Raw genomic sequence first — 114845 nt, 5'->3', positions numbered from 1 at the left:
GTGTCTCCGTACCAAACGGGTTCGCCACCACCGCTGATGCTTTCGATCAGTTCCTGGACCAAAGCGGCGTTAACCAGCGCATTTATGCACTGCTGGATGAAACCGACATTGACGACGTTTCCGCATTAGCGAAAGCGGGCGCGCAGATCCGTCAATGGATCATCGACACCCCCTTCCAGAGCGAACTGGAAAACGCGATTCGCGAAGCTTATGACCTGCTGTCCGCCGATGACGCCGAGGCCTCGTTCGCCGTTCGCTCTTCGGCGACGGCGGAAGATATGCCGGATGCTTCCTTCGCCGGTCAGCAAGAGACATTCCTCAACGTGCAGGGCTTTGACGCCGTGCTCGTTGCCGTGAAGCACGTTTTTGCTTCACTGTTTAACGATCGCGCGATCTCCTATCGCGTGCATCAGGGTTACGATCACCGCGGCGTGGCGCTATCCGCCGGGGTGCAGAGGATGGTGCGCTCCGATCTGGCCTCCTCCGGCGTGATGTTCTCCATCGATACCGAGTCCGGTTTCGACCAGGTGGTGTTTATCACCTCGGCGTGGGGCCTCGGCGAGATGGTGGTGCAGGGCGCGGTGAACCCGGACGAATTTTACGTCCATAAACCGACCCTGGCGGCTAATCGCCCGGCTATCGTGCGCCGTACCATGGGGTCGAAAAAAATCCGCATGGTTTACGCGCCGACTCAGGAACACGGCAAGCAGGTGCGCATCGAAGATGTGCCGCAGGCGCAGCGCGATGTTTTCTCGTTAACCAACGAGGAAGTGGAAGAGCTGGCGAAGCAGGCGGTGCAGATCGAGAAGCACTATGGTCGCCCGATGGATATCGAGTGGGCTAAAGATGGCCACACCGGTAAGCTGTTTATCGTCCAGGCGCGTCCGGAAACGGTTCGTTCGCGCGGTCAGGTGATGGAGCGTTATACCCTGCATGCCCAGGGGCAGATCATCGCCGAAGGGCGAGCCATCGGCCACCGCATCGGCGCCGGCCCGGTTAAGGTTATTCACGATATCAGTGAGATGAACCGCATTGAGCCCGGCGACGTGCTGGTCACCGACATGACCGACCCGGATTGGGAACCGATCATGAAGAAAGCCTCGGCGATCGTCACCAACCGCGGCGGACGTACCTGCCACGCGGCGATTATCGCCCGCGAGCTGGGGATCCCGGCGGTGGTCGGCTGCGGTGATGCGACCGATCGAATCCAGGAAAACCAGAACGTCACCGTTTCCTGCGCCGAAGGGGACACCGGCTACGTCTACGCAGAGCTGCTGGACTTCAGCGTGAAGAGCTCCAGCGTCGGCGAGATGCCGAACCTGCCGCTGAAGGTTATGATGAACGTCGGCAACCCGGATCGCGCCTTTGACTTCGCCTGCCTGCCGAATGAAGGCGTGGGGCTGGCGCGGCTGGAATTTATCATTAACCGCATGATTGGTGTTCACCCGCGCGCGCTGCTGGAGTTTGACGACCAGGAGCCGGGCCTGCAGAACGAAATCCGCGAGCTGATGAAAGGCTACGATTCGCCGAGAGAGTTCTACGTTGGCCGCCTGACCGAAGGGATCGCTACCCTTGGCGCCGCCTTCTACCCGAAACGCGTCATCGTGCGTTTGTCCGACTTTAAATCTAACGAATACGCCAACCTGGTGGGCGGCGAGCGTTACGAGCCGGAAGAAGAGAACCCGATGCTCGGCTTCCGCGGCGCCGGACGCTACGTTTCAGAAAGCTTCCGCGATTGCTTCGCGCTGGAGTGTGAAGCGATGAAACGCGTGCGTAACGACATGGGCCTGACCAACGTGGAAGTGATGGTGCCGTTCGTACGTACCGTCGCGCAGGCGAAAGCGGTGGTTGAAGAGCTGGAACGTCAGGGGCTCAAGCGCGGCGAGAACGGGTTGAAGATCATCATGATGTGCGAAATCCCGTCGAACGCGCTGCTGGCGGAGCAGTTCCTCGAGTATTTCGATGGCTTCTCGATCGGTTCGAACGACATGACGCAGCTGGCGCTGGGTCTCGATCGCGACTCCGGCGTTGTGTCTGAGCTGTTTGATGAACGCAACGACGCGGTGAAAGCGCTGCTGTCGATGGCCATCCGCGCGGCGAAAAAACAGGGCAAATACGTGGGCATCTGCGGCCAGGGGCCGTCCGACCACGAAGACTTTGCCGCCTGGCTGATGGAAGAGGGGATCGATAGCCTGTCCCTGAACCCGGATACCGTGGTGCAAACCTGGTTAGGTCTGGCTGAACTGAATAAATAAGTTCAACGCGGATAGCCCAATCCCTGGCAGAAATGCCGGGGATTTTTTTTGCCTTCAGCAACGTTGCGTTTTTTGATTTTGACGTAAAAAAAAGCCCATCGTGGGAGATGGGCAAAGACTACACACAGCAATTCGTTGTTTCACTCAGGGGATTTCCATGCTTATAAATCAATATCTTGATCTATAACCGTGGGCTAATAGTAGGCATCAGGGCTGTTGACGTCGATCGGATTCTTCTCAATAGTTAAATCAGTGTGAAGAATATGAGAGGTAAATATCGAGCTGGAACATGAATATGCCGGAAGTGGCGGGGGATTGATAAATTTAGCTTAAGTTTAAGGCGGGTTTCCCCGCCTTTCTGTTACTTTTCGCTTTTGTTATGGCTGGCATTAAGTTCGGCGAGCTCCGCCAGAACCAGATCCGGGTCCAGCGGCGGCGCTGGAACTTCCTGCACCCAGGCGTCGTAAAGGCGCCAGGAGACGGCCAGCAGCACCGGACCGATAAACAGGCCAATCATGCCGAAGGCGATCAGGCCGCCGATAACGCCGGAGAGGATCAGAATCATCGGCAGGTCGGCGCCCATGCGAATCAGCACCGGGCGAATTACGTTATCCATCGTACCCACCACGCAGCTCCATACCAGCAGCACCGTGCCCCAGGTCGTATCGCCGGTCCAGTACAGCCAGATAATCGACGGCACCAGCACGATAAGCGGCCCCAGCTGTACCAGACAGGTGAAAATCATCACCACGGTCAACAGCGCGGCGTAAGGTACGCCGCTTATCGCCAGCCCGATACCGCCAAGAACCGCCTGCGCCAGCGCGGTGACAACCACGCCCAGCGCCACGGCGCGTACCGCCTGTCCGGCTAGGACCACCGCAGCATCGCCACGCTTTGAGGCCAGACGGGTCGCGAAGTAGCGGAAGCCATAGGCGACCCGCTCGCCGCGCCAGTAAAGCAGGGCGCTGAACAATAGCATCAGTCCGCAGTAAACCAGCAGTTTACCAATATGCGCAGCCTGGCCGACAAACCAGGTGGTGGTGGCGCCGATATAAGGGCGGACCTTGGCCATAATCGCCGCGCCGCCCATCTCCAGCAGGCTATGCCAGGCGGAATAGAGTTTATCGCCGATCAGCGGAATCGAGTTCAGCCAGGCGAAATCCGGCAGCGTTACCTGGCCGGTACTGACGATTTTAATCAGCGGGGCGCTATTATCGACCAGGCTATTCACCAGTAAGGCAATGGGAATGACGAATAGTAAAAACAGCAGTAGCGTCATCACCAGCACCGCCAGCGCGCGTTTGCCGAACAGCAATTTTTGCAAACGAAGCAGCACCGGCCAGGTGGCGATGACCACGGTACCGGCCCAGGCGAAGGAGAGAATAAATGGTTGCACAACCCACAGGCAGGAAATAATTATCAGGGACAAAAACAGCACCGACAGCAGAATTTGCGGTATGTCCCGGGGCTGATGTTGGTTAATCATAGAGAAAATTTACCTTTCCAATCGCGTCTCAATGCTGACGCAGCGTAATTCCATGTACAGATAATAATATCAATAATTTCGCGCGCCTGATTTTGCCCGTAAATCTCGTGGGCGGATATGAAAAAAATGTGATAAAAAGTTGAGTGCGCCACGCAAACGTTTAATTTGCGCATTATTACATCATCTAAACACAACATATTCAGGCAGGGTCAAGCGTCATGATCCCACAGATTTCTCAAGCGCCGGGCGTCGTTCAACTGGTGCTGAATTTTTTGCAGGTACTGGAGCAACAAGGTTTCACCGGCGATACCGCCACCAGCTATGCCGACCGGCTCACTATGGCGACCGATAACAGTGTCTATCAGCTGTTGCCGGACGCCATTCTGTTTCCCCGTTCCACCGCAGACGTCGCTTTACTGGCGCGACTGGCGGCGGAACCGCGCTTTAAATCGCTGATTTTTACCCCTCGCGGCGGTGGTACCGGCACCAATGGTCAAGCGCTGAATGCGGGGATCATCGTTGATATGTCGCGCTATATGAACCGTATTATCGAAATCAATCCTGAGGAGGGTTGGGTACGGGTCGAAGCCGGGGTAATCAAAGACCAGCTTAACCAGTTTCTTAAGCCCTACGGCTATTTCTTCGCCCCAGAGCTGTCGACCAGTAACCGCGCGACGCTCGGCGGAATGATCAATACCGATGCCTCCGGACAGGGGTCATTGGTTTACGGTAAAACCTCCGATCATGTGCTCGGGGTGCGATCGGTACTCATGGGCGGCGATATCCTTGATACTTTACCAATTCCCGCCGCGCTGGCGGAAACGCTGGGGCGCGAGCAGTCAGCGATTGGCCGCATCTACCGTACCGTCTATCAGCGCTGCAAAGCGCAGCGTCAGCTGATCCTCGATAAATTCCCGAAACTGAACCGCTTCCTGACCGGCTACGATTTGCGTCATGTGTTCAATGATGAGATGAGCGAGTTCGACCTGACGCGCATTCTGACCGGCTCCGAAGGCACGCTGGCATTTATCACCGAAGCGCGGCTCGATATTACGCGTCTGCCGAAGGTGCGCCGCTTGGTTAACGTCAAGTATGACTCCTTTGATTCGGCGCTACGTAACGCGCCTTTCATGGTTGAAGCAAAGGCGCTGTCGGTGGAGACCGTCGACTCGAAGGTGCTTAATCTGGCGCGAGAAGATATCGTCTGGCACTCGGTAAGCGAATTGATCGCCGATGTGCCGGATAAAGAGATGCTGGGACTCAATATCGTTGAGTTTGCCGGTGATGATGCTGAATTAATAGACGGTCAGGTTTCCACCCTGTGTCAGCGTCTTGATGAGCTCATGTCGCAGGGCGCCGCAGGAGTGATTGGCTGGCAGGTCTGTCATGAACTGGATGGCGTCGAGCGCATCTATGCCATGCGTAAAAAGGCGGTTGGTCTGCTGGGCAACGCCAAAGGCGCCGCTAAACCGATTCCTTTTGCTGAAGATACCTGCGTGCCGCCTGAGCATCTGGCGGATTACATCACCGAGTTTCGCGCTTTACTCGACGGACATGGCCTGAGCTACGGCATGTTTGGACACGTCGATGCCGGCGTGCTGCACGTTCGTCCGGCGTTGGACATGTGCGACCCGCAGCAGGAGGTGCTGATGAAGCAGATCTCCGATGAAGTGGTGGCGTTGACGGCCAAATATGGCGGCCTGCTGTGGGGCGAACACGGTAAAGGGTTCCGCGCCGAGTACAGTCCGGCCTTTTTTGGCGAGGAGTTATATAGCGAACTGCGTAAAGTGAAAGCGGCATTTGATCCGGATAACCGATTGAATACGGGGAAAATTTGCCCACCGGAAGGCGTCGATGCGCCGATGATGAAAGTCGATGCGGTGAAACGCGGCACCTATGATCGCCAAATTCCCATTGCCGTGCGTAGCGCCTGGCGTGGCGCGATGGAGTGTAATGGTAACGGTCTGTGCTTTAACTTCGATGTAAAAAGCCCGATGTGTCCATCAATGAAGGTCAGCAATCAGCGCATCCATTCGCCGAAAGGCCGCGCGACGCTGGTGCGTGAATGGTTACGCCTGCTGGCCGACCGTGGTATCGATCCGAACAAACTGGAGCAAGAGCTTCCGGAAAAAGGCGTGAGCCTGCGCGCCCTGATCGAGCGTACCCGCAACAGCTGGCATGCGCGTAAAGGCGAATATGATTTCTCGCATGAAGTGAAAGAGGCGATGTCCGGCTGCCTGGCCTGTAAGGCCTGTTCAACCCAGTGTCCGATTAAGATCGACGTGCCGGAATTCCGTTCTCGCTTCCTGCAGCTATATCACAGCCGCTACCTACGACCGGTACGTGATCATCTGGTGGCGACGGTCGAGTCCTACGCGCCGCTGATGGCCCAGGCGCCGAAAACATTCAACTTCTTTATCAATCAGCCGTGGATGCGCAAGCTGTCGGAAAAACATATCGGCATGGTCGATCTGCCGCTGCTCTCCGTACCGTCGCTCAAGCAGCAGCTGGCAGGCCACCGCTCCGCCAATACCACGCTTGAGGATCTGGAAGCGATGAGCGTCGACCAGCGTGCGAAGAGGGTGCTGGTGGTACAGGATCCGTTTACCAGCTACTACGAAGCGCAGGTGGTAGCTGACTTTGTCCGCCTGATTGAAAAAGTCGGCTATCAGCCGGTGCTGTTGCCGTTCTCACCGAACGGTAAAGCGCAGCATATCAAAGGGTTCCTGACGCGCTTTGCGCGTACCGCGCAGAAAACTGCTGATTTTCTCAACCGCGTAGCGCGGCTGGATATACCGATGGTTGGCGTCGACCCGGCGCTGGTGCTTTGCTATCGCGATGAATATAACCAGACGCTGGGCGAGAAACGCGGCGATTTTCGCGTGATGTTGGTGCATGAATGGCTGACCCAGGCGATAGCGCCATCGGCCGGCCAGGACAACAGCGGCGAACCCTGGTATCTGTTTGGCCACTGTACGGAAGTGACGGCGCTACCGGCCGCGCCTAAACAGTGGGCAGAGATCTTTGCCCGTTGCGGGGCGAAAATGGAGTACATCAGTACGGGTTGCTGCGGCATGGCGGGTACCTACGGGCACGAAGTGAAAAACCATGCCAACTCGCTGGCGATTTACGCGCTTTCCTGGCAGCAGGCGATGGCGCGTTTACCGCGTCATCGCTGTCTGGCCACCGGCTATTCCTGCCGAAGCCAGGTGAAGCGTATCGAAGGTAGCGGGGTTCGCCACCCGCTGCAGGCACTGCTGGAGATTGTGGGATGATTTGGAAACGTCAGGCTTCGCTACCGCAGCTTAACGCGATGGGCGAGGGGAACATGGTGGGTCTGCTGGATATTCAGTTTGTGGCCATCAACGATAACGCCATTGAAGCAACAATGCCGGTTGATCACCGTACGCATCAGCCATTTGGCCTGCTCCACGGCGGCGCATCGGTGGTTCTTGCGGAAACGCTGGGTTCGGTTGCGGGCTATTTGTGTACCGAAGGGGAACAGAAAGTGGTCGGCCTGGAAGTGAATGCCAACCATATTCGTTCAGTGCGCAGTGGGCGGGTGAGTGGGGTTTGTACCGCGCTGCATGTAGGGTCGCGCCATCAGGTGTGGCAAATTGATATCACCGATGAGCAGGGGCGCCTGTGCTGCTCATCACGACTGACCACCGCGGTGGTGTAACAGTAAGTATTTCAGGGGATGCATTAGCATCCCCTGATTGTTTATTGCGTGTCGTCCTTGATGACTTCGCTGGCGCCGTTTTTCTGCACCGAGGCGATACCCTTTTTCGCCGCATCTTTCGATGAGTACATCTCACTGGTGGCGATGGTCTCGTGGTTATCGGCCTTCAGCAGAAAATACCACGGCTGCGAGACGTTCTTATCAGACTTTTTCAGTACGTAATATCCCATTTCTCACTCCTTCGGCGTTGACGAGCACTGAATAATCTGTAGACCATGGCTAACGCTACGGCAAGCAATCATCCAATAAATATATATTTGTTAAATCATTCGTTGTAATTATGCTACTATTTTAATTACGAATTACATTCACGGTAACAAAGAGGACGGAGTTAACCATGGGTATCATTTCCTGGATCATTTTTGGTTTGATCGCTGGTATTTTGGCTAAGTGGATTATGCCGGGCAAAGACGGCGGTGGATTTATTGTCACCGTGATCCTCGGTATTATCGGTGCGGTAGTTGGTGGCTGGATCAGTACCTTATTCGGCTTTGGCAAAGTTGACGGTTTTAACTTCGGTAGCTTTGTCGTGGCGGTAATTGGCGCACTTGTTGTGCTGTTTATCTACCGTAAAGTGAGGAGTTAATACGCCACGCGTACATTGACTCTGAGAAAGTAAGCCGCCGTGAACCACGGCGGTTTTTTTATGCCTGCGACACAAAAAAAGCCCGCAGGACACCCGCGGGCGAACCCATTTTGGCAAATTTTTTCGGCTGCCTCCTGACAAAGGGCGTATACACCGTTTTGCCGGATGGTAAGGCGCAGCCTGACCGCTTCCCGGCTGGAGAAGCAGTGAGGTAATTTTATGTCCAATTCAGGGGGAAAATAAGCTGACAAAAACAGTAGGGGCCGCGCTTATTCCAGCAACACGCTCATCACCAATAGCACAACCATGCACATCGACATAATACTGATATCAATCATCCTGTACGACACTCGCTCCCAAAACAATAGCCCGGCCTTGCACCGGTAAGTATTCACAAAGGAGAGGGATTGTACATGAGTAAACGCTGTATTAACCAACCCTGCTTTTAAGAATTAACCGATCACATCACAAAACGTGAACGTTCTATTACTCGTCAGCAGCACCGATTGGCACTTTGGCGAAAACCTGTAGTCGGGCTTCGGATGCGTAAAATGGAATCAGCAGAAAAGCTAAACCTGCGCCACCGGTTGCATACTGCACTGCCAGGTCGGCGCTGTGGGTGATAAATATTTGATGTCCACCCCAGCTACAGCCTACGCTCATATCCGGCGTACAGTTTTTCCATTTACTCAGTAACTCGCCACTTTTCGTCAGGTATAAGTACTTCGTGTCCGAACCCGATGGCGGCGTCGCGGATTCGGCTAACAAGATGAACGTTTGAGTGCTTACTACTTTCCCTTGCCCGTCTAACGATGAGGCTTGTAGCGTTGCGGTGGGGTAATTGAAGCGTAATTCAATGCTTGCGGCATTTTTGTCACTGACGTAAAAAACCTGCGTTAAATTATCCGCCCCCCAATATTTTCCACCGCTGGATTGCAGCGGTTTTATCTTAAATCGGTATACGTTCCGCTTGCGTATATCCTGGTGCTGGGAGTATTCGGCATTGTATTGCGCGCTTTGCGGCGCGTTAACCGAGCAGCCGGTAAGTAACCCTATTAATAGTAATGCTGAAAATTTGCGCATTCTTTTCCCGTTCATCATTCATATACTGCTGACGGTCGATTATGCCCGTTATGACAAACGATAAAAAATACAGAACGCTACCAAACCCGGTAGGTCGTTGCATCTCGCACTATCTGACATATGCTTAAAATAAGCATGTGCCATGCTTGTTATCAGATGCTGGGATAGAGGGGAAGATATGACGATTACGCTGTGCAAAGCTTGTGGTACCTCCTATGAATTTAGCGGAGGCCCTGCGCAACATTGCCCGATATGTGAAGACGAGCGTCAATTTGTTCCTGTGGGCGGGCAGCAGTGGATTGCGTTAAATAAGCTCACCGCATCGCATAACAATAAATGGCAGCAGCATAACAGTGGGCTTTTTAGCATTCGCACCATCCCCAGTTTTGCCATTAATCAGCGCGCATTTCTGCTGCGTACGCCGCAGGGCAATATTCTGTGGGACTGTATCGCCAACCTCGATGAGGCGACCAAAACGCTGGTTTCCGCGCTAGGTGGGCTGAAGGCTATCGCCATCTCGCATCCGCATTATTACAGCTGTATGCAGGATTGGGCGGCGGAATTCAAGGCGCCAATCTATCTGCATGGGGATGACCGGCAGTGGATCATGCGTGATAGCCCGTGGATCAGCTTATGGGAGGGCGAAACTCTACAACTGACCGCTGGCGTCAGCTTGATTCGTCTGGGCGGGCACTTCGCCGGCGGCAGCGCGCTGCACTGGGCACAGGATGACGGTCTGTTATTATCCGGCGATATAGTCCAGGTGGCGCCCGGAGCTAACGCCGTTTCTTTCATGTGGAGTTACCCCAATATGCTGCCGCTGCCGGCTGCTACAGTGAGTGATATCATCCGACGTCTCGACGAGCTGAAGTTTAGCCAAATCTACGGCGCGTTTGAAGGACGGGAGATTCTGGTTAATGCACAAGAAATCGTACGTCAATCGGGGAGAAAGTATGTGGCATGTTTGGCCAGACATAGCGTCTAGTCATGCCGGGCTAAATACTGAATTGAAAGTATTCTTGAACCCGTAATATGCCAGGCGAAAGATTATGAAGAATTGGTCATGCATATTTCTGGTTTTGAGCGACACATATTATTTCGTGTCAATGTTACTGGTTTTTTACCACGAAAATGATAATGGATAGTCTGCTTTTGGCATTGCTTGTAGCGGTTTTTTACAATGGGGTTTATATCATTGTTTTCTTCGCCAGCGAGTCACTTACCGTGGTGCAATAAATAATCTATGGAAAGTCATTAAAGGTATGGCGAAGAGCGTCAGCGTGAGGGGAGGCTTCTTGTTGTGTCTGTATGCCCCTGTGATGGGGCATGATTGAAAATTATGATAGAAAGTCTTTTGATAGAAGTTGGTAATAATATTTTGGTTATTAATATTTCTTTTTGAATGTGTTTTTTTGTTTTTTTCGATCCTTGATATAGGAAATGAAAACAGCAATGGCAAGTAGCAAAAGAATTATCACAATAATAACGAAAAATAAATTTTCCATTTGAGATATCCTCAGGAATGAAGATCGGTAATTTTATTGTTATGAGGAAGAATCTACATCTACACCAGGAAAAATCCTAGTGAAAAACACACTTCAGATAACAAAAAGTATAACTGAATGATGGTTGTTAATTGAGGTGGCATATAATTCCGAAATCCAGCGGCAGAAACGCTATTTTCTATAGCTAATTACTATTATTTTTCACTTTGATGACATCCTGATGGCGCAAGCGATGCTAATCCTGGCGCTGGCAAGGAAGCTGCCTGTTGCTACCACATAGACGGGTCATTTGCCTATCTAATAAATAGGTATTTTCGATACATCTTTTTTCATTGCCGCTTTGCCTAAGTCTTTTCCCTGATAATTTATTATTTATCATTGAGTTAGATGAAGAAAATGCTGCCTGATAACCCCTCTGCCAGGGTCTATGCTTATAGAAAAGCCCAGGAATGGGCGAAATGGACGAATACCCCTGCTATGGCAGGGTTGAAGTGATAATCATTATCACTAACATGAGGGTATGGCCCGATAGCGGCAATCGATGAGGTAGAGCGATGGAACTACAAACAAACACCTTTAATCCCGACGATTTCAACTGGCAGGGGCTCACGATGACCCCCGCTGCGGCGGCCCATATCCGTGAACTGATGCATAAACAGCCGGATAAGCAGGGGCTGCGTCTGGGAATCAAAACCAGCGGTTGCGCCGGTTTTGGCTACGTGCTGGAAATGATTGCCGAACCGGCGGACGACGACCTGCTGTTTGAGCGCGACGGCGCGAAGCTGTTTGCGCCGCTGCAGGCGATGCCGTTCATTGACGGTACCGAACTGGATTATGTTCGCGAAGGTTTAAATGAAATATTCAAATTTCATAACCCGAAAGCGCAGCACGAATGCGGCTGCGGCGAAAGCTTCGGGGTGCAGGCGGAGTAACTATGTCTCGAAATACTGAAGCAACTGACGATGTCAAAAGCTGGACCGGCGGCCCGCTCAACTATAAAGAAGGCTTTTTTACCCAGCTACAAACCGATGAGCTGGCCAAAGGCATCAACGAAGAGGTGGTGCGCGCGATCTCCGCTCGTCGTAATGAACCGGAGTGGATGCTCGAATTTCGTCTCAACGCCTTTAGGGCGTGGCAGGAGATGGAAGAACCGCACTGGCTGAAAGCGCATTACGATAAGCTCAATTATCAGGATTATAGCTACTACTCGGCGCCATCCTGCGGCAACTGCGACGATACCTGTGCCTCCGAACCCGGCGCGGTGCAGCAAACCGGGGCGAACACTTTCCTGACAAATGAAGTCGAGGAAGCCTTTAACCTGCTCGGCGTACCGGTACGCGAAGGCAAAGAAGTCGCGGTGGACGCTATTTTCGACTCGGTATCGGTGGCGACCACCTATCGCGAGAAGCTGGCGGAGCAGGGGATCATCTTCTGCTCCTTTGGCGAAGCGATTCACGATCATCCGGAACTGGTGAAAAAGTACCTCGGCACCGTAGTGCCGGGCAACGACAACTTTTTCGCCGCGCTGAACGCCGCGGTCGCTTCCGATGGCACCTTTATCTACGTGCCGAAAGGCGTGCGTTGTCCGATGGAGCTGTCGACCTATTTCCGCATCAACGCCGAGAAGACCGGCCAGTTTGAACGTACGATTCTGGTCGCCGACGAGGGTAGCTACGTGAGCTATATCGAAGGCTGCTCGGCGCCGGTCCGCGACAGCTACCAGCTGCATGCGGCGGTGGTTGAAGTCATCATTCATAAAGATGCGGAAGTGAAGTACTCCACCGTGCAGAACTGGTTCCCCGGCGACAACAATACCGGCGGTATCCTTAATTTCGTCACCAAGCGCGCGCTGTGCGAAGGCGAAAACAGCAAGATGTCGTGGACCCAATCGGAAACCGGCTCAGCCATTACCTGGAAATACCCGAGCTGTATTCTGCGCGGCGATAACTCGATCGGCGAATTCTTCTCGGTGGCGCTGACAAGCGGCCATCAGCAGGCGGATACCGGGACCAAAATGATTCATATCGGCAAGAACACCCGTTCGACCATTATCTCGAAAGGGATCTCCGCCGGCCACAGCCAGAATAGCTATCGCGGGCTGGTCAAAATTATGCCGACCGCGACGAACGCCCGGAACTTCACCCAGTGCGATTCGATGCTGATCGGCCCGGACTGCGGGGCGCATACCTTCCCGTACGTCGAATGCCGCAATAACAGCGCCCAGCTGGAACACGAAGCCACCACCTCGCGGATTGGTGAAGACCAGCTGTTCTACTGCCTGCAGCGGGGTATTAGCGAAGATGACGCGATCTCGATGATCGTCAATGGATTCTGTAAGGACGTGTTCTCAGAATTGCCGCTGGAGTTCGCCGTCGAAGCGCAAAAATTGCTGGCTATTAGCCTTGAACATAGCGTCGGCTGATAATTAAGGAAAAAAGATGTTAAGTATTAAAGATTTGCAAGTCGCCGTTGAAGACAAAGAGATCCTGCGCGGGCTGAACCTTGAGGTACGCCCCGGTGAAGTCCACGCGATCATGGGCCCTAACGGCTCAGGGAAAAGTACGCTCTCGGCGACGCTCGCCGGACGGGAGGATTACGAAGTCACCGGCGGCAGCGTCGAGTTTAAGGGAAAAGACCTGCTCGAACTCGCCCCGGAGGATCGCGCCGGGGAGGGCATTTTTATGGCTTTCCAGTATCCGGTGGAAATCCCCGGCGTCAGTAATCAGTTTTTCCTGCAAACCGCGCTCAACGCCGTACGCGGCTATCGCGGCCTGGAGGCGCTGGATCGTTTCGATTTCCAGGATTTAATGGAAGAGAAGATCAAACTGCTGAAGATGCCGGAAGATCTGCTGACCCGTTCGGTGAACGTCGGTTTCTCTGGCGGCGAGAAAAAACGCAACGATATTCTGCAAATGGCGGTGCTTGAGCCTGAGCTGTGTATTCTGGATGAATCGGATTCCGGACTGGATATTGATGCCCTGAAGATTGTTTCGGAGGGGGTTAACTCGCTGCGTGACGGTAAACGAGCCTTTATTATCGTCACCCACTATCAGCGTATCCTTGATTACATCAAACCGGATTATGTCCACGTGCTGTATCAGGGGCGAATCGTCAAGTCGGGCGATTTCACTCTGGTTAAACAACTGGAGGAGCAGGGCTATGGCTGGCTTAGCGAACAGCAGTAACGCGCTGCAGCAGTGGCATCATCTGTTTGAAGCTCACGGCGAAGAACGCACGCCGCAGGCCAATCAGCATCTGCAACAGCTGTTGCGTCTGGGGTTGCCGACGCGCAAACATGAAAACTGGAAATACACCCCGCTGGAGACGCTGCTAAGCGGCACATTTGTTGCGAGTCCGGCGACGCTCAACGTGGCGCAGCGCGACGCGCTGGCGCTCAATCTCGATGCCTGGCGGATGGTGTTTATCGACGGCCGCTTCAGCCCGGCGCTCAGCGACGATCTCGCCGCTAGCGGTTTTGACGTTAGCGTTGATAACCAGCGCCAGCATTTGCCGGATGCGGTACAGCCGGAAGTGTTTCTTCATCTCACGGAAAGCCTGGCGCAGACGGTGACCCGCATCGGCGTAAAGCGCAATCAGCGTCCGGAGAAACCGCTGTTGCTGATGCATATTACCAGCGGACTGGCAGGCGACGAGCTTAATACCGCTCACTATCGCCATCATCTGGCGTTGGAGAGCGGGGCGCAGGCGACCATCATCGAACACTATATTAGCCTTGACGAGCAGCGGCATTTCACCGGCGGACGCCTGACGATGTCTGTCGCCGACAACGCCCATCTGCAGCATATTAAGCTGGCGTTTGAAAATGGGCAAAGCTACCACTTTGCCCATAACGATCTGCTGCTTGGCCGCGATGCGTCGGCCTTCAGCAGCAGCTTCCTGCTGGGCGGCGCGGTGTTACGACACCATACCAGCACCCGTCTGGCTGGTGAAAACAGCAATCTGCGCATTAACTCGCTGGCGATGCCGGTGAAAAATGAGGTCTGCGACAGCCGTACCTGGCTCGATCATCGCGTTGGCTACTGCAACAGCCGTCAACTCCACAAAACCATCGTCAGCGATAAGGGGCGGGCGGTGTTTAATGGCCTGATTAACGTCGCTAAACACGCGCTGAAAACCGATGGTCAGATGACCAATAACAATCTGTTGTTGGGAAGGCTGGCGGAAGTCGATACCAAACCGCAGCTGGAAATTTACGCCGACGACGTCAAATGCAGCCACGGCGCCACCGTCGGACGTATTGATGACGAACAGCTGTTCTATCTGCGCTCGCGTGGTATCGATCAACAGGCGGCGCAGCAGATGATCCTTTACGCCTTCGCCGCCGAGCTTACTGAAGCCATTAGCGATGATGCGCTGAAACAACAGGTGCTGGCGCGTATTGGCAAGCGCCTGCCGGGAGGAGATGCATGACATTTTCAGTGGAACGCCTGCGCGCCGATTTCCCGGTGCTGAGCCGTGAGGTTAATGGTCAGCCGCTGGTCTATCTCGATAGCGCCGCCAGCGCGCAGAAACCGGAAGCGGTGATTAACGCAGAAGCCGAGTTTTACCGCCACGGTTACGCTGCCGTCCATCGTGGTATCCACACGCTGAGCGCCGAAGCGACGGCGCGGATGGAGCAGGTACGCCAGCAGGCGGCCGTTTTTCTTAATGCCCGTTCGCCGGAAGAGCTGGTATTCGTACGGGGTACCACCGAAGGCATCAACCTGGTAGCCAATAGCTGGGGCGGGGCTAACGTCGGGGCCGGCGATAATATTATCGTCAGCGAGATGGAACACCACGCCAATATCGTGCCGTGGCAGATGCTCTGCGCCCGCGTCGGCGCCGAGCTACGAGTGATCCCGCTCAACCAGGACGGAACCCTACAGCTCGATGTTATCCCTGGCCTGTTTGACGACCGCACCCGGCTGCTGGCGATAACCCAGGTGTCGAACGTGCTGGGGACGGAAAACCCGCTATTGGCGCTGATCCCGCTGGCGCATCAGCATGGCGCGAAGGTGCTGGTGGATGGCGCGCAGGCGGTGATGCATCACCCGGTGGATGTGCAGGCGCTGGATTGTGATTTTTACGTCTTCTCGGCGCATAAGCTGTACGGGCCGACCGGTATTGGCGTGCTATATGCCAAAGAAGCGTTGCTGCAGGAGATGCCGCCGTGGGAAGGGGGCGGGTCGATGATTGCTACCGTCAGCCTGAAGGAGGGCACCACCTGGGCGAAGGCGCCGTGGCGCTTTGAAGCCGGTACGCCGAATACCGGGGGAATTATCGGCCTCGGCGCCGCGCTGGACTATGTTAGCCAGATTGGGCTTGAGCAGATTGGCGAATATGAGCAGACATTAATGCGTTATGCCCTGCAGGAGCTGAAAAAGGTGCCGGATTTGACGCTTTACGGCCCGCAACATCGGTTGGGCGTCATCGCTTTTAATCTCGGGAAACATCATGCCTACGATGTCGGCAGTTTTCTTGATAACTACGGTATAGCGGTGCGCACCGGTCACCACTGCGCGATGCCGCTGATGGCGTTCTATCAGGTGCCGGCGATGTGCCGGGCGTCGCTGGCGATGTACAATACGATGGAAGAGGTGGATCGGCTGGTGGCCGGGCTGCAGCGGATCCACAAATTACTGGGTTAAAGGACGCGAATATGGCGGCATTACCAGACAAAGACAAATTGCTGCGCAACTTTTCTCGCTGCGCTAACTGGGAAGAGAAGTATCTCTACATCATTGAACTCGGCCAGCGCCTGGCGCCGCTCAGCGCGGAAGAACACATCGTGCAGAACATTATTCAGGGCTGCCAAAGCCAGGTGTGGATTGTGATGGAGCAGGAGCCATCCGGCGTGATTACCCTACGCGGCGATAGCGATGCGGCGATCGTCAAAGGGCTGATTGCGGTGGTATTTATCCTTTACGACCGCATGACCGCGCAGGATATTAGCGAATTCGATGTGCGCCCGTGGTTTGAAAAAATGGCGTTGACCCAGCATCTTACCCCCTCCCGCTCGCAGGGCCTTGAAGCGATGATCCGCGCAATTCGCGCGAAAGCCGCAAATCTTAGCTAGAATAAATAGGTAGATTTCATTCTGTTACGTGCGACGAAGGCGAACGCTTTCGTCGCCGCGCAGATCCTGGCGTTTTATCAGCGAAAGAAGGAATCTCAGTATGAAACGCGCGTCTCTCATCACGATGACCCTTCTCGCAGCTCTGAGCGCGCAGCACGGCGCCTGGGCTGTCGATTATCCACTTCCCCCTGCCAACAGCCGTTTGATTGGCCAAAACCAATACTGGACGGTACAGGAAGGGGATCGCAACCTGCAGGCTATCGCCCGCCACTTCGACACGGCGGCGATGCTGATTCTTGAAGCCAACGATACGATTGCGCCGGTGCAGCCGAAGCCGGGCACACGGGTCTTAATCCCATCGCAGATGCTGCTGCCGGATGTCCCGCGTGAAGGCATTGTCGTCAACCTGGCCGAGCTCCGGCTGTACTATTTCCCGCCGGGGCAAAATCAGGTGCAGGTTTATCCGCTCGGCATTGGCCAGTTAGGGCTGGAAACGCCGGAGATGACCACCCGCGTCGGGCAGAAAATCCCTAACCCGACCTGGACGCCGACTGCCGGTATTCGCGCGCGCTCGCTGGAGAAGGGTATTAAGCTGCCGCCGGTGATCCCCGCCGGGCCCAATAACCCATTAGGCCGCTACGCGCTGCGACTGGCCTACGGTAACGGCGAGTATCTGATCCACGGTACCAACGCGCCTGATAGCGTCGGGCTACGGGTGAGTTCCGGCTGTATGCGAATGAACGCTGACGACATTAAGGCGCTGTTCAGCCAGGTCCGCGCGGGCACGCCGGTACGGATTATCAATCAGCCGGTGAAGTTTGCGGTAGAACCCGATGGTAAACGCTATGTAGAGGTCCACAGGCCGCTTTCGCAAACTGAAGGGGAAAATACCCGGACAATCTCTTACACGCTTCCTGCCGCGTTTCAGGCCTTTTCTGACGATAAAGCGGTGGATGACCTGCAGCTGAAAAAAGCGCTGTCGCGAAGAGCGGGATATCCGGTGGTGGTTTCTGAAGGGGCGGGCAGCGCGACGACCGAGCTGTCAGCGCAGAATAGCCAGCAGAATGACACTAAACTGACGCAGTAGGGTAAAACAACAGGCAAAAAAATGGCGCACAATGTGCGCCATTTTTATTACCAGAACTCTTACTTACGGTAAGAGTGAGCCTGGTTGTCCAGACGCTGGTTAGCGCGAGCTGCGTCGTCTTTAGCAGCCTGAACGTCAGAACGCATTGCGTTCACGTCGTTGCTCAGCTGGTCAACTTTAGCGTTCAGAGTCTGAACGTCAGAAGACAGCTGATCGATTTTAGCATTGCTGGAGCAACCAGCCAGCAGAGTAGAACCCAGGATTACCGCGCCCAGTACCAGTTTAGTACGATTCATTATTAATACCCTCTAGATTGAGTTAATCTCCATGTAGCGTTACAAGTATTACACAAACTTTTTTGGGATGAGAATATTTTTTTTATCCGAATGCACTTATTTTTGATCGTTCGCTCAAAGAAGCATCGAATTCGTCGATTTGGTTTAAAAAGCGCTGTGAAAACAGAAGGCTTCCATCGGATTCATCTTAGATAATCTCTTATTAAATAGTAAAATCCGATTTGCATTTTTATTAAGAACAGCTAGGGAATGAATAAAAAAAAGCGCCCCAGAGGAGCGCTTTAAAAAAAGATAAAATAACCTGTAAATTATTACAGCACGTGCACGGAGGCTGTGTTGGTGGTGCCGCTTGGAACCAGCGCGCCAGAAACCATCACAACCACGTCGCCTTTACGCGCCAGGCCGCTCTGCAGCGCCAGCTCTTTACCCAAGTGGTAGAAATCATCAGTAGAGGCGATCTCTTTCACCAGCTGCGGTACCACGCCTTTGCTCAGGACTAACTGACGAGCGGTGGTTTCGTTGGTGGTCAACGCAAGGATAGTGGCGTCCGGGAAGTATTTACGCACGGCGCGTGCGGATTTACCGCCCTGGGTGGCGACGACGATCAGCGGCGCTTCCAGTTTCTCAGCGGTTTCAACTGCGCCGCGGCAAACCGCTTCGGTGATGCGCAGTTTACGGTTGTCGTTGTTGTAATCCAGACGGCTGGTCATCACGCGGTCGGTACGCTCGCAGATGGTCGCCATAATGGTAACGGCTTCCAGCGGGTATTTACCTTTCGCGGATTCGCCGGACAGCATTACGGCGTCGGTGCCGTCGAGGATGGCGTTAGCGACGTCGCCTGCTTCAGCGCGGGTCGGACGCGGGTTTTTGATCATGGAATCCAGCATCTGGGTCGCGGTAATAACGACTTTGCGCGCGCGGATACATTTTTCGATGATCATCTTCTGCGCGAAGATAACTTCTTCTACCGGGATTTCAACGCCCATATCGCCACGAGCAACCATGATGCCGTCAGACGCTTCGAGGATTTCGTCGAAGTTGTTCAGGCCTTCCTGGTTTTCGATTTTGGAGATGATCTGGATGTTTTCGCCGCCGTGCGCCTTCAGGTGCTCGCGGATTTCAACCACGTCAGAACGTTTACGGATAAAGGAAGCGGCTACGAAATCAACGCCTTGCTCACAACCGAAGATCAGGTCCTGCTTGTCTTTTTCAGCCAGCGCCGGCAGAGCGATAGAAACGCCCGGCAGGTTAACGCCTTTGTTCTCACCGAGGTCGCCGTTGTTCAGCACTTTACAGATAACTTTGTTACCTTCGATCGCGGTCACTTCCATACCGATCAGACCATCGTCGACCAGCACGGTGTTGCCGACGCTCAGGTCGGTGGTGAAGCCTTCGTAGGTCACCGCAACGATTTCATTGTTGCCGATTACGGATTTATCAGTGGTGAAGGTAAAGGTCTGGCCCGCTTTCAGGGAGACGTCGTTGCCGCCTTCCAGCTTGATGGTGCGGATTTCCGGCCCTTTGGTGTCCAGCAGGATTGCGGCTTTCTTACCGGTTTTGTTCATCACATTGCGCAGGTTCTGGATGCGCTGACCGTGTTCCGCATAGTCGCCGTGAGAGAAGTTCAGACGCATGACGTTCATGCCCGCGTCCAGCATTTTGGTCAACATCTCTTCGGATTCGGTTTTCGGACCGATGGTGCAAACAATTTTGGTCTTTTTCATGACAGTCTTAGTCTTTAAGTTGTGAAGGATATGGAAATCTCGCTCCGAGGGCGCACTGCCGCGGAGTCAAACCTGTGTTACGAAAGTTGCAATGCCACGCTCTAAGGATAGGTGACAACAAAAGAGCGTGCAGAAGAATGTGTGCTGGCGGTTCAGCCCATGAAAAGTGGCAATGTTTTGTACGTTTTTTTGTGCAGTCCAATGCGCTGAAACCATTCAAGAAAGAATCGAGGCGCATTATACGCTGCCGAAACGAAAAAGGAAAATAAAAACGGCGTTTCATTTTTAGTGTGATTAATGTAACAAAATTCACACGATTCGCTCGCGAAGCTGCAACACACTTTTGCCGCAGCGGATCAGATTAAACGGTGTTTTATCATATTTACAAACCTATTAAAGGCAGTAAAACGCTTCATTGAGTGGAAAAAAATAGCGCAGTTTGCTTTATTATAAAATCGTATCAATAATGAATTGATTGATAATGATAATTTACGAGTCTTGATAATGGGAAATAAAGCGAAAGACGACGAGCTCTATCAGGAAATGTGCCGCGTAGTGGGTAAGGTGGTATTGGAAATGCGCGATCTTGGCCAACAGCCAAAACATATTGTTATCGCCGGTGTCGTACGCACCGCGCTGGCAAATAACAAAATTGAACGTTCAGCGCTGACCCGCGAGGCGATGGAAAGGGTGATTCACGCGTTATCGGGGCACTAAACGTCGCGCCCCAACATAAGCCGCGCTTAAGAGATTACGAACCTGATCACCGCTTTTACCGCGATTTCGCAGTGGTGCGAGACCATCTCTTCGTCGTCGATTTCTGGCAGTGGATCGTCGAGATACAGGCTGCTGAAAGTATAAAAATTCGATACCTGATAGAAGCTAAAACTACTGATCAGCCTATGCACGTCGCGCGCTTGCAGACCAGCCTGGAAAATCCCCTGTTGCTGGCCGCGTTGCAGAATATCTTCGATAATCGACAGCGCGGTACGGTTAAGCGGCTTCAGCTCTTCTGAACCTTTCAACCACTTGCCGCGCTGCATGTTTTCCATGCAGATAACCCGCATGTAGTCGGCGTGAGTGGCGTGATAGCGCACGCTCCATTTCACCAATTGCACCAGCGCCTCAACCGGCGGCAGGTGCTCCAACCCCAGCTGTTGCTCCGTTTCACGGATCCGTGCATAGACATGTTGCAGTACCGCCTGGTACAGCTGCTCTTTGCTCTTGAAGTAGTAGACCACCATGCGTTTGGTGGTTTGCGCCTCGATGGCGATCTGCTCCATACGCGCGCCGGGAAGGCCATATTCGGCAAACACGGTAATGGCGGCGGCGAAGATGCGCTCCTTCAGGGATTGTGCTTCATCATGAGCAATGAGGGACATAACGACTCCTTTTTCTGTGGAGACAAAAAATACACATATTGATCACAATTCAGCAACCAAATCTGGCGCCTGTGAACCAAATGATACATAGTCAGTGCTCATGTCGATTGATGACCCGAGGACTCTTATGTTGCGTTCCATCGCTACCGTTTCGATATCCGGTACTTTAACCGAAAAGCTGCATGCTATTGCCGCGGCCGGTTATCAGGGCGTTGAAATCTTTGAAAACGATCTGCTCTATTATACGGGCACGCCGCGCGATATTCGCAACCTTGCCGCTGAATTAGGGCTAAAAATCACGCTTTTTCAGCCCTTTCGCGATTTCGAGGGCGCCAGCCGCGCGCAGTTTGCCGCTAACCTGCAGCGGGCTAAGCGGAAATTCGCTCTGATGCATGAATTAGGCTGCAATACCATGCTGCTCTGTAGCAATGTCCAGCCGGACTGTTCCGGCGATATCGAACTACAGGTCGCCGACCTGCGCATGCTGGCCGATCTTGCCGAGCAGGAAGGGATCGTCATTGGCTACGAAGCGCTGGCGTGGGGAACCCACGTTAACCGCTGGCGTCAGGCATGGGAACGGGTGCAGCGGGTGAACAGCCCGGCGATGGGCATCGTCCTTGATAGCTTCCATATTCTGTCGCTCGGGGATGATCTACAAGGACTTGCCGAGGTGCCGGTTGAGAAAATCACCTTCCTGCAGCTGGCTGACGCGCCGTTGATGAAGATGGATGTTCTCGAATGGAGCCGTCATTTCCGCTGCTTCCCGGGCCAGGGGCAACTGCCGCTGGTGGATTTCGCCCGTGAACTGACCCGCTGCGGCTATCGCGGACCCTGGTCGCTGGAGATATTCAATGACGGCTTTCGCGCCTCACCCAACGGCGCCACGGCAAAAGATGGCTACCGGTCGTTGTTGTGGCTCGAGGAGCAGACCCATCGGCAGCTTGCCGATTGCGATGCGGCGTTATTTTCACCACCTGCGCTACCGCGCTATGACGGTCTGGAATTTATTGAGTTCGCCGCCAGTCCGGCGGAGTCTATCGCGCTTGGCCAGCGCCTGACGCAGTTGGGTTTTAAGCTCCAGGGCAAGCATCGGTCTAAGCAGGTTGCGCTCTGGCGCAATGGTGAGGCGCGGGTGATTGTTAACGCGCAGCCGCACAGCTGGGCCGACCATTTTCATCAGCGCCACGGCATCTCGTTGTGCGCAATGGCGCTGCGGGTGAGCCACAGCGCGCCGGTTGTGGAGCGCGCCCGCGCCTACGGTTATGCCACCTGGCAGGGGGATGCCGGGCCTAATGAGAGTTCGATCCCGGCGGTTTGCGCCCCGGATGGCAGCCTGATCTACCTGGTTGAAACCGGTGACGACATCTACGCCCGCGATTTTCATTTACAGGCAGCAGCGCCGCGCGACGATTACAGCGGTATTGACCATCTGGCGTTAGGCATGGAGGCCGACAGCCGCGACAACTGGATTATCTTTTTCCGTACGGTTTTCGGCTTCAGTCTCGAACATGAACAGACGCTGCCCGATCCATACGGCCTGGTACGCAGCCTGGCGGTTCATAGTCCGCAGGGCGATATCCGTCTGGCGCTGAATATTTCACAAAGTCGAGCCACGCAGATTGCGCGGTCGGTCGCCTGTTATCAGGGCGCCGGGCTACAGCACGCCGCTTTCGCCTGTCGCGATTTACCCGCAACGCTCGAAAGTCTGCCGCAGGCCGCGCTGAGCGCGCTGCCGATCCCGGCGAATTACTATGAGGATCTGCTGGCGCGCTTCGGGGGAGAGCCGCAGGTAGAGACGCTGCAACGCCTGCAAATCCTCTATGACCGTGACGCCCACGGCGGCGAATTCCTGCATCTCTATACCCGGCCATTCGCGGCGGGGCGCTTCTTCTTCGAATTAACCGAACGGCGCGACGGTTACGCCCAGTACGGCGCGGTGAATGCCGCTGTCCGCCTTTCGGCCATGCAGTACAGCTAAACGTAGCAAATGGTTCACAACACGACATCGCAAACACAATAACAACATTCATCTGTACTCAAGACAGGACACGACTATGAACTCTTATAGCCATAACCAGGCGACGGCGGCGGATACCGCGACCACCGTGCCTCGCTCCCGGCGGCGTATCGGGATCCTGGCGCTGCTGGCCGTCGGCACGATGATTAACTATCTCGACCGCACGGTGCTTGGCATCGCCGCGCCGAGACTGACCGCCGAGCTCGGCATTGATGCCGCCATTATGGGAATTGTTTTTTCGGCCTTTGCCTGGACCTACGCGCTGGCGCAAATTCCCGGCGGTATTTTCCTCGATCGTTTCGGCAATAAAGTGACCTATTTCCTCTCGCTGGCGCTGTGGTCGCTGTTCACCTTATTTCACGGTATGGCGATTGGCTTGAAAACGCTGTTGCTGTGTCGCTTCGGACTTGGCGTCAGTGAAGCGCCCTGTTTTCCGGTCAACAGCAGGGTAGTGAGTACCTGGTTTCCACAGCAGGAGCGCGCGAAGGCCACGGCGGTCTACACCGTCGGTGAATATCTCGGGCTGGCCTGTTTCTCGCCGCTGCTGTTCTGGATTATGGGCAGCTTCGGCTGGCGTGCGCTGTTTATCAGCGTCGGGGTTGTTGGCATCCTGTTCGCGCTGGTCTGGTGGCGTTGCTACCGCGAACCCCATCAGGACAGCCGCCTGAGCGACAGTGAACGCGAACATATTCTTCGCGGCGGCGGGCTGGCTAGCGCGCAGCGGCAAAAAATCGCTTTTAGCTGGCCGCTGGTGCGCCAACTGTTGGCAAAACGACAGGTGATTGGCGCCAGCGTGGGTCAATTCGCTGGTAATACCGTGCTGGTCTTCTTTCTGACCTGGTTTCCAACCTACCTGGCGACCGAGCGCCACATGGCATGGTTGAAAGTGGGCTTCTTCGCCATCCTGCCGTTCCTCGCCGCGGCGGGAGGCGTGCTGTTTGGCGGCTGGCTCTCCGACAAGCTATTGAAAGCCACCGGTTCGGCCAATCTGGCGCGTAAGTTGCCTATCGTCGTCGGGCTGATGATGGCCAGCAGCATTATTTCCGCCAACTGGCTGCCGAGCGACCTGGCGGTGATCCTGATGATGTCTTTTGCCTTTTTCGGTCAGGGTATGGTTGGCCTTGGCTGGACGCTAATCTCCGATATCGCGCCGCAGGGGATGGGCGGGATAACCGCCGGCATCTTTAATTTCTGCACCAATCTGGCGGGGATCCTCACGCCGCTGATTATCGGTTTTATCGTTGCCGCTTCCGGTAGTTTTTTCTACGCGCTGGTCTATATCGGCGGCGCGGCGCTGCTTGGCGTAGTGGCCTATCTGTTTATTCTTGGCGATGTCAAACGCATCGAACTTTCGCAGTAACAACAGGAGTAGGGCATGATCATTAGTGGTCATACGCGGCTGATAGCGCATCTTGGTTATCCGACCGCCAGTTTTAAAGCGCCGATGATTTATAACCCATGGCTGGCCCATTGCGAGGCAGACGTCAAAGTGGTGCCGATGGGGGTGAAGCCGGAGGATTACGCGGCGCTGGTGCCAGCGCTGTTTTCCATGACGAATATCGTCGGCGCGCTGGTCACCATGCCGCATAAAATGGCTACCTGCGGGCTGGTAGACCAGCTGAGCCCGACGGCGGCAATCGCTGGCGCCTGTAATGCCATCCGTCGCGAAGTCGATGGCAGCCTGCGCGGCGATATGTTCGATGGCGAAGGTTTTGTTCTGGGGATTAAGCGCAAGGGCTTTCAACCACAAGGGGCGAGAGCGCTGGTGATCGGCTGCGGCGGCGTCGGCTCGGCGATTGCCGCATCGCTGGCGGCCGCAGGGGTTAGTACCTTGACGCTGTTCGATACCTCTTTATCCGCCGCCGAGGCGCTGGCGCAGCGGCTGCATCAGCACTATCCACGTCTGGAGCTCGTCCTGATGCAGCGCGATCCCATCGCGCAGGATCTGGTGGTCAACGCTACGCCGCTGGGTATGAAAGCGGATGATCCGCTACCGCTGGACGTTTCGCGCCTGTCACCGCGCACCTGGGTTGGCGAGGTGGTGATGAGCGTTGAATACACTCCGCTACTGCGGGCGGCGCAGACGTTGGGATGCCCGATTCAGCGCGGTACCGATATGCTATTCGAGATGATCCCGGCCTATCTCGAGTTCTTCCAGCTCCCGGTGGCGACGCCGGAACAACTGCGCGAACGGGCCGAAATTCGCTACTGAATCAGCAAAAAAGGCGTTACCCTAGCGTTATGTTTTTGTCTTTATAGCGGTTCGTGTGATGACCCCTTCATTGACGCTGCTGGCGGCGGGGAGCCTGAAAAGCGCTTTCCTCCCGCTGCTGGCGCGATTTCAGCAGATTAGCGGCATTCCTGTCGAGGCGCAGTTCGGCCCGGCCGGTCTGCTGCGCGAACGCATTGAAGGCGGTGAACGCTGCTCGCTGTTCGCCAGTGCGAATACCGAACACCCTCAGGCGCTGCTGCAGGCCGGGCTTGCGAAAAATTGCTGTTCGTTTGCCGCCAACCGGCTGATGCTGACGGCGCGCCGCGCGCCTGACACCGATCGCGCTGACTGGCTGACGTTGCTTCGCGACGGGCGACTGCGGCTGGCGACCTCCACGCCGGGCTGCGATCCCTCCGGTGATTACACATGGCAGCTTTTCGCTCGCCTTGAGGCCAGCTTTCCGGGGCTCGGACGGGCGTTGATGGCCCGGGCGCAGCAGCTGGTCGGCGGCCGGGCGTCGCTGACTGTGCCGTCGGGCATTACCGCTGGGGCGTGGCTGATTGGCGAAGGCTTTGCCGATCTGTTTATCGGTTACGCCCACTATGCGGTTCAGATGACGGAGAGCGCACAGTTTCGCACGTTACTCATTCCCGAGCCGTGGAATATACGCTGCGAATATCAACTGGCGGAAATTGAGGAAAGCGCCGCCGCGCGGCAGCTACGGCGCTTTATCACCGCGGAAGAAGGGCAGAACTTTCTGCGCGCGGCAGGTTTTTTGGCCGTTAACGATGGATAGTAAACTGCGGCGCCAGTAACGGCACCGCGCTACCGGGATGATGGATTTTGTGGACCGGCAGGCCGTAGGCGCGGCGCAGGTTTGTCTCGCTGAGCACTGCGAATGACTCTCCCGCCAGCCATTCGCCGCCGGGCAACAGCAGCAGGGTATGGCTGGCGACCTGCAGGGCGTGAGTCGGATCATGGGTGGTGAACATCACCGTGCGTTTCTGCCGATGAGCAAGGTCGCTAATCAGCTGTAACACAATCTGTTGATTGGCCAGATCCAGCGCTGAGCAAGGTTCATCTAACAGGATGTTCTGGCTGGCGCTGACCAGCGCGCGGGCTATGAGCGCCAACTGCTGCTGACCGCCGGACAGGGCGCGAAAAAGCTGATTGGCCAGCGCGGCGATCCCCAACTGCGCCAGCGCCTGTTGAACCTCCCGTTCATCTTCCGGCCCCGGCTGCGCGAACAGATCGACGTGGCGGGCGCGCCCCATCAGCACCACATCGCGCACTTGCCAGCCAAACGCCGGACGAAACGACTGCGGCACGATGGCGACGCCGCCTTCCACGCTAAATTTCCCGCCGAGCGGCGGCAGAACGCCGGTCAGGGTATCCAGTAGCGTGCTTTTACCGCGACCGTTGGCGCCCAGAATTGCCCAGATTTGCCCGTGACGGCACTGCATTGATAGTGGGGCGAAGAGCGGCTGACGATGACCATAGCGCAGGGCGTCCAGTGATAAGGAAATGTTCATTGGGCCACTCCGCGGCGTTGAGACTGAATCAGTAAAAGGGTAAACAGCGGCGCGCCGAGCAGGGCGGTAATAATGCCAATTGGAATCTCCGCCTGGGTTAAGGTGCGCGCCAGGTCGTCCACCACCACCATAAACGCGCCGCCGAGCCAGAATGCCGTTGGCAGCAGGCGGCGGTGATCGGCGCCGACCAGCAGTCGCGCCAGATGCGGAATCACCAGCCCGACCCAGGCGATGCTGCCGCTGACCGCGACCTGGGCGGCGACCAGCACCGCGCAGCAAACCAACACTCCGCGGCGCAATGTGGTCACCGAAACGCCAAGACCGCGCGCATCTTTATCCTCCAGCGCCAGCAGGTTGATACGCCAGCGCAACTTTAGCAGGATAACGGCGGCGACGGCGACCGGCAGCGCCATGGACAGTACTTTATGCCAGTTAGCGGTGGCAAAGCTGCCGAGCAGCCAGAAAACGATATTCGGCAGGGTTTCTTCCGTATCGGCAAGGTACTGCATCAGGCTGACCAGCGCGGCAAAGAAACCGCTGAGGATAATGCCGGAAAGGATCAGCGCCAGCGTGTTTTCACGCCCTTGCAGCCTGGCAATCAGATAAACCAACATCAGCGCGGCGAGGCCGAAGAAGAAGGTGCAACCCATCATCGATATGATGTCAAAACCTAGCAGGATCGCCAGCGTGCCGCCGAAGGCGGAGCCGGAGGTCACACCGATGATATGCGGGTCGACCAGCGGGTTGTGGAATACGCCCTGTAAAGTCGCGCCGCATAGCCCCAGCGAGCCGCCGGCCAGCAGCGCCATCGCTACCCTGGGAAGTCTGACTGACCAGACTATCTGCCCGGCGATGCCGCTATCGGGCGCGCCATGCGTAAGCTCATGAAAGACCTCATTCAGGCTGAGGGGGTACTGCCCCAGGCATAGCGAAGCGATAGCGATAAATAACGTTGCCGCCGCCAGCCCGCCGTGCAGCAGGGCCCAGTGAAGGTTACTGCGCATTCGGCGTCCATTTCACGCGGTAGAAGCGTTGATAGTAATCCTGCGCTTTGGCATCGACATCGACGTTCCGGTAGCGGGAAGGATAGAGCTTTTTCGCCATCCACAGTTCGCCTATCGCCAATGCCTCTGGCATTGGATAGCCCCAGGCCTTGGCGTATTCCGGCATCAGCCATACGCGGTGGTTTTTCACCGCGTCTATCGTCTGCCATTGCGGGTCGTTTTCAATCTGTTTGACCACCTGCGGATAGCGGTCCTGGACGAAGATCACCTCAGGGTTCCACTGCAGAACCTGTTCCAGCGAGACCTGACGGGCACCCTTAACCGTCGCGGCCGCAACGTTCAGCGCCCCGGCATGCTTCATCATCAGACCGGTATATTTGCCGGAGCCGTAGGTGTTGAGATCCGGGTTGGCCATGTACACGCGCACCCGCTGATTCTCAGGGATACCGGCGACCGGGGCGTTAGCTTCTGCCCGCGCCGCGAAGGTGTAATCAATCAGCGCTTCGGCCTGGCTTTGGCGTTCGACGACTTCGCCAATCAGGCGGATCCCTTGTTTGAGCCCATTGTTATAGGCCTGCTCTTCATTGGCCATCGTCGGATTCATTTTGCTTTTCTCTCCCGCCGCGTCCTGGCGCAAAGAGATGGCGATAACCGGAATACCGGCATTTTGGATCTGCTGGATCATCGCCTGCGGCGCGTAATTAGCGACGAACACCACCTGCGGATGCAGCGCCAGCAGGCTTTCGATATTGACCTGCGTTAAATCACCCGGCGTTGGCAGATTTTCAATAGCGGGCATAAAGCGGACAAACTGCGGCCCGAGCTGTTTTTTCCAGCTGCTTAACACGCCAACGATATCGTCGCCGGCATTCAACTGGACCAGCAGATTAAGCGTCTGGTGCTGCAGGACGACCGCGCGGCTGATGTGATCCGGAAGCGTAACCTGGCGGCCCAGCTGGTCGGTCACGGTGCGGTCGGCAAAGGCCTGGCTGGTGAACAGGCTGGCGCTACACAGCGCCAGGCCTAAAAGTAAACGGTGTGGTGACATGGATTAACCCGGTTGGATAAGAATAATCGATATATACTAAATTATATAGCGATGCCAAAAACAAAGCATCAACATCTTGCGTAGCGAGCGGCCTTGGCCTACGGTAAATCCACCACCAATCCATTCATGCGACGTTATGTCTTATCCATCCCGCTTGTTAAGTGATATTCCCGGTATTCGTTACGCTTTTCTTGATGTGCACGAAACCGCCGCCTTTCCGTACAGCGAAATGGCCCCGGTTAAGCTGGTGCACGGCAATGTTGTTCATCATTATCAGGGGCCGCAGGCAGAGCGGCCGCATGCCGATGCTGTATTTACGGCGCTGCGTGAGCAAAAGGTCGGCGTCGTCACCGCCGACTGTTTACCGCTGTTAATGGCTTCGCGGGATGGGCGCTATGTTTGCAGCGTGCATGCCGGCTGGCGCGGAGCGGCGAGCGGCATTATTGAAAACAGCCTGGCGCTGTTTCACCAGCATCAGGTGGCGACAGAAGAGATTGTGGTGGTCTGCGGGCCGCATATTCACGCCTGCTGCTATGAGGTTTCGGCCGATTTTTATCAAACGCTGTTGACCATGCCGGCGGGCAAGCTGGCAAAACGGTACAGCGACGAGCTCTTTCATCAGCGCCTCGCCCCACCAGGAAACGGGCAAGCGCAGGCGACCGGTAGCGATAATCGGTGGTTCGATCTCCGCGCGCTGGCGCAACGGGTGCTGCAACAGGCCGGGGTGGCGGCGGAAAATACCGAATGGCTGGGAAGCTGTACCTACTGTACGCCGCAGGCGCTCGGCTCCTACCGTCGGCGTACCCATTTTCCGGCGGCCAAAACCTTCCAGTATTCATGGATTATGCGTGAATGAGATAAAATGATGTTTGCTGATGTGTAACATCGGCGCACGCTTGCTATCTCTACGGTCCTTCAAACAAGGAGGATCGTAAAATGAAAGCTAACTCAGTTGTACTGGCCCTGACGCCGCTGCTGGCCGCCAGCGCTTTTTCCGCCCATGCAGGACCGCAAGCCCAGGCGGTATGCGGCTACAGTCACACCCTTGGCGACGACGCGATTATGATGTTCGGCATGCCCAACCAGGCGATGTGGCATGATTTCTTCGGCAATAGCCACACCGACGCGGTCTCAACCTATCAAACCCTGCGCGCACAGCCGGAAACCACCTGTGATAACAAGGCCGACAGTTCTGCATACTGGGCGCCGTCAATGAAGTTGCCGGATGGACAAATTGTCACTCCGGCTTATCAGAAAACCTATTATCAGGCGACCAAAGTCGAACAGTATCCGCTGCATCCTTTCCCGTCGGGGTTAGAGCTGCTGGCTGGCGACCACCACGGCTCCGCGCCGAGCTCGCGGATAACCTTCCTATGCGCCAACGGTAAAGGCTATAGCAACAAAGCCGGTGAGGTTTGCGGCCTGCGTAAAGCGGGCGATGCCGTACAGTTTAATATCGGTATTCAGTTCCCCAACTGCTGGGATGGCGTCAACCTCAAACCGAGCCACGACCACAGCAACGCCGCCTATGATGTTAACGGCGCCTGCCCGGCCGACTATCCGGTAAAAATCCCGACGGTAAATATGAATATCGCCTACGTGCTGCCGCAGATTACGTCTCTGGACACGGCGAAAATTGAGCTGTCGATGGACCCGGTAATGAAGGGCGATAAACGTGAAGAGAAGTGGGGCAGCATCTATACCGCCCATGCGGATTTCATGAACGGCTGGACGGTAGAGGGCGCGCACTTCATGACCGAACACTGTATGAATGACGGTATGGATTGTGGGACTAACGTGCCTTATAGCTTCTCGCTGGCGGAAGAAAACGCGGTGGTCGAGAGCGCGCAGCCGAATGTTAACTTTGGGACGCCTGAAGCGCTGCAGATTTCCGATAACTGGAAGAACGGCGGCCGCACCCGCAACCCGGAAACCCTGACCCTGGTGAAGTTTAAAATCCCGGCGCTGCCGAAAGATCAGGATGCGTCGCTGTTTAAGTATCGTCTGCGTCTGTACGGCGGCAAGGTTGAAACCAACGGCGCGGATCAGATTTTCTTCTATCCGGCCAGCAATAGCTGGAGTGCGTCAAGCGTGACCTGGAAGCATCGCCCGACCTGCAGCTACAATTCAGATGCTCAACTGTATCTCAATTCATCTCGTGAGTATCGGATGGTGGATATCGATAAAGCGGTGCGTAAGGCGCTGGCGGAAGGGAAAACCGAAATCTCCTGGTACATCGGCGGCGACCGTCAGGGCAACCACTATCAGTTTGACGCCGCAGCGGCGCAGAAGCAGCCGATCCTGATGCTGGTTGGTTTTAAAACCACCCCGGAAATTTAATTCGCAATAAAGGTAAGCTATTCCCGGTGGCCGTGTCGCCACCGGTTTTTTGACTTACAACACCTTAAAGCCGTGGGTACCATCACGCGCTAACTGTTCCACCAGACCAAACTCCCAGTCGAGATAAGCCTGCATCGCCTCAGCGGAGTTATCGGTTCCTTCATAAGGCCGTCGATAGCGATCGCTGCGCGCTGTTGCCAGATGCGTCTCGCCCTGTTCCAGCGCCAGCCCGGCATCAATCCACGCCAGCGTCCCGCCGCTTAACAGTTGCACCGGCTTACCGGTCAATGCCGCGACTTCAGGCACGGCGTAGCGGGCCAGCAGGCTGCTGCCGCATGTGACAACGTAACGTTTCGCGGGAGGGATGAGCTCAAGCGCCTGACGTAGCTGTGAACGCACCAGCCACCAGGCACCGGGGATATGCCGTGCGACATAGTTCGCGCTGGTGGTGAAATCCAGTACCACGGTGCCGGGTTCGCGCAATTTTTCCGCTAACTGCGCTGGGGTTATCTCCTCAGCCTGCGGCGCCGGCGGTACGCTGACGGGCGGAACGCCGCGTTCGCTCAATTGCTCAACGCGGACATCGCGTAAAACCGCCACTTCCCAGCCCATCTGCGCCAGCCAGGACGCCGCGATCGGCGCGCGGATCTCATCATCGGCGACCAGCACAATCCGCGCTCCGCGTACGCTGGCGTAATGATCGGTTTCCTGCACCAGCTGGCCGCCAGGGGCATTCACGCTGTGCGGCAGATGGCCTGCGGCATACTCCTCGGGGCTGCGAACATCAAAGAGATAGGTGGTGCGGCTCGGCTGCTGTTGCCAGCGGGCTAAAGTCGGGGCATCAATGAAGGCCACGCCAGCGCGCTCGGCCAACTGCGTCACCGCAGCCACGCGCTGCGCTGAGGCGTGGAAATCGCCGTCGTAGCGCCGCTGTTGGCCGTGCTCGAGTTCCAGTCCGGCTAAGGTCCAGCCGATGGTACCGTTGCGCAGTGCGTATACCGGATTGGCTAAGCCGGCATTGCGTAGCGATTGGGTACCGACAATGCTGCGGGTACGGCCGGCGCAGTTAACGATCACTGTCGTTTGCGCCGACGGCAGCAGGCCTTCGATGCGTAACGCCAGCTCCCCGCCGGGCACGCTGATGCTGCCGGGAATATTCATCGTTTGATATTCATCGAAACGACGCGCGTCGACCACCACGACCGGCTGTGGCCCCTCGATCAGCGCCTTCACTTCCTCAGCGCTCAACGACGGCGTCTGGCGCTCGCTCTCTACCAGCTCGCCGAACGCTTTGCTCGGTGAGTTAACGTCCTGAAAGAGCTCGCCGCCGCTACGCTGCCAGCCCGTCAGTCCGCCTGCCAGTAGCGCGACATCCTGATAGCCCCAGCGTTGCAGCCGTTCAAGGGCCTGCTCCGCGAGACCTTCGCCGTTATCGTAGAGGGTAATCGGCGTCGTCAGGCGCGGCACGCGGCGAAAAATCTCCAGCTCCAGCTTGCTGAGCGGCAAATTAGCGGCAAACAGCGGATGGTTAGTGGCAAATGCGGCCTCTTCGCGAACATCGATGAGCGCCACTTCCGCGCCATCGATTAGCGCCTGGCGCACCTCGGCTGGCTGGCGGTAATTGTAGTCAGGCATATTCATTATCCTTTGAGAGATCCCAGATATTGGGCAAGTGGCGGTTGGAGTAACCGGAGACGAAAGGTTTGGCGATCCCATCCGCGGTATAAACAGCACGCCGGACGCCGCCGATGTTAGCGCCGTAGACGTGAATACTGATTGAGACGTGGTCCGCGAGCGCATTACTCACCCGATGAATATCGCCATCGCGGGAAGAGACTTTTTCCACCTTGCCGGGTGAAAGCCGTTCAGCAGGACCAGTGGCGATCGGTAAACCGCGTTCGTCGAGTCGGTAGCGCTGGTTCTCCTCCGCGCCGCGCAACATACCGATGGCTCCCCAGACCCGATGGTCGTGGATCGGCGTCGATTGCCCCGGCCCCCAGACGAAGCTGACAATCGAAAAACGTTGGCCGGAATCGGCATGCAGCAAATACTGCTGATAGTGGTGGGGATGCGGTAGGGTGTACTCTTCCGGTAACCAGTCATCTTTTTGCACAAGCGAAGCCAGGCGCACGGCGACGGCGTCGAGCAGGGGGGCCTCATCGGTAAACTGGCGATGCAGGGCATCAAGGTCTTGAATGAACTGGCGTAATTTTTCCACTCGCGGTGCGGTCATGGTGGTTTCCTGTTGTCGGGACTGGTCATTACGCTAGCAAAGGCGTTAATATAATTTAAATGCAATTTCCGCATATATTAATATGCAAAAATCACATTAAGGATTGTATGCGTATCGACGACATTGATGCTCTGCTGGCTACCGTGCAGTTTTCCTCCCTAAACCAGGCTGCGGAATATCTTGGCATTACCCAATCGGCCATTACCCGTCGGCTTCAGCGCCTTGAGCAAACCCTCAATGTGACGCTGCTGGAGCGCCAGACCAGGCCCCTGACGCTCACCGCCGCCGGGCACCGGGTGTATGAACAATGTCTGAGCATCAAGCGGGAAACTAAAAAGCTCTACGGTCTGCTTGACCCGGAGGCGGAGCCGCAGGGCGTTCTGCGTCTTGGCGTGCCGCAGAGCGTGGCGGAAATCGCCCTCCAGCCGGCGCTGAGCGCGCTACGCCAGCAGTTCCCGGCTTTGGAGCCGCAGGTGACCTGCGGCTGGAGCGGGCTGTTGCAAAAACGGCTGGAGAGCGTCGAACTGGATGGTGTTCTGGCGATGGGACCGCAACAGCAGCGCTTTGTTGATGGTTACAGCGGGAGGCTGCTGTGTCCGCTGGATATCGTGGTCATCGCGGCGAAAAGCTGGCGACTGCACGCCGGAGCGCTGCGCGACTGTGCGCAGCGAGGCTGGATACTGAATCCCGACGGCTGTGGTCTGCGGGCCGGGCTAATCCGAGAACTACAATCGCAGGGGCTGCGGCTTGCGCTGAACGTCGAGACCGCCGGCGCCCAGTTGCAAATCAGCCTGGTGGCGCAGGGGCTGGGGCTTGGCCTGGTGCCTCGCGCCGCGCTGGCGGCCAGCCCGTGGCGCGACGAAGTAGCCACGCTTACGCTCGCGGATTTTCAGCCGCAAGTGCATCTGTGGCTGGTACATGCGCTGAATCTGGCTAACCTCAGCCAGCCGCTGACTTTTTTCGCCGGAAAAGTGGTCCAGCAACTTAACGCATCTTTCTGATACGTATATGTTATTTTAAGAAATGCTTATCTTGCATATTAAGTTATGATAAAAATGCATTTTGTTCATTAAGTGCCTGTGTATAGGGTAATGAAAACGCGCCGCCGCCGCGGCCCATTCATTACCTTACTACCAGGAGTTCTGTATGAGCATTCAGTTTCTCGGCATGATCGGCCACCGCCTGTCGTCAGAAACCATCGCCCCGGTAGGGCCGATTTTTGACCGTGATTATATTGCGCGCTTCGCGCAAACACATGAAGCCGCGGGGTTTGACCGTCTGCTGGTGGGGCATTGGTCCGATCAACCCGATGGCTTTTTGGTGACCGCGCTGGCGGGGTTGTCGACACAAAAGATAGCTTTCCTGCTGGCGCACCGCCCCGGTTTTGTCTCGCCAACTCTCGCCGCGCGTAAATTCGCCACCCTCGAACATCTGCTCGGCGGCAGGCTGGCGGTACATATCATCAGCGGCGGCAATGATGCCGAGCAGCGCCGTGACGGCGATTATCTCGACCACGACCAGCGCTATGCGCGCACCGACGCCTTCCTCGATACCATCCGCAAAGTCTGGACCGCCGAACAGCCGGTGGACATCGACAATGATTTTTATCAGGCGCAACAGGCCTGGTCAGCTATTCGCCCGCTGCAGAAACCGCATATTCCCCTCTATTTCGGTGGCTCGTCGGAGGCGGCAATTACGGTTGCCGGTAAACACGCTAACGTCTTCGCACTATGGGGGGAGTCGCTGGCGCAGACTGCGGAAACTATCCAGCGGGTACGTGCCGAAGCGGCAAAACATCAGCGCGAGATCGATTTCAGCGTGTCGTTCCGGCCGATTATCGCCGATAGCGAAGCGGAAGCCTGGGAGAAGGCCGAGCATATTCTGCATGTCGCCACCGAGCGGGCGGCGCAGAACCAGGGGGGATTTAAAGCCAAGCCCGATAGCGTTGGCGCGCAGCGTCTGCGGGCTACGGCGGCGCAGGGTAAGGTGGTGGATAAACGCCTGTGGACCGGCATCGCGCAGCTGGTGGGCGGCGGCCACAACTCCACCGCGCTGGTCGGCACGCCGGAACAGGTTGCCGATGCGCTGCTCGACTACTACGACCTCGGCGTGCGTAACTTCCTGATCCGCGGCTTCGATCCGCTGAACGATGCACAGGAGTATGGCAAAGCGCTGCTGCCGATTACCCGCGAAAAAGCCGCGCTGCGCGCCGTGGCGGAGCGCGCATCGTGAGGCAACACCCTATTGCTGATTGGCCGCGGCAGCTTGCCGAGATCCGCCATCTGATGGCAGAAGAGGCGGCCAGCCTTGATGCCAGCGGCGATTTTCCCCGCCGCAATATTGACGTTCTGCGTCGGCGCGGATTTTTAAGCCTTGCCGTACCATCGCAGTATGGCGGTGCAGGCGTCAGTTTAGCCGAACTGCAACAGGCTATCGCCGCCATCGCCTGGGGCGAACCGGCGACCGCGCTGATTGTCTGCATGCAGTACCTGCATCATCTGCGGCTGGCGGAAAATGTCCATTGGGCTGAGCCGCTACGCCAGCGCGTGTTTGATGATGCGCTCACAAACGGCGGGTTGATGAATAGCCTGCGCGTCGAGCCGGATCTGGGCTCTCCGGCGCGCGGCGGCCTGCCGCAAACGATAGCCAGCCGTAACGGCCGGGGCTGGCTGATTAACGGTCACAAAATTTATACCACCGGTATCGAAGGGTTGAGCTGGCTGGCGCTGTGGGCGCGCAGCGACGACAACCCGCCGCTGGTCGGTAGCTGGCTGGTCCCTGCCGACAGCGAGGGCATCAGCGTAGTGAAAAGCTGGGATCACGTAGGCATGCGGGCCACCGGCAGTCACGAGGTGGTGCTGAAAAACGTGCAGGTATCCGCCGGGCACGCGGTAGACGTTTGGCCTGCCGACGAGCCGCCCGCGCCGGACGCCGAACAATTTCGTCTGTTTGCTAACCGTCATACGGCGTTGCTGGCGGCGATTTACGACAGTGTAGCCCGCGCGGCGCGCGACTGGCTTGTCGCGTGGCTTGGTGCGCGGGTTCCCGGCAATCTTGGACAACCGCTTTCCAGTCTGCCGCGGGTACAGGAAAAAGTGGGGCAGATAGAGGGGCTGCTGCTGGTTAACCGCGCTCTGCTGGAGAATGCCGCGAAGCTGGGCTTTTCCGCTATTGAGGCCAATCTGGCGAAAGTCACTATCACCGATAACGCCATTCTGGCGGTCAATCTGGCGCTTGAACTCACCGGCAATCATGGTTTAAGCCGGCAAAATCCTCTGGAACGCCACTATCGCAACGTCCTGTGCGGGCGGGTACATACGCCGCAGAACGACAGCGCGTGGCAGGCGGCGGGTAAACACGCTTTTCAACAACAAGGATAATTAAGATGCGCATACCTCATTTTACCCGCATAGCCGGGGCGCTAATGCTATTGACGCTGAGCGGCTATGTTGCGGCTCAGGAAAGAATCACGCTGCGAATTGCCGATCAAAAAGGCGGCATGCGGTCGCAACTGGAGGCTGCTAACGCCTTGCAAAACCTCGCTTACGATATTAAATGGGCGGAGTTTCCTGCCGCCGCGCCGCTGGCTGAAGCACTCAACGCCGGCGCGGTTGACGTGGGGATTATCGGCGATGCGCCGCTGCTGTTCGCGCTGGCGAACGGCGCGCCGGTAAAAGCTATTGCCGTCGATAAGAGCAACCCGGCGGGGACCGCCGTGCTGGTGCCGCCCGGCAGCGCGTTAAAAAGCGCGGCGGATCTGAAAGGTAAACGCATTGCCACCGGTAAAGGATCAATTGGCCATTTTGTGGCGCTGAAAGCGCTGGAGCAGGCGGGGGTCTCGCCGAAGGATGTCCAGTGGGTATTCCTTGGCCCGGTGGATGCGAAAGTCGCGCTGCTTAACGGTTCGGTAGATGCCTGGGCGACCTGGGAGCCCTATACCACGCAACTGGTGAAAACCGCCGAAGGGCAGATTCTGGTGAGCGGTAAAGGGCTGTTGCCGGGTAATACCTTCCTGGCCGCCACCGATAATGCGCTGAAGGATCCACAAAAGCGCGCGGCGCTTCAGGATTATCTCACCCGACTGGCCGGCGCCGAGCGTTGGGCATACGCCAATCTCGATAGCTATGGCAAAACGCTGGGGGAGATCATTCGCTTCCCGGCGGAGATCGCCCGCGCGCAGTTTGCCAACCGCCAGTCGCAGTGGCAGCGGCTGGACGCGCCGACGGTCGCCCAGCAGCAGTCGACGGCGGACTTTTATCTTGCCAACGGCCTCATTCGCGCAAAGCTCGATGTAACGCCGACATTTGATAACGGCTTTAACGTGCCGGTCGCGCCGGTTCATGCGGAGGCGGCGCCATGATGACCACACGTTTTACCCGTCGTCGTTTCTTACAATTTACCGGCGGTCTGGCGCTGGCCGGGGCGTCTGTGCCGCTATGGGCTCACGATATGGCGGAGATGGCGAGCGGCGATGAACATCCGGCGCTGCGTCTGGCGCAGCCTTACAAAATCAAGCTGGCGATCAACAAAAGCGCGGTGTGCCTGGCGCCGGTCGCCGTCGCGGAGCAACAGAAGATTTTTAGTAAATATAATCTCGACGTTGAGTTTGTTAACTTTGGTAACTCGACGGATGTCCTGCTGGAAGCGATTGCCACCGGCAAGGCCGACGCCGGGGTAGGCATGGCGTTACGCTGGCTGAAGGCGCTGGAGCAGGGGTTTGACGTCAAACTTACTGCCGGAACGCACGGCGGCTGCCTGAATTTGTTGACGGCCAAAAACTCGCCTTTTAGCGGTCTGGAGAGCCTGAAAGGGCAAACCATTGGCGTCACCGATATGGCCGGGCCGGATAAAAACTTCTTCGCCATCTTGCTGAAACGCCACGGTATCGACCCGATTAGCGATGTGCAGTGGAAAGTCTATCCGGCCGACCTGCTCAGCGTGGCGCTGGATAAACGCGAAATCGCCGCCATTAGCGGCAGCGAACCCTTTAGCTATCGCCTGCTGGAAACCGGCAAATATCAGCTAATCGCCAGCAATATGACCGGCGATTACGCCAATCTGAGCTGCTGCGTGCTGGGCGTCAGCGGTTCCCTTGCGCGCGCTCATAAACCGGCGGCGGCCGCGCTTACCCAGGCGATTCTGGAAGCGCACAGCTATGCCGCCGCGCACCCGGAAAGCGTGGCGCAATCTTTTCTCGCCCATGCGCTAAACACTAACGAAGCGGAGGTGAGCGGCATTCTTCACGGCCAGGGGCACGGCCATCATGCGGTGGGCGAGGCTTTTGTTAAAGAGCTGACGCAGTATGCCGTGGATCTGCAGCGGGTACAGGTCATCAAACCGGGAACCGATCCTCATCAGTTTGCGGAGAGTATTTATGTCAACGTTTTCGCCTGATCGCGCGCTCGCCCGACCGGGGCTCGGCGCTCTGCTCTGGACGGAGGGCGGGCTTGCCGCCGCGCTATGGCTACTGGGCGGCCTGTTCACACAGGCCTGGCCCGATGCCGGTCGGCGCTGGCCGTTTAGCGAGGAGTGGGCGCTGGCGCAGTTCACTCTCGGCGGCGGACTGCTGTTACTGACGCTGAGTTACCGTTACTGGCGCCAGCGGGGCGCGCGTTTGCAGCGTGCCGGAAAATGGCTGGCGCTGTTGCCGGTGCTCTTCGCGCTATGGGAAGGGCTGACGGCCAAGACGGCGTTTTTGCCGGTGCCGTTTTTCGCTCCGCCGCAGGCGCTGATTGAAGTCCTGCACGATGACTGGCCGCGGTTGCTTGATAGCCTGCTGCATTCGCTGGGGCTGCTCGGGCTCGGAGTACTGCTCGGCACCAGCTGTGGGTTTATTAGCGGGCTGGCGATTGGCTGGTCTCAGCGTATTGGCTATTGGGTGCATCCGGTATTACGCCTGCTGGGGCCGGTGCCTTCCACCGCGCTGCTGCCGCTATGCCTGTTTATCTTTCCTTCAAGCTTCGGCGCCAGCGTTTTTTTAATCGCGCTCAGCACCTGGTTCCCGGTCACGGTATTAACCTGGTCCGGGGTCATTGGTATCGATAAAGCGTGGTATGACGTGGCGCGAACGCTAGGAGCCAGCCAACGGTTCCTGATCCTGCGCGTGGCGATCCCCGCCGCGCTGCCGAACGTGTTTGTCGGCTTATTTATGGGGCTTGGCGCGTCGTTTTCAGTGCTGATTGTCGCCGAAATGGTCGGCGTCAAATCCGGGATCGGTTTTTATCTGCAGTGGGCGCAGGGCTGGGCGGCCTATCCGAATATGTACGCGGCGCTATTCGTGATGGCGTTGTTATGTTCCGGCCTGATTAGCGGGCTATTTATGATTCGCGATCGGCTGCTGAGCTGGCAGCGCGGAGGAATGCAATGGTAAGTGCCCAGACAGTTTCGACCGGTGCGGCGGTGGCGGTACGTCATCTTCATCATGCTTTTACATTGGGCAAACAGACGGTGCCGGTGCTGGAAAATATCAGCCTGCAACTGCGCCCAGGGGAGAGCGTTGCGCTGCTTGGCCCCTCAGGATGCGGTAAATCGACGCTGCTGCGTCTGCTGGCGGGGCTGGAGCCACAGCAAAGCGGGCATATTGAGATTGACGATGCGGCGATAGGCGGGCCGGGGCCGGAACGGATCCTGGTTTTCCAGGACCCAACGCTTTATCCGTGGCTGACGGTGCGGCAAAACGTGCTGCTGGGGCCGCAGGCGCAGGGGAAAAAGGGGCAGGAGCCGAAGGCCGACGCGCTGATTTCACGCATCGGGCTGCAGGCGTTTAGCGAGGCGTGGCCGCGGCAGCTTTCCGGCGGGATGGCGCAGCGTGCGGCGCTGGCGCGCGCGTTGCTCAATGAACCGCGTCTACTGCTGCTTGATGAGCCGCTGGGTAAGCTGGATTCGCTTACCCGTATCAGCATGCAGCGCGAACTGATTGCGCTGTGGCAGCGGCAGGGTTATACCAGCCTGCTGGTGACCCACGATATTGAAGAAGCGCTGCTGCTCTGCGAGCGGGTGCTGGTGATGTCGCCGCGGCCGGGGCGCATTATCGCTGAGTTTACGCTTCCGCTGGCGTTTCCCCGCCATCGCGACAATCCACTGCTATTGCAGCATCGGCAGGATATTTTGCGTATCCTCGGCCAGGAAGAGGATTGGTAAGCCAAATGCATCATCCGGTATTTCCCCGCAGCAGGGGCTGAGGGGAGGTAGCCCGGATAAGGCGCAGCGCGCCGCTATCCGGGGCAGGGTAAGGCTTAAAAATCCATTTTCACCGTAAACTGCACTTCACGCGGGTCGCCAATCTGGTTGCCGAGATTATTGGTGCCGATTGACGAGGTATAATAGGTCTTATCGAACAAGTTCTTCACATTCACCTGTAGCGTTACCGGATACTGCAGCTTCATTTTGTAGGCCGCGAAGACGTCGGCCACCGCATAGCCCTGCAGATAATAATCCGCGCCGTTGGTGCCGGACCGTTTGCTGACCGCGTGGCCGCCGCCGCCAACGGTCAGGGTGTTGCTGTTATAGACGTTATGAATGTCATAGGTCAGGAACAGCGAACCGGTATGTTTTGGCACGTTCGGTAGCGGTTTACCGGCATAATCAGGATCTTCCAGCACTTTGGCATCGGTATAGCCGTAGCTGGCGATGATGCTGAGGTTATCGGTGAGCGAGCCCGCCAGATCCACCTCCACGCCGCGCGAGCGAACCTTACCCGCGGTCTTCGCCACCGTCTCGTCGCCAATACTTTCGGTATACAGCACGTTACGTTTATGAATATCAAATAACGCGATATTGGCGGTAATACCCTCTAAAAGGTCGAATTTCGCGCCAACTTCGTAAGAGGTGGACTCTTCCGGCGGCAGTTCGCCGATATAGCTGGCAATCGACGACTGCGGCATAAACGACTGGGCGACGTTAGCAAACAGCGATACGTTTGGCGTTACCTTGTAAACCAGCCCAGCCTTCGGCGTCCATTTCTCATCGCGGCTATCGGTATTGACGTTAAACGGACGGCCTTTACCGGCGTACTGGGTGTAATACTGGTAGCGTACGCCGGCCACGGCAATCCAGTTGTCGGTCAGATACAGGGCGTCCTGCAGATAGGTCGCATAGCTCTCCTGCTTGATGCGCTGATCGCTATCGGCAGCGGAAACGGTATTACAGGTATCGAGAGTGCCGTAAACCGGATGATAAATATTAAAGCCTTTCACGTTCTTACAACGTAGCATATCGGTACGCAGCAGATCGTAATTCTCATAGGCGACGCCGGTCAGCAGTTCATTATAAAAGCCGCCGATCACCACGTTGCCTTGTAGATCGGCGCGGGTGGAATGCATCTTTTGCGTTGAGCCATGCGTGCCGTCGACCCGGCGGGTCAGGTTGCCGGTCGCAGAATCATAGGCCATTACCCTGGCCTGGTTATCGTTGTAGTGATCCTGGCTGTAGCTGTAATCAAAGCGCGCGGTCCAGGCGCTGTTAAGACGATACTCGGCGTTCAGTTGGGCAATATCGGAATAACCATCGGTGATATTAAAGGCTTCATCGAAACGGGTTTTACGGTCGACGTTGACCGCGTGGCCGGTATTGAGATCGAAAATGGTGCCGCGGTCAAAGGGGGCGCTGTAATCGCGATGTGAATACGAAGCGGTAATGGTTGCGCTATCGCCAAACCAGGTCAGGGAAGGGGCGATAAAGCTGCTTTTGTTCTTGCCGAAATTACGCCAGTAATCTTCATTTTGATATTCGCCGATCAGTCGATAGGCCAGATTTGTGCCTTCGATTGGCCCGGTCACGTCGAAGCTACCCGTGCCGCCGCCAAAACTGCTGGAGGTGGCGGAAACCGAACCAGAGAACTGGCGCTCGGGGCGTTTGGTAACAACGTTAATCAGCCCGCCGGGGTCGAGAATGCCGTACAGCGTCGAGGCCGGGCCCTTCAGAACTTCAACCCGCTCGGTAGCGGCGTTAAAGCTGCGCGGTAGAACGGTACGCAGGCCGTTGGTCATGATAGAACCGTCGCGATTGGCGCCGAAGCCGCGGCGGGTAAAGGCATCCTGGGTACCGCCGAGGGTATTGGTCTGCACTACGTTGGCGACGTTATACAATGCTTCATCCAGCGAGGTAGCGTGCTGATCTTCCAGCACCCGGTCGCTGACGGTATTCACCACCTGCGGAATATCCAGCAGCGGCATTGAAGTCAATGTCGCCGTGGACGAACTCAGGGGCTGATAGCCGCTGGTGGCGTTCTGCTGGCGGCCGTCAGCCACTACGGTAATGGTGTCCTCCGCGTCCTTGGTATTCTTTGCCGCGTTATTTTCTGCGGCTATTAATCCCGGTGAGGCTAAAAAAAGAAGCGAAAAAAGCGCGCGCCCTTGCAACGTCCTGCAGGCGACATGGGGTTGAGTCATTATCTGTTTCTCGTGAACGAATCTGCCTTTGCGGTCAGATAAAGCCAATTAAATCATTGCCCTGAAAATAAAACCTATCCGTTAAGCGTCTGAATGCGCCTTCAGATATGTAATTGAGAATCATTCAAACACGAAGAAATGTAGTAGTAAATGTTATGTAAGATAAAAAAGCTGCGCTGAAGAAAAGCGCGATTTAGCAGTCTGTACCAGGTGATGTGATGATCTTATTTTATTGATTATAAATAGTATTCATAAAATTCATTTTGTCTCCCCATGAGGTCCTGAACGTGAAGGAAGCAACATGCAGCACAGTATTGACTACTACATTCATCCCCTTCATGATCAAAAGAGAATGAGATTTATTTTGATTTGACTGCAGAACGTTGAAGGCGCACGCCGGAACGCTGCGGCGCAGGAGCGAGTTATGCCACAGCGGGTAAACCCTGCAGAAAAGGGGATCGTCCTGGAATCCCTGTCGGCCGGCTATGGCCAGACGCTTATCGTCGATGACATTAATCTGACGATCCCCAGCGGTAAAATGACGGTGCTTGCTGGGGCTAACGGGTCCGGCAAATCAACGCTGTTATCGACCATCGCCCGGATGCTAAAACCGCTTGGCGGCTGCGTCCGTCTGGATGGAAAGGCCATCCACGACATGCCGACCAAAACGGTTTCCCGCCAGTTGGGGATCCTGCCGCAATCGCCGCTGACGCCGGAAGGGCTCACGGTGTTCGAACTGGTATCGCGCGGGCGCTACCCGTGGCAGGGGCTGATGCGCCAGTGGTCTGAAGCCGATGAACAGGCGGTGGAAGAGGCGCTGCAATTAACCGGCACCGCCGAATTCGCCCATCTGCCGGTCGATAGCCTTTCCGGCGGTCAGCGTCAGCGCTGCTGGATAGCGATGGCGCTGGCGCAGCAGACGAAAACCATTTTACTGGATGAGCCCACCACCTGGCTCGACCTGCGCTATCAGGTCGATATTCTTGAACTTCTGCAGAGCCTGACCCGCCAGCATGGCCGCACGGTGGTAACGGTCCTTCACGACCTGAACTTTGCGGTAAACTACGCCGACCTGCTGGTATTTCTCAAAAAAGGGCGGATAGCCGGGACCATTTCAGAACACGAAATCTGCAGCCCTGAACTGATTAAAAACGTCTTTGATGTTGATGTGCAGATGTCAATCAATCCGCAAACCGGCAAACCTTTCTTTATGCCGTTTCGCGCAAGCCAGACCGTTGCCCTATGAGCGCCGCCGTGCTGTACGCCACACGGCGTCGTACTCGTCCGCGGCTGGCGATGCTGCTGTTAGCTCTGCTACTTATCATCGGTTCGCTGATTCATCTTGGCTTAGGCGCCCGCTGGATCGCGCCGCAGACGGTCCTGCAGGCGCTGCTCGAGTACGACCCGCGAAACTTCGATCACCGTATTATTGTTGATTTACGTCTGGTTCGGCTGGCAGCGGCGCTGTTGACCGGCGCGGCGCTTGGCGTTGCCGGGGTGCTGCTGCAGACGGTGATCCGCAACCCGCTTGGCGAGCCGCATATTCTTGGGCTCAACGCCGGCGCCTCGCTGGCGATGGTTGCGACCTCGGCGCTGGGCCTCTCTCTCGGCGATTTTCCAGCGGCACGCCCGCTAACCGCCGCCTGTGGCGCGGCGCTGCTGTTCGGCGGGGTAATGGCGCTGGCTTCTGCCGGGCGCGGCGGGGCGACGCCGCTGCGCATCACGCTATGCGGCGTGGCGATCTCGGCGTTTGCCTCGGCGGTGACGGCGGCGATTTTAATTCTTGATGAACAAACGCTGCTGGCGATGCGCACATGGCTTGCTGGCGATCTGGCCGGATTGAACTGGGCTACTCTACAGGCGGCGCTGGTGCCGGCGCTTTCTGGCATGGGACTGGCGCTGCTCCTCGCGCCACGTCTGAACGTGCTGGCGCTGGGCGATAAAGCGGCGCTGGGGCTGGGGGTGAATCTGGTGCAGACCCGGCTGCTGGGGCTGGCCGCTATTGCGCTGCTGTGCGGCGCGGCGGTGGCGGTGGCCGGGCCTGTTGGGTTTGTCGGGCTGGTGGTGCCGCATGTGGTGCGCCGTCTGATAACGCAAGATATTCGCCTGGCGTTACCGCTGGCGGCGCCGGTAGGGGCGCTGGTGCTGGTGCTGGCGGATATCGCCGCCCGTACCCTCGTCGCCCCGCAGGAACTGGCGACCGGCGCGATGACCGCGCTGGTGGGGGCGCCGCTATTTATTTTTATCGCCGCGAGGTTTTTTAAATGATACGCGCCGTTCATCGCGCTGGATTTCGGCCTCTGGGGTTCGCTTCAAGGCATCTGTTGCTGCGTCCGGCAGCATTGAAAATTGCCGCCTTCATGCTGCTCTTTTTGCTGGCGCTGGGGCTCTATAGCCTCAGCCGCGGCAGCTTTCCGCTGCCATCTTCGACATTGGCGCGTGCGCTGCTGGCGCCGGAGAAGCTTGGCGAGCAGCAACGTTTCATTCTGTTTGACATCCGCCTACCGCGAATTTTGATGGCGCTGCTCTGCGGCGCCATGCTTGGCCTGGCGGGAGCGGCAATGCAGAGCATTACCCGTAACGGCCTGGCGGACCCCGGCCTTATTGGCGTCAAAGAAGGGGCCAGCATTGTGGTGCTGGCGCTAATTCTGTTTTTTCCGGCCGTAGGGCTGGCGTGGCGGCCGCTGGCGGGAATGCTCGGCGGCGTGCTGGTGGCGCTGTTGGTGCTGGCGCTGGCGCGCGATTGTTCACGTCCGCGCTTTATTTTGATTGGCATCGGGGTGTCGTGGACGCTGGCGGCGGCGGTTGGCATTTTTATGACTACCGCCGACGTACGCGACGTACAGACGGCGATGATCTGGCTCTCCGGTAGCCTGCACGCGGCGACCTGGCCGCTGCTGGTGGTCGCGTTTTGCTGGGCGCTACCTGGCGCACTGATTCTGTTCTGCACCGCCCGCGCGGCGGATGCGGCGCTGCTGGGCGACCGTACCGCCATCGGTCTTGGCGTGCGTTTGCCGCAGCTCACGCTACTGCGTTTCTTCGCCCCCGTGCTGCTGACCTCTGCCAGCGTTTCCTGCGTTGGCAGTCTGGGTTTTGTCGGCCTGATGGCGCCGCATATGGCGCGTTTCGTCCTGCGCGGCGGCCAGGTGGCGCTGCTCTGCGGCAGCGCGCTGATTGGCGCGTTGCTGGTGCTGGCAACCGATACGCTGGGGCGGCTGGCGTTTGCGCCGCTGCAGATCCCGGCGGGGATTGTCATTGCGCTGGTAGGGTGCCCATTTTTTATTGCTCTGCTTTGGCGTCGCCGTGACGCCCTGTAAATCAAAAAGGATTGTTATGCGTTGGTTCGTTTCTCTGCTGGTGCTGTGCGCGGGCGCTGCCGCGGCTGCCGATTCGCAAACCTTCACCGACGATTTAGGTCGTACGGTGACCGTACCGCTGCATCCGCAGCGAATCGTTTCGATGCACGATCTCGATATCACCATCCCGCTAATTGAGCTCGGAGTGCCGCCGGTGGCCAGCCATGGCCGCACGCGCCCGGACGGCAGCCACTACCTGCGTTCCAGCGCCCAGTTGACCGGCGTCGATTTCGACAATAGCGAGATCCGCTTTATTGGCACCGCCGATATCGACCTTGAGGCCGTGGCTGCGGCGAAGCCGGATCTGATTATTACCGAGCCCAGCCGCCATGTCTCGGTGGAGCAACTGGCGAAAATCGCGCCGACGGTCAGTATCGATCACCTGCAGGGCAGCGCGCCGCGGATTTACCGCAAACTGGCGCAGCTCACCGGCAGCCAGGCGCGGCTCGCGGTGCTTGAACGTCGTTATCAGGAACAAATTAAACAGCTAAAGGCCACGGTCGACCCGCAGCAGTACCGCGTTTCGGTGATACAGGCGAATAACGGCAAGGTGACGGTGCACTACTCCTATCACGCGCTGGGGCGAGTTCTGCGTGACGCCGGGTTCCGCTTCCCGCCGTTGATCGACAAGATCCCCGATGGCCAGCGGATCGACGTCAGCGCCGAGCAGCTACCGGAGCTGGATGCCGATTTTGTCTTCGCGACCTGGCGTTCGGACACCGGCGGTAAGCCGCAGGATGAGCTAAAGGCCATGGAGGCGGTAATGCCCGGCTGGTGTGACTTTATGCGCGCCTGCCGCACCGGCCGCTATATTTTGTTGCCGCGCGAAGAGGTTATTTCTAATTCTTATGCCGCATTGACGCTGATGGTTGCTCAGGTGCAGTCGCACATCGCCGGGCGGCCGATTCCGGCGGGGGCGAAATGAAAGCGGGAGTGAAAAAAGAGAAGGGCAGAGTCGATCTGTTTGGCGAGCGTTTTCGCGCCCGCGCGCATCAACTTTCGCCCCGTTTACGCGAAGTGGCAAACTACATCAATGATAATCGCGAGGTGGTACTGGAACGCACGGCGATGGAGATCGCCACCGCTACTCACACCTCCGATGCCACCGTGGTGAGGGCAATTCAGGCATTGGGTTTTGCCGGGCTACGCGAGTTAAAAGAGACCATGGCGCGCTGGTTCGGGCCGTCAGCGACCTCGTCGGAAAAGATGCGCTCGACGGTGGGGGCACTCTCCTGTGATGTCAATTCCAGCATCGATTTTGTGCTCGATGGGCATCAGCGCGCCTGTGAGGTGCTATCGCGTGCGGATAATCGCGCGGCGGTAGCCCAGGCGGTGGCGCTGCTGGGCGATGCGCGTCAGGTGGCGATATTTGGCATCGGGGCGTCGGGGATCCTCGCCGAGTACACCGCGCGTCTGTTTAATCGTATTGGCTTACCTGCCTGTACCCTCAACCGTACCGGCTTCAGTCTTGCTGAGCAGTTGATTAGCCTGCAGCGCGGCGACGTGCTGATTATGATGGGGCAAAAATCACCGCACCGGGAGGGCATGACCACATTGCGTGAGGCGCAGCGGCTGGGGATCCCAACGATATTACTCACCCAGGCGCTGGATTCGCGCTTCAGTCAACTGGCACAGGTGGTGATTGATGTTCCGCGGGGTGGCGATAACGGGCGGGTGCCGCTGCATGGCACGGTGCTGATTTGCCTTGAGATGATCGTGCTGTCCGTCGCCTCGACCGCGCCGCAAAAGACGGTCAAATCAATGAAGCGAATCAATGAATTGCATCGAGCCATCGGCAAATCAGGTGGTCAACGCGGTTGAACAAAAGATAATTCACTCACCAGACGCTTTCCGGTTGCATGCTATGCTAAGTATGTGTATTTTTATGCAAAATAAATGCATAAAAAGGATGTCTCATGGTCAAGAATTTGCTCAAAGCGTGTTTCATGATGGCCGCGCTGGCGGCAGCCGGACAGGCGGCTGGGGAAACCTATACCGTCGGTTCCGGCGGCACCTACCGTCCCTTTGAATTCGAAAATAGCCAAAAGCAGCTGGAAGGCTTTGATATCGATATCATTAAAGCCATCGCCAGGGCCGAAGGTTTTGACGTGAAGCTGGTCAACACCCCTTGGGAGGGCATTTTCGCCACCCTGGGCACCGGCGATCGCGACATTATCATCTCGGGTATTACTATCACCGATAAACGCAAACAGATGGTGGATTTCTCCGCGCCGTACTTCCCGGCCGAACAGTCGATTGTGGTGCCGGAAGGTTCAAAAGTGAACTCGCTGGCGGCGTTAAAAAACGAAAAAGTCGGCGTGGTGAACTCCAGCACCGGCGATATTGTGGTTTCGCAGGAACTGGGTAAAAACAGTACCTCCATTAAGCGTTTTGACAATACGCCGCTGATGCTGCAGGAGCTGTTTGAGGACGGCGTCAGCGCCGCGGTAGGCGACGTCGGTGTGGTTAAATACTACATCAAGCAGCACCCGGAAAAGCAATTCAAGCTGGTGCCTGACGCCAAATTTGAGCGCCAGTATTTCGGCATCGCCGTCGCTAAAGGTAACAGTGAACTGCTGGGCAAAATCAACGCCGGTTTGCAGAAAATCGTTGCCGACGGCACCTACGCCAAAATCTATAAAACCTGGTTCGATGACAACGTGCCGACGCTGCCTGCGCAATAACACCAATTTTCAGTGACCGCGGCTGTCGCTCAGGCGATGGCCGTATTTTTTTAGGGAAGGACTATGACGGGATTCCGTTGGGAGATCATCGAGGAGTATGGCCCGCTGTTTATGGACGGCGCCTTGATGACGATTAAATGTACCATTATCTGCGTGATCCTCGGGACGTTGTGGGGGTTAACGCTTGGACTGGGGCGGATGGCGAAGGCCGAGCACGGGCCATGGAAATATATTCTGCGTTATCTGGTGCAGTTTCCGGTGCGCTTCTACGTCAGCGCCTTCCGCGGTACGCCGCTGTTTGTGCAGATCATGGTGGTCCACTTTGCGCTGGTGCCGCTGTTTATTAACTCGCGCGACGGCCTGCTGGTCACCAGCGGAATAATGAGCGCCGATTTCGCCCGCGAACTGCGTTCTAACTACGGCGCGTTCCTCTCCTGTATCGTGGCGATTACCCTTAACGCCGGCGCCTACGTGTCGGAGATCTTCCGCGCCGGGATCCAGTCTATCGACAAAGGGCAGATGGAAGCCTCGCGCGCGCTGGGTATGCCGTGGTGGAAAACCATGCGTAAAGTGATCCTGCCGCAGGCATTTCGCCGCATTCTGCCGCCGCTTGGCAACAACGCTATCGCTATTGTTAAAGACTCATCGCTGGCCTCGGCTATCGGGCTTGCCGATCTGGCCTACGCGGCGCGAACCGTCTCCGGCGCTTACGCCACCTACTGGGAACCCTACCTGACTATCTCGCTGGTCTATTGGGTGATTACCTTCCTGCTGGCGCAGCTGGTTAACCGTCTGGAAAAGAGGTTTGGCAAAAGTGATTCACATTAATAATCTACATAAGCGCTTTGGCGATAGCCACGTGCTGCGCGGCATCAGTTGCGATATTAAACCACAGGAAGTGGTGTGCATTATCGGGCCCTCCGGCTCCGGCAAAAGCACCTTTTTGCGCTGTATGAATGCGCTGGAAACCGTGAGCGAAGGCGAAGTGGTGGTCAACGGCTTTGCCGCCCATGACCGGACGACCGACCTCAACAAGATGCGTGAAAGTGTTGGCATGGTGTTCCAGCGCTTCAACCTGTTCCCGCATATGACAGTGCTGGAAAACCTGCTGATGGCGCCGATGAATCTGCGCAATATGCCGCGCCAGCAGGCGGTCGACCTGGCGGATGCCTTGCTGGCGAAAGTGGGCCTCAGCGATAAGCGCGATGCCTGGCCTTCCAGCCTCTCCGGCGGTCAGCAGCAGCGGGTAGCGATTGCCCGCGCGCTGGCAATGAAGCCGTCGATTATGCTCTTTGATGAGCCCACCTCCGCGCTGGATCCGGAACTGGTCGGGGATGTGCTGGAAGTGATGAAAAATCTCGCCAGCGAAGGGATGACAATGGTTATCGTGACCCACGAAATGGGCTTTGCCCGCGAAGTGGCCGACCGGGTGATTTTCATCGATCAGGGCGTGATTCAGGAAGAGGGTAAACCGGCGCAGATCTTTAGCGCGCCGACCAATCCGCGCACCGCCGCCTTCCTCAGTAAGGTGCTGTAGCCATCAGCAAAACGGGCAGGTGGAGTCCTGCCTGCCCGTTATCAACAACCTCCGCTATTGCGCGGTCTCGGTAGCCTCTTCCATGTCCTCTTCCTGCTCATTGGCGAGCAGCGTTTTTTCATTCTTGCTAAGACACTGGATCAGCAGGAATAGCACGCCGCTGGCGAACAGGGTGATTATCAAGCCGTCATAGCCGGAGACGCCAATCAGCATGCCGCTGACAATCGGCCCGGCCACGCTACCCGCTGACCAGAAAAAGCCAAATAGGGCGTTGATCATGATGAGCTTTTGCCCGCTAAAGGTTTTGCCTGCCCGCACCAGCGACAGGGTATAAAGCGCGCCCGCCGCGGCGCCGAGCAGCAGGCAGATAGCCATCAGCTGTACGCGCGAGGCGAGCATAAACGGCAGCGCCAGTAGCGACAGGCTAAAGACAACCGCGCAGATAAGATGCACGCGACGGATGCCGAAGCGGTCGGCAACCCAGCCCAGCGGCGCCTGGAACATAGCGTCGCCGGTGAGGACGACGGTGACCAGCAGTACCGCCATCGTTTCATTTAAACCTTTATCGATGCCGTACAGCGGCAGTAGCGCGAGAATACTGGCGTCGAAGAAGGCAAAGCAGAATACCCCAGAGGCCAGAACTGGCAAGAATGCCCCCAGGCTGCGCCAGCTGGCGCGCTCGGCAAGGCTTTCGCGACTGCCGCGCGGCAGATGACGCAGCATTAGCAGGCAAACGGCGGTAATGGCGACAATGGCCATCAGCGCCGCGTGTTGCCAGGCGGGGCCGACGGAGATAAGCAGCGGGCCGGCGAGCTGGCAGCCGGTAAAGGCCGAGGCATAGATGCCGGTGAGAGTGGCGCGATTACTGCCCGCCGCGCCGCCGGTTATCCAGCTTTCCCCCAATACGATAATGACGCCGGAGGCGAGTCCGGTCAGCAGGCGCGGCACCAGCAACAGCGTCATGTCGGTGGTCATGCAGGAGGCGATGGTCGCCAACGCCAGCAGGATCAGGCTAACGCTGAGCAACGCGCCCATTTCAAAACGACGGCACAGCGCGGGAGAAAGGAAAGAAGAGAGCATCATTCCAGCGGGCGGCAGCGCGGCCAGCAGGCCGACATAAAGCGGAGCAACTTGCTGCTGCGCCAGCTCAAGGCTGATTAATGGCACCGTATAGCCGGTGATAAATCCCACAAGTGAAGCGGCCATGATCATCGCCAGCGTGGGGGCCAGGCGATTCTGGTCTGGGTTAAACATTGTATTCCCGATAACGGAAGGTTGCAGGTGAATAATCCGGCAAGACGCCGACCAGTCTGCATGATAATTAATCAGCTGACGGAAGTCACCGCTGAAATAGCTACTATTTTTGATATCGATAAAACGATCCGCTGGTGAATAGACAAAAATCATCATCGCTGAAGTTGTCAGCCGCGGGGGCGAAAGGATATAACGAAGGGTGCCGCCTGGAAGCAGCAGGACGGGGACTACTCATTCAGTAATGAAAGGAACAGGACATGGCGGTATCGTCTTCACTGATTGCCGAAGCTATCGGCTGGCGTCGCGATTTTCATGCTCATCCGGAGCTCGGGTACCAGGAGCAGGAGACCTCGCGTCGGGTCGCAGGGCTACTGGCTTCGTTCGGCCTGCAGGTGCATGTCGGGCTGGCCGGTACCGGGGTGGTCGCGACGCTTGAGAACGGCCCGGGGCCGGTGATTGGCCTGCGCGCCGATATGGATGCGCTGCCGATCGCTGAACAGGGGGCGGTGGAATATCGTTCGCGTCATGCTGGCGTAATGCATGCCTGCGGCCATGACGGCCACACCGCCATGCTGTTGGCCGCCGCCGCGCACCTTGCGCAGACCCGCAACTTTGGCGGCACCGTGCATTTTGTCTTTCAACCCGCGGAGGAGAACCTCGGCGGCGCGCGCAAAATGGTGGAAGAGGGGTTGTTCGAGCGCTTCCCGATGGACGCCATTTACGCGTTGCACAACTGGCCAGGCTTGCCGCTGGGGCATGTGGCGGTGAATCCCGGGGCAATGATGGCCTCGCTTGACGCCTTTGAGATAACGCTCACCGGTAAAAGCTGCCATGCGGCGATGCCGGAGAGCGGCGCCGACCCTATCGTCGCCGCCGCACAGCTGATTATGGCGCTGCAGACGATTCCGTCGCGACGCCTGTCGCCTCAGGATTCCGCGGTGGTCAGCATTACCCAGATCAACGGCGGCGAGGCGATCAACGTGCTGCCGGACCGCGTGGTACTGCGCGGGACTTTTCGCTGCCTGAGCAATACGGTGCGCGAGCGGGTAAAAAACCTGATTGAGCAATACGTGCATACGCAGCCGCAGGTTTCCGACGTTGACGGTCAGATTACGTGGTATCCAGGCTATCCGGTGACCAAAAATGATGAACAAGAGGCGCTGAAGGTGCGAGAAGTGGCGCAGGCCGAGCTCGGCGAAGCCGCGGTGCGCTGGCAGATCAATCCTTCCATGGCGTCGGAGGATTTTGCCTGCATGCTGGAAGTGTGTCCCGGCGCCTATTTCTGGATAGGGACAGATGGCGAGACGCCCTCGAGGCCGCTGCATAATGCCAGCTACGATTTTAACGACGATCTGCTGGCGCCCGGCGTGGCGCTGTGGACGGCGCTGGTGGAAAAGCTGCTGCCTGCCGGGAAGGGCTAAGTTTTCGTGCGCCGCGGAAAGCGGGTCAAGGGTCTCCGGGCGCCAACATCTTGCAGTTAAAAAAGCCTCGATGGGAGTTCACTCAGCTAAATAACCCCCATCGATGGGATAAACGCCGCCGGTACAGAACGCCGCATTTTCTGACAGCAAAAACAGTATGAAGTCTGCTATTTCTTGCATTTTTGCCATCCTCTTCATTGGGTGGCTATTGGCGAAACTACGTACGATATTGTCAGGGAATTCACTCATTCGTGGCGTTTGGACGTAGCCCGGAGCGACGGCATTGATTCGAATACCTTGCGTTGCAAACTCTAATGCTGCGGTTTGGGTCAAACCGATGATACCGTGTTTAGCGACGGTGTAAGGCGCTAATCCTGGAATGCCAACCAGACCATTGACTGCAGATAAATTAACGATAGAACCGCCAGATTTTATCATCTCAGGTATTTCGTATTTTAGGCAGTAAAAAACGCCGCTCAATGAAGTGGCAATAACTTTTTCCCAGTTTTCAACCGTCTGCTCTGTTATATTTTTACCATGCTCACCTGTTATGCCCGCATTATTTACAGCATAATCAAGTCTGCCGAAATGTTTGATAACATCAGCAATCATTTTCTCTACTTGTTCAGGTTGCGACACATCGCATCCGATCCCCAGCGCCTGTTGCCCCTGTGAAGATAATTGTTTCGCTTTTTGGATGGCCTGCTCTGGCGAGCGGGAGACAATAACGACCTTAGCACCATGTTGGTGTAATTGCTCTGCGACTGCCTCACCTATCCCTGTAGTACTTCCTGTGATGACAGCAACTTTATTCTGGAAATTCATCATTCCCCCTATGACGTAGAATTGAGTCTTTCAGCTGGGGGAGTATACAAAATCGCTGTGACAGTTTTTGTCAGTACTCTTTCTCCTCGTCGATCCCTTCTTTTATTCTCCATTTTTTCAATAAAGCCATCCGGCTTTCCCTGTACATAGAGTCCAGTTGTGCCATCTCTGAAATTTTGTCAGTTCTAAAGTGACGAAAATCATTTCTCATTTCACACCATGCAACCAAAAGCCAACATGACTGCATATATGCCAATCCAATGGGCCATATCACGCGAGAAGAGTAAGCGCCTTTCTTGTCACAATATTTTATTTGGACCCTCCTTTGCTTTTTAATAGCATCGCGAATGTTTTTGAAAAATACCTCATTGCTCTCGGAAGGACCGATCACATAGGATTGGCTTTCAATAAGATTTTTTAATTCGTCAGGAATGACGGCGTGTATTTTGGCAAGCGCATTCCTTGCTACGTTTTTGAAATCATCATCCGTGCTATGAGATACCCAGTTTAGCCCAAGGGTAATGGCATTGATTTCTTCATGAGAAAGATTTAAGGGCGGCAAATGAAAATCGGACTTAACGATATAACCCATTCCGGCCCCACCTTCAATGCGAACCCCTTGATGCTGTAGCGTTTTTATATCTCTATAAAGCGAGCGCACGCTTATTCCTAATCTTTCTGAGAGCGTGGATGCCGTGATGGGATATCTTTGCGCCCTTAATATCTGTAGTAACTCGAGAAGCCTCTCTGTTCTGGTCATATTGATAAATCCATCCTGATACTGCGAAAAAATCTTAAACCTAAAGTTTCCCGTTCATGCGCAGCGCATCAACAACGAGTGAGAAGGCAGGGGAAGGCTGTTTGCGGCTGGGATAATAAAGATAGTAGCCCGGAAAAGGATGACACCAGGACTCAAGCACCCGCACGAGACGACCTTCTCTGATGTGTGAGCCGAACTCCTCTTCAGGTAAAAAGGCGATGCCTAACCCGGCCAGGGCGGCGTCGACAACATGATCCGACGTGTTAAACGTCAACTGTCCATTAACCCGGACCTTCAACTCTCCTCCCTCGCGATCGAATTCCCAGACATAAATCCCGCCGGAGCGGACCATGCGCATATTAATACACTGATGCTGCGTCAGATCATGAGGCGTTTTCGGCACCGGGTATCGTGCGAAATAATCTGGCGAGGCGGCTGCTGCCATGCGCAGTTTCGGGCCGATTGGCATCGCTATCATATCTTTATCAATCGTATCGCCAAGCCGCACGCCCGCATCAAACCGATCCGCCACGATATCCCGGAATCCGTGATTAGCATCGAACTCAATATGAATATCCGGATATTCGCGGAGCAGCGGCGCAAGCTTGGGCAGCAGGGTCGTTTTCAGCACGTTCGGCCCGCAGGTGATGCGGACGGTGCCTGCAGGTTTGTCCCGCAGTTCAGTCAGCAAGTCCAGCTCAGCCTCTATCTCGTCAATACGATGGCCCACCGATTGCAACAGCCGCTCGCCGGCGGCCGTCGGGGATACACTGCGGGTGGTCCGCGTCAGCAGGCGGATTTGCATCCGCTCTTCCAGCCCGGAAATCGCCTGGCTCAGCGCAGGCTGGGTCACGCCAAGCTGCGCGGCGGCACGCGTGAAGCTGCCTTCCCGCGCCACGGTGACGAAAGAGAGTAAATCGTTGAGGTTGCGTCTTGCCATGTTGGTTTCCAGGCTATTTATAAATTTTACTTATAAAGCTATTAAGCATTCATTAGCTAGTTTCACCGCTGCCTATTGGTAACAATAATGCGATGAAAAAGTCAACGCTAAACGAGATGGAAAATGCTCACCGTAAAACGACACGGCTGATGCTCCTCCTTGCCGGATTCAGGAGCGTGGATTGAGCCGTCGAGCCTTCCATATCCATCGTTCTCTTTAACACACGCGCTTATCCCCCACGTCGCCGTTTCAGGAGGGGGAGGGCATCGCATTATCAACAGAAAAGAAAGGCTAAATGCGTAATCAGAAAACTGAAACCAGAAATCAGAACGGAACCAGTGAAAAACAACAGGCTCACTGGGGCGGCGTGTTTGCTATGACGCTGTGCGTCTTCGCCCTGATCGCCTCCGAGTTTATGCCGGTCAGCCTCCTGACATCGATGGCGCAGTCCCTGAAAGTCACCGAAGGCATGGCCGGGCAAGGAATCGCCATTTCCGGCGCGTTTGCGGTGGTGACCAGCCTGTTTATTTCCCGACTGGCAGGCACGCTTAACCGGAAAAACCTGCTGCTTGGCCTGACGTGCATCATGGCGCTTTCCGGAGCCGTCATTGCGATGGCACCTAATTACCTGACCTATATGACCGGCCGGGCCCTGATTGGCATCGTAGTCGGCGGGTTCTGGTCGATGTCGGCGGCGACAGCGATGCGTCTGGTGCCGGTGCACCGTGTTCCACTGGCGCTGGCCATTTTTAACAGCGGCAACGCGCTGGCAACCGTTGTGGCCGCGCCTCTGGGCAGTTGGCTGGGTTCCGTCATCGGCTGGCGGGGAGCCTTCTTCTGCCTGTTACCCGTCGCCATCGTGGCGTTTATCTGGCAACTGCTCAGCCTGCCCTCGATGCCGGTTACCCGCCAGTCAGCGGGGGCAGGCAACGTCTTCATACTGTTTCGCCGCCGGGTGGTCACGCTGGGCATGCTGGGTGTGGGGATCTTCTTTATGGGACAGTTCACTCTTTTTACCTATATCCGACCTTTCCTTGAGACGGTCACGAAGGTGGACGCCTCAGCGGTGACCCTCATCCTGCTGGTCATCGGGATGGCGGGTTTCATCGGCACCACGCTGATTGGCCGGGTATTGAAGCGCGGATTCTACCCGACGCTAATGGCCATTCCCGTGCTGATGGCGACCGTCGCGCTGGCCCTGATCGCGTTTGGCAGCCAGGCGGCCATCGTGACGGCCTTGCTCGGGCTGTGGGGGTTTATTTCAACCGCTGCGCCCGTGGGATGGTGGGCATGGGTTCCACGCACGTTCCCGCAGAATGCCGAAGCGGGCGGCGGGCTGATGGTGGCGATGGTGCAGTTGTCCATTGCGCTGGGATCCACCGTGGGGGGCGTGCTGTTCGACCATCATGGCTACCAGAGCACCTTTCTGGCTAGCGCCGCGATGTTGATTATCGCAACCGTACTGATTTTCCTGACCTCACGTGCAGACGCGTCTGCCGAGGGTCTTTCATCACACTCGTCCTGACAAGGAAACTATCATGAATAAATTTGCGTTAGCCCTGGGAATGTTCATCAGCGCATTTGCCGCCTCCGCGGCGGATATGTCCAGAGGCGCTGATAACTTTTATAAAAGCGAAAAAGTGACGCAGCAGAAAGTCACTTTTAAAAATCAGTATCAAATGAACGTGGTCGGCAATCTGTTTATGCCGAAAACGATAAATCAGAACGCCAAAAACCCGGCGATCGTCGTTGGCCATCCAATGGGCGCGGTCAAGGAACAAAGCGCAAACCTGTATGCGCAGAAGCTGGCGGAGCAGGGGTTTGTTACGCTGGCGATCGATCTCTCGTTCTGGGGAGAAAGCGAAGGCAAGCCGGGGCACCTGATTTCACCGGAAATCTACGCGGATGATTTCAGCGCGGCGGTGGATTACCTCAGTACACAATCGTTTATTGATCCAGATAATATCGGAGTGCTGGGCATCTGCGGCAGCGGAAGTTTTGTCATCAGCGCCGCGAAAATTGACCCGCGTATGAAAGCTATCGCCACCGTCAGCATGTATGACATGGGCGCCGCGTTTCGTAACGGCCTTAACCACTCCCAGACGCTGGAACAGCGTAAGGCCTTTATCCAGTCGGCCATTGAGCAGCGGTTTGCCGAGTTCAAAGGAGGAGAGAAAGCATACATTCCGGGCACTGTGAATAAGCTGGACGCTTCCACGCCGGAAATTCAGCGCGAGTTCTTTGATTTCTATCGCACCGAACGCGGCGGTTATACCCCGCAGGGCGAGAAAGAGGAACTGACGACAAAACCGATGCTGAGCAGTATCGGTAAGTTTATGAACTTCTATCCGTTCAATGATATCGAAACCATTTCGCCGCGTCCGATGCTCTTTATTACCGGTGACCAGGCCCATTCAAAAGAGTTCAGCGAGGACGCTTTTAAGCGCGCCGGTCAACCTAAAGAGCTGTATGTCGTTCCGGGGGCTGGGCACGTCGATCTGTATGACCGCACGGACGTGATCCCCTTCGACAAGCTGATGGACTTTTTCCGCAACAACCTGAAGTAACGCGTTCAGTAAAGGAGTACGTGATGTGAACGACCAACATCTGAGCCGAACTTACGCGTGGTAATGCGTTGTATTAACAGCTACCGGCCTTCGGGTCGGTAGTGGGGCGTAATTTGATCAAAAGGGCAAAATGCTGCCGCATCACTGAGAGTTGAAATGTCTGTGTAGTGCCACAGGCGGAGGCTGCAATATATTCAGCTTTCGGCATGAATCGGACTGAGGTAACGTAGCGAAAATATTTTTCTGGACTCAATCACGATGCCTTCCATCGAAACGTTTATAACTTTCCTTCTCGCGCTGACGCTGCTGGAGATTTCTCCTGGGCCAGACATGATGCTGACTATCGCCAGAGGTGTCGGTCAGGGAAGACGTATTGCGCTGCTTACGGTCCTGGGCAATGTATTTGTAGCAGGTTTTGTGCAAGTTTCTTTTCTTGTCCTCGGGCTGGTAACCGTTGTTCATGCCTGGCCGGTTGCGCTGGATCTGTTACGGTGGGTCGGTGCGGCTTATCTGATGTGGCTGGGCATAAAAATGATTGCGACTTCAGGTACTGATACACGGCTGCGAAAAACGGCAAAAATTTCTGACTGGAATGCCGTTAAGGAAGGCGCTCTGAACAGCCTGACTAACCCAAAATCCCTGCTGTTCATGTTTGCTTTTCTTCCTCAATTTGTTGATCCCGCAGCGGGTCCAGTTTGGCTGCAATTGCTTGTCCTTGGCAGTATCCAAAAGCTGGCAGGAATCGTGTCTCTGGGGTCAGTCGCGATGGCATCAGGCACATTTGGTAACTGGCTAGGTAAACACCCAGGCGTTATCAAATGGCAGGAACGATTTACAGGTGTTGTCATGATTGGCCTGGGTATCCGCATGTTGTTTAGCGGGTCCGGCATAGTATCAAAATCTATCCGTTAGGTTATACAGAACCGGTAAATACTGTGTCCGCTTCTCGCTCAGACAGGATTTTAAATTCCGTTGGTTGGTTCGCTTTGTACCAGGAGCGGACAGTTTAGTTCTGGAGCATCATTTATATTGACCGATTGCCGTTAGTGATGCGTACAAATGATTTATTGTGGGAAGAAGACATTGTTGATTTTATGTTAATGCTATAGGCTGGCTGAAATTTATACTAATAAACCAGACTATGTAACCTGACTAATCAAGGGGATATAATGATTTTTCAGCAGGCACCTCAACTAGAGACTGAGCGCTTAATTCTAAAACATTTCACGTTAGAGGATTTTTCCGCTCTTCAGGCATGCTGGGCTGATCCAGAAATGGTTAAGATAAATGGCGGAGAAGTTCCAACGGCAGAAGCAGTATGGGCCCGATTGTTACGTTACATAGGTCACTGGCAAGTTTTAGGTTATGGATACTGGGCTGTTTTTGAAAAAGCAACACATCTTTATATTGGCGCGTTTGGGTTTCAGGATGCGCATCGCAATACTGAGCCAACATTAAAATATCCAGAAGCGGGATGGACAATCATCGCTGAAATGCGCGGAAAGGGTTACGCCAATGAAGCATTGGCAGCGATTTTAGGTTGGGCAGACCAGACATTTACCTCCCCGGTATGCTGTATTATTGCGGAAGAAAACCAACGTTCAAATTATTTAGCTGAGCGATTTGGTTTTCAATACCAGAGTCATGTTACATACCGTAATAAAAAGGTACGCCTGTTAATCCGTCCGAAATTCGCTATTCAGTCTTAATAAACATTTGCTCGTCAGCGCTATGCCAAAAGTGGAAATTGGCTGAGTAGAAAGCAGCCGTTATGTTTTCATTAACGCTGGTTACGTTAGAATAGCCTCGATAAAAACGAGAGAACTGGAGTAAAAATGTTTGCTGATTTTGGTATCGTGAATTTCTGGACGTATCTGCTTGGTGCGACACTGATAGTGCTTGCTCCTGGCCCTGAGACCATGTTCGTGATCAAAACAAGCATTACGAGCGGCGTCAAACGAGGCTTTGCTGCAATATTTTCCATTCTGATGAGTGACGTACTTCTGGTTCTGCTGGCATGGTGTGGGCTGGCTGCAGTCATAAGCTCAACTCCAGCCTTATTTAACGCCATCAAATACGCAGGTGCTGCCTATCTTTTCTATCTCGGTGTCCAGACGATACGCGCTATCTTTAAGCCCACTGTCGAAACGAATGAGGAAAAGAAATCTTCAGCTGATGCTAAGGGGATCATCGGGCGTGGAATGCTGGTTACGCTACTGAATCCAAAGACACTGCTGTTCTATATCTCTTTCTTCGCCCAGTTCATCAATGTTCAGGCTAAACATTCCTGGATGGCGTTTATCATTCTTGCTGCGGTGATGTTCGCGATTACTCTCGTCTATTTCGGTTTCCTTGTTTTCTGCGGCTCTTATCTGCTAAGCCGTTTGAAAGGCAACCGTAGATTATCAACCATTGGAAACGCGCTGGTGGGTATGTTCTTCATCGGATTTGCCGCACGACTCGCAAGCGCAACTTCCTAACTAGACAGCTAAACCGCCTCACCGCGGTTTTTTTACGTTCTTACGCCGGATGGGACGACCGCTGTTCGCTCACAGCAAACCTCGCAATGCTTCAGGCGGTCCGCTTAGTGCCAAAAGCGGAAGTAGCTAACTACATTTTTTTGGATCTACGGGGTGCAGTTCACAGAATTCCCCGACCGGCTTATCGCAACGATAGCTAGCCACGGTCGCCGCCACCAGGCAGAGCCTGGCGGCGCCTTCTGCAATAGCCGGAAACTTTTGACTACGCCTAAAAGCACAGATTGCAGTGCATGTTATACCCGCAACTACCTGTAGCTGGATTTTAAGTGCATTCGTAGCAGTTTTTCTTTGATTGCGGGGTCAGTGATAACCACGGCTGTAAACATATAATGATGATCGTCATCACTGCTTGTAAACGGAGGAAGGCAATTTTTTTGGAAACCACAAAAGGTGTCAGCATGGATATCTTTAACTTTTCCACCAACATCTCCGACAAAGAAATATCCGTCATGCTTGAATTTCCTGCCAGTGTAGGGATCTGTGATCATGTTGTTAGTCACATCATTAATATAAAGTACGTCTCCTGCCTTTAATTTTAAACCTGAATTATCATTAACCTTTACAGCCATAGTCCGGTACGGAACCAAAAAGTAATTGTTAATTCCTAAGCCAAACGGTGCGTTGGTTTTTACATGATAACTTAACCCATACGCAGACAGATCATGAGTATGGGTTTCATATTCCACATCACAGTCGATATAATAAGGAGGTTTTTTCTTAAATACTCCAGCATGCGTGAGCCTGATTTCCTCTCCATGAAATGTTGTTTTGACAGAACCTTCCTGAGCACCCAGGCACCAGCTACGCTTACTGACATTATCCGATATCGGGATACCATCTTTATCCCGGAATGGGACGCCGTTTTTATCCTCGACGGGTTGCGTGGTATAAAAGTTAGTCGACCATAGCTTTATTTTTCTCCCGGTCGAACTGTCGGGGGGAGGCGGGATATCAAAAGTGTCCTGAAAATCAGGTGTCAGTATGCGATATTCCTGATTGATAATTTGTGCAGGTTGCATACAGGAACTGACGAGCGCTCCCCCTCCCAGCGACAGAAATGTGCGCCAAGTAAGCCTTGCAATTTTAAAGTTCTGGATACTATTTATCATATTGATATTCCTCATTTTCCATCACCTTTACTTTGAGCACTATTTCCGCCTGCCGGTTTGGTTACCTGATATGCAACTACCGGCGCAGTGGCAGGCGTTGCTTTACACATTTTTATGTTGGTACGGATAAGCTCAGCGAGAGCTATTGCTGAATTTTTATCGGCGGCCGAAAAAGACATTAAGCTACTCTGCGCCGCCTTTTGCTGATTTAAGGTCTCAGCAATCTCTGTGACATCGGGTGCAACCAGACTGACGGCGGCCTGCTCCGACTGGAGTTCAAACTCCAGATCAGACATTACACTGTTTAAATATGGTTGTATCAGCCCACTTACTGAAGGATTGGGGTCGGTACTTATTGCAATATCCATTTGGTCGGATGTTATATCCATCATGGAGCGATATATACAGTTTAATTTTTTCCGGGTAGAGCGATAATTCAGAAGTTGAATATCATAATTATATCGCTGGCTTGCGGCACCACCTACCACAGAAGTTCCACCGGCATAAAGTGCCGTGGTCAGTGCTCCACTCGCAGCCGCAATCACTGATGTCACAGCACCAGCGGCACTGGTATCACTTAGAAGATATTTTTGCGTGGCTAGTTGCTGTTCTTTTTCTCGTAATTGCATTTCATATCTTTTAACTTCAGTAGCCATTTTTTCATAATCATTTTTAGCTGTGTTTATGCATTGAGAAGCCGTTTTTTTATTACTGCAATCTAATGAACTGACGTAATTCATCTCAGGAATAGCATTAGGGTAAGGCGAGGTGCAGGAAACAGATGTCAGGCATACAAAAGCAACGATTGTTCTCATCATTTATCCTCATACGGATAAAACACCACTGCTTGATTTAGAGTGATTTTAGTACAGATTTTACCCCCTATGTTCTATTAATCTGCTCCTCCGTGTTTCACATACGCTGTTAGCAATGTCTGCTCCTCCACTGTGAGTTCAACGGGTCGATGCAAAGGTCATTGATACTCGAATGAGACCCCAGTCATAGCTTTTAAGAACCGGCAAAGGTCATCACCAGCATCCTCAATCGTATGAAAACGAACAGAGTCTACACACCCGGATTTACTCTTATTAAGACAGGCAATGAATGGCGGTGTTGGGTCTTGTCCTGTAAGACTTCTAAATCGAGTAGCATCAACACGCCAGCGATACATTGCTCCATATCGTTGTACCCCCCTGATGCCTGTGCGGGTATTTTTCGTCGTTTTAATAGAAATTGGCATTCTGAGTTACCTTAGTTAAATGACCGTGAGATTGCATAGTCCTTATACAGCTGACCAGATCAGTTTATAGCAACCGGCTGAATGGCGAAAGGAATCCCCACTGCTTAACTAACCGTCATTTTTGGCTGCTGTGATTTATGGTCACTGTCAACGTCTGCTCCTCGCTCCCAGCGGACCTTCAGCTTCGTTAACACGTCCGCTTCGTGCCAGGAGCGGACGTTTATGAAAAGGGTGATAGATAAACATCAGCAATTTTCTCTCCGATTACAGCACCTCAACCACTTCGAATTCTTCTGCGATCAACTCCATATCCTCAGAAAAATGACCTTCACGGATGAAAAATCGCTGATGCTCTTTCTTCCAGTATTCAAGACTTAAATCGCCTTCACCCTCTTTGCGAGCGAACTCCTCATTAATATCGCAAAAACGCACCAATTGTAGCGAAACCAGCCGGATCACGCATACCGGGACATTCTGTCCATCAAGAATTATGTTATAGCTGCCAATCCTCGGAGCAGATTCTTCCTGTTGGTAAGAGGCAAAAGATCCACAAGAGGCCGTTTTGATTCCTTTTTTAATAAGGTTAGCAAGCTCGCTTGCCAGTTCTGGACTGTCTCCCATTTGCCAGGCCCCTGCGCCTGGATATTTCATTTCTATTTCCCTAAGCTTAACCATTAATGCATCTGCCTAACCGTTGATGAAAAAAGTAATAATAGTATTAGCGTTAATGGGGTCACCATTAACAGTAATACGTTACCTCAGATAGTGTGGTTTGCTCTTCGCTCAGACTGGAGCTTAAACTCAGTTGGTTCATCCGCGCAGTGCCAAAAACTGCCCCTGACTGCTTGTTAACCGCGCCTCCTATTGTATAGATATTTTCTGTACATCAAGATACATTGAGATAGCTATTTAATGGCTTAAACAGTAATAGACACTAAGTTCAGGAAGGAAAAGTGCTGATGCCAATACCTATACTCTATACAGAACGCTTACTGTTAAAACCATTATCCTCAGAAGATGCCTCACAAATTCAGATACTTTATCCTCGCTGGGAGATTGTTCGGTACATGGTCTCATCAGTACCGTGGCCCTATCCGGATAATGGCGCCGAGAATTATGTCAATAACGTTGCCTTGCCTGATATAGCAAATGGAATCGCTTGGATCTGGACTATTAGGCATCGTGAAACACCTGACAACATGGTAGGTTTAATCTGTCTTTATGATGTTGAGGATAACAACCGAGGATTTTGGTTAGCACCGGAGCATCAGGGCAAAGGTTTTATGCGTGAGGCCTGTAACGCAGCTACAGATTATTGGTTCAATTCCTTAAATAAGACTATATTGCGTGCGCCGAAAGCGGCTCTCAATAACCGCTCCAAACGTATCTCACAAAGCAGTGGCATGCGGCTCATTAGGACTGAAAAGAAAGCATATGTCAGCGGTCTGCTGGATTCCGAGCTATGGGAAATCACACGTGACGAATGGAATGCTCGTAAAGGTGGCTGATAAGCTGATGGCATGTCCGCTAAGCGCTCCCAGCGGACCTTCAGCTTCGTTAACACGTCCGCTCCGTGCCAAAAGCGGAAGTTAACTACGGATAAAATTCAGCGCCCCACACCCAGAGCCGCTGCATAACGGCAATAAGCCACACTTGTTCATTATTTCCAAAACAGGAAAGCCTTCCGCTGCTTCAACGGTGTGTGTTTGACATCGCGCAGTTGGGACATTTTGATCAACAACGAGCATGGCCCGCTAACGATGAAATTGATACTTGTTCGACACGCAGAAACAGAGTGGAATTTGGAAGGAATTATTCAGGGGCACAGCGATAGCTCCTTGACCTGTCGGGGCTTGCGTGAAACATCCGTCCTACTAGCAGCGTTTAGTGCAAGTGAGTATCAAATAGAGCGTGTTTACGCTTCTCCGCTTGGGCGTGCCTGGCAAATGGGGCAAAGCCTGGCTGAACACTTTCACTGTTCACTGACGGCTGAACCGGCCCTTAAAGAGCAGGCCTTTGGTCAGTTTGAAGGTATGCCGTTAGAACTACTCAGACAAAAACATCCAAACTATGCAAATGCGTTATTCAGGCTTGATGCAGAGTATTGTCCACCAGGGGGGGAGTCACTGGCGCATGCTTCTCAGCGAGTTATGCGTTTTTTACAAAACCTGGAAGATACCTCATCACATCAACAAACAATATGTATTGTGTCTCACGGGCATGTCAGTCAGGGCACTCTGGCAATTCTTAAAGAAGGGACTGTCAATAGTTTCCCTCGCTATGCTCATCCCAATGCAAGTTATTCTGTTATCGACCTGATTAATGGAAAATGTATTGGCCTAAAGTGGGGGATTGCTACACATTTACGTCACCTGAATTAGTGGCTACCTTCCAGACATTGAAAACCCATCCTGCCAGAGTCATCATTATTTAAGCACAATGTCCGCTCCTCGCTCATAGCGGACCTCCAGCTCATTAACTTACCCGCGTTGTGCCGGGAGTGCGCATCGCAAACTCATGCTCTTCTGATGACGTAGGTACTTAAAATGATTGTCCAGCTATTGAAACCTGACTTTTTCACACTGACACAATCAATGATTCCAGCCTAATTTAGCTAATGGCATAATCAGGCGGGCGAAAGTGAGGGTGAAATGGATAAAAAAGATAAAAATCAGATAGTAGATAGCGACATTGCACAGTTATTACTAAAGCACAGGAAAGCTCGTAACTGGACGGTAACGGAACTTGCTCAACGCTCAGGCGTGAGCCAGGCGATGATTAGTAAGATTGAACGAGGCGTCTCCAGTCCCAGCGCGACTATCCTTAGTCGTTTAGCGAACGCCATGAATATTACGCTATCAAAACTTTTCGCCGAGCTTGAGGAACATCAGACTTCGCTGGTTCGTTTCGCTCACCAGCAGCAGCATTGGACTGATGAACAATCAGGCATTATCCGTTGGACATTGTCCCCGGCGGGCGCCAGTCCGGAACTGATAAAAGTTGAAATCCCTGCAATGGGTCAACTGACGATCCCCGCCTCGGCTATTGAGCATCTTTGCGGGCAAACACTTTGGATGCTGAGCGGCAACCTTGATTTTAGGGTCAATCATCAGACTCATCATTTGCAAGCGGGTGACTGTCTTGCTCTTACCTTTGCAGGCGAGTGCCAAATGACTAACCCGGATAGCGAACAGAGCTGTACATACATCGTTGCGTTTAGCCAAAAAAACAGATGATATTTTCCCTGGCAAACGGTTAGACGCCATTCCTTTTACTAAGGTGCAGCAGGGGATAAGGTCTTCCCTGACTATCCTGCCCGGAGCGCCCTGAAACCTGAAAGCCCATATGTTGATAAAACCCGACGGCCTGTTGGTTTTGTTCATTGACGTCGACGCTTAAATCAGGATGAAGAGCAAGGGCATGGGATATCAACTGTTTTCCGACGCCAAGCCCGCGAGCAGAGGCATCTACGAACAGCGCCTCCAGATGGCCATCATGTAAAAACATAAATCCGAGCGGAAGGTCTTCATCATTTGTCGCTACCCATACAGGGGTTTCTGAAAAAAAGCCGACCACCTCTTTTTCGATCTCTTGCCGGTCATGGGCTGTCAGAAAATCGTGCGTAGCATCTACAGAACTTTTCCAAATTTGGATGATGTCTTCCGCTTCAGAAGGTCGTGACATTCTGATTTTTATCATCTTTTTTTCCTTAAAATGGACATGTTTTTGGGTAATAACCTACAAAATGAATCCACGTAATTTACTATGGTGTAATTAAATTCACAATAGTGATGATGTCGCTATGTCTATCATTGCTAGACTCACTTTCAGGTGCAGAATGCCACGACCGGCTCTGGCCTGATAGCGCTCGAACTGGCGTACAAGCCGTTCGAGCACCACGATTTATTGTGGAAAGCCGCGATGAGTTCCGATTTATTGTTGTGGAGCTCACCCTATGCATGTCCTCAAGGTCACATTCACTGCCCCGGCTATGAAGCAGACTCGCTACAACTTAGTCGAGTAAGGGGCAGTTAGATAAGGCCTTTCAGGCCGATGTGTTGTACTGACTCAGAAATCTTTTTTACGGAAGCTATCGCGGATGGCGTCCCCCATCAGACAGGTCAGGTTCATCCAGGTAGGCTCGACTGCGAAATTCGCCATGTTTCCAGCCATATTGTCGAACGCTCGCTTGTTGGTGTAGAGCATGTGCCCTGGTGACATAAACTTTGCCTCCATGATCGATTTCTCAACGTTCTCGTAATTGAGTAGGTTGCCAAAGTTGCCGCGACCAGAAACGAACGTCTTGCCTGCCTCATTTCCACCCCAGGTAAGATAGGGGTTGAGAAAAATGAAGGACGGCATGCTGTTGATGGCGACCGCACCATATTCCAGGTCAGACACCGCCTGCTCGAGTAATTTCTGATGGGCCTTTCTGGTGTCCTCATCGATAAGTATCGCGCTGGCGAGCGTGCCCAGGAGCTGGGTGTTGGCGAACTTGACGGCGCCGGGGAGAAAGTGCGCGGCATTGGCTGGCAGGTCAAGCGGCACCTCAGCGAGCACCAGGCTGAACGCTTCATGCGAAGTGGCGTAGCCACAGGGCTCAACGCCTGTTAGTAATATGACATCGGAATGCGGATACTTGCCGCCCTCGGGGCTCAGTACTTCCGCATCGGGATAGGCCTGGCGAAAACCATCCACGACCTTGTCGGCACCGGGGTAGTACATACCCATGGCCGGAGTAGTCTCCGAGATAGCGACCCGCAGCGCGTCGAGGAATTCCATGCGCTGCGGCCAGTGCTTGCTTGTAACCAGAGTCTGGGGACGACCGCAGTTCGCGCCACCATTGAACTTTGCCATGGTGGCTATCTGCACTGCCTGATGCTCAATTTCCTTCTTTGTCCATGGCCGGTCGCCCGGCACGATGATGCATGGGTTATTGCCGCCGCATTCGGAGATAAGCGGCGTCTCTGTGGCTGACATAATAGCCTCGGCCGTTGCGGTTCCACCTGTAAAGTAAATCCGGGAGAGGCGGGGGTCTACTGTCAGGTCTTGTCCCCGATCGGCATCGCAGAAGCTCAGAACGCGCCGATCAATCAGCGGCTGCATGATCTTCGCCCAAATCCTGTCGGTTTCTTCGTTCAGGTGATGCGGTTTGTGTACGACCGCACAGTTCTCGAAGAAGATCGCCTTCAACACCTCGAGCGCTGAGCTGTAGTTACCGGCACCCAGCACGGCAATAATACCCGCGGGCTTTTCCATCGGATTGATTTGTTTCGGTGCGCCTTTCACACGGATGCGACTCTTCTGATCCGCGTACATCAACTTGTCCTTCCGCTCCTGCGGAAAGACATAAATGTCGTAGAGATCCTCACTCACTTTTTCCACGCTCAGCGGCTGTGGCATCTTGCCGTCGAGAATGGATTCATAAAGGATGATGGCTGCCGAGACGGTACTCGCCATAGGAACGACGGTAGCAACCTTGGACATTGGGTATGAAAAAAGAGGCGCACCGAGGATGCCATTCTTCATCTTGCTGTCGGCGAAGGCGAGGTCATCACCGTACTTCTTCAGGTTTGCACGGACTTCCTCCAGCAGGCGCAAACGTTCTGCAGGAGATGTTGTGGTCCATTTTTGGGGATCCAGTTGGTCGATAGCTTCGGTAGCATTCATTGGAATTTCTCTATTGCTCAGATTGGACCGCCAGGACAGGTGGAACGTGTCCAGGCTGGTGCGATGTTTACATCTCACTATAGGAAGCAAGCCGCGACAACGCTCTGGCAATCCGCGCCAATTTTAATGCGAGAGATGCCAGCACAGGGAGTGAGTCGCGAATGTTACAGGTTGGCGCAACGTGCAGTCATTGTGGCGCGGTTTGAAGGGGGTTAAGCGCACGACTGCTCTATACTCTGAGCGTCGGTTGAATGAGCAATAGTGACGGAGTTCTGAAGGTGCAAAACAAAACTTTTCCCATGGATATTGGCTGGCTGGCAATACTGAAGGACTTAGGTGTTCAGCCTGGCCATGTATTGCGTCGGGCCGGCCTTCCAGACGATTTACTCTCCCGTACAAGACAGGGGCTTTCTGGCGAAGACTATTTTTGTTTCTGGCGCGCTTTAGAGGCTGAGGCAAGTGATGCCATGTTTCCCTTACGCATTGTCGAGACTCTCTCGGCTGATTCTTTCAACCCACCACTATTCGCTGCCCTGTGCAGCGCGAATCTGGTACAGGCTATGCAGCGCCTCGCCAAATACAAGCAACTTGTGGCGCCCATGAGCCTGGAAGTCAATACGGGTGACGCAGGCGAACTGGTCGTGACGCCTCGCTGGTTGTCGATACAAACCGAGGTACCTTACTCGCTGCAAGTGGCCGAGATTGCGTTTTTTGTGCGACTAGCCAGACTGGCTACCCGTGAGCACATTAAGGCGTATCGCGTTATCCTGCCGCGACTTCCATCCAGTCATTATCTCCGGCGTTACGAGAATTTCTTCGGCGTACCTGTGCAAAAAGGAGAGTATCCAGCAATCGCTTTCGCCGCTGTGGATGCTTTGCGTCCATTCCTGACGGTCAACGAAAGCATGTTTCACGCGTTCGAACCCGATCTTCGCCGTCGGCTCAGTGAACTCGATTCGACGGCGTCAACGGCGGAACGCGTGCGTGCTGTCTTACTGGAGCTGTTGCCTGGTAACGCGGCTACCATTGAGAAGGCCGCGGAGCGACTGGGCTTGAGCAAGCGTACGCTTCAACGTCGTCTCGAGGAAGAGGGGGAAAACTTTCGCGCCCTGGTCAATATGGTGCGGGAGAGCCTTGCCCGACACTACCTGGCAAATACCACGATGTCCGGCGCAGAGATCGCTTTCCTCCTGGGATTCGAAGATCCCAATTCCTTTTATCGAGCATTCCAGGGGTGGACTGGGAAAACACCTGACAGCGTGCGTCATGCCAAAGAAGGCCTATTTTGATGTCAATCCAGACAACGTCAGATTCCAGGGAGAAGCTAAGCTTCTCCCTGAATTTACCCTCAGGCGTTTGCCGCCGCCTTTAACCGCGCCTTCATCAGGCTATAGGTCGTCCAGGCGTACCGTTCCGCCCAGTCCTGGTCGGCAATAGCCTCTACCTTCACCGCGCAGTACTTGGTTTCCGGCGTTTTCGAGATAGGATCCAGATTATCCTGGGTAAGCTCATTACAGGCGCCGACCCACCACTGATAGGTCATGTACACCGCGCCGGGGTTGATCCGCTCGCTGAGATCGGCGCGAGTCATCACTTTGCCGCGCCGCGAACTCACCCATACCAGCTGACGATCGGCGATACCCGCCCGCTCGGCATCAGCAGGGTGCATTTGGATCCGGCCCGGTTCGTCCGCCAGCGACTGCAGCGCCGCGCAGTTGCCGGTCATTGAACGGCAGGAGTAATGGCCGACTTCGCGCACCGTGCAGAGCACCAGCGGGAAATCATCGTCCGGCGTTTCCGCCGGCGCGCGCCATGGCGCGGCGAACAGTTGCCCTTTGCCCGATGGGGTATCAAAGTGATTATCCTGATACAACCACGGCGTGCCGGGGTGATCGAGCGTCGGGCACGGCCACTGCACGTGGCCCATATCGCCCATTTTCTCCCAGGTTACGCCGTAGAACAGCGGGCAGAGTTCGCGCATTTCATCCCAGATTTGCTGGTTACTGGTGTAATGCATTGGATAGCCCATCTCGCTGGCCAGTAGGCTGATAATTTCCCAATCGCGTTTCACGTTACCTGTGGGCGGAATAGCCTGTTCAAAACGCTGGAAGCCGCGGTCGGCGCAGGTAAAGACGCCGCCGTGCTCGCCCCAGGATGTCGCCGGCAGCAGAACGTCAGCCACTTCCGCCGTTTTAGTCATAAAGATATCCTGCACCACCACGAAATCCAGCGCCTCCATCCCTTTGCGTACCAGACCCAGATCGGCCTCGGTTTGCAGCGGATCCTCGCCCATGATGTAGTAGGCTTTGATTTCTCCCGCCAGCGCTTTATGCGGGACTTCAGTGATACGGGTGCCGATTTGCGTATCCATCAGCGCCGGATCGATGCCCCAGGCATTGGCGAATTTGGCGCGCACCGCGGCGTCGGTGACGTCCTGATAGCCCGGGAACTGGTTGGGTAGCACCCCCATGTCGCAGGCGCCCTGGACGTTATTCTGTCCGCGCACCGGGCCGACGCCGACGTTGGCCCGTCCGAGGTTGCCGGTCAGCAGCGCGAGGCTGGCGAGACCGCGGACGACATCAACCGCCTGGCCGAACTGGGTCACGCCCATTCCCCACATAATGGTGGCGGAAGGGGCGGCGGCGAAGGTGCGCATCGCCCGGCGAATGGCCAGCGCCGGGACGCCGACCAGCGCTTCCACGGCTTCGGGAGAGTAGTCTTTCACCGCCTCACGATAGGCCTCCAGCCCTTCGGTATAACGCTCAACGTAATCGTGATTGTAGAGATCTTCTTCCAGCAGGACATAGGCGAAGGCGTTGACCAGCGCCATATTGCTGCCGTTGTTGAGCTGCAGATGCTGGTCGGCGATGCGGGCGGTTTCAATGCGCCGCGGATCGCAGACGATGATTTTCGCGCCGTTGTCGCGGGCTCTCAGTACCCGTCTCGCTACGATAGGGTGAGAATCGGCGCAGTTATAGCCAAAGACCAGCAGACATTTTGAGTTCTCAATATCGCTTATCGAGTTGCTCATCGCGCCATTGCCGAGCGAAGCCTGCAGCCCGGCGACCGACGGCCCGTGGCAAACGCGGGCGCAGCAGTCGACGTTATTGGTATTGAGTACCGCACGGGCGAATTTCTGCATCACGTAATTGGTTTCATTACCGGTGCCGCGGGACGATCCGGTGGTCATGATGGCGCGTGGGCCATATTTGGCCTTGATCTCGCGGAGCTTAGCGGCGGTGTAGCGAATCGCTTCTTCCCAACTGACCGGGGTGAACGGGCCGCCTTTCTGATAACGAATCATCGGCTGCTTGAGGCGAGGCGTGAGAAGCTGCGTGTCGTTGAGGAAATCCCAGCCGTAGTAGCCTTTCAGGCATAGCTGGTTTTGATTGGTGACACCGTCGGCGGCCTCGGCGCGAATGATTTTATCATTTTCGACAACCAATTTGAGTTTACAACCCGCCCCGCAATAGGGGCACACGCTGGTAATTTTATTCATCAGTAACAGACCTGTTAACAGTGAAGATAGGGCGATAGCGCGCCGGGCCCGGCAGGCTACCGTCAGCAAACGCGCGACGTTGAACGTCGTGCGATGCACTTCGATTGCATAATGCGTGCCAAAGTGAAGATAGCGCTGATGACGCGGGGTGAAGGTGATGAAGACGCGGGAAAATCACTGACGTCGTCACAAGTGACGATGACGCGGGACGCCGTGGCTGACGATCGCCCCGCGGGGGCTGAGGTTAAGCGTTGACTTCCATGTTCTGCTGCAATTGGTTCAACATCTCCTGCGACATCCCGGCCTGCCGCGCGGCGGCGCAGATCGCCTGCCAGCTACTGGCATCGAGCGGAATACCGTTTGCCAGCCGCTGCTGACGATTGGCCGCTTCCCACTCACCCGGCGCCAAAATAGGCGTATCGACATCGTGCGGCGACTGTTTACACCAGTCGATAAAGGCCTCGGTTTCGCGCTGCATCTGCGGCGCATCGAAAGCTTCCGGGCTGAGAATAATGGTAGTCATGCAGTTGAAGATAGCGTCGACGCAGCCCTGCAGGCTATCCTGATGGGTCGTTTGCCCGCCCGAGACCGCGCCGCCGAGCACCTCGCACAGCGTCGCCAGGGCATAACCTTTGTGTTGGGCAAAGGTGAGCAGGGCGCCAAGCGGCGAGGTCTGCATCACCGCCGGATCGGTGGTCGGTTCGCCGCGAGAATCAATCAATGAGCCGGCAGGCACCGCTTCGCCTTTATGCCATGCGACGCGGGTTTTGCCAAAAGCGATGGCGCTGGTGGCGTAATCGAGCAGCAGCGGCGGGTGGCCTTCACGCGGGAAGACCACGCAGAGCGGGTTAGTGCCGAAGCGGCTATCTTTGCCGCGAAATGGCGCCACCATCGGGTCGCCGACGACGCTGACGAAATGAATGGATATTAACCCCTGCGCGGCGCACTGTTCCGCCCAGTAACCGATGCGCCCGATATGGTGAGCATTGCGCAGCGCCACGGCGGCCAGGCCGTGCTGTTTGGCTTTTTCAATCCCCAACTGCATGGCTTCATGGGCAACGACCTGGCCGAAACCGGCGTTGCCGTCGAGGGTGACGACGGCGCCGGCGTCTTTCATCACGCTGGCGTGACGGTTAAGTTGCAGAAACCCTTCGCTATGGGATTTTACGTAACTCGGGATCATGCCGACGCCGTGGGAATCGTGTCCGGCAAGGTTGGCTGCGATCAGGTGGTCTGCGACCAGCGCGGCTTCGGTTGGCGTACTGCCCAGCTGCGTGAACAGGGTGGTGACGAAGTGGTGTAGCTCCGTGGGGCGAAATCGATGTCCTGTAGGCACGGATAGTCTCCTCGATGTATGTTGTTGTTTTGTTGCGTTTGCCGTTCCATGCTGCGCCGCAAGGCGCAGAAGATCAAGGCGATAAATATCTCTCACTGAATAGGGAGATTATTGGCATGGTTCATTTTGACGAAACCGCCCGGCAAAATGGTTTTGAATGTAATATTAGGTGAATATGTAAAAGGTACATTTATTACTCCATCCTCGTAATGACACTGCTCCTGTTTTTCTTTATTCGAATGGTCCTGAAGAAATGCAAATAAAGGCTTTGACCATAGCGCTAATCGCTCCATGACGCTGCAGCATTAATCTGTGACCTCGCTCGCTGTTTTCACTATTCGCTGAATAAACTCCATAAACACTACTTTTTAAACTACACCATTGTCACAAAAGCCATAAAAACCCCACCCGCAGCGTTGCAGAGGGTGTTGTAGCACTATATGTTAAATTTGTGTTTAATTATTGATGCTTAAGGGTTGATTTTATGTATAAGAAAATCGGTGGTTTAGTGGTTTCACTGACGACAGTCTTCTCGTACTCCGCGCTGGCGGAGGTGCCGCAGGGCTACCCGGCAGATTATCAAAAAGTCGTTGATGCCGGGGTGAAAGAGGGTAAAGTCGTGGTTTATTCCACAACGGACACCAAAGCGGCAGGGCCGTTAATTAAAGGCTTTGAAGCGCAATATCCTGGGATTAAAGTTGAATATAACGATATGAACAGCACCGAGCTGTACAACCGTTATATTAGTGAACAAGCCGCCGGCGGCGGGAGCGGCGACGTGGTGTGGAGCTCTTCCATGGACACGGCGCTGAAATTAGCCACCGATTATGCGCAAGAGTATGCCTCGCCGGAAGTTGGCAAGCTGCCGAAATGGGCGGTCTGGCAGCAAAAAGCCTACGGCACAACCTATGAGCCGGTGGTCTTTATCTATAACAAACGGCTGATCCCACAAAATGAAGTGCCGGATTCACATACCGCATTGGCCAAACTTATCGCCGGGCAGGCTGATAAATTTAAAGGCAAAGTCACCACCTACGATATCGAGAAATCGGGGCTTGGTTTTATGCTGGCGGTGCAGGATAGCAAAGCTGACGCCAACTACTTCGCCGACCTGGCGAATATCGCCAAAGGCGGCCTGACGGTGCAATCTTCTACCGGCACCATGATGGAGCGCGTCTCCTCCGGTGAAAACCTGATCGGCTATAACATTCTGGGATCCTATGCCGAAGCGCGCGCTAAAACCGACCCGTCATTAGGCATTGCCTATCCGAAAGACTACGTGCTGGTGCTGTCCCGCGTCTCATTTATTACTGCGGAAGCAGGACACCCAAATGCGGCGAAACTGTGGTTCGACTACGTACTGTCGGAAAAAGGGCAAACAATTCTTGCCTCTCAGGGCGATATCCCGTCAATTCGCAACGACATTGAAGGTAAAAATGATATCGACGGGATGACCAAATTACTGGGCAATGCGCTGAAGCCGATTCCGGTGGATGAAAGCCTGCTGCAATATCTGCAACCCAAACAGCGTCTGGAATTTATTAAGCAATGGCGTGCCGCTGCTGCGAAATAAAGTAATTACCTATGAAACTTCCCCTGGAACGTATCCGGGGGAATGATCGTATCAGTATTCAGTAAATAAGTACTCATTATCTCTTCTTGATAATTTATCTCTGCACTTTGCCAGGGGAATTAAAGATGAACATTTTACGCAGAAAGTGGCAAGGGCTACCGCGTGGCATAGTGGTATTGATAGCGGCACTGGTAATTTACGTTCCGCTATTATTTATTGTGGCGCAAAGTTTTCTTTCCGCACCATTTTTTGCCCGCTCTAAAGAGTGGAGCCTCGAAGCCTTCGGTTTTATTTTTACCGACCCGGATTTTTACCTGGCCTTACGCTCTGGATTTATCCTCGCTTTTGGTCTGGTCATTATCGCGATTCCGCTGGGCGGTATTCTGGCCTTTTTAATGGTTCGCACAGATTTACCCGGCAGGCGCTTTATTGAGCCGCTTATCCTGGTGCCGATTTTCGTCTCGCCGATGGTGTTGGGCTTTGGTTATGTGGTGGCCGCCGGGCCGGTCGGTTTCCTGTCGCAGTGGGCGCAGGCGTGGCTGGGTTTTGTGCCCTGGAATATCTACTCGATGTTCAGCATCGTGGTAATAGCCGGTTTAACGCACGTTCCGCACGCCTATCTTTATATCTCCTCGGCGCTACGTAGCGTTGGTTCGGATGTGGAAGAGGCGGCGCGTACCGTCGGCGCCACGCCGCTGCAGGTGATGACCTCGGTGAGCCTGCCGATGGTACGGCCATCCATTCTTTACGCCTGCGTGCTGCTGTTCTTCCTCGGCCTGGAGGTCTTCGGCCTGATGCTGGTGCTCGGCGATCCGGAAGGCAACATGGTGCTGGCGACCTATCTCTATAAGTTGACCAATAAACTGGGAACGCCCTCTTACCATCTGATGGCGGCGGTCGCGGTGGTGTTAATCTGCATTACCATTCCGCTGGTCATGTTGCAGCGCCGGTTGATGCGTACCGCCAATCGCTTCGTGACCATGAAAGGTAAAGCATCGCAGTCGCGCGCCTTGCCGCTGGGGAAATGGCGTTGGGTCGCGGGCGCGGTCGTGGTGGCGTGGCTGACGGTGACCATTGGCGTCCCGCTGCTGGGTGTGGCGCTACGGGCCTTTATTTCCAACTGGGGCGTTGGCGTTTCACTATGGGATGAGCTGTCGCTGGCGACTTTCCGCAACATCTGGCAGCAGCCGAATCTGCTGCGGGCGATCGTCAACTCGATGGCGATCGGGATTATCGGCGGCGCGCTGGCGGTGGTGTGCTATCTGTTTGTCGGTATCGCCATGCACCGTAAACCGGATAACGTCACGCGCTTTCTCGACTACAGCGTGCTGGTACCTCGTGCGGTGCCGGGCCTGTTGGCCGGTTTGGCGTTTCTGTGGGTGTTTCTGTTTGTGCCAATGTGGCTCGATCAGTCATTGAAAAATGGCTGGCTCTCGGCGCTGCCGGTCGCCGACTGGCTGCGCGAACATCTTATCGTGCAACTGCGCGCGCTGCGCAACACCATTTTCAGCGTCTGGTTGGCCTATACGGTGGTGTGGATGGCCTACGGCCTGCGCCTTATCTCATCAACGCTGCTGCAGGTGGCGCCGGAGCTGGAGGAGGCCGCGCGCAGTACCGGCGCTTCTCGCGGACAAATCACCCGCCACGTCACCATTCCTCTGGCGCGCTACGGGCTTATCGGTTCCTGGCTGCTGATGTTCCTGATCTTTGAACGCGAGTATTCAACCGGCGTGTATTTGTTGTCGCCAGGCACCGAAACGATCGGGTCGATGCTGGTCTCGTTGTGGGCGGCGGGCGCCATTGATATCGTCGCGGCGCTATCGTTTATCAATATTCTGCTGGTGGTAGTCGGTCTGGGTATCGCCCTGCGCTTTGGAGTGAAATTACATGATTGAGTTATCGGTAGACAATTTGCATCTGACCTATGGCGACAACCCGGTGCTGAAAGGGGTGTCGATGGAGCTCAAACGCGGGGAAGTGGTGTCGCTGCTTGGCCCTTCAGGTAGCGGGAAAACCACGCTGCTACGTGCGGTCGCCGGGCTGGAGAAATCGACCGCCGGGCGGATCACCATCGGCAATAACGTGGTTTATGACGGTAGTCCGCGTAGCGAAATCCCGGCGGAAGAGCGTAATCTCGGGCTGGTGTTCCAGTCCTACGCCTTGTGGCCGCATAAAACGGTATTCGACAACGTGGCCTATCCGCTGAAACTGCGTAAAGTGGCCAGCGGCGAGATTAAACAGCGGGTGCAGAGCGTACTCGATCAGTTAGGTCTGGGACATCTGGGCAACCGGCACCCGCATCAGCTTTCCGGCGGCCAGCAGCAGCGTGTGGCGATAGGACGGGCGCTGGTCTATAACCCGCCGGTTATTCTGCTGGATGAGCCGCTATCCAACCTCGACGCCAAGCTGCGTGAAGAGGCGCGGGTATTCCTGCGCGAGCTCATTATCAAGCTGGGCCTGTCGGCGCTGATGGTCACCCACGATCAGAATGAAGCGATGGCGATCTCCGATCGCATTTTGCTGCTTAACAACGGCGTGATTGAACAGCAGGGGACGCCGCAGGAGATGTACGGTAACCCAGCCACCCTGTTCGCCGCCGAGTTTATGGGCAGCAATAACCGCCTGCACGGTAAGGTGACGGCGCTGGAGAATGGGCGAGCGCGGGTTGAAGGCGCCAGTTGGGCGCTATGGGGGGGCGCGGGCGAGGGGGTCAGCGTCGGTCAGCCGGCGACGGCGGTGATCCGCGTCGAACGGCTGCGCCTTGACTGCTCGCCGCAGGACAACAGCCTGGAACTTCCGCTGCTGACCAGCATGTACCTCGGCGATCGGTGGGAATATCTGTTCCGTACCGAGGGCGATGACTTTGCTATCCGCGCCTACGGCACGGCCCTGCGTGACGCCGAACATTGTCACCTGACGCTGCCCGCGGATGATGTGTGGATTTTCCCGCAGCGATAAACTTTGCTTAGGGCGCCAGATGACACACCGCTTCGATATTGTGTCCATCTGGCGCAATGACAAAGGCGGCGTAGTAATTGGCGTGGTAATTAGGTCGTAATCCCGGCGCGCCGTTATCCTTGCCTCCGGCGGCCAGCGCCGCGTGCCAGAAGGCATCAACCTGCTCGCGGCTGTCGGCGCAAAAGGCGATATGCAGCGGCGCGGGTTTATCTTCGCTTTGATAGAGGCATAAAGAGGCGTCGTTCGCCCCAGCTAGCTCCGCGCCGTAAGCCGGCTCGCCTTCGCCCGCCAGCGTCACGCCGAGCGGCGCCAGCGCCTGTAAAAAGAATGCCTTGCTCGCGGCATAATCACTGACGCCAAATTTGACATGATCGAACATAAATTCTCCTTGTGGTTGGGAATATCTGTACGACATCACCGGGTCGTTAAATTGATAAGGGAACCAGTATCGATTTAATTAGCAACGGTGATTAACTAATTTAACAGCTCGAATTGTTTAATTATTCATTAAGCGAGTATTTACAGGTGCTTAATCTGCCATGTACCATAAACAAAAAATAACAAATGTGATACATATCACCCTTTATTGGCGCTTTGGTAAAACCAAAGGCGCGTAATTTCCGCATGACTTACCGCACTCAGGTTATTAAATGCCCGATCTTATCGTGACAACCCGGTGAATATTTGCGCCATTTTCCCGCGTTGCGTTGAGAATCGTCTAATATCCAAACGATAACCCTATAAATCTTATCGCTATTGGCGATTTATTGTACGTCTTATTGGCCAGAGCCAGAGGGTCTGTTGCGTCATCGCTGAATGGTATCGGTACCAGAGCGAGATTTGCTGGGCTTGTAAGCGTCAAAACAGTAATTTAATTGACAGGAATGTGATTATGTCGAGCGAGAAAACCAACAATTCGAGGCGTGATTTTTTAGTAAAATCAATGGCCTTGATTCCAACGGTCGTCATCGGCGGCGGTAGCGTGGGCGCCATTGGCGTGGCGACGAGCGCCACGGCGCAGGCGGCTTCCGCACCCTCTGCCGGTGGCAACGCCGCATCCAGCGACTGGAAGCCGCAATTCTTCAACGATCGTGAGTGGCTGTTTATCAACGCCGCCGTCGCTCGCTTAATCCCAGCCGATGAACTCGGTCCAGGCGCCAAAGAGGCCGGTGTGCCGGAGTTTATCGACCGCCAGCTCAACACCCCTTATGCCACCGGTTCCATCTGGTATATGCAGGGGCCATTTAACCCCGACGTGCCGAAAGAGATGGGCTACCAGCTGCCGCTGGTACCAAAGCAGATTTATAACCTCGGTATCGCCGATGCCGAAGAGTGGTGTCAAAACCAGTATCACAAGAGCTTTGCTGAACTGAGCGGCGAACAGCAGGATGAGGCGCTCGGTCTGTGGGAATCCGGCAAGGCGCAGTTCAAACAGCTGCCGGCCTCGCTGTTTTTCTCCTATCTGTTGCAAAACACCCGCGAAGGCTTCTTCAGCGACCCTATCCATGGCGGTAATAAAGGCATGGTCGGCTGGACGCTGATTAATTTTCCCGGCGCGCGCGCCGACTTTATGGACTGGGTTGAACGAGGCGAACGCTATCCCTTCCCGCCGGTATCAATTAATGGGGAGAGGGCGTAATCATGGCGACCGTATTGAAAAAAACCGATGTAGCGATCGTTGGCTTCGGCTGGGTTGGCGCGATTATGGCCAAAGAGCTGACGGAAGCGGGGCTCAACGTCGTCGCGCTGGAGCGCGGCCCGATGCGCGATACCTGGCCGGACGGCGCTTATCCGCAGGTTATCGATGAGCTGACCTATAACATCCGCCGCAAGCTGTTCCAGGATCTCTCTAAAAGCACGGTGACGATTCGTCACAACACCAGCCAGCAGGCGGTACCCTATCGCCAACTGGCCGCCTTCCTGCCGGGGACCGGCGTTGGCGGCGCGGGTTTGCACTGGTCCGGCGTGCATTTTCGCGTCGATCCGATCGAACTGCGTATGCGCAGCCACTATGAAGAGCGCTACGGCAAAAACTTCATTCCCCAGGATATGATCATCCAGGATTTCGGCGTCACCTACGACGAACTGGAACCGTTCTTCGATAAAGCGGAAAAAGTCTTTGGCACCTCCGGTACCGCCTGGTCGGTTAAAGGGAAGGTTGTCGGTAAAGGCCGCGGCGGTAACGCCTTCGCGCCGGATCGCTCGGACGATTTCCCGCTGCCGGCGCAGAAAAATACCTGGTCGGCGCAGCTGTTTGAAAAGGCGGCGCTGGAAGTGGGCTATCATCCGTATAACCTGCCTTCCGCAAACACCTCCGACTCCTATACCAACCCTTATGGCGCGCAGATGGGGCCGTGTAACTTCTGCGGTTTCTGCAGCGGCTACGCCTGCTACATGTATTCGAAAGCCTCGCCGAACGTGAACATTCTGCCGGCGCTGCGCCAGGAAAAACGCTTTGAACTGCGTACCAACGCCAACGTGCTGAAGGTCAATCTGACCGACGATAAATCCCGCGCCACCGGTGTGACCTATGTCGACGGTCAGGGCCGTGAAATGGAACAGCCGGCGGATCTGGTGATTATCGGCGCCTTCCAGTTCCATAACGTGCATCTGATGCTGCTTTCCGGGATTGGTAAACCGTACAATCCTGAGACGGGCGAAGGGGTCGTCGGGCGTAACTTCGCCTATCAGAACATGACCACTATCAAGGCCATTTTCGATAAAGATACTTTCACCAACCCGTTCATTGGCGCGGGCGGCAACGGCGTAGGCGTCGATGACTTCAACGCCGATAACTTCGATCACGGCGCGGCGGGCTTCGTCGGCGGTTCGCCATTCTGGGTCAACCAGGCGGGGACCAAGCCTATCTCCGGCGTGCCGGTGCCTCCGGGTACCCCGGCGTGGGGCAGTAAATGGAAATCGGCGGTGGCCGACACCTACACCCACCACCTGTCGATGGATGCCCACGGCGCGCATCAGTCCTATCGCCAGAACTATCTCGATCTCGATCCGAACTACAAAAACGTCTTTGGTCAGCCGCTGCTGCGCATGACCTTCGACTGGCAGGAAAACGACATCAAGATGGCGCAGTTTATGTTCGATAAGATGGCGCCGATCGCCAAAGCGATGAAGCCGAAATATATGCTCGGCAGCCCGAAAAACGCCAATAGCCACTTTGACACCACCAGCTACCAGACCACCCATATGAACGGCGGCGCGGTGATGGGCGAAGATCCGAAAACCAGCGCGGTGAACCGTTATCTGCAGAGCTGGGACGTGCATAACGTCTTCGTCATCGGCGCTTCCGCTTTCCCACAGGGGCTGGGCTACAACCCGACGGGGACCGTTGCCGCGCTGGCTTACTGGTCGGCGAAGGCTATCCGCGAACAGTACCTGAGAAATCCGGGTCCATTGGTGCAGGCATAAGGGAAAGCAAATCATGAAAATGCAATGGTTATCGGCACTGGTTCTCGGTGCGTTAAGCTGCGCGGCGTTCGCCGAAGAGGCGCCTGCGGACAGTAATCTGATTAAGCAGGGCGAATATCTGGCGCGCGCCGGCGACTGCGTGGCCTGCCACACCAACGGTAAAGAGGGCAAACCTTTTGCCGGCGGTCTGCCAATGGAAACACCGATCGGCACCATTTATTCCACCAACATCACGCCGGACAAAGCGCACGGTATTGGCGGTTATACCTTCGAAGAGTTTGACGACGCGGTGCGTAAAGGCGTGCGTAAAGACGGCTCAACGCTCTATCCGGCGATGCCGTATCCTTCCTTCGCCCGTATCAACGAAGCGGATATGCGCGCCATGTACGCTTACTTTATGCACGGCGTGGAGCCGGTTAACGTCGCCAACAAAGACACGGACATTCCGTGGCCGCTGTCGATGCGCTGGCCGCTGGCGTTCTGGCGCGGCATCTTCGCCCCGACGCCGAGCGACTTTGTCGCCAATCCGCAGGTGGACCCGGTACTGGAGCGCGGCCGTTACCTGGTGGAAGGCCTTGGCCACTGCGGCGCCTGCCACACCCCGCGTAGCCTGACGATGCAGGAAAAAGCGCTTAGCGAAAGCGAAGGTGATAACTACCTGGCGGGTAGCAATGCGCCGATTGACGGTTGGGTGGCATCCAGCCTGCGCGGTGAAAATCGCGACGGGCTGGGAAGCTGGAGCGAAGCTGAACTGGCCGAGTTCCTTAAAACCGGGCGCAATGATAAATCCGTGGTCTTCGGCGGCATGAGCGACGTGGTTGAGCACAGCCTGCAGTATCTCTCGAATGACGATATCACCGCTATTGCCCGCTATCTGAAGTCGTTACCGCCGCGCGGCGGTAAACAGACGCCAGCTCCGGTGGAAGATAGTGTGGCGAAAGATCTGTGGAAAGGCGATGACAGCAAAACCGGCGCGGCGCTGTACGTCGATAACTGCGCTGCCTGCCACCGTACCGACGGCGTCGGTTATAAACGCGCGTTCCCGTCGTTGAAAGGCAACCCGGTGGTACAGACCGAAGATGCGACCTCGCTGATTCACATCATTCTGACCGGCAACACCACGCCGGCGGTGAAGGATGCGGTCTCGAACCTGACTATGCCGTCATTCGGCTGGCGTCTTGACGATCAACAGGTTGCGGATGTGGTCAACTTCATCCGCACCAGTTGGGGCAACAACGCGCCGCCGGTGAGCGCCAGCGATGTGGCGAAAGTACGAAAAGATAAGTCGATGATTCGCGATGAGAAGGCGTTAGGTAATGCCGACGTCTCGAAACTGCCGGCTGCTGCAGAGTAACTGGGCCGGGGCGGGGCACTGGATTCGCCCCGCCTGAGGTAAAAAACGTGATGACACCTGAACAACAGGGGACACAGCCATGATGCCGGAACTAGGCAACTACCTGCTGTGTCTGGCGGCAGGGCTGGCGCTGCTGCTAAGTATCTTTCCGCTATGGGGCGCAGCGCGCCAGGAACGATGGCTGATGGCATTAGCCCGGCCGCTGGCCTGTGCGCTGTTTATCTGCATCATCGGCGCGTTTGCGCTGCTGGTGCATGCCTTTGTAATCAATGACTTCACCATCCGCTACGTGGCGGAAAACTCCAACAGCGCGCTGCCGGTGTGGTACCGGGTGGCGGCTACCTGGGGAGCGCACGAAGGCTCTTTGCTGCTGTGGGTGCTGCTGCTCAGCGTGTGGACGTTCGCCGTCGCGCTCTTCAGTCGTCAGATGCCGCCCGACGCGGTAGCGCGGGTGCTGGCGGTGATGGGGATGATCGCCTTCGGTTTCCTGCTATTTATCCTGTTCACCTCCAATCCGTTCAGCCGCAGCCTGCCGCTGTATCCCGTAGATGGCCGCGATCTCAATCCTATGCTGCAGGATATTGGGATGATTTTTCATCCACCGATCCTCTACATGGGCTACGTGGGCTTCTCGGTGGCCTTCGCCTTCGCGATTGCGTCACTGCTGGCGGGACGGCTGGATACCGCGTGGGCGCGGTGGTCGCGCCCGTGGACGCAGGCGGCGTGGATGTTCCTGACACTTGGGATCGTGCTGGGCTCGGCGTGGGCCTATTACGAACTGGGCTGGGGCGGCTGGTGGTTCTGGGACCCGGTGGAAAATGCCTCGTTTATGCCGTGGCTGGTTGGCACCGCGTTGCTGCATTCACTGGCGGTAACCGAAAAGCGCGGCAGCTTCCGCGCCTGGACCGTGCTGCTGGCGCTGGCTGCGTTTTCGCTATGCCTGTTGGGGACTTTCCTTGTGCGATCTGGCGTGCTGGTATCGGTGCACTCCTTTGCCTCCGATCCGGCGCGCGGGATGTTTATACTGGCTTTGTTGACCCTCGCGATTGGCGGCTCGCTGCTGCTGTATGCGGTGAAAGGCGGGCGAGTGCGGGCGCGAGTGGAACATACGCTCTGGTCGCGCGAGTCGTTCCTGCTTGGCAACAATATTCTGCTGATGGCTGCGATGCTGGTGGTGCTGTTAGGCACGCTGCTGCCGTTGGTGCATAAAGCGTTGGGGCTGGGGACGATATCGATCGGCGAACCGTTCTTCAATACCATGTTCACCGCGCTGATGGCGCCGTTTGCACTGCTGCTGGGGCTAGGGCCGCTGATTCGTTGGCGCCGCGATGAGCCACGTAAACAGCTTAAACGACTGGCGATATCGCTTCTTGTGACGTTGTCACTTTCTCTGGTCTTACCATGGCTTCTTCAGGACCGCATCACCGCGATGGCGGTTATCGGCCTGATGATGGCGCTGTGGGTGCTTATCTTCGCGCTGATTGAAGTCCATGAACGGGCCACGCATCGCCACGGCTTCTGGCGCGGCCTGCGTACCTTAACGCGTAGCCAGTGGGGCATGGCGCTCGGCCATGTCGGCGTGGCGGTAACCGTCATTGGCATCACCTTCAGCCAGAACTACAGCATTGAGCGCGATGTCCGCATGCGGGCTGGCGACAGCCTCGATATTCATCGTTATCACTTCGTCTTCAAGGGCGTGCGTAATATCGTCGGGCCGAACTGGAGCGGCGGCGAGGGGGTGATTGCCGTCAGCCGCAATGGTCGCCCGGAAGCCACGCTGTATGCCGAAAAACGCTTTTACACCGCCAGCCGGATGATGATGACCGAAGCGGCCATCAGCGGCGGGTTTACCCGCGATCTTTACGCCGCGCTGGGAGAAGAACTGGATGATGGCAGCTGGGCGGTGCGTCTGTACTACAAACCGTTCGTGCGCTGGATCTGGTACGGCGGCGTACTGATGGCGCTGGGTGGGCTGTGCTGTATGCTCGATCCGCGTTACCGCCGGTCGCGGCAACAGAAAACAGCAGCGGATCGCAATGACATAAACCGCTCGCTGTACCAGTCCCGACTGCGCGAACTTGAGCAGGAGCGTACTGACGGTAATGAGGAGATGATTGTCGAGCTGCAACGTACGTTGCTGGCGGATATCTCGCCGCAGGAACCAACGCGCGTTCGGCCGCTTAGCCGCTGGTTGCTGCTACCGGGGGCGCTATTGTTGGTCTTCGTCAGCGGCGGGCTCTATCTGAAAACCAGCGATGTGGGTCAGGTGCTGCTGTGGCGACAAAGCGAGCGTCATTATCCCGCGCTGCTGGCGCAGGCGAAGGATCCGACCGCTGCGCCGCTGCGGATGGATGAGTTGGCTCAACTGAGGCTTGGGCTGCGCAGCCATCTGCAGGATAGCCCTGACGATCTCGCCGGCTGGCAACTGCTTGGGCGGCTCGGCCTGCTGCTAAACGATGGCGAGACGGCGATCGGCGCTTTTGGACGGGCGTATAAGCTGGCCCCGGCTGACCCGGCGGCAGGCTTTGATTATGCCAGCGCGCTGGTGCGGGCGGGCGATAACGCGCAGATGCGAATGGGCGAGCTGTTGCTGCGCGAGCTGCATCAGCGGCAGCCGAAAAACCTGCCGGTGCTGGAGATGCTGGCGCTCAGCGCGGTCCGCAATGAAGACTATCCGCAGGCGGTAGCGGCGCTACAGCAGCTACTGATGTTGTTGCCGGAGGGCGATGCCCGCCGCGAGGCGATTGCCCGCCAGCTGGCGCAGGCGCAGCAGCAGGCGCGGTAAATATTTGCTTTTTCTGCACTGCTCCCCGGTCGCGCTGTCGCTTACCGGGGCTACAAATGGCAGTGACCGCGCGAACGGTAGGCCGGATAAGGCGCAGCCGCCATCCGGCAAAATAACGCCGTAACAGACGAAAAAAAGCCCCTGCGAACAGGCAGGGGCAAACCATGTCAGAGCTTATTTTTTATTAATTGAACACCATGCCGCCATCGATCAGCAGCGATTGACCGGTCATATAATCGGAATCCGGGCTGGCAAGGTAAGAGACGCAGGCGGCGACATCTTCTGGTTCCGACAGGCGGCCGAGGGTGATGCGTTTGGCGAATTCGGCGGTGCCATAGCCCAGAGGTTTACCGGCCGCTTCGGAGACCTGACGATCGATCTCGGCCCACATCGGCGTTTTCACAATCCCCGGGCAGTAGCCGTTGACGGTAATACCCAGCGGCGCCAGGTCGCGGGCGGCGGTTTGCGTTAAACCGCGTACGGCGAATTTGCTCGAGCTGTAGACCGCCAGTTCCGGGTTGCCGACGTGACCGGCCTGGGAACAGGCGTTGATGATTTTGCCGCCGTGACCCTCTTTTTTAAAGGCATCGACTGCCGCCTGAATCCCCCAGATCACCCCTTTAACGTTGATGTTGTAGACCTTGTCGACAATCTCCGGCGTAATGGATTCGATAGGCGTTGATGGCGCAACCCCGGCGTTGTTGACGATGACGTTGAATCCGCCCAGCGTTTTCCGCGCCTGTTCGACGGCGGCAAACACCTGCTCGCGGTCGGAAACATCGACTTTGACCGCGATTGCTCGCCCACCGTGCTGATTGATTTCATCCGCCACGGCTTTTGCCGTAACGTCATTGTAATCGGCGATCGCCACGGCAAAACCGTCCTTCACGAGGCGTAACGCGATAGCTTTACCAATGCCCTGACCGGCACCGGTGACAAGTGCGACTTTTTTCATTTCCATTTCCTTTTGTGATGACTTAAAGAATCTGACTCAGATGTAGCTGGCCCATCAGCAGCGGGTTATCGCGGTAATCTACGGGGATGGCGACCACCGCCGGGCCGTCGACATCCATCGCCGCGCGTAGCGTTGGCTCCAGCGCATCAGCGCTTTCCACCGCAAACCCTTTCGCGCCGAAGGATTCGGCATAGGCTTTAAAATCCATTGGTCCGAACTCGACGCCGGACAGGCGTTGATATTTTTTCTCTTCCTGGATAGCGACCATGTTGTAGCCGTTATCGACCCAGATAAGATGCAGGATGTTGGCTTTCAGGCGGACCGCCGTTTCCAGCTCCATACTGGATTGCAGAAAACCGCCATCGCCGGAGACCGAGACCACTTTGCGCTGCGGATTGACCAGCCAGGCCCCGATGGCCCACGGTAGGGCGACGCCCATGGTCTGCTGACCGTTGGAGATCATCACCTGACGGGCTCGGAAGCTGTAGAGATAGCGGGCGATCCAAATATGAAAGCTCCCCATATCGACCGTCAGCGTGACGTCGCTATTCACGATATCCTGCATGGCGCGGACGATGCGCAGCGGGTGCAGAGTAAACTGATTCAACTGCGCCCCGCGGCGATCGAGCAGTTCGCGCTGATGCTGGCGGTCGTGGAGGATTTCAGCGGCCTGCGGCGAGAGCACCAGCCGATGATCGATATTTTGCGCCAGCTTGTTCAGCGTGCCGGCGATATCGCCCACCAGCTCGACATCCGGCGTGTAGTTACGCTCTTCATAGGCGGGCAGCACGTCGATGTGTACCAGCGTCGCGTTGCCGCTGTTCCACATCGCCGGCTCGTATTCCACCGGGCTATAGCCGATGCAGATAACCAGGTCGGCCAGTTGCAATAAGCGGTCACCGGCCTGATTGTTAAACAGCCCGACGCGCCCGGCGAAGCGCGAGAAGTTATCCTGATTGACCGCTCCGGCGGCCTGATAGGTGCTGGTGACCGGAATATGGCTGGTTTCCAGCAAACGATGCAGCGCGGCGCTGTTTTCCGTCTGGCTGGCCATTAATCCAAGCAGGAACACCGGATTCTTCGCCTGGGTAATCAACTTCGCAACCTGATTGATTGCCTCGTCAGGCGCGACGCCCATCTGCGGCGCGCTGCTGGCGGGCAGCACTTTGCCGGTCGCCGGGCCATCGACCACATCCTGCGGCAGGCTGACGAAGGCGCTGCCCGGGCGACCCTGCTCGGCGGCGCGAAAGGCATTGGAAACCACCTCGGCCAGCGCATCCGGTGAGGTCACTTCTACGGCGTATTTGGTGACCGGGCTGAACATCGCCACCGTATCCATACTCTGGTGTACCTGTTTGGCTTTATCGGCGCGTTTGACCGCGCCGCCCAGCGCCACCACCGGATCGCCTTCACTGTTAGCGGTGGCCATCCCGGTTATCAAGTTGGAACAACCGGGTCCGGAGGTCACCAGCGCGACGCCCGCTTTGCCGGTAATGCGCCCGACCGCGGCGGCCATAAAGGCGGCGTTGGCCTCGTGGCGCACCGGAATAATGCGGATTGAGGAGTCCAGTAACGAGTCGAAAACCTTATCGATTTTAGCGCCGGGGATCCCGAAGACCTGGCGTACGCCTTGCGCTTCCAGTTGGCTGACGACCAGATCGGCGCCGTGCGCCCACTGGCGCTGCGGATACTGTTTGTCCATGTGAACCTCCTAACTTTCTACTGAACGGATGGCGGCATCGAGATTATCGGGATGCAGATTGGCCTGCAGGAACGCGCTGTCGGCGGGAAGGTCGATCATCAGCTTATGAATTTCGCCGAAGGTCAATACCCCATGGTCGAGCTGGTAGTCCAGCAGGTGGCCGCCGCCCTGGCGGTCATCGGTGATGAAGTGTTCGTGATAGCCGGCGACGTTTATGCCCTGCATATGCTGCGGGGTACGAAAACCGACCAGTACGCCGTCACGCTGGTTAAAGCGGAAAACCGGCTGATCGTCGAGCACGTCGGTCATCGCCCGGTAGGGCGGCGTCTGACGCGGCACGGTGCGGGTATGGGCGTGGCGGAAATGACCATCGATTCGCAGCGCGCAGAACAGATTGTCGGAAGGAATTTGCTGGTCAATAACCTCATGCAGCTGCTGGCGGCTGACCGGATGGTCAAAGGTTTTACGGTACTGCGGCTGGAACCAGGTCATCACCGCAAACGGCGTTTTCTGTTCCGGCCGCGCTTTACGCGCGCTGCCGTCGGCACGCAGTTGATACACCTGGCTGCTAAACGCGATCAGCTCGCCGTCGAGCTCATTAAAGGTGCCGAGGCCGAAATCGCCGTGCTTCAGCAGGTCCGCAATGGTGGTGGTACCTTCGTAGACGCCGCTGAGCAGGGCGCTCATCAGCGAAGTTTGATATAGCACGCTATCGGGATGCTGGGCGGAAAACGCGCGTAGCGTTTCACACAGACTCTCTTCGCAGGTGCAATCTGAAGCATGATTCATGAGCCACTTCCTCGTTCAACAAATATAAGAAAGATTAAATAAAGGTTGACCCGATTCAGCTCACAGTTCCAATATAGAAACCATGCTGGTTTGAGACGTTTTCGATATGGAACTTCGTTATCTACGCTATTTTGTCGCCGTCGCCCGGACGCGGCACTTCACCCGGGCAGCGAAAGAACTGGGTATCTCACAGCCACCGTTAAGTCAGCAAATTCAGAGGCTTGAGCGTGAGGTTGGTACTCCGCTGTTGCGTCGGCTAACCCGCGGGGTGGAGCTGACCGAAGCCGGGGAGTCCTTTTATGAGGATGCCTGCCAAATCCTCGCGCTGAGCGATGCGGCGCTGGAAAAGGCCAAGGGCATTGCTCGCGGAATGAACGGCAGCTTGTCATTAGGCATTACCAGTTCTGATGCTTTCCATCCGCAAATCTTCACCTTGCTGCACCGTTTTCAGCTCGATCACCCAGGCGTCGTCCTCCATCAACGGGAGGGCAACATGGCGAATTTGATGGCGGCGCTGAGCGAGGCGGAGATCGATATCGCCTTTGTCCGTTTGCCGTGTGAAAGCAGTAAGGCGTTTAACTTGCGTATCATTGATGAAGAGCCGATGGTCATTGCGCTCCCGCGCGATAATCCATTGTCAGCGGAACCGACGCTGGCGCTGGAACAGTTGCGGGACGTCGCGCCGATCCTCTTCCCGCGCGAAGTGGCGCCGGGCTTGTATGAGCTGGTGTTCAATAGCTGCCTGCGCGCCGGTATCGATATGAACCGCGCCAGGCAGTCGTCGCAGATTTCATCGTCGCTGAGTATGGTTAACGCCGGATTTGGTTTCGCGCTGGTGCCGCAGTCGATGACCTGCATCGCGCTGCCCAACGTCAGCTATCAATCGATACAGGGGACGCCGGTCAAGACCGATATTGCCATCGCCTGGCGTCGCTTCGAGCGCTCGCGTACGGTGAAGCGATTTTTAGAGATGTTCTAATTCCCGGGACGCATAGCGCGACCCAACGGAGATACGCTGATCTTTTCTCCGTTGGGTTACCCGTTACTGCGCCACCCAGCCGCCATCCATATTCCACGCCGCGCCGCGCACCTGCGCGGCGGCGTCGCTGCATAAAAATAGCGCCATTTCACCCAGTTGCTGAGGCGTCACGAATTCTCCGGAAGGTTGTTTTTCGGCAAGCAGCTGCGCTCTGGCCTGCTCCGGGTCGGCCCCCTCTGCGATACGTTTATCGATCTGCTGCTGAACCAGCGGCGTCAGCACCCAGCCGGGGCAAATCGCGTTGCAGGTTATACCGGTACGCGCGGTCTCCAACGCCAGCGTTTTGCTAAAGCCAATCACCCCATGCTTGGCGGCGACGTAGGCGGATTTCTCTTTCGAGGCGACTAACCCATGCACGGAGGCAATATTAATAATCCGCCCCCAGTTGCGCTCGCGCATGCCCGGCAGCGCCAGGCGGCTGGTGTGGAAGACGCTGGACAGATTTATCGCCAGAATATCGTTCCATTTTTCCACCGCGAACTGCTCCACCGGCGCCACATGCTGGATCCCGGCGTTATTAATCACAATATCGACGCCGCCAAATTCGCTTTCGGCATAGCGCATCATCGCTTCAATTTGCCCGACGTCGCGCAGGTCGGCATCGTGATAGCCGGGAATTTTACCCAGCGCGGCAACCTCGGCTCGCGCGCTCATGCTGTCGCCAAAACCATTCAACACCAGCTGCGCGCCGGCCTGCGCCAGCACTTTGGCAATGCCTAAACCAATACCGCTGGTGGAGCCGGTGACCAGCGCTGTTTTACCGTTCAAATTCATTTCGTTACTCCTTAAATCAGGCATCAGACAATGCCGGTTAAATAGAACACGGCAATGACAAACAGAACCGCGAGGCTTTTGATAAGCGTAATGGCGAAAATGCCGCCGTAAGCCTGGCGATGGCTTAAGCCGGTGATTGCCAGCAGCGTGATGACGGCGCCGTTATGCGGCAGGGTATCCATGCCGCCGCTGGCCATTGACGCGACGCGGTGCAGTACCTCAAGCGGGATATTGGCGGCGTGGGCGGCGGCCACGAAGGTATCGGACATTGCCGCCAGCGCGATGCTCATTCCGCCGGAGGCGGAGCCGGTGATCCCCGCCAGCACGGTCACGCTAATCGCCTCGTTTAACAGGGGATTGGGAATAGCGGTCAGGGCTTTCGACAACACCAGGAAACCCGGCAGGGCGGCAATCACCGCGCCGAAACCATATTCCGAGGCAGTATTCATCGCCGCGAGGATCGCGCCGCCGACCGCCGTACGGCTGCCTTCCGCCAGACGGCCGCGGATATTGCGAAATCCGAACAACAGCACCACGACGATGCCGGACAGCAGCGCGGCCTCGACGGCCCAGATAGCGGTGATTTTACCGACCTCGGTGACGATGGGCTTGGCAAGCCCAGGCAGAGTCAGTTCGTGGCTGGCGCCATACCACTGCGGGATCCAGCGGGTAAACAGTAGGTTCAGCACGCCGACCAGCAGCAGCGGGGCAATGGCGATCAGCGGATGCGGCAGATTGATGTTATCCGGCGTCTGCGGCTCGTTTTGCAGATCGGTACCGTAACCCTCGCCATTCGCGAGCGCTTTACGCCGCTGTCGCTCCAGCCACAGTAAACCGAAGGTGATGATAAACAGTGAACCTATCAACCCAAGCCAGGGGGCCGCCCAAGCGTTGGTGCCAAAAAAGCTGGTGGGGATAATGTTCTGGATCTGCGGGGTGCCCGGCAGGGCATCCATGGTGAATGAGAACGCGCCCAGCGCGACGGTTGCCGGGATCAGTCGCTTCGGGATACCGCTTTGGCGAAACAGTTCGGCGGCAAAGGGATAGACCGCAAAAGCCACCACGAACAGCGAAACGCCGCCGTAGGTCAGCAGGGCGCAGACCAGCACGATCACCGGGATCGCATGTCGACGCCCGAGAATTTGAATCGCGGCGGCGACGATGGAGCGCGAGAAGCCCGATAGTTCAATCAGCTTGCCAAAGACGGCGCCGAGCAGAAATACCGGAAAATAGAGCTTCACGAATCCGACCATTTTTTCCATAAACAGGCCGGTAAAGGTAGGTCCTACCGCGCTCGGGTCGGTGAGCAGAACCGCGCCAAGCGCGGCGATAGGGGCAAACAGGATAACGCTATATCCACGATACGCAGCCAGCATCAGTAATGCCAGCGCGGCCAGGGCGATCAACACACTCATTACGACTCCTCACTATCATTGTTATTGTCGGGGTACAAAACGAGAAGTTACGGTTTCAGGGCATAGCGCAGCTGATGTTCGCGGCGCGACTGTATTCGTTTCTGCCGGGTCTCATCCCAGCGATAAAAACCTTGCCCGCTGCGGGCGCCGATATCGCCTTGCGCGACTTTGTCGGCGACCAGCGACATCATGTCGCTGCCCGTGGCCAGTTCCGGCAGCAGGTGCTGGCAGATATCCTGAACCGTCGCCAGACCGGTCATATCCGCGGCTTCCAGCGGGCCGACCATCGCGTAACGGCGGCCGAGCGAGGCGCGCATCACTTTGTCGACCACTTCCGGCGAAGCGATGCCGCTCTTGACGATATGCAGCGCTTCGCGCAGCAGGGCGAACTGTAGTCGGTTGCCGACGAACCCCGGCGCGGCGCGGTTGAGTACCACCGCTTCCAGCGCGCAGGAGGATAAAAAGTCGCTGACCTGGTTGGCGAGATGAGCCACGGTAGCGCTACCCAGCACCACTTCCACCAGCGGGATAAAATGCGGCGGATGCCAGAAGTGGGCGATTAACAAGCGCTCCGGATGCCGCATACCCTGCGCCAGCCGATCCGGCGGTAGTCCGCTGGTGTTGCTGGCGATGATGGCTTCGTCGGCGATCAGCGTTTCCAGTTCGCGGTATAAGGCGTGCTTGAGCGCCAGACGTTCCGGAATCGCTTCGATCAGCAAGGTCGCGTCAGCAAGATCGCCTAATGCCGTGGTGCCGGAGAGGAGCGAGAGCACCGACGCACGCTGAGCGGCGTCAAACTGCCCGCACTCTTCGAGCTCGCGCAAAATGGCGGCGGCGACGCTCTCGATCTCGCTAATGCGCGCCGGGTCGGTGTCGTAGAGGCGTACGGCGTGGCCGTGGCGGGCAAAATGGCAGGCGATGCCGACGCCCATCAGGCCAGCGCCCAGTACCGCCAGTTGTGGTGTAAACATAGTGGCTCCTGTTAACGTTCTATGGTCATCGCGATACCCTGACCACCGCCGACGCAAAGCGTCGCCAGGCCTTTGCTGACATCGCGGCGCTGCATTTCGTGCAGCAGACTAACCAGAATGCGACATCCTGAGGCGCCAATCGGGTGGCCGAGCGCGATAGCGCCGCCGTTGACGTTGACCTTCTGGCTGTCCCACTCAAGCAATTTTCCAACCGCCAGCGCCTGTACGGCAAAGGCCTCGTTGGCTTCGATGAGATCCACCTCATCCAGCGACCAGCCGGCGCGCTGCAGCGCCTTCCGGCAAGCGCTTACCGGGCCGATACCCATCACGGACGGATCGACGCCGGCCACCGCAGAGCTGACAATCCGTGCCAGCACCGGCAACCCAAGCTGCCGCGCTTTATCGACGCTCATCAATACCACTGCCGCCGCGCCATCGTTGAGCGAAGAGGCATTGCCCGCGGTGACGCTGCCATCTTCCGTGCGGAAGGCCGGGCGTAACTGCGCGAGCTGTTGTTCGCTGGTTTCCGGGCGCGGCTGTTCGTCTGCGTCCACCATGCGCGGCGCTTTTTTACCCTGAGGGACGCTAAGCGGCACTATCTCAGCCTGAAAGCGCCCGGCGGCTATCGCGGCGGCGGCTTTGCGCTGCGAAAGGGCGGCGAAGGCATCCTGCTGGGGGCGGGAGATGTCAAAGGCGTCGGCGAGATTCTCGGCGGTGATGCCCATGTGATAGTCGTTAAACGCATCCCATAATCCGTCCTGAATCATACTGTCCTGCATACTGGCATGGCCGAAACGCAGGCCATCGCGCGCCCCCTGAACCAGATACGGAGCATTGCTCATGCTCTCCTGGCCGCCGGCGATCGCGATCTCCGCCTCGCCGCTGCGAATGGCTTGTACTGCCTGTTGCACGGCTTTCAGCCCGGAACCGCAAACCAGATTGATGGTAACGGCTGGAGTTTCAACCGGTAGCCCGGCGCGCAGCGCGGTTTGTCGCGCTGGATTCTGTCCGCAGCCGGCAGTTAATACCTGGCCAAAAATCAGTTCGTCAACGGCGCTGGCCGGTAGCTGTGTGCGTTCAAGCAAACCACGCACTACGGCGGCGCCAAGCTCGACGGCGGAAAGGGAAGATAAGGCGCCGCGAAAACTGCCGATTGGCGTACGTAGCGCACAGACGATAGCGACTTCTTTCATATTGTCTCCTTAGTTGAAGCGCATTTCGCGGACGTCATCGGCAATGACCAGCCGTCCAGCCGTTTTATGGGCAATTTCGTCAATGCTGACGCCGGGGGCGTATTCGCGCAGAACAAAGGCGCCGTCGCTAATTTCCAGCAGCGCGAGATCGGTCAGTACCCGGCGAATACAGCCCGCGCCGGTGAGCGGCAGGGTGCACTGCGCCAGCAGCTTGGATTCGCCGTTTTTCGAGGCGTGAGTCATCACCACGATGATGTTTTGCGCGCCCGCCACCAGATCCATGGCGCCGCCCATGCCTTTCACCATTTTTCCTGGGATCATCCACGAGGCGATATTACCCGCGACATCGACTTCAAAAGCGCCAAGGACCGTGAGATCGACGTGGCCGCCGCGGATCATGGCGAAGGACTGGGCTGAGTCAAAGATAGCCGCCCCGATTTGTGCGGTAACGGTCTGCTTACCGGCGTTAATCATGTCGGCATCAAGCGTTGACTCATCGGGAAATTCGCCCATCCCCAACAGGCCGTTTTCCGACTGCAGCATCACTTCAATACCGGCGGGAATATAGTTTGCGACCAGCGTGGGAATGCCGATACCGAGATTGACATAATCGCCGTCGCGCAGTTCCTGGGCGACGCGCATCGCCATTTGTTCGCGAGTTAACATGTTCAGTTCCCTCCGGCGCGCAGCGTGCGCTGTTCAATACGTTTTTCGAATTGCCCGACGATCAGCCGGTCGACATAAATACCGGGCGTGTGGATGGCGGAAGGGGGGAGTTCGCCCGGCGCGACGATTTCTTCGACTTCCACTACCGTGATGCGTCCGGCGGTGGCCATCAACGGGTTAAAATTTTGCGCGGTATGGCGGTAGACCACGTTGCCGTACCAGTCGGCTTTCCAGCCCTTCACAAGGGCGAAATCGCCGCGAATGGCTTCTTCGAGAATGTAATTTTTACCGTCGAACTGACGCACTTCTTTGCCTTCCGCCACCGGCGTGCCGTAACCGGTTGCGGTATAGAATCCGGGGATCCCGGCGCCGCCGGCGCGAATTTTCTCGGCAAGCGTCCCTTGCGGGGTCAGTTCCACCGCCAGCTCGCCGCTCAGTACCAGGTGTTCAAAGAGGGCGTTTTCTCCCACGTAGGAAGCCACGACTTTGCGTACCTGGCGAGTTTCCAGCAGCATGCCGAGACCAAAGCCATCAACGCCGCAGTTATTAGAAACTACCGTCAGGCCCTGTACCTGGCGGCGTTTGACCTCGGCGATTAAGTTTTCCGGGATGCCGCACAGGCCGAAGCCGCCGGCCAGTAACGTCATACCATCGGTTAATCCGTCCAACGCCGCTTCATAGCTGGCGACGCGCTTATCCAGTCCTGCCATCATTTTTCTCCTGCCTTGCGATGGCTCTATCATTAAGGGCGCGGACTGATTTGATAATTTTGAATTTGTGACTCACTCATTTGGTTTTTTTATTAATTTATCGTTAACTAAATTCTTTCAATTAGTTAACAGGCAGAAAAATGAGAATGAGTGTCAAACAGTTACGCGCGTTTCTAGCGGTAGCTCACACTCTTAATTTCGCCCACGCCAGCGAGCGCCTGAACCTGTCGCAGCCGGCGCTGAGTTTGACCATTAAGGGGCTGGAAGAGGCGCTTGGCGGAGCATTGCTGCAACGCAGCACCCGCAAAGTGACCTTAACCCAGGAGGGAGAGACCTTTTTGCCGATGGCCCGCCAGCTGCTGGCGGACTGGGATAATGCCGAAGAGGCGATGCGGCAAAGTTTCACCCTGCAACGGGGAAAGATCTCCGTTGCCGCCATGCCGTCGTTTGCCGCTAACGTGCTGCCGGAAGTGCTTAAAGCCTTTCGTGACCGCTATGCGGGAGTCAACGTCACGGTGCATGACGTGATTAATGAGCAGGTCATTGAGATGGTGCGCGAAGGCCGGGTGGAGATGGGGATCGCGTTTGAGCCATCGCCCGGCAACAATCTGTTGTTTACGCCGCTGGCGGTGGATCGCTTTGTGGCGATCGTGCCAAAAACGTCGCCTTTGGCGAGCAAAAAGCAGTTGAGTTGGCGTGAACTACTGACGCTGGATTTTATTACCCTGCAGCGGCCGTCGGCGGTGCGTTTGATGTTGGAAGAAGAACTGGCGCGTAGCGGCAGCCAGTTAGACGTGGCGCTGGAAAGTCATCAGTTGGTCACCGTCGGGCGGATGGTCGCCAGCGGTCTGGGCGGCAGCGCGGTGCCCGCGTTATGCCAGTCGCAGATGCAGTCGCTGGGAGCGGTTTGTCTACCATTAAGCGATCCGCCGATTGAAAAGTGTATTGGCGTTATTCACGCCGGACATATGCAGTTGTCGAAAGCGGCGCAGGCGCTGCTGGAAACGCTGAAGGGTTTTTTGCCCGCTTAGGTCGTTTACAGATAAAAAAACCGGCCTCTTTAGCCGGTTTAATCATCAGATTTTGCAGGCATCGCCGCAATCATCATCGGCAACAATCGCCTGTGCTTTTTTGTCCGCTTCATCCAGGCGTTCAGCGTTACGTTCTTCCGCTTCTTCCAGGCCGCTAAACACCAGGTTGTCGAGATCAATTTCCATGAGTTACCCACTTTGCTACTGTTTTGACTGTCGGCAGAGTATAGGTCAAAACGATGGAGGGTGGCACCCCACGGCCGAAGCTATCGCACAGAGCGTTAATCGTCAGCTTGTTTCAGATAGCGGAGCGGCGGAGCATGAGTTAATAACCGCTATTATTTATAGTTGACATTATTTGTTTATTATAATGAGAGCATAAAAGGATAATTTTCAGATTGTTTCTTAAATGAAATGACAACGAACCAGTAAATAACCATTGACCCGTTTCAGATATGGTAATATGGCCGCGATTATGGATGAGTCTATGGATCTTGATCAATGGTATCGATAACAGCATCTGCCATCAAAGAATGGCGGAGAAATAATAAAGTCATTTGTCACGTTAAACTTAAATATAAAAAGGTGTTGCGTAAATGCCGAGAAATACCTTTAACAGGAGGTAAGTACAAGGAATATCAACGGCTTTGCCAGACATTCAGCTGTGCAAAATTGACCAGTGCGACGCCTGGACTGGTACATTTTGAAGATAAGCCTTTCAAGGCTTATTTAAATAAGCGAATGTCGAAAAGAGCTAAACTGAATATTGCCCATGGCGCTTTGAATTTTATTGAAAAAAGCTTTCAGGCGGAAATATTACCGCAGTTGTATAATGTGTCAGCGTTCGGTTGTTCGATGATTGCCATCCCGCTGAAGAATGGAACCAGCCTGGAAGTGAAACTTCTGGCCTCGCCGTTCCAGGAAGAGGGGGAACTGATGCTGCAGATGTTCTTTGAAAATAAACGCGTGTATAGCGTCTGTTTTTCCTGTACGGATCAGGGCAGCGCGTGGATTGGCGGTATTCAGGGCGGTAAAGACATTAGCAACGACGAAGTGAAAGCGTTGACCAAAGAGCTCTATGGTACGCGGCCAAAAAACCTGATTATCACTTTGCTGTACGGGTTCTTGCGCCACTTTAATATCCGCGAGATCTACGCCATCGACAGCGACTACCATGTGAAGAGCGACAAGGTGAAAGCCAGTTACTCAGAGTTGTGGTTAGAAATCGGCGGCGAGAAGCAGCGGCGCGGTTGGTACAAATTACCTGCGCAAGAGATTAAAAAAAATCTTGAAGAGGTGAAAAGTAAACATCGCAGCCAGTTCATTAAACGTGAAAATTTAAAAGAGCAGGCGCAGTTGGAGCTGATCGCTGCATTACGGCAGATTAGCGTTGGTGAAAACACCACCCAACCATAATACTGGATTGCCGATTCGCCGGGGGCGGCGGGTCGGCAAGCCATGATTGATGCCAGCTCCTTCCTTGCGTCTGCGTCTAACACCGCTCTCCTTTACAACCTGCTCATCTATCAAATCCAGTTTATAAATTAAAAGATTTTAAACATTTTATGCGGTTAAATTTTACATAAAATTTACATGTCCATATACTTTCTTACGTTCTTCGCCCTGGTTTGGGGCGTCCAACCAACAGGTTAACTGCGCTGTACGGCATCGCTTATCGATCGGCGCTTTAAAATAAATGCTTTGGTTATATCGACATATGTCGAATGGGATGAAATATGGACGAACAAAAAGGTCATGGTCGAAGGATCTTCTTCACCATATACCGATTGCTTTTTGTGTTACTGAGTTTTGGCATTGGGATTTTCTTAACTATCTGGGGGGGCAAGCTGCTCTCGCTCGGCGGCAGCGCCTGGTATCTGTTAGCCGGTCTCGCTTATCTCATCATCGCCGTCGGTTACTTCACTCGTAGTCAATACGCGCTTCCTCTTGCTGTTCTTACCTTTCTGTTAACGCTGGCCTGGGCGCTGTATGAAGTGCAGCTCAGCTACTGGGGCTTGATCCCCCGTCTGGTGGTTCCTGCGCTCATGCTGATGTTGGCTCTGTGGCTGGCGGCGGCGATGCCGGTGGCTCGCGTGCGTCTGGCGAACTGGAGCGCCACGGTTATCTTTATTGCGCTGCTGGCGACGCTGGTTTCGGCATTCTACCCGCACGGCGGCATCCATAATGGCGTCGTGAAAGCGGCGAATGGCAACAGCGCGACGCAGGCGGCAAAAAGCGATAACTGGGAGTTCTTCGGCCGCGATGCCTCCGGCACCCGTTTTGCGCCATATACCGATATTACCCCGGAAAACGTACATAAGCTGAAAGTCGCCTGGACCTACCACACAGGCCGCCGCCTGACCGGCCCGGCCATCGGCGTTGACGAAAATACGCCGCTGCAAATTGGCGATACGCTGTATTCCTGTACGCCGCTCAACGTGGTGACCGCCATTGATGCCGATACCGGTAAGGCGCGCTGGCGCTTTGACTCGCACGCGCAGACGGCGGAACATGTGACCTGCCGCGGCGTGGGTTACTATGATGTGCAGAGCGACGATACGCTCAGCGCAGAAGAAAAAGCGAGCCCGGCGCTGCAACAGTGTCCGCAGCGGATCATGGTATCGACCGTGGATGCGCGCCTGCTGGCGCTGAATGCAAAAACCGGCGAACTGTGCGATGACTTCGGCGACCACGGCAGCGTGGATCTGAAGCAGGGCATGGGCGACACCGAAAACAGCAAACGCTACCATCCGACTTCAACGCCGGTGATCATGGGGCACATTGCGGTGCTGGGCGGCTGGGTACGCGATATCGTACACGGCGAGCCATCTGGGGTCGTACGCGCATTTGACGTACGCGATGGTAAAGTCGTCTGGGCCTGGGATGTCGGCAAGCCGGAGAATATCACCGACCCGGAAAAAGGCCGCGTTTATACCCTCGAAACGCCGAACGTATGGACCATTCCCGGCTTTGATAAAGAGCTGAATCTGGTTTATCTGCCGACCGGTAACGGGCCGCCGGACTACTGGGGCGGCGATCGGAATGAAGCGAAAGAGAAATATGGCTCCGCGGTGGTAGCGGTGGATGCCAGTACCGGTACAACAAAATGGGTCTTCCAGACCGTTCACCACGATATCTGGGATTATGACCTGCCATCGCAGCCGGTACTGTTCCACATGAAAAACGAGCAGGGCGAGGACGTCCCGGTTCTGATCCAGACCACCAAAACCGGACAGATATATGTGCTCGACCGCCGCACCGGCAAACCGGTGACCCGCGTCGAAGAGCTGCCGGTCGCTCATCAGGGGGCGGAGGGCGAACATCTGTCTGCCACCCAGCCGTTCTCCACCGGCATGCCGCAGTTAGGCGTCGAGCCGCTGAGCGAAAAATCAATGTGGGGCGTGACGCCGTTCGACCAACTGATGTGCCGTATCGATTTTAAAGAGTCGACCTACCTTGGCATGTATACGCCGCCGTCGGAGAAACCGTATATCGAGTGGCCAAGCCTGCTCGGCGGCATGAACTGGGGCGGCATCACCATCGATGAACGTACCGGTACGCTGTTCGTCAACGATATGCGTATGCCGTTGCGGATGTCGCTGGTGCGCAAGGAAGAGATGGCGAAATACAAAGTCTCCACCGACGAAGTCCCTGGCTTTATGGGCACCGTTCGCCCGCAAGTTGCCGGGCCTTACGGCGGCGTGCGTATCGACATCCTGCAGTCCGCGCTGGGCGTGCCCTGTAATACCCCGCCGTTTGGTACCATGAGCGCTATTGACCTGAATAGCCGTCAGCTCCTGTGGCAGGTGCCGATGGGCTCGGTGGAAGATACCGGTCCGCTGGGGATGAAAACCCATCTGCATATCCCGCTGGGAATGCCGACCCTGGGCGGCCCAACCTCTACCGCCTCTGGGCTGGTATTCTTCGCCGGTACCCAGGATAACTACCTGCGGGCGCTGGATTCCGCCAGCGGTAAAGAGCTGTGGCGCGCTCGCTTGCCGGTTGGCGCGGTAGCGGCGCCGTTGGTCTACAAATCGGCGAAAACCGGCAAAGAGTACGTGCTGATTTCCGCCGGCGGCGCCAGCCACTCACCGGACGTCGGTGACGATATCATCGCCTACGCGCTGGAGGAATAACCTCCCTACACGAAACAGGTCCCGGAAACGGGACCTGTTACTGGCTGACAGCCCGCGCGTTGCAGGGGTCAATCCTGGACTTTTACTATCTGAACATCGCTCTGCGCAATACGCTGCCCTGCGGCATTGACGTAGGCCAGAGACACCGGCGCACCGGTGGTTTTATCGACTAACTGGATATGCGGCGACGTATGCAGGAGTTGCTGATGTCCCCATTCCATCAGGGCAAAAAGGACCGGCGCCAGGCTGCGGCTCTTTTCGGTGAGCGTATATTCATAACGCTCGCGCGCACCTGCTTCGCGATAGGGGAGCTTGCGTAGTAGCCCCACATCAACCATCAATTTTAAACGCTGAGTTAACGTCTGTTTGCTCATTCCGGTATGAGCGCGAATCGTTTCGAAACGCGTCACGCCGTAAAACGCCTCTCTTAAAATCAATAAAATCCATTGATCGCCAACAATTTTAGCGCTCTCCGCCAGTCCGCAAAGTTCCGCAGGCAGATAGGGGGATGAATTATCTTTTGACATGATTTAGGTTATCTCCTAACCTGAGTTTGAAATATAGACTCAGTTAATCAGGAGAATACTGTGCCTTTTGTTAATGTGCAAACGATTAAAGGGATCATGACCGCTGAGCAGAAGAATGAACTACTGCGTCGCATGACTGACCTCATGGTGGAAATTGAAGGCCGGGGCGACCCGCAATTCCGCCAGTCCGTGTGGGTCCGCATTGATGAACACGAGCCGGAACAGTGGAGCCTCGGAGGAATACAGCCAACGTCAGAGATGATAGCGGCAAAATTTGCCGCTAAACGATGATTTTATTGCCGTTATTGTTATGCGATAACCACGCGTGATTCAGCCTCAATTTCATGACAGGCGACCTTGTGCCCCGGCGCGATTTCGCGAAGACGCGGCGGCTCGCGACGGCAACGGTCGTTTGCCAACGGGCAGCGAGACGAAAAACGGCAGCCTGCAGGCGGTCGGGAAGGGTCGGGAATTTCCCCCTGAACGACCGCCTGCGGTTCGCTTTCGGGATCGAGTGTGGGTACCGCGGCCAGCAGCGCCTGGGTATAGGGATGAAGAGGGCGGCTAAACAGCGCATCGCGGCTGGCGGTTTCCACCAGTTGACCGAGGTACATCACCGCCACGTCGTCGCACAAATGCTCTACAACTCCAAGGTCATGGGAGATGAATAGAAAGGTGACGCCACGCTCGTCGCGCAGGTCGGCAAACAGATTGATAATCTGCGCCTGAATCGACACATCGAGTGCGGAAATGGGTTCATCGGCGACGATAAAGTCCGGATTGAGGATAAGCGCGCGGGCGATGCCGATGCGCTGCCGCTGACCGCCGGAAAACTCATGCGGAAAACGGTGGTAATGCTGAGGCGCCAGCCCGCATATCTTCATCACCGCAATGACTTTCTCATAGAGTTCAGCGCGCGTGCATAGTTTATGCTGCAGCATCGCCTCGCCAATCGCCTCGCCGATGCGAATGCGTGGGTTCAGTGAACTATAGGGATCCTGAAACACCAGTTGAATTTTCGGTCGTAGGGCCTGCATTGCCGCCGCTGACAGTTCGGATAACTCCTGACCGCGGAATTTAATGCTGCCGGCGGTTTTGTCATACAGGCCAAGCAAGGTACGGCCAACGGTCGTTTTGCCGCTACCGGATTCTCCGACGAGACCGAAAATCGTTCCCGGACGAATATTAAAACTGACGTCATCAACCGCGCGCAGTTCACCTGTCTGTTGGCCGAACAGGCCGTCGCGCAGCGGGAAATACTTTTTCAAACCATTAACTTCAATGATATAGGGCTGATTCATGCCACCGACTCCGCGAATTCACTATAAAAACAGGCCGCCTGGTGAGAAGACCCCAAAAGAGGTGGTGTGTCCTGACGGCAGCGCGCGGTTGCCTGTTGGCAGCGGTCGGCAAACGCGCAGCCTGCAGGCAGTTGCGCGAGATCCGGCACCTGGCCGGGAATGGAGTACAGCCGCCGGCGCCGCGCGCCAGGCACCGGGCGAGAGGCGATAAGCCCGCGGGTATAGGGATGCTGGGGCTGGCGCAGTACCTCGGCGGTGGTTCCCTGTTCGACGATCCGCCCGGCATACATCACCACTACCCGTTCGGCCATCTGTGCGATCACTCCCAGATCGTGGGTGATCAGCAGCATCGCCATCTGGCTTTCGCGCGCGCGGTCGCGCAGCAGGCGCAGGATCTGCGCCTGTACGGTGACATCCAGCGCGGTCGTCGGTTCATCTGCTATTAATAATTGTGGCCCGCAGCTCAACGCCATGGCGATCATCACCCGTTGCAGCATACCGCCGGAAAGCTGGTGCGGATAGTTCGCCATCAGGCTTTCGCTGCGTGCCAGCCCCACCTCGTTTAACAGCCGTATTGCGTGCTGCCAGGCGGCTTTCGGCGAGTCGCCGCGGTGGCGGATGAGCGGCTCGCAGAGCTGTTCGCCTATGGTCAGTACCGGGTTGAGCGCCGACATCGGCTCCTGGAAGATCATCGCCAACTGGTTACCGCGCAGATCGGCCATTTGACGGGCTTTCAGCTTAAGCAGATCGCGTTCTTCGAAAAGGATCTCGCCGCCGTCAATACGCGCGGCATGGGGAGGCAGCAGGCCCATTAGCGACATCGCGGTCACGCTTTTGCCGCAGCCGGATTCACCGACGATACCTACCGTTTGCCCGGCCTGAATCGAGAAAGAGATCTCCTGTACCGCGCGTACCCGGCTACCTTCAGCAGCAAAAGAGACAGAAAGTTGCTTAAAAGAAATTAATGGTGCGCTCATTTCAGCCTCTGTTTCATTTTCGGGTCCATCGCGTCGCGCAGGCCGTCGCCCAGTACATTAATGGCAATCACGGTAATAAAGATGGCAATACCCGGAGGCATCCACAGCCACGGTCGCCGCTGAAAATCAATCAAGCTGTTAGCGGCATCCATCATATTGCCCCACGATGGCGTCGGCGGTACTACGCCGAGACCGAGATAGCTCAGCGCCGATTCGCTCAGAATGGCGTTAGCGACCGCCATTGTCGCCATTACCACCAGAATCGGGATGGTATTGGGCAGCAGGTGACCGAACAGCCGGCGACGCGCCGACAGTCCCAGTACCTGCGTCGCCAGCATAAAATCGCGTTCGCGTAGCGACAGGCACTGCCCGCGTACCAACCGCGCCAGCTTCGGCCACTCCAGCAGGCTGAGCATAATAACCACCATCCAGATGCGGGAATCCGGCGAAAAGTCGAGCTCGGAGAGCATCGCGCCTGCAACGATTAACAACGGCAGGCCGGGTATCGTCATCACCAGGTCGGCCAGACGCATAATCAGTTTATCGGTGACGCCGCCGACATAGCCCGATAGCGCTCCCAGTAGATAGCCAAGGGTAACCGACAGCAGCATAGTCAGCAGGCCGATTATCAGTGAAATGCGCCCGGCCAGCAGCAAACGTGTATAGATATCGCGGCCAAGAAAATCGGTACCCAACCAGTGTTCGGCGCCTGGCGGCTTGTTGATCATCAGCGCATCGGTGGCGTCATCTTTCCATGGCGACCATATCGGCCCGAGTACGCACCACAGGGCCATCACCACAAGCAGGATTAAACACAGCATCGCCATCCGGTTGCGGCGTAGCTGGCGCCAGGCCTGATACCATGGAGAGGGCGTTATTTGCGCAAGCGCGGGGATTGTCGCCTGGCGCAGGCGGCGACGGTGACCAAATAGGGAAGTTATCATCATTATCTCACTCGAATGCGCGGATCGGCCCACGCGTAGAGCACATCGGCCAGTAAATTACCGATGATCGTCAGTACCGCCAGAAATAGGGTAAACCCCATCAGTACCGGATAATCGCGGGCGGCCAGCGAATCGATATGAATGTGCCCGGCACCCGGCCAGTTAAATACTTTTTCGGTAATGATGGCGCCAGAGAACAATCCCGGCAGTTCGAAGCCAAGCAGGGTGATGACCGGCAGTAACGCATTGCGTAGCGCGTGTTTCATAATAACCGTGCGTTCTCGCAGCCCTTTAGCACGGGCGGTACGAATGAAATCCATCTTCACCACGTCAAGCATGCTGGCGCGAAAATAGCGCGTCAGGCTGCCGGCCTGCAGCATTACCAGCGCCAGTACCGGCAGTACCAGATGAGCGGCGACCTGCAGCACGTACTGCCAGCCGCTATCGTCGCTGCCGGTATTGGTCATCCCGCCTACCGGCAGCCAGTGCAGGTCGACGGCAAACCACTTAATCAGCAGCAGGCAGAGGAAAAAGGTGGGAAAGGACATGGCGGCAAACACCGCGATACTCACCAGATGATCGAACCATGAATTAGGTCTGAGCGCGGAGACCACGCCAACCGTCAGGCCGATACCCCAGTAGAAGACCAGCGCCACGCTTGCCAGCAGGAAGGAGTTCCAGATGTACTGGTTCAGTAACTGGCTGACCGGGATCTGGTATTGCAGCGAGAAGCCTAAATCCCCGCGCAGCAGTTGCCCCAGCCAGTGAAGGTAGCGGGTGAAAAGCGGTTGGTCGAGGCCGTATATCGCCTTCAGTTCGGCGGCGCGGGCGGCCGTCAGGGTGATGTTGCCATCGATAAAATCGCCGGGGGTTTTAGCAAAGAGCATAAAAATGATAAAGGAGGCCAGCAGCAGCATCGGCAGCGTTTGCAATATGCGCCTCAGGATGAAATTTTTCATAACATTCTCACATCAGCCGCCGGGTGGCCGGCGGCTGGGGGATTTACTTCACGATTTTCACGTCCGGCAAACTGCCGGTGAGGCCGTTATAGATATCCGGCTTAAAGCCGGTCACCCGGGCGCTGCTGGCGGAAAGAATTTCCCGGTATCCAAGCAGGATAACCGGCGGATCCTCGGCCAGCACCTGGTACAGCTGGTGATAGATTGGCTTGCGTTGTTCGACATCCAGCACCGCGTTGCCCGCATTGATAAGCTTATCGACTTCAGCATTGTGGTAGCCCGACTCTTTGGCTTCGCTGCTGTAGAAGTCCCACACGCCGTCATGTGGATCGTTGAGAGTGCTGGTGCTAAACGACGCCAGATCGTAATTACCCGCTTTGCGCTGCGCCATCAGCGCGTTGAAATCAACCACCTGCGGTTTCAGCAACACGCCGATCTGCCGCCAGTTCTCTTTGGCAATCGGGATCAGCGCATCGTTAATGACTTTTTTGCTCGCAAGCAAGGTCAATTCCAGCCGTTTTCCGTCTTTCACGCGGATGCCATCGGCGCCAGGCAGCCAGCCCGCTTCATCGAGCAGTTTTTTCGCCTGCGCCGGATCGTAATGGTAGGGGTTGACGCCTTGCGCGTTGAAGGCCCAGGAGATAGGCGCGATCGGTTCAATGGCTACCTTGCCGTACCCCTGATACACCACGTCGATTAACTTCTGCCGGTCAAGCCCGTAAATCAACGCCTGACGCACTTTTTTATCCTGTAGCGCCGGGCGATGGACGTTGAACTCCACCTGGCTGTAGTCGCTGGAACCGTAGAGGTTAATATTGGCAAAACCGAGCATCTTAAGCTGCTCAATATCATCCGGGCGCGAGGTGAAGGCGTCGTAGTCGGTTTCGCCGGTCTGGAATAACTGGAAATTGGTAGACGGATTGGTCACGCGATAGATAAAGCGCGGCGTGGGCGGCGTACCGCGGTAAAAATGCGTGTTGGCGTGGAAGCGAATCTCCTGACCGGGAATATATTTATCGTAGACATAAGGGCCGTTACCGAGCGGTTTTCCGTGCAGAGAACGCAGATAATCCAGATTTCCGCGTTGATACCCTTTACCGTACCAGGCTTTCGATAATACCGGACCGCCGATTTTCGCCAGCGTTGTCGCGCCCGGCTGGGTGGTAGTAACCTGCAGGGTCAGCGGATCGATAACTTTCAGGCCGCTCACGCTATCGGCTTTACCGGCTTTATATTCCGCGCCGCCGGCGATATTAGCCAGAGTAATATCGGTGTCGCCGTCATATTTCGGGTCGAGCAGAACGGTCAGCGTAAAGGCGACATCTTCCGCGGTGAGCGGCGATCCGTCGCTGAAGGTCAGGTTAGGGCGCAATTTGATGGTATAAACTTTGTTATCCGCGCTCACCGTCCAGCTCTCAGCTAGCCCCGGCACCAGCTTACCCTGACTGTCCCAGTCAATCAGGCGCGAGAAAATAACGTTGGTGACGTTCTCATCCCAGCCGTTGACGAAGAAGTAAGGGTTAAAGATCCCCTGCGGTTCGGAAATGCCGGCCACCACCGTGTCTTTACGCAGTTTGGCGCTGGCCGGGATCTGGCTGGCATCGGTTGCGGGAGTGATCCCTTCTTTGAGAATATCGTCGGCGTTGGCGACAGAAGAAAATGCCACCATGCTACCGAGTAGCGCCACTTTCAACGCCAGCGCGAAGCGCGTTTGTCTGGTTTTTAATCCTTGCCGTGATCTGGACAAAAGTGCTACCTCATCAAATGATTGCGTTGTTATTTACAATTCATGACGAAGATAAGAGGCGCGTTGAATACTGTCTAACAACGAAACGCTATGGTTTATAGCCATTTCGCATTAGCAAAAAACCGGCAATATAATGCCGGTTTTCGGGGAAGTCATAGTGGATTGTTCTTTATACCGCGGCAGCTACTCGCGGGCCTCAACCGGCAGCCACAGGGCCTGCGGGTTAGCGAAATAATATTCGACTTCGGCATAAAAACGGCTGGCGTGCAGGCCATCCACAAAAGCGTGATTAAATCGGCCGGCAACCGGAATGATGCCATTTTTCAGTTTTCCCCACGTCAGGGCGGGCACCGCCGCGCCAACGTAGTATTCCGCATGGGTCATGGCGCTAAAGTGCAGCCACGGTAGGCAACTGGCGCAAAAGAAATTTTCTTCTTCCACAATAAGCGGTGAGGGATTGGTGCTTCTTGCGGCCTCAATGCGCGGCGTCGCGGCGGCGCTAAACGCGGGGAAATTAGCGGCGTTATCGCACCATACCTGGCGAAAACCTTCGCTGGCGGTCATGATCGGCGTCATCACCGAGATGGCGTCATATTCGATGATATCGTCGTTGCGCAGGCGCTGTTTCAACTGCGGTACGGCGTTGGCCGCGCGCAACAGGCCGAATAATGCCAGTTGGAAGAAGGAGACGCCCCGGTCCTTCGCGCAGGTGTACAACTGTTGCGCTTCTACCGGTACGCACAGATTGAAGCTGGGATTGGCAAAGGTACGGTAGAACGTAAAATGATCCAGGCGAGGCCAGCTCGCTTTATCAATGACGCGATAATGTGCCACGGTCGACTCCTTCATGTGGATTTGCCTTACTATGCGACGATTTCCACCAGGTTTCCATCAGGGTCTTTAATAACCGCCTCATAATAGCCATCGCCGGTAGTGCGCGGGGCAGAGACTAAAATGCCCGCCATTTCAGCGCGTTTGGCTAACGCATTAACCTGATCGACGCCGCCGACGGCGATCGCCAGATGCGCCCACCCCGTATGGTTGTTATCGCGGGGCGAGTCCTGTAAGCCGGGTTTGCTCATTAACTCAATTGCCACGTCAGAGCCAATTTTTACAAAGTAGGATTCAAAACCAGGATTGGTTTTACTGCGGTACTTTTCGTTGATTTCGCCAGCAAAAAACTCCACCCAAAAGCGTGCTTGCTGCTCAAGATGACGGGTCCAGAGGGCGATATGGGCAACTTTCATGGTTTACCTCGTAAAGGGTCGGGTTGACAGCATGCGTATGAGTGAATGATTATGCTCTTTGCTGCTCGTTATGTTTATTTAAAGGAGTTATTGTGCTCGATTATGCTGCTTTCCCTCAGCAACGACAAGCGCTGATTTGTCAGATCCTGCAGGAGGACGGTAGGGTCGTCTGCGCCGATCTGGCCCAGCGCTTACAGGTCTCTGAACACACTATTCGCCGCGATCTTCATGAGTTGAGCAAAGAAGGATATTGTAAGAAAGTCTACGGCGGTGCGGTGATGACCCTGCCGGAATCCATGGAGTACAACGAACGTAAAGAGAAAAATAGGGCAACAAAGAGCAGGATCGCTCAGAAATGCGCACAGCTAGTGAAACCGGGCGGCTGTATTTTTATTGATACCGGCACCACCAATCTGGCAATGGCGGAAGCGCTACCGGGCGAACTGGCCTTAACCGTGGTTACCAATTCCCCGGAAATTGCGGCGGTTCTGCTTAAAAAACCGCTTTATGAGGTAGTGATGCTTGGCGGTCTGGTGCAACGCGCGGCTGGCGGTTGTGTCGGCGCATCGGCGGTGGCCCAGGTGCAGGAGATCCTCTTCGATCAGGGATTTATTGGCGGCTGCGCGATGGCTCCGGAGTCAGGTTTAACCGGCTTTGATCACGCCGATTGTGAATTTAAGAAAGCGGTTATCAAACAGTGCAGTGAAATTATCGTTGGCTTAACCTCAGATAAAATCCCCGCCGTCGCGCGTTTTCTGGTAGCTGAAAGCAGCGCCATTGACGTGCTGGTCGTGGAGGAAAACATCAGCCGTAAATACCGGGATGCTTTCCGTGAACACGAGATCCGTATCTATACCGTCTAGCACACGGGAAAATTATTAATTTGAGAAAACCGGGCTATCACTTTGATAAAAATGGCGGCGAAATGTTACTGACCTGCGAGCCGCGGCCTCAGCAGCGCTATTTTCTCCGTACTTTAGCCGCATTTTGCGCGGCGACTCACAAAAACGAAGCTCAAGCAGCACCTCATTGATTTCTGGCACAAATCTTGGATTTGTTATCGCTGATGTGGCTTTTCCCATGGGTTGTGGATAGCGCGACGTTTAGCGTACCCGGGATTGCCCGCAACGGATAATCATTGAGGGGACTGTTATGTGTGCTTCACCTTCAGCGCCGCTACGGCGCGTGGATGGACTGGCGAAAGTCAAAGGAACGGCCGTTTATGGCGACGATATTACCTTACCGGGCATGCTGTATGGCGTTTGCCGTTTTGCGGATATACCCGCCGGGAAAATTGAGGTGATAGATCTCAGCGAGGCGCTGAATGTTGCAGGCGTGGTAAAAATCGCCACCTGGCAGGATATTCCCGGTACGCCGGTCGTGGGGATTATCGTCAAAGATTATCTGCCCATCGTCAAAGACGAGGTGGTCTTCCACGGCGATGTCGTCGCCGTGGTGGCGGCAACCAGTTATGAAGCTGCCTGCGAAGCGGCGGATAAAATACATGTGCGCTACACGCCTTATGAGCCGCTAACGGATGTAGAAGCCGCTCTGGCGTCGGATGCCCGGCGAATTCACCCGGAACGCAGCGATAATATCGCCGCTCATCACCACACCGTTAAGGGCGACATCGCCAAAGGCTTCGCCGAAGCTAGCCACGTGATTGAATGTGAATATGAAGTGGGCTTCCAGGAACATGCCTACATCGAACCGGAAGTCGTACTGACCTGGCTTGATCCTACCGATGGCAGCCTGATTATCTCCGGCTCTATTCAGAACCCGCACCGCGTACGCAGCTTCGTGGCTAAGTTTATGGGCTGCCCGCAAAGCCAGATTAACGTCAAACGCGCGGTGATGGGCGGCTCGTTCGGCGGCAAAGATGACATCATCGATCATCTGGCCTGCCGTTCCGCATTGATGACGCGCCTGACCGGTCGCCCGGTGAAATTTGCCTACACTCGCGAGCAGTCCATTATCGAAAGCTGTAAGCGCCACCCTTATAAAATGAAGTATCGGGCCGGGGTGGACGACAACGGACGCATTCTGGCGATCAAAATCGATATTCTTGCCGACAGCGGCGGCTATGCGGCGTCCTCCCCGTTCGTTACCTGGCGCTCTTCGGTACAAGCTGCCGGGCCGTATAATATTGATAACGTCCATATTGACGTCAAAGCCGTCTATACCAACAACAGCTATACCTCTGCGATGCGTGGTTTTGGCTCACCACAGGTGGTTTACGCGAATGAATCCTTTATGGATGAAATTGCTGAAGCGCTCAATCTCTCGCCGGTGGCGGTGCGTGAAGTGAACGCGCTGCGTCAGGGCGATACCTCGGTCACCGGCCAGCGGTTTGATAAACACACCGTCTCGGCGATTGAAGTCCTGAGCAAGGCGGTGAATGCCTCGGAATTTGCGGCAAAACGCCAGCACTATCGTGAATTGAACCAACAAGGCGATGTTTATCGATATGGTATTGGCCTGGCGCTGAGCTACCGCGGTTGTTCCATCGGCGCGGAAGGGGTAGATACCTCGACGGCGCTCATTCAGGTGAATGAAGACGGTAGCGTCAATCTGGCGACATCGGTATCGGAAAACGGTCAGGGTCTGCAAACCGCGATGTCGCTAATCGCCGCGGAAGCCTTTGGCATTCCTCTATCGGAACTGCATTTTATGGAGCCGCCGACCTCGGTTATCGGCGACGGCGGATCGACGGCGGCCACCCGCGGAACGATGGTCGGCGGTGGGGCGATTCTTGACGCCGCCGACAAGATAAAGCGCCGTATTCTCAGCGTCGTCGGCGACAGCATCGGCACCCGCGAGTTGGAAGAAACCCTGTGGCAGGATGGCTTTATCATCAACGCCCAGGACAGTGAACGGCGTATTGACTTCAAAACCGCGGTCAATAGGACCAAATGGGCCAGCGTCAGCCTGACCGAGTACGGCTGGTTTGTGCCGCCGCCCATTCACTGGGATGAAGAAAAAGGCTGCGGCAGCCCGTACTTTACCTGGGTCTACGGCTGCCAGGTGGCGGAGGTACGGGTGAACACCAGCACTGGTAAAACCGATTTGCTGCACGTTACCGCCGCCCATGACGTGGGCCGGGTACTCAACCCGGTGGGTTTTGAAGGCCAGGTTTACGGTGGGGTGGCGCAGGGTTTCGGCTATGCGCTGCTGGAAGACTTCAACATTGAAAACGGCCAGGTCAAATCGGAAAACTTCGACAGCTACCTGCTGCCGACGATGAAAGACATTCCGCCGATGACGATTATCGGCGTAGAAAACCCGGATATCGCCGGGCCTCTGGGGGCGAAGGGGATTGGCGAGCCGGCCACTGAACTCGCGGCGGCGGCTATCAATAACGCGGTGAGTTTTGCCCTTGAGCAGCGGTTTAATAAATTACCGCTGACCCTCGAACAGGTGATCCTCGGCTACAACCTGAAGAAGCCGGTTCGCCAAAGCGAAATGATGCTGGAGGCGGAAAACAAGAAGCAGGTGCTGCGCCTCACTGATGTGAAAGTTACCCGGGCGAAAAGCCTGCAGGAGGCGTTAACCCTGCTGGCGCAAGAGGGCGTGACGGCTATCGCCGGCGGTACCGATGTGATTGTGCAGGGGCGTTTGCAAACCCGCGCGATGCGGTTGGTTGATATTTCCCGTCTGCCGGAGTTGACGCAGGTGAGCGAGGATCCGGTCAGCCATGAGGTCATCATTGGCGGAGCGATGACCTTTAACCGTATTACCGATCATCCGCTGCTGCGCGAACGTTACCCGCTGCTGGTGCAGGCCTGTCATACCGTCGGTTCGCACCAGATCCGCAACCGCGCCACCATCGGCGGCAATATCGTCAACGCCGCGCCCTGCGGCGATTCCATTCCACCTGCCATCCTCTATGACGCGCGCATCGAACTGCGCTCGTTAAATGGCGTACGTACCCTCGGTCTGGCCGAGTTCTTGCTGTCTGGCTACAAGACCCAGCGCCAGCCGGATGAGCTTTTGACCAAAGTGATACTGCCGCCACCGGCGCGTCCGCAGGCCAAAGGTTTCTATCACCAGTTAGGGCGGCGCAACGCGCTCAACATCACCCGTCAGAGCCTGAGCGCGCTGCTTGATTTTGCCGATGATGGCACGGTGAGCTACTGCCGTCTGGTGGATGGCGCGCTGTTCAGTAAACCGCAGAGGCTGCTGGATATTGAACGATGCCTGCTAGGGAAACCGTTAAATAGCGACACGATTAATAGCGCCTGCGAGATGCTGGACAAGCTTATCTATGCGGCCATTGGTAAGCGCTGGTCGGCGGCATATAAGCAGCCGGTATTCGTCAATATGTTCCGCGACATGATGGCCGAGGCGCAACGGGCCTCAGGGATTTAATGATTCAATCAGGGCGCCAGAGCGCCCTGTACAGGATAGAGCTATGAGCACAATTAAAGTGAAGGTAAATGGCAAGCTGGTGGAAGCAAAAGTAGAAGGCAATATGCGCTTATTGGATCTGGTGCGGGATACATTGCATCTTACCGCTACCAAAGAGGGATGTTCGATTGGCGAATGCGGCGCTTGCACGGTGCTGATGGACGGTAACGCCGTTTGTTCTTGCCTGGTACTGGCCGAACAGTGTGATGAAGCGGAGATCGAGACGCTCGAAGGGTTAAACGATAATCCGATTACGCAAAAATTACAGGATGCATTTATTGAGAAGGGCGGTGTGCAGTGCGGGTTCTGTACGCCAGGAGTATTGGTGAGCGCCACCGAATTATTAACCAAAGAGCCGCATCCGGACGAAGCGCAAATAAAGGATGTATTAGAAGGCAATATGTGCCGCTGTACCGGCTATCAGCCGATTATTGACTCCATTCAACACGCGATTAAATCGTGATCTTATACCGGGGTTACAGCGCTGTGTGACTTGGTCGCCGGCAAAGAGCAATGCGCCGCCTCGGGGAAAACCCCCGGTGGCGTTAGTGTACGACCGGGGCTACAGGGTGGTGCGATTTGGTAGCCCGGAGAAGGCGCAATGCGCCGCCTCCGGAAAATCCCCGGTGGCGCTAGCGCTTACCGGGCTACAGGATTGTGCGATTTGGTAGCCCGGAGAAGGCGCCATGCGCCGCCTCCGGGGAAAATCCCCGGAGGCGCTAGCGCTTACCGGGGCTACAAGGCTGTGCGATTGGGTAGCCCGGAGAAGGCGCCATGCGCCGCCTCCGGGAAAATCCCCGGTAGCGCTAGCGCTTACCGGGGCTACTCAATGGTACAAAGGCTCGAACCTTAACCCATCGCGCTTTCGCGCAGGCGGGCTTTCAGCTTGTTGTACTCGTCGATCACGTACTGCTCCGCCGCGCGCTGATCGGCAATCCGCTCAACGTTGACCGCGCAGTACTTGTACTCCGGCGTTTTGGTTATCGGGCTCAGGTTCTCCGACACCAGCTCGTTACAGGCGCCAATCCACCACTGGTAGGTCATGTACACCGCGCCTTTATTCGGCCGTTCGCTGACCTGCGCGCGGGTGATGATGCGGCCTTTACGCGAATTGACCCACACCAGCGCTTCATCTTCGATGCCCAACCGTTCGGCGTCGGCGGTGTTGATTTGCGCATAGCCTGGTTCATCGGCAAGCCTGCTTAAGGCCGCACAGTTACCGGTCATCGAACGGCAGGAGTAGTGACCGACTTCGCGCACCGTCGACAGCACCAGCGGATACTGTTCAGAAAGTTTATCTCCCGGCGCGACCCAGTCGCAGGTGAAAAACTGGGCTTTACCGCTCGGTGTAGAAAACCTCTCTTTAAACAGATACGACGTCCCCTGGTCGGCGTCGGACTCATCGCGGCATGGCCACATGACATAGCCAAGCTCGCCCATTTTTTCATAGGTAGCGCCGTAGAAGTCCGGGCACAGATGCCGCAACTCATCCCAGATCTCCTGGGTGTTGTTGTAGTGCATCGG

General features: G+C 55.8%; 102 protein-coding genes, 1 other RNA gene and 5 pseudogenes (1 of these 108 running past the window's edge). 61 read left to right on the top strand and 47 right to left on the bottom strand.

All coding sequences use genetic code 11. The features are described 5' to 3' along the window. Positions 1-2255: the 3' portion of a phosphoenolpyruvate synthase gene (ppsA, locus tag PGR79_RS18275; protein WP_015367026.1), read on the top strand. 124 nt of this gene lie to the left of the window's left edge; only the last 2255 of its 2379 coding nucleotides appear in the window; its start codon lies off the left edge, out of view; the stop codon is at positions 2253-2255. A gap of 83 nt (positions 2256-2338) precedes the next feature. Here ppsA and rprA read toward each other — a convergent pair. Both rprA and ydiK read right to left on the bottom strand, forming a co-directional pair. Beyond that, positions 2339-2446, bottom strand: an RNA gene (gene rprA / locus PGR79_RS18270) — antisense sRNA RprA. Between the two features lie 170 nt (positions 2447-2616). After that, a complete protein-coding gene (gene ydiK, locus PGR79_RS18265; RefSeq protein WP_113374151.1) occupies positions 2617-3741 on the bottom strand; it encodes an AI-2E family transporter YdiK in 1125 nt (374 codons plus the stop codon). Between the two features lie 218 nt (positions 3742-3959). On the opposite strand from ydiK, the gene ydiJ reads away from it, so the two are divergent. Together ydiJ and menI are read left to right on the top strand one after the other, a co-directional pair. Then, positions 3960-7016 (top strand): D-2-hydroxyglutarate dehydrogenase YdiJ, encoded by a 3057-nt coding sequence (gene ydiJ / locus PGR79_RS18260; RefSeq protein ID WP_430922237.1) that lies wholly within the window; start codon positions 3960-3962, stop codon positions 7014-7016. Next, positions 7013-7423, top strand: a complete 411-nt coding sequence (gene menI / locus PGR79_RS18255) for a 1,4-dihydroxy-2-naphthoyl-CoA hydrolase (RefSeq protein WP_113374149.1) — start codon at positions 7013-7015, stop codon at positions 7421-7423. Before ydiJ ends, menI begins: the two co-directional genes overlap by 4 nt. Positions 7424-7464: 41 nt before the next feature. Here the strand turns inward: menI and PGR79_RS18250 are convergent, their stop codons facing one another. Continuing rightward, the gene (locus PGR79_RS18250) at positions 7465-7653 is read right to left on the bottom strand and encodes a YegP family protein (RefSeq protein WP_113374148.1); all 189 of its coding nucleotides are present in this window, start codon (positions 7651-7653) and stop codon (positions 7465-7467) included. A 167-nt stretch (positions 7654-7820) separates the two neighbouring features. Here PGR79_RS18250 and PGR79_RS18245 point away from each other — a divergent pair, with 167 nt between their 5' ends. Beyond that, positions 7821-8069 carry a GlsB/YeaQ/YmgE family stress response membrane protein gene (locus tag PGR79_RS18245; protein WP_087857921.1) on the top strand — a complete coding sequence of 83 codons (249 nt, stop codon included), beginning with the start codon at positions 7821-7823 and terminating at the stop codon, positions 8067-8069. A 486-nt stretch (positions 8070-8555) separates the two neighbouring features. On the opposite strand, the gene PGR79_RS18240 is transcribed toward PGR79_RS18245, so the two are convergent. After that, positions 8556-9170, bottom strand: coding sequence for a hypothetical protein (locus PGR79_RS18240; RefSeq protein ID WP_430922235.1), 615 nt, complete (start codon positions 9168-9170; stop codon positions 8556-8558). A gap of 160 nt (positions 9171-9330) precedes the next feature. On the opposite strand from PGR79_RS18240, the gene PGR79_RS18235 reads away from it, so the two are divergent. Further along, a complete protein-coding gene (locus tag PGR79_RS18235) occupies positions 9331-10137 on the top strand; it encodes an MBL fold metallo-hydrolase (protein WP_113374146.1) in 807 nt (268 codons plus the stop codon). A 400-nt stretch (positions 10138-10537) separates the two neighbouring features. Here PGR79_RS18235 and PGR79_RS18230 read toward each other — a convergent pair whose 3' ends face one another. Beyond that, positions 10538-10657: a small membrane protein gene (locus tag PGR79_RS18230; RefSeq protein ID WP_141097063.1), complete on the bottom strand. Its 120-nt coding sequence runs from the start codon at positions 10655-10657 to the stop codon at positions 10538-10540. A gap of 554 nt (positions 10658-11211) precedes the next feature. Between PGR79_RS18230 and sufA the strand changes: the two genes are divergently transcribed. The 7 genes from sufA to ldtE all read left to right on the top strand — a co-directional run bounded on the left by sufA (position 11212) and on the right by ldtE (position 17820). Continuing rightward, complete coding sequence (gene sufA / locus PGR79_RS18225) at positions 11212-11589, top strand: Fe-S cluster assembly scaffold SufA (protein ID WP_063443660.1); 378 nt, start codon at positions 11212-11214, stop codon at positions 11587-11589. Between the two features lie 2 nt (positions 11590-11591). Continuing rightward, positions 11592-13079 carry a Fe-S cluster assembly protein SufB gene (sufB, locus tag PGR79_RS18220; protein WP_113374145.1) on the top strand — a complete coding sequence of 496 codons (1488 nt, stop codon included), beginning with the start codon at positions 11592-11594 and terminating at the stop codon, positions 13077-13079. A 16-nt stretch (positions 13080-13095) separates the two neighbouring features. Continuing rightward, positions 13096-13842, top strand: coding sequence for a Fe-S cluster assembly ATPase SufC (gene sufC, locus PGR79_RS18215; protein WP_047050190.1), 747 nt, complete (start codon positions 13096-13098; stop codon positions 13840-13842). Next, the gene (gene sufD / locus PGR79_RS18210; protein WP_113374144.1) at positions 13817-15088 is read left to right on the top strand and encodes a Fe-S cluster assembly protein SufD; all 1272 of its coding nucleotides are present in this window, start codon (positions 13817-13819) and stop codon (positions 15086-15088) included. Before sufC ends, sufD begins: the two co-directional genes overlap by 26 nt. Next, positions 15085-16305 (top strand): cysteine desulfurase SufS, encoded by a 1221-nt coding sequence (gene sufS / locus PGR79_RS18205; protein WP_348854577.1) that lies wholly within the window; start codon positions 15085-15087, stop codon positions 16303-16305. The genes sufD and sufS overlap by 4 nt, the downstream gene beginning before the upstream one ends. 11 nt (positions 16306-16316) lie before the next feature. Then, entirely contained in the window at positions 16317-16733 is a 417-nt protein-coding gene (sufE, locus tag PGR79_RS18200) for a cysteine desulfuration protein SufE (RefSeq protein WP_411325708.1), read from the top strand. A gap of 100 nt (positions 16734-16833) precedes the next feature. Next, positions 16834-17820, top strand: a complete 987-nt coding sequence (ldtE, locus tag PGR79_RS18195; protein ID WP_087857911.1) for a L,D-transpeptidase LdtE — start codon at positions 16834-16836, stop codon at positions 17818-17820. Between the two features lie 59 nt (positions 17821-17879). On the opposite strand, the gene PGR79_RS18190 is transcribed toward ldtE, so the two are convergent. From PGR79_RS18190 to PGR79_RS18180, 3 genes and pseudogenes are all read right to left on the bottom strand, one after another. Then, on the bottom strand, positions 17880-18116 hold the full coding sequence (locus tag PGR79_RS18190; RefSeq protein ID WP_002908860.1) for a major outer membrane lipoprotein: 237 nt from the start codon (positions 18114-18116) through the stop codon (positions 17880-17882). Positions 18117-18427: 311 nt separating this feature from the next. Continuing rightward, on the bottom strand, positions 18428-19840 hold the full coding sequence (gene pykF / locus PGR79_RS18185) for a pyruvate kinase PykF (protein WP_047056319.1): 1413 nt from the start codon (positions 19838-19840) through the stop codon (positions 18428-18430). A 7-nt stretch (positions 19841-19847) separates the two neighbouring features. Further along, positions 19848-19982 (bottom strand): annotated as a pseudogene (locus tag PGR79_RS18180) (hypothetical protein); the annotation flags it as partial. Between PGR79_RS18180 and PGR79_RS18175 the strand changes: the two are divergent. Both PGR79_RS18175 and fumD read left to right on the top strand, forming a co-directional pair. Further along, positions 19978-20109, top strand: coding sequence for a hypothetical protein (locus PGR79_RS18175; RefSeq protein WP_161799851.1), 132 nt, complete (start codon positions 19978-19980; stop codon positions 20107-20109). The pseudogene PGR79_RS18180 and the gene PGR79_RS18175 sit on opposite strands and share 5 nt — an antisense overlap. A gap of 235 nt (positions 20110-20344) precedes the next feature. Then, the gene (gene fumD, locus PGR79_RS18170) at positions 20345-20557 is read left to right on the top strand and encodes a fumarate hydratase FumD (RefSeq protein WP_087857910.1); all 213 of its coding nucleotides are present in this window, start codon (positions 20345-20347) and stop codon (positions 20555-20557) included. 26 nt (positions 20558-20583) lie between these two features. Here the strand turns inward: fumD and PGR79_RS18165 are convergent, their stop codons facing one another. Further along, positions 20584-21222 (bottom strand): TetR family transcriptional regulator, encoded by a 639-nt coding sequence (locus tag PGR79_RS18165; RefSeq protein WP_087857909.1) that lies wholly within the window; start codon positions 21220-21222, stop codon positions 20584-20586. A 127-nt stretch (positions 21223-21349) separates the two neighbouring features. On the opposite strand from PGR79_RS18165, the gene PGR79_RS18160 reads away from it, so the two are divergent. From PGR79_RS18160 to PGR79_RS18145, 4 genes are all read left to right on the top strand, one after another. Beyond that, complete coding sequence (locus tag PGR79_RS18160) at positions 21350-23200, top strand: bifunctional sugar phosphate isomerase/epimerase/4-hydroxyphenylpyruvate dioxygenase family protein (protein ID WP_430922231.1); 1851 nt, start codon at positions 21350-21352, stop codon at positions 23198-23200. Positions 23201-23276: 76 nt separating this feature from the next. After that, entirely contained in the window at positions 23277-24599 is a 1323-nt protein-coding gene (locus PGR79_RS18155) for an MFS transporter (RefSeq protein WP_430922229.1), read from the top strand. Positions 24600-24614: 15 nt separating this feature from the next. Then, complete coding sequence (locus PGR79_RS18150) at positions 24615-25451, top strand: shikimate dehydrogenase family protein (protein WP_430922227.1); 837 nt, start codon at positions 24615-24617, stop codon at positions 25449-25451. Positions 25452-25509: 58 nt separating this feature from the next. Then, positions 25510-26247 (top strand): substrate-binding domain-containing protein, encoded by a 738-nt coding sequence (locus PGR79_RS18145; protein ID WP_430922225.1) that lies wholly within the window; start codon positions 25510-25512, stop codon positions 26245-26247. On the opposite strand, the gene PGR79_RS18140 is transcribed toward PGR79_RS18145, so the two are convergent. From PGR79_RS18140 to PGR79_RS18130, 3 genes are read right to left on the bottom strand one after another with little or no spacing between them, the layout of a single operon-like run. Then, positions 26234-26983, bottom strand: coding sequence for an ABC transporter ATP-binding protein (locus PGR79_RS18140; RefSeq protein ID WP_316424591.1), 750 nt, complete (start codon positions 26981-26983; stop codon positions 26234-26236). The two genes, PGR79_RS18145 and PGR79_RS18140, sit on opposite strands and share 14 nt — an antisense overlap. Beyond that, positions 26980-27987 carry a FecCD family ABC transporter permease gene (locus tag PGR79_RS18135; protein WP_430922223.1) on the bottom strand — a complete coding sequence of 336 codons (1008 nt, stop codon included), beginning with the start codon at positions 27985-27987 and terminating at the stop codon, positions 26980-26982. Before PGR79_RS18135 ends, PGR79_RS18140 begins: the two co-directional genes overlap by 4 nt. Further along, a complete protein-coding gene (locus PGR79_RS18130) occupies positions 27977-29035 on the bottom strand; it encodes an ABC transporter substrate-binding protein (protein WP_430922221.1) in 1059 nt (352 codons plus the stop codon). The genes PGR79_RS18135 and PGR79_RS18130 overlap by 11 nt, the downstream gene beginning before the upstream one ends. 136 nt (positions 29036-29171) lie before the next feature. Between PGR79_RS18130 and PGR79_RS18125 the strand changes: the two genes are divergently transcribed. Together PGR79_RS18125 and PGR79_RS18120 are read left to right on the top strand one after the other, a co-directional pair. Continuing rightward, complete coding sequence (locus tag PGR79_RS18125; protein ID WP_430922219.1) at positions 29172-29891, top strand: polyphenol oxidase family protein; 720 nt, start codon at positions 29172-29174, stop codon at positions 29889-29891. A gap of 80 nt (positions 29892-29971) precedes the next feature. Beyond that, positions 29972-31375, top strand: a complete 1404-nt coding sequence (locus PGR79_RS18120) for a DUF7594 domain-containing protein (protein ID WP_430922217.1) — start codon at positions 29972-29974, stop codon at positions 31373-31375. 54 nt (positions 31376-31429) lie between these two features. Here PGR79_RS18120 and PGR79_RS18115 read toward each other — a convergent pair whose 3' ends face one another. Both PGR79_RS18115 and PGR79_RS18110 read right to left on the bottom strand, forming a co-directional pair. Further along, the gene (locus PGR79_RS18115; RefSeq protein ID WP_430922215.1) at positions 31430-33010 is read right to left on the bottom strand and encodes a rhodanese homology domain-containing protein; all 1581 of its coding nucleotides are present in this window, start codon (positions 33008-33010) and stop codon (positions 31430-31432) included. Beyond that, positions 33003-33608, bottom strand: a complete 606-nt coding sequence (locus PGR79_RS18110; protein ID WP_113374131.1) for a cysteine dioxygenase — start codon at positions 33606-33608, stop codon at positions 33003-33005. The genes PGR79_RS18115 and PGR79_RS18110 overlap by 8 nt, the downstream gene beginning before the upstream one ends. A 107-nt stretch (positions 33609-33715) precedes the next feature. Between PGR79_RS18110 and PGR79_RS18105 the strand changes: the two genes are divergently transcribed. The 7 genes and pseudogenes from PGR79_RS18105 to PGR79_RS18075 all read left to right on the top strand — a co-directional run bounded on the left by PGR79_RS18105 (position 33716) and on the right by PGR79_RS18075 (position 40748). After that, entirely contained in the window at positions 33716-34609 is an 894-nt protein-coding gene (locus PGR79_RS18105; protein WP_113374130.1) for a LysR family transcriptional regulator, read from the top strand. Positions 34610-34754: 145 nt separating this feature from the next. After that, positions 34755-35859 (top strand): annotated as a pseudogene (locus PGR79_RS18100) (LLM class flavin-dependent oxidoreductase). 34 nt (positions 35860-35893) lie between these two features. Next, a complete protein-coding gene (locus tag PGR79_RS18095; RefSeq protein ID WP_430922288.1) occupies positions 35894-36988 on the top strand; it encodes an acyl-CoA dehydrogenase family protein in 1095 nt (364 codons plus the stop codon). Positions 36989-36993: 5 nt separating this feature from the next. Beyond that, a complete protein-coding gene (locus PGR79_RS18090; RefSeq protein WP_213316767.1) occupies positions 36994-37968 on the top strand; it encodes an ABC transporter substrate-binding protein in 975 nt (324 codons plus the stop codon). Further along, positions 37965-39002 carry an ABC transporter substrate-binding protein gene (locus tag PGR79_RS18085; RefSeq protein WP_430915246.1) on the top strand — a complete coding sequence of 346 codons (1038 nt, stop codon included), beginning with the start codon at positions 37965-37967 and terminating at the stop codon, positions 39000-39002. The genes PGR79_RS18090 and PGR79_RS18085 overlap by 4 nt, the downstream gene beginning before the upstream one ends. Next, positions 38983-39978 carry an ABC transporter permease gene (locus PGR79_RS18080; RefSeq protein WP_087857892.1) on the top strand — a complete coding sequence of 332 codons (996 nt, stop codon included), beginning with the start codon at positions 38983-38985 and terminating at the stop codon, positions 39976-39978. Before PGR79_RS18085 ends, PGR79_RS18080 begins: the two co-directional genes overlap by 20 nt. Then, the gene (locus tag PGR79_RS18075) at positions 39972-40748 is read left to right on the top strand and encodes an ABC transporter ATP-binding protein (RefSeq protein ID WP_213793746.1); all 777 of its coding nucleotides are present in this window, start codon (positions 39972-39974) and stop codon (positions 40746-40748) included. The genes PGR79_RS18080 and PGR79_RS18075 overlap by 7 nt, the downstream gene beginning before the upstream one ends. Before the next feature lie 95 nt (positions 40749-40843). Here PGR79_RS18075 and PGR79_RS18070 read toward each other — a convergent pair whose 3' ends face one another. Continuing rightward, positions 40844-42916 (bottom strand): TonB-dependent siderophore receptor, encoded by a 2073-nt coding sequence (locus PGR79_RS18070; RefSeq protein ID WP_113374294.1) that lies wholly within the window; start codon positions 42914-42916, stop codon positions 40844-40846. Between the two features lie 505 nt (positions 42917-43421). Here PGR79_RS18070 and PGR79_RS18065 point away from each other — a divergent pair. The 8 genes and pseudogenes from PGR79_RS18065 (at position 43422) to PGR79_RS18030 (ending at position 50574) form a co-directional block, all read left to right on the top strand. Beyond that, positions 43422-44243 (top strand): ABC transporter ATP-binding protein, encoded by an 822-nt coding sequence (locus tag PGR79_RS18065; RefSeq protein ID WP_113374125.1) that lies wholly within the window; start codon positions 43422-43424, stop codon positions 44241-44243. Then, positions 44240-45265, top strand: a complete 1026-nt coding sequence (locus PGR79_RS18060) for a FecCD family ABC transporter permease (RefSeq protein WP_113374124.1) — start codon at positions 44240-44242, stop codon at positions 45263-45265. The genes PGR79_RS18065 and PGR79_RS18060 overlap by 4 nt, the downstream gene beginning before the upstream one ends. Beyond that, the gene (locus PGR79_RS18055) at positions 45262-46314 is read left to right on the top strand and encodes a FecCD family ABC transporter permease (protein WP_411325696.1); all 1053 of its coding nucleotides are present in this window, start codon (positions 45262-45264) and stop codon (positions 46312-46314) included. Before PGR79_RS18060 ends, PGR79_RS18055 begins: the two co-directional genes overlap by 4 nt. An 11-nt stretch (positions 46315-46325) precedes the next feature. Further along, a pseudogene (locus PGR79_RS18050) lies at positions 46326-47278 on the top strand (iron-siderophore ABC transporter substrate-binding protein). Further along, a pseudogene (locus tag PGR79_RS18045) lies at positions 47223-48174 on the top strand (MurR/RpiR family transcriptional regulator). The pseudogenes PGR79_RS18050 and PGR79_RS18045 overlap by 56 nt, the downstream one beginning before the upstream one ends. Before the next feature lie 95 nt (positions 48175-48269). Next, on the top strand, positions 48270-49037 hold the full coding sequence (locus PGR79_RS18040; RefSeq protein ID WP_430922212.1) for a basic amino acid ABC transporter substrate-binding protein: 768 nt from the start codon (positions 48270-48272) through the stop codon (positions 49035-49037). A gap of 63 nt (positions 49038-49100) precedes the next feature. Next, positions 49101-49865, top strand: a complete 765-nt coding sequence (locus tag PGR79_RS18035; RefSeq protein ID WP_430922210.1) for an amino acid ABC transporter permease — start codon at positions 49101-49103, stop codon at positions 49863-49865. Beyond that, the gene (locus tag PGR79_RS18030; RefSeq protein ID WP_032715551.1) at positions 49852-50574 is read left to right on the top strand and encodes an amino acid ABC transporter ATP-binding protein; all 723 of its coding nucleotides are present in this window, start codon (positions 49852-49854) and stop codon (positions 50572-50574) included. The genes PGR79_RS18035 and PGR79_RS18030 overlap by 14 nt, the downstream gene beginning before the upstream one ends. Before the next feature lie 54 nt (positions 50575-50628). On the opposite strand, the gene PGR79_RS18025 is transcribed toward PGR79_RS18030, so the two are convergent. After that, positions 50629-51828: an MFS transporter gene (locus PGR79_RS18025; RefSeq protein WP_026612337.1), complete on the bottom strand. Its 1200-nt coding sequence runs from the start codon at positions 51826-51828 to the stop codon at positions 50629-50631. A 257-nt stretch (positions 51829-52085) separates the two neighbouring features. On the opposite strand from PGR79_RS18025, the gene PGR79_RS18020 reads away from it, so the two are divergent. Beyond that, on the top strand, positions 52086-53249 hold the full coding sequence (locus tag PGR79_RS18020; protein ID WP_087857886.1) for a M20 aminoacylase family protein: 1164 nt from the start codon (positions 52086-52088) through the stop codon (positions 53247-53249). Positions 53250-53327: 78 nt separating this feature from the next. Here PGR79_RS18020 and PGR79_RS18015 read toward each other — a convergent pair whose 3' ends face one another. From PGR79_RS18015 to PGR79_RS18005, 3 genes are all read right to left on the bottom strand, one after another. After that, the gene (locus tag PGR79_RS18015; protein ID WP_271031859.1) at positions 53328-54074 is read right to left on the bottom strand and encodes an SDR family NAD(P)-dependent oxidoreductase; all 747 of its coding nucleotides are present in this window, start codon (positions 54072-54074) and stop codon (positions 53328-53330) included. Between the two features lie 70 nt (positions 54075-54144). Next, the gene (locus PGR79_RS18010) at positions 54145-54834 is read right to left on the bottom strand and encodes a helix-turn-helix transcriptional regulator (protein ID WP_113374119.1); all 690 of its coding nucleotides are present in this window, start codon (positions 54832-54834) and stop codon (positions 54145-54147) included. A 40-nt stretch (positions 54835-54874) separates the two neighbouring features. Then, positions 54875-55774: a LysR family transcriptional regulator gene (locus tag PGR79_RS18005; protein WP_271031858.1), complete on the bottom strand. Its 900-nt coding sequence runs from the start codon at positions 55772-55774 to the stop codon at positions 54875-54877. Positions 55775-56069: 295 nt separating this feature from the next. Here PGR79_RS18005 and PGR79_RS18000 point away from each other — a divergent pair, with 295 nt between their 5' ends. The 5 genes from PGR79_RS18000 to leuE all read left to right on the top strand — a co-directional run bounded on the left by PGR79_RS18000 (position 56070) and on the right by leuE (position 60821). Continuing rightward, positions 56070-57299 carry an MFS transporter gene (locus PGR79_RS18000; RefSeq protein WP_430922207.1) on the top strand — a complete coding sequence of 410 codons (1230 nt, stop codon included), beginning with the start codon at positions 56070-56072 and terminating at the stop codon, positions 57297-57299. A 13-nt stretch (positions 57300-57312) separates the two neighbouring features. Then, the gene (locus PGR79_RS17995) at positions 57313-58341 is read left to right on the top strand and encodes an alpha/beta hydrolase (RefSeq protein ID WP_113374117.1); all 1029 of its coding nucleotides are present in this window, start codon (positions 57313-57315) and stop codon (positions 58339-58341) included. Positions 58342-58599: 258 nt separating this feature from the next. Beyond that, entirely contained in the window at positions 58600-59253 is a 654-nt protein-coding gene (locus PGR79_RS17990) for a LysE family translocator (RefSeq protein WP_015366973.1), read from the top strand. A gap of 257 nt (positions 59254-59510) precedes the next feature. Beyond that, positions 59511-60050, top strand: a complete 540-nt coding sequence (locus PGR79_RS17985; protein ID WP_113374116.1) for a GNAT family N-acetyltransferase — start codon at positions 59511-59513, stop codon at positions 60048-60050. Positions 60051-60176: 126 nt separating this feature from the next. Then, the gene (leuE, locus tag PGR79_RS17980; RefSeq protein ID WP_113374115.1) at positions 60177-60821 is read left to right on the top strand and encodes a leucine efflux protein LeuE; all 645 of its coding nucleotides are present in this window, start codon (positions 60177-60179) and stop codon (positions 60819-60821) included. Positions 60822-61126: 305 nt separating this feature from the next. Here leuE and PGR79_RS17975 read toward each other — a convergent pair whose 3' ends face one another. From PGR79_RS17975 to PGR79_RS17965, 3 genes are all read right to left on the bottom strand, one after another. Further along, a complete protein-coding gene (locus PGR79_RS17975; protein ID WP_130945907.1) occupies positions 61127-61990 on the bottom strand; it encodes a hypothetical protein in 864 nt (287 codons plus the stop codon). Positions 61991-62001: 11 nt separating this feature from the next. Next, positions 62002-62805: a hypothetical protein gene (locus PGR79_RS17970; RefSeq protein ID WP_162750195.1), complete on the bottom strand. Its 804-nt coding sequence runs from the start codon at positions 62803-62805 to the stop codon at positions 62002-62004. A gap of 689 nt (positions 62806-63494) precedes the next feature. Then, the gene (locus tag PGR79_RS17965) at positions 63495-63851 is read right to left on the bottom strand and encodes an ASCH domain-containing protein (RefSeq protein ID WP_161798772.1); all 357 of its coding nucleotides are present in this window, start codon (positions 63849-63851) and stop codon (positions 63495-63497) included. Positions 63852-64189: 338 nt separating this feature from the next. Here PGR79_RS17965 and PGR79_RS17960 point away from each other — a divergent pair, with 338 nt between their 5' ends. The 3 genes from PGR79_RS17960 to PGR79_RS17950 all read left to right on the top strand — a co-directional run bounded on the left by PGR79_RS17960 (position 64190) and on the right by PGR79_RS17950 (position 66466). After that, a complete protein-coding gene (locus PGR79_RS17960; protein ID WP_015705173.1) occupies positions 64190-64738 on the top strand; it encodes a GNAT family N-acetyltransferase in 549 nt (182 codons plus the stop codon). 252 nt (positions 64739-64990) lie between these two features. After that, positions 64991-65611 carry a histidine phosphatase family protein gene (locus PGR79_RS17955; RefSeq protein ID WP_071830716.1) on the top strand — a complete coding sequence of 207 codons (621 nt, stop codon included), beginning with the start codon at positions 64991-64993 and terminating at the stop codon, positions 65609-65611. 270 nt (positions 65612-65881) lie between these two features. Then, positions 65882-66466, top strand: coding sequence for a helix-turn-helix domain-containing protein (locus PGR79_RS17950; RefSeq protein WP_430922202.1), 585 nt, complete (start codon positions 65882-65884; stop codon positions 66464-66466). A 19-nt stretch (positions 66467-66485) separates the two neighbouring features. On the opposite strand, the gene PGR79_RS17945 is transcribed toward PGR79_RS17950, so the two are convergent. Together PGR79_RS17945 and PGR79_RS17940 are read right to left on the bottom strand one after the other, a co-directional pair. Further along, a complete protein-coding gene (locus PGR79_RS17945; protein ID WP_430915238.1) occupies positions 66486-66929 on the bottom strand; it encodes an acetyltransferase in 444 nt (147 codons plus the stop codon). Between the two features lie 369 nt (positions 66930-67298). Beyond that, on the bottom strand, positions 67299-68900 hold the full coding sequence (locus PGR79_RS17940; protein ID WP_430922200.1) for an aldehyde dehydrogenase family protein: 1602 nt from the start codon (positions 68898-68900) through the stop codon (positions 67299-67301). Positions 68901-69178: 278 nt separating this feature from the next. Here PGR79_RS17940 and PGR79_RS17935 point away from each other — a divergent pair, with 278 nt between their 5' ends. Continuing rightward, positions 69179-70189 (top strand): AraC family transcriptional regulator ligand-binding domain-containing protein, encoded by a 1011-nt coding sequence (locus PGR79_RS17935; RefSeq protein ID WP_430922198.1) that lies wholly within the window; start codon positions 69179-69181, stop codon positions 70187-70189. Positions 70190-70248: 59 nt separating this feature from the next. On the opposite strand, the gene fdhF is transcribed toward PGR79_RS17935, so the two are convergent. Both fdhF and PGR79_RS17925 read right to left on the bottom strand, forming a co-directional pair. Next, positions 70249-72399: a formate dehydrogenase subunit alpha gene (fdhF, locus tag PGR79_RS17930; RefSeq protein ID WP_113375016.1), complete on the bottom strand. Its 2151-nt coding sequence runs from the start codon at positions 72397-72399 to the stop codon at positions 70249-70251. A 244-nt stretch (positions 72400-72643) separates the two neighbouring features. After that, the gene (locus PGR79_RS17925) at positions 72644-73735 is read right to left on the bottom strand and encodes a malate/lactate/ureidoglycolate dehydrogenase (RefSeq protein WP_430922196.1); all 1092 of its coding nucleotides are present in this window, start codon (positions 73733-73735) and stop codon (positions 72644-72646) included. Between the two features lie 484 nt (positions 73736-74219). On the opposite strand from PGR79_RS17925, the gene PGR79_RS17920 reads away from it, so the two are divergent. The 3 genes from PGR79_RS17920 to PGR79_RS17910 all read left to right on the top strand — a co-directional run bounded on the left by PGR79_RS17920 (position 74220) and on the right by PGR79_RS17910 (position 78266). Then, positions 74220-75308: an ABC transporter substrate-binding protein gene (locus PGR79_RS17920; protein ID WP_047066592.1), complete on the top strand. Its 1089-nt coding sequence runs from the start codon at positions 74220-74222 to the stop codon at positions 75306-75308. Between the two features lie 125 nt (positions 75309-75433). Continuing rightward, on the top strand, positions 75434-77203 hold the full coding sequence (locus tag PGR79_RS17915) for an ABC transporter permease (protein WP_087857872.1): 1770 nt from the start codon (positions 75434-75436) through the stop codon (positions 77201-77203). Continuing rightward, on the top strand, positions 77196-78266 hold the full coding sequence (locus PGR79_RS17910; protein ID WP_430922194.1) for an ABC transporter ATP-binding protein: 1071 nt from the start codon (positions 77196-77198) through the stop codon (positions 78264-78266). The genes PGR79_RS17915 and PGR79_RS17910 overlap by 8 nt, the downstream gene beginning before the upstream one ends. 7 nt (positions 78267-78273) lie before the next feature. Here PGR79_RS17910 and PGR79_RS17905 read toward each other — a convergent pair whose 3' ends face one another. Next, positions 78274-78645, bottom strand: coding sequence for a VOC family protein (locus tag PGR79_RS17905; RefSeq protein WP_020079032.1), 372 nt, complete (start codon positions 78643-78645; stop codon positions 78274-78276). Positions 78646-79155: 510 nt separating this feature from the next. Here PGR79_RS17905 and PGR79_RS17900 point away from each other — a divergent pair. The 5 genes and pseudogenes from PGR79_RS17900 to PGR79_RS17880 all read left to right on the top strand — a co-directional run bounded on the left by PGR79_RS17900 (position 79156) and on the right by PGR79_RS17880 (position 85831). After that, positions 79156-79905: a gluconate 2-dehydrogenase subunit 3 family protein gene (locus PGR79_RS17900; protein ID WP_183269031.1), complete on the top strand. Its 750-nt coding sequence runs from the start codon at positions 79156-79158 to the stop codon at positions 79903-79905. Between the two features lie 2 nt (positions 79906-79907). Next, the gene (locus tag PGR79_RS17895; RefSeq protein WP_015366945.1) at positions 79908-81692 is read left to right on the top strand and encodes a GMC family oxidoreductase; all 1785 of its coding nucleotides are present in this window, start codon (positions 79908-79910) and stop codon (positions 81690-81692) included. Positions 81693-81702: 10 nt separating this feature from the next. Then, entirely contained in the window at positions 81703-83046 is a 1344-nt protein-coding gene (locus tag PGR79_RS17890) for a c-type cytochrome (RefSeq protein ID WP_161801909.1), read from the top strand. A 79-nt stretch (positions 83047-83125) separates the two neighbouring features. After that, positions 83126-85285, top strand: a pseudogene (ccmI, locus tag PGR79_RS17885) (c-type cytochrome biogenesis protein CcmI); the annotation flags it as partial. An 18-nt stretch (positions 85286-85303) separates the two neighbouring features. Next, positions 85304-85831 (top strand): tetratricopeptide repeat protein, encoded by a 528-nt coding sequence (locus tag PGR79_RS17880; RefSeq protein ID WP_430922286.1) that lies wholly within the window; start codon positions 85304-85306, stop codon positions 85829-85831. 184 nt (positions 85832-86015) lie between these two features. Here PGR79_RS17880 and PGR79_RS17875 read toward each other — a convergent pair whose 3' ends face one another. The 3 genes from PGR79_RS17875 to budA are packed head-to-tail and all read right to left on the bottom strand — an operon-like array spanning position 86016 to position 89277. Continuing rightward, positions 86016-86786, bottom strand: a complete 771-nt coding sequence (locus PGR79_RS17875) for a (S)-acetoin forming diacetyl reductase (RefSeq protein WP_087857867.1) — start codon at positions 86784-86786, stop codon at positions 86016-86018. A gap of 22 nt (positions 86787-86808) precedes the next feature. Then, complete coding sequence (gene alsS / locus PGR79_RS17870) at positions 86809-88488, bottom strand: acetolactate synthase AlsS (protein WP_430922192.1); 1680 nt, start codon at positions 88486-88488, stop codon at positions 86809-86811. A 9-nt stretch (positions 88489-88497) separates the two neighbouring features. After that, on the bottom strand, positions 88498-89277 hold the full coding sequence (budA, locus tag PGR79_RS17865; RefSeq protein WP_015705188.1) for an acetolactate decarboxylase: 780 nt from the start codon (positions 89275-89277) through the stop codon (positions 88498-88500). Between the two features lie 106 nt (positions 89278-89383). Between budA and PGR79_RS17860 the strand changes: the two genes are divergently transcribed. Beyond that, positions 89384-90256 carry a LysR family transcriptional regulator gene (locus tag PGR79_RS17860; protein WP_048228686.1) on the top strand — a complete coding sequence of 291 codons (873 nt, stop codon included), beginning with the start codon at positions 89384-89386 and terminating at the stop codon, positions 90254-90256. Positions 90257-90319: 63 nt separating this feature from the next. On the opposite strand, the gene PGR79_RS17855 is transcribed toward PGR79_RS17860, so the two are convergent. The 6 genes from PGR79_RS17855 to PGR79_RS17830 are packed head-to-tail and all read right to left on the bottom strand — an operon-like array spanning position 90320 to position 96045. Beyond that, complete coding sequence (locus tag PGR79_RS17855; protein ID WP_430922190.1) at positions 90320-91090, bottom strand: 3-hydroxybutyrate dehydrogenase; 771 nt, start codon at positions 91088-91090, stop codon at positions 90320-90322. Positions 91091-91113: 23 nt separating this feature from the next. Further along, on the bottom strand, positions 91114-92505 hold the full coding sequence (locus PGR79_RS17850) for a GntP family permease (protein ID WP_045397687.1): 1392 nt from the start codon (positions 92503-92505) through the stop codon (positions 91114-91116). Between the two features lie 47 nt (positions 92506-92552). After that, on the bottom strand, positions 92553-93476 hold the full coding sequence (locus tag PGR79_RS17845; RefSeq protein WP_430922188.1) for a 3-hydroxyacyl-CoA dehydrogenase family protein: 924 nt from the start codon (positions 93474-93476) through the stop codon (positions 92553-92555). A gap of 11 nt (positions 93477-93487) precedes the next feature. Further along, complete coding sequence (locus PGR79_RS17840) at positions 93488-94669, bottom strand: acetyl-CoA C-acetyltransferase (protein WP_113375024.1); 1182 nt, start codon at positions 94667-94669, stop codon at positions 93488-93490. A gap of 9 nt (positions 94670-94678) precedes the next feature. Then, positions 94679-95335 (bottom strand): CoA transferase subunit B, encoded by a 657-nt coding sequence (locus PGR79_RS17835; RefSeq protein WP_087857861.1) that lies wholly within the window; start codon positions 95333-95335, stop codon positions 94679-94681. Positions 95336-95337: 2 nt separating this feature from the next. Then, positions 95338-96045 (bottom strand): CoA transferase subunit A, encoded by a 708-nt coding sequence (locus PGR79_RS17830; RefSeq protein ID WP_087857860.1) that lies wholly within the window; start codon positions 96043-96045, stop codon positions 95338-95340. Between the two features lie 140 nt (positions 96046-96185). Between PGR79_RS17830 and PGR79_RS17825 the strand changes: the two genes are divergently transcribed. Next, positions 96186-97076 (top strand): LysR family transcriptional regulator, encoded by an 891-nt coding sequence (locus PGR79_RS17825; protein WP_020079025.1) that lies wholly within the window; start codon positions 96186-96188, stop codon positions 97074-97076. A gap of 45 nt (positions 97077-97121) precedes the next feature. Here the strand turns inward: PGR79_RS17825 and PGR79_RS17820 are convergent, their stop codons facing one another. Next, entirely contained in the window at positions 97122-97262 is a 141-nt protein-coding gene (locus PGR79_RS17820; RefSeq protein WP_015705194.1) for a hypothetical protein, read from the bottom strand. A 315-nt stretch (positions 97263-97577) separates the two neighbouring features. Here PGR79_RS17820 and PGR79_RS17815 point away from each other — a divergent pair, with 315 nt between their 5' ends. Together PGR79_RS17815 and PGR79_RS17810 are read left to right on the top strand one after the other, a co-directional pair. Continuing rightward, on the top strand, positions 97578-98492 hold the full coding sequence (locus tag PGR79_RS17815; protein ID WP_113375025.1) for a DUF535 family protein: 915 nt from the start codon (positions 97578-97580) through the stop codon (positions 98490-98492). A gap of 320 nt (positions 98493-98812) precedes the next feature. Then, complete coding sequence (locus PGR79_RS17810; protein WP_430922185.1) at positions 98813-101212, top strand: membrane-bound PQQ-dependent dehydrogenase, glucose/quinate/shikimate family; 2400 nt, start codon at positions 98813-98815, stop codon at positions 101210-101212. Positions 101213-101280: 68 nt separating this feature from the next. Here PGR79_RS17810 and PGR79_RS17805 read toward each other — a convergent pair whose 3' ends face one another. Next, positions 101281-101739, bottom strand: coding sequence for a winged helix-turn-helix transcriptional regulator (locus tag PGR79_RS17805; protein ID WP_087857856.1), 459 nt, complete (start codon positions 101737-101739; stop codon positions 101281-101283). A gap of 60 nt (positions 101740-101799) precedes the next feature. Here PGR79_RS17805 and PGR79_RS17800 point away from each other — a divergent pair, with 60 nt between their 5' ends. After that, a complete protein-coding gene (locus tag PGR79_RS17800; RefSeq protein ID WP_213793714.1) occupies positions 101800-102030 on the top strand; it encodes a tautomerase family protein in 231 nt (76 codons plus the stop codon). Positions 102031-102047: 17 nt separating this feature from the next. Here the strand turns inward: PGR79_RS17800 and PGR79_RS17795 are convergent, their stop codons facing one another. The 7 genes from PGR79_RS17795 to PGR79_RS17765 form a co-directional block, all read right to left on the bottom strand. Continuing rightward, positions 102048-103040, bottom strand: coding sequence for an ABC transporter ATP-binding protein (locus PGR79_RS17795; protein ID WP_430922183.1), 993 nt, complete (start codon positions 103038-103040; stop codon positions 102048-102050). After that, a complete protein-coding gene (locus PGR79_RS17790; RefSeq protein ID WP_430922181.1) occupies positions 103037-104017 on the bottom strand; it encodes an ABC transporter ATP-binding protein in 981 nt (326 codons plus the stop codon). The genes PGR79_RS17795 and PGR79_RS17790 overlap by 4 nt, the downstream gene beginning before the upstream one ends. Continuing rightward, positions 104014-104961 (bottom strand): oligopeptide ABC transporter permease, encoded by a 948-nt coding sequence (gene opp4C / locus PGR79_RS17785; RefSeq protein ID WP_430922179.1) that lies wholly within the window; start codon positions 104959-104961, stop codon positions 104014-104016. The genes PGR79_RS17790 and opp4C overlap by 4 nt, the downstream gene beginning before the upstream one ends. A gap of 2 nt (positions 104962-104963) precedes the next feature. Beyond that, a complete protein-coding gene (locus PGR79_RS17780; protein ID WP_049035081.1) occupies positions 104964-105920 on the bottom strand; it encodes an ABC transporter permease in 957 nt (318 codons plus the stop codon). A gap of 43 nt (positions 105921-105963) precedes the next feature. Continuing rightward, the gene (locus PGR79_RS17775) at positions 105964-107667 is read right to left on the bottom strand and encodes an ABC transporter substrate-binding protein (RefSeq protein ID WP_430922177.1); all 1704 of its coding nucleotides are present in this window, start codon (positions 107665-107667) and stop codon (positions 105964-105966) included. A 183-nt stretch (positions 107668-107850) separates the two neighbouring features. Next, positions 107851-108501 carry a CatA-like O-acetyltransferase, family 1 gene (locus PGR79_RS17770; RefSeq protein WP_430915227.1) on the bottom strand — a complete coding sequence of 217 codons (651 nt, stop codon included), beginning with the start codon at positions 108499-108501 and terminating at the stop codon, positions 107851-107853. A 29-nt stretch (positions 108502-108530) separates the two neighbouring features. Beyond that, a complete protein-coding gene (locus tag PGR79_RS17765; protein WP_113375034.1) occupies positions 108531-108914 on the bottom strand; it encodes a VOC family protein in 384 nt (127 codons plus the stop codon). A 92-nt stretch (positions 108915-109006) separates the two neighbouring features. Here PGR79_RS17765 and PGR79_RS17760 point away from each other — a divergent pair, with 92 nt between their 5' ends. The 3 genes from PGR79_RS17760 (at position 109007) to PGR79_RS17750 (ending at position 113784) form a co-directional block, all read left to right on the top strand. Further along, positions 109007-109777 carry a DeoR/GlpR family DNA-binding transcription regulator gene (locus PGR79_RS17760; RefSeq protein ID WP_430922175.1) on the top strand — a complete coding sequence of 257 codons (771 nt, stop codon included), beginning with the start codon at positions 109007-109009 and terminating at the stop codon, positions 109775-109777. A 289-nt stretch (positions 109778-110066) separates the two neighbouring features. Beyond that, the gene (locus PGR79_RS17755) at positions 110067-113282 is read left to right on the top strand and encodes a molybdopterin cofactor-binding domain-containing protein (RefSeq protein WP_430922173.1); all 3216 of its coding nucleotides are present in this window, start codon (positions 110067-110069) and stop codon (positions 113280-113282) included. Between the two features lie 43 nt (positions 113283-113325). Further along, on the top strand, positions 113326-113784 hold the full coding sequence (locus tag PGR79_RS17750) for a (2Fe-2S)-binding protein (RefSeq protein WP_015366918.1): 459 nt from the start codon (positions 113326-113328) through the stop codon (positions 113782-113784). 99 nt (positions 113785-113883) lie between these two features. On the opposite strand, the gene PGR79_RS17745 is transcribed toward PGR79_RS17750, so the two are convergent. Next, entirely contained in the window at positions 113884-114009 is a 126-nt protein-coding gene (locus PGR79_RS17745; protein ID WP_430922170.1) for a hypothetical protein, read from the bottom strand. 161 nt (positions 114010-114170) lie between these two features. Then, positions 114171-114845: molybdopterin oxidoreductase family protein (locus tag PGR79_RS17740; RefSeq protein WP_430922168.1), on the bottom strand; the 675-nt coding region annotated here is incomplete at its 5' end.

Origin of the sequence: Klebsiella sp. 141161 (genome assembly GCF_050600815.1) — a bacterium.
In the GTDB taxonomy this organism is placed as follows: domain Bacteria; phylum Pseudomonadota; class Gammaproteobacteria; order Enterobacterales; family Enterobacteriaceae; genus Klebsiella; species Klebsiella aerogenes.
The sequence above is the reverse complement of the archived record's forward strand: the minus strand, read 5'-3'. Positions and strand labels throughout refer to the sequence as shown.

Bases quoted from the DNA above. Each gene is read 5' to 3' on its own strand.
- ydiK (WP_113374151.1), bottom strand. From the start codon at position 3,741: ATGATTAACCAACATCAGCCCCGGGACATACCGCAAATTCTGCTGTCG.
- ydiJ (WP_430922237.1), top strand. From the start codon at position 3,960: ATGATCCCACAGATTTCTCAAGCGCCGGGCGTCGTTCAACTGGTGCTG.
- menI (WP_113374149.1), top strand. From the start codon at position 7,013: ATGATTTGGAAACGTCAGGCTTCGCTACCGCAGCTTAACGCGATGGGC.
- PGR79_RS18250 (WP_113374148.1), bottom strand. From the start codon at position 7,653: ATGGGATATTACGTACTGAAAAAGTCTGATAAGAACGTCTCGCAGCCG.
- PGR79_RS18245 (WP_087857921.1), top strand. From the start codon at position 7,821: ATGGGTATCATTTCCTGGATCATTTTTGGTTTGATCGCTGGTATTTTG.
- PGR79_RS18240 (WP_430922235.1), bottom strand. From the start codon at position 9,170: ATGATGAACGGGAAAAGAATGCGCAAATTTTCAGCATTACTATTAATA.
- PGR79_RS18235 (WP_113374146.1), top strand. From the start codon at position 9,331: ATGACGATTACGCTGTGCAAAGCTTGTGGTACCTCCTATGAATTTAGC.
- PGR79_RS18230 (WP_141097063.1), bottom strand. From the start codon at position 10,657: ATGGAAAATTTATTTTTCGTTATTATTGTGATAATTCTTTTGCTACTT.
- sufA (WP_063443660.1), top strand. From the start codon at position 11,212: ATGGAACTACAAACAAACACCTTTAATCCCGACGATTTCAACTGGCAG.
- sufB (WP_113374145.1), top strand. From the start codon at position 11,592: ATGTCTCGAAATACTGAAGCAACTGACGATGTCAAAAGCTGGACCGGC.
- sufC (WP_047050190.1), top strand. From the start codon at position 13,096: ATGTTAAGTATTAAAGATTTGCAAGTCGCCGTTGAAGACAAAGAGATC.
- sufD (WP_113374144.1), top strand. From the start codon at position 13,817: ATGGCTGGCTTAGCGAACAGCAGTAACGCGCTGCAGCAGTGGCATCAT.
- sufS (WP_348854577.1), top strand. From the start codon at position 15,085: ATGACATTTTCAGTGGAACGCCTGCGCGCCGATTTCCCGGTGCTGAGC.
- sufE (WP_411325708.1), top strand. From the start codon at position 16,317: ATGGCGGCATTACCAGACAAAGACAAATTGCTGCGCAACTTTTCTCGC.
- ldtE (WP_087857911.1), top strand. From the start codon at position 16,834: ATGAAACGCGCGTCTCTCATCACGATGACCCTTCTCGCAGCTCTGAGC.
- PGR79_RS18190 (WP_002908860.1), bottom strand. From the start codon at position 18,116: ATGAATCGTACTAAACTGGTACTGGGCGCGGTAATCCTGGGTTCTACT.
- pykF (WP_047056319.1), bottom strand. From the start codon at position 19,840: ATGAAAAAGACCAAAATTGTTTGCACCATCGGTCCGAAAACCGAATCC.
- PGR79_RS18175 (WP_161799851.1), top strand. From the start codon at position 19,978: ATGTGTGCTGGCGGTTCAGCCCATGAAAAGTGGCAATGTTTTGTACGT.
- fumD (WP_087857910.1), top strand. From the start codon at position 20,345: ATGGGAAATAAAGCGAAAGACGACGAGCTCTATCAGGAAATGTGCCGC.
- PGR79_RS18165 (WP_087857909.1), bottom strand. From the start codon at position 21,222: ATGTCCCTCATTGCTCATGATGAAGCACAATCCCTGAAGGAGCGCATC.
- PGR79_RS18160 (WP_430922231.1), top strand. From the start codon at position 21,350: ATGTTGCGTTCCATCGCTACCGTTTCGATATCCGGTACTTTAACCGAA.
- PGR79_RS18155 (WP_430922229.1), top strand. From the start codon at position 23,277: ATGAACTCTTATAGCCATAACCAGGCGACGGCGGCGGATACCGCGACC.
- PGR79_RS18150 (WP_430922227.1), top strand. From the start codon at position 24,615: ATGATCATTAGTGGTCATACGCGGCTGATAGCGCATCTTGGTTATCCG.
- PGR79_RS18145 (WP_430922225.1), top strand. From the start codon at position 25,510: ATGACCCCTTCATTGACGCTGCTGGCGGCGGGGAGCCTGAAAAGCGCT.
- PGR79_RS18140 (WP_316424591.1), bottom strand. From the start codon at position 26,983: ATGAACATTTCCTTATCACTGGACGCCCTGCGCTATGGTCATCGTCAG.
- PGR79_RS18135 (WP_430922223.1), bottom strand. From the start codon at position 27,987: ATGCGCAGTAACCTTCACTGGGCCCTGCTGCACGGCGGGCTGGCGGCG.
- PGR79_RS18130 (WP_430922221.1), bottom strand. From the start codon at position 29,035: ATGTCACCACACCGTTTACTTTTAGGCCTGGCGCTGTGTAGCGCCAGC.
- PGR79_RS18125 (WP_430922219.1), top strand. From the start codon at position 29,172: ATGTCTTATCCATCCCGCTTGTTAAGTGATATTCCCGGTATTCGTTAC.
- PGR79_RS18120 (WP_430922217.1), top strand. From the start codon at position 29,972: ATGAAAGCTAACTCAGTTGTACTGGCCCTGACGCCGCTGCTGGCCGCC.
- PGR79_RS18115 (WP_430922215.1), bottom strand. From the start codon at position 33,010: ATGCCTGACTACAATTACCGCCAGCCAGCCGAGGTGCGCCAGGCGCTA.
- PGR79_RS18110 (WP_113374131.1), bottom strand. From the start codon at position 33,608: ATGACCGCACCGCGAGTGGAAAAATTACGCCAGTTCATTCAAGACCTT.
- PGR79_RS18105 (WP_113374130.1), top strand. From the start codon at position 33,716: ATGCGTATCGACGACATTGATGCTCTGCTGGCTACCGTGCAGTTTTCC.
- PGR79_RS18095 (WP_430922288.1), top strand. From the start codon at position 35,894: ATGGCAGAAGAGGCGGCCAGCCTTGATGCCAGCGGCGATTTTCCCCGC.
- PGR79_RS18090 (WP_213316767.1), top strand. From the start codon at position 36,994: ATGCGCATACCTCATTTTACCCGCATAGCCGGGGCGCTAATGCTATTG.
- PGR79_RS18085 (WP_430915246.1), top strand. From the start codon at position 37,965: ATGATGACCACACGTTTTACCCGTCGTCGTTTCTTACAATTTACCGGC.
- PGR79_RS18080 (WP_087857892.1), top strand. From the start codon at position 38,983: ATGTCAACGTTTTCGCCTGATCGCGCGCTCGCCCGACCGGGGCTCGGC.
- PGR79_RS18075 (WP_213793746.1), top strand. From the start codon at position 39,972: ATGGTAAGTGCCCAGACAGTTTCGACCGGTGCGGCGGTGGCGGTACGT.
- PGR79_RS18065 (WP_113374125.1), top strand. From the start codon at position 43,422: ATGCCACAGCGGGTAAACCCTGCAGAAAAGGGGATCGTCCTGGAATCC.
- PGR79_RS18060 (WP_113374124.1), top strand. From the start codon at position 44,240: ATGAGCGCCGCCGTGCTGTACGCCACACGGCGTCGTACTCGTCCGCGG.
- PGR79_RS18055 (WP_411325696.1), top strand. From the start codon at position 45,262: ATGATACGCGCCGTTCATCGCGCTGGATTTCGGCCTCTGGGGTTCGCT.
- PGR79_RS18040 (WP_430922212.1), top strand. From the start codon at position 48,270: ATGGTCAAGAATTTGCTCAAAGCGTGTTTCATGATGGCCGCGCTGGCG.
- PGR79_RS18035 (WP_430922210.1), top strand. From the start codon at position 49,101: ATGACGGGATTCCGTTGGGAGATCATCGAGGAGTATGGCCCGCTGTTT.
- PGR79_RS18025 (WP_026612337.1), bottom strand. From the start codon at position 51,828: ATGTTTAACCCAGACCAGAATCGCCTGGCCCCCACGCTGGCGATGATC.
- PGR79_RS18020 (WP_087857886.1), top strand. From the start codon at position 52,086: ATGGCGGTATCGTCTTCACTGATTGCCGAAGCTATCGGCTGGCGTCGC.
- PGR79_RS18015 (WP_271031859.1), bottom strand. From the start codon at position 54,074: ATGAATTTCCAGAATAAAGTTGCTGTCATCACAGGAAGTACTACAGGG.
- PGR79_RS18010 (WP_113374119.1), bottom strand. From the start codon at position 54,834: ATGACCAGAACAGAGAGGCTTCTCGAGTTACTACAGATATTAAGGGCG.
- PGR79_RS18005 (WP_271031858.1), bottom strand. From the start codon at position 55,774: ATGGCAAGACGCAACCTCAACGATTTACTCTCTTTCGTCACCGTGGCG.
- PGR79_RS18000 (WP_430922207.1), top strand. From the start codon at position 56,070: ATGCGTAATCAGAAAACTGAAACCAGAAATCAGAACGGAACCAGTGAA.
- PGR79_RS17995 (WP_113374117.1), top strand. From the start codon at position 57,313: ATGAATAAATTTGCGTTAGCCCTGGGAATGTTCATCAGCGCATTTGCC.
- PGR79_RS17990 (WP_015366973.1), top strand. From the start codon at position 58,600: ATGCCTTCCATCGAAACGTTTATAACTTTCCTTCTCGCGCTGACGCTG.
- PGR79_RS17985 (WP_113374116.1), top strand. From the start codon at position 59,511: ATGATTTTTCAGCAGGCACCTCAACTAGAGACTGAGCGCTTAATTCTA.
- leuE (WP_113374115.1), top strand. From the start codon at position 60,177: ATGTTTGCTGATTTTGGTATCGTGAATTTCTGGACGTATCTGCTTGGT.
- PGR79_RS17975 (WP_130945907.1), bottom strand. From the start codon at position 61,990: ATGATAAATAGTATCCAGAACTTTAAAATTGCAAGGCTTACTTGGCGC.
- PGR79_RS17970 (WP_162750195.1), bottom strand. From the start codon at position 62,805: ATGAGAACAATCGTTGCTTTTGTATGCCTGACATCTGTTTCCTGCACC.
- PGR79_RS17965 (WP_161798772.1), bottom strand. From the start codon at position 63,851: ATGGGAGACAGTCCAGAACTGGCAAGCGAGCTTGCTAACCTTATTAAA.
- PGR79_RS17960 (WP_015705173.1), top strand. From the start codon at position 64,190: ATGCCAATACCTATACTCTATACAGAACGCTTACTGTTAAAACCATTA.
- PGR79_RS17955 (WP_071830716.1), top strand. From the start codon at position 64,991: ATGAAATTGATACTTGTTCGACACGCAGAAACAGAGTGGAATTTGGAA.
- PGR79_RS17950 (WP_430922202.1), top strand. From the start codon at position 65,882: ATGGATAAAAAAGATAAAAATCAGATAGTAGATAGCGACATTGCACAG.
- PGR79_RS17945 (WP_430915238.1), bottom strand. From the start codon at position 66,929: ATGATAAAAATCAGAATGTCACGACCTTCTGAAGCGGAAGACATCATC.
- PGR79_RS17940 (WP_430922200.1), bottom strand. From the start codon at position 68,900: ATGAATGCTACCGAAGCTATCGACCAACTGGATCCCCAAAAATGGACC.
- fdhF (WP_113375016.1), bottom strand. From the start codon at position 72,399: ATGAATAAAATTACCAGCGTGTGCCCCTATTGCGGGGCGGGTTGTAAA.
- PGR79_RS17920 (WP_047066592.1), top strand. From the start codon at position 74,220: ATGTATAAGAAAATCGGTGGTTTAGTGGTTTCACTGACGACAGTCTTC.
- PGR79_RS17915 (WP_087857872.1), top strand. From the start codon at position 75,434: ATGAACATTTTACGCAGAAAGTGGCAAGGGCTACCGCGTGGCATAGTG.
- PGR79_RS17910 (WP_430922194.1), top strand. From the start codon at position 77,196: ATGATTGAGTTATCGGTAGACAATTTGCATCTGACCTATGGCGACAAC.
- PGR79_RS17905 (WP_020079032.1), bottom strand. From the start codon at position 78,645: ATGTTCGATCATGTCAAATTTGGCGTCAGTGATTATGCCGCGAGCAAG.
- PGR79_RS17895 (WP_015366945.1), top strand. From the start codon at position 79,908: ATGGCGACCGTATTGAAAAAAACCGATGTAGCGATCGTTGGCTTCGGC.
- PGR79_RS17875 (WP_087857867.1), bottom strand. From the start codon at position 86,786: ATGAAAAAAGTCGCACTTGTCACCGGTGCCGGTCAGGGCATTGGTAAA.
- alsS (WP_430922192.1), bottom strand. From the start codon at position 88,488: ATGGACAAACAGTATCCGCAGCGCCAGTGGGCGCACGGCGCCGATCTG.
- budA (WP_015705188.1), bottom strand. From the start codon at position 89,277: ATGAATCATGCTTCAGATTGCACCTGCGAAGAGAGTCTGTGTGAAACG.
- PGR79_RS17860 (WP_048228686.1), top strand. From the start codon at position 89,384: ATGGAACTTCGTTATCTACGCTATTTTGTCGCCGTCGCCCGGACGCGG.
- PGR79_RS17855 (WP_430922190.1), bottom strand. From the start codon at position 91,090: ATGAATTTGAACGGTAAAACAGCGCTGGTCACCGGCTCCACCAGCGGT.
- PGR79_RS17850 (WP_045397687.1), bottom strand. From the start codon at position 92,505: ATGAGTGTGTTGATCGCCCTGGCCGCGCTGGCATTACTGATGCTGGCT.
- PGR79_RS17845 (WP_430922188.1), bottom strand. From the start codon at position 93,476: ATGTTTACACCACAACTGGCGGTACTGGGCGCTGGCCTGATGGGCGTC.
- PGR79_RS17840 (WP_113375024.1), bottom strand. From the start codon at position 94,669: ATGAAAGAAGTCGCTATCGTCTGTGCGCTACGTACGCCAATCGGCAGT.
- PGR79_RS17835 (WP_087857861.1), bottom strand. From the start codon at position 95,335: ATGTTAACTCGCGAACAAATGGCGATGCGCGTCGCCCAGGAACTGCGC.
- PGR79_RS17830 (WP_087857860.1), bottom strand. From the start codon at position 96,045: ATGGCAGGACTGGATAAGCGCGTCGCCAGCTATGAAGCGGCGTTGGAC.
- PGR79_RS17825 (WP_020079025.1), top strand. From the start codon at position 96,186: ATGAGAATGAGTGTCAAACAGTTACGCGCGTTTCTAGCGGTAGCTCAC.
- PGR79_RS17820 (WP_015705194.1), bottom strand. From the start codon at position 97,262: ATGGAAATTGATCTCGACAACCTGGTGTTTAGCGGCCTGGAAGAAGCG.
- PGR79_RS17815 (WP_113375025.1), top strand. From the start codon at position 97,578: ATGGTATCGATAACAGCATCTGCCATCAAAGAATGGCGGAGAAATAAT.
- PGR79_RS17810 (WP_430922185.1), top strand. From the start codon at position 98,813: ATGGACGAACAAAAAGGTCATGGTCGAAGGATCTTCTTCACCATATAC.
- PGR79_RS17805 (WP_087857856.1), bottom strand. From the start codon at position 101,739: ATGTCAAAAGATAATTCATCCCCCTATCTGCCTGCGGAACTTTGCGGA.
- PGR79_RS17795 (WP_430922183.1), bottom strand. From the start codon at position 103,040: ATGAATCAGCCCTATATCATTGAAGTTAATGGTTTGAAAAAGTATTTC.
- PGR79_RS17790 (WP_430922181.1), bottom strand. From the start codon at position 104,017: ATGAGCGCACCATTAATTTCTTTTAAGCAACTTTCTGTCTCTTTTGCT.
- opp4C (WP_430922179.1), bottom strand. From the start codon at position 104,961: ATGATAACTTCCCTATTTGGTCACCGTCGCCGCCTGCGCCAGGCGACA.
- PGR79_RS17780 (WP_049035081.1), bottom strand. From the start codon at position 105,920: ATGAAAAATTTCATCCTGAGGCGCATATTGCAAACGCTGCCGATGCTG.
- PGR79_RS17765 (WP_113375034.1), bottom strand. From the start codon at position 108,914: ATGAAAGTTGCCCATATCGCCCTCTGGACCCGTCATCTTGAGCAGCAA.
- PGR79_RS17755 (WP_430922173.1), top strand. From the start codon at position 110,067: ATGTGTGCTTCACCTTCAGCGCCGCTACGGCGCGTGGATGGACTGGCG.
- PGR79_RS17750 (WP_015366918.1), top strand. From the start codon at position 113,326: ATGAGCACAATTAAAGTGAAGGTAAATGGCAAGCTGGTGGAAGCAAAA.
- PGR79_RS17745 (WP_430922170.1), bottom strand. From the start codon at position 114,009: ATGGCGCCTTCTCCGGGCTACCAAATCGCACAATCCTGTAGCCCGGTA.